General features: G+C 43.3%; 73 protein-coding genes and 6 tRNA genes. 41 read left to right on the top strand and 38 right to left on the bottom strand.

Annotated features, from left to right (window positions below; all coding sequences use genetic code 11):
• A partial coding sequence (locus AC2SLM_RS05605; RefSeq protein WP_486552558.1) for a helix-turn-helix domain-containing protein occupies positions 1–204 on the bottom strand: 204 nt, incomplete at its 3' end.
• Between the two features lie 122 nt (positions 205–326).
• Entirely contained in the window at positions 327–1,343 is a 1,017-nt protein-coding gene (locus AC2SLM_RS05600) for an adenosine kinase (RefSeq protein WP_486552556.1), read from the bottom strand.
• 1,422 nt (positions 1,344–2,765) lie between these two features.
• Between AC2SLM_RS05600 and AC2SLM_RS05595 the strand changes: the two genes are divergently transcribed.
• Both AC2SLM_RS05595 and AC2SLM_RS05590 read left to right on the top strand, forming a co-directional pair.
• Entirely contained in the window at positions 2,766–5,813 is a 3,048-nt protein-coding gene (locus AC2SLM_RS05595; RefSeq protein ID WP_486552554.1) for an insulinase family protein, read from the top strand.
• 143 nt (positions 5,814–5,956) lie between these two features.
• Positions 5,957–6,457 carry a hypothetical protein gene (locus AC2SLM_RS05590; protein ID WP_486552552.1) on the top strand — a complete coding sequence of 167 codons (501 nt, stop codon included), beginning with the start codon at positions 5,957–5,959 and terminating at the stop codon, positions 6,455–6,457.
• A gap of 67 nt (positions 6,458–6,524) precedes the next feature.
• Here AC2SLM_RS05590 and AC2SLM_RS05585 read toward each other — a convergent pair whose 3' ends face one another.
• From AC2SLM_RS05585 to AC2SLM_RS05575, 3 genes are all read right to left on the bottom strand, one after another.
• A complete protein-coding gene (locus AC2SLM_RS05585) occupies positions 6,525–7,889 on the bottom strand; it encodes a WS/DGAT/MGAT family O-acyltransferase (RefSeq protein ID WP_486552550.1) in 1,365 nt (454 codons plus the stop codon).
• 129 nt (positions 7,890–8,018) lie between these two features.
• Positions 8,019–9,404, bottom strand: a complete 1,386-nt coding sequence (locus AC2SLM_RS05580; protein WP_486552548.1) for a WS/DGAT/MGAT family O-acyltransferase — start codon at positions 9,402–9,404, stop codon at positions 8,019–8,021.
• Positions 9,405–9,777: 373 nt separating this feature from the next.
• Complete coding sequence (locus AC2SLM_RS05575; RefSeq protein WP_486552546.1) at positions 9,778–10,629, bottom strand: thiazole synthase; 852 nt, start codon at positions 10,627–10,629, stop codon at positions 9,778–9,780.
• Between the two features lie 447 nt (positions 10,630–11,076).
• On the opposite strand from AC2SLM_RS05575, the gene AC2SLM_RS05570 reads away from it, so the two are divergent.
• From AC2SLM_RS05570 to AC2SLM_RS05555, 4 genes are all read left to right on the top strand, one after another.
• A complete protein-coding gene (locus AC2SLM_RS05570) occupies positions 11,077–12,450 on the top strand; it encodes an SPOR and LysM peptidoglycan-binding domain-containing protein (RefSeq protein WP_486543657.1) in 1,374 nt (457 codons plus the stop codon).
• Between the two features lie 179 nt (positions 12,451–12,629).
• Positions 12,630–13,157, top strand: coding sequence for a DUF2726 domain-containing protein (locus tag AC2SLM_RS05565; protein WP_486552567.1), 528 nt, complete (start codon positions 12,630–12,632; stop codon positions 13,155–13,157).
• A gap of 411 nt (positions 13,158–13,568) precedes the next feature.
• The gene (locus AC2SLM_RS05560; RefSeq protein ID WP_486552544.1) at positions 13,569–15,662 is read left to right on the top strand and encodes a catalase; all 2,094 of its coding nucleotides are present in this window, start codon (positions 13,569–13,571) and stop codon (positions 15,660–15,662) included.
• 248 nt (positions 15,663–15,910) lie between these two features.
• On the top strand, positions 15,911–16,693 hold the full coding sequence (locus AC2SLM_RS05555; RefSeq protein ID WP_486552542.1) for an MBL fold metallo-hydrolase: 783 nt from the start codon (positions 15,911–15,913) through the stop codon (positions 16,691–16,693).
• Positions 16,694–16,833: 140 nt separating this feature from the next.
• Here AC2SLM_RS05555 and AC2SLM_RS05550 read toward each other — a convergent pair.
• The 7 genes from AC2SLM_RS05550 to leuS form a co-directional block, all read right to left on the bottom strand.
• Positions 16,834–16,909: transfer RNA gene (locus AC2SLM_RS05550), tRNA-Lys, on the bottom strand.
• 234 nt (positions 16,910–17,143) lie between these two features.
• Positions 17,144–17,219: transfer RNA gene (locus AC2SLM_RS05545), tRNA-Lys, on the bottom strand.
• A 216-nt stretch (positions 17,220–17,435) separates the two neighbouring features.
• Positions 17,436–19,412, bottom strand: coding sequence for a MacB family efflux pump subunit (locus AC2SLM_RS05540; protein ID WP_486552565.1), 1,977 nt, complete (start codon positions 19,410–19,412; stop codon positions 17,436–17,438).
• Between the two features lie 184 nt (positions 19,413–19,596).
• Positions 19,597–21,015 carry a permuted SH3 domain-containing protein gene (locus tag AC2SLM_RS05535; RefSeq protein ID WP_486552540.1) on the bottom strand — a complete coding sequence of 473 codons (1,419 nt, stop codon included), beginning with the start codon at positions 21,013–21,015 and terminating at the stop codon, positions 19,597–19,599.
• Positions 21,016–21,422: 407 nt separating this feature from the next.
• Complete coding sequence (locus tag AC2SLM_RS05530; RefSeq protein WP_486543653.1) at positions 21,423–22,520, bottom strand: DNA polymerase III subunit delta; 1,098 nt, start codon at positions 22,518–22,520, stop codon at positions 21,423–21,425.
• 3 nt (positions 22,521–22,523) lie between these two features.
• Entirely contained in the window at positions 22,524–23,204 is a 681-nt protein-coding gene (locus tag AC2SLM_RS05525) for an LPS-assembly lipoprotein LptE (RefSeq protein WP_486552538.1), read from the bottom strand.
• Positions 23,205–23,207: 3 nt separating this feature from the next.
• Positions 23,208–25,865 (bottom strand): leucine--tRNA ligase, encoded by a 2,658-nt coding sequence (gene leuS, locus AC2SLM_RS05520; protein WP_486552537.1) that lies wholly within the window; start codon positions 25,863–25,865, stop codon positions 23,208–23,210.
• A gap of 278 nt (positions 25,866–26,143) precedes the next feature.
• Between leuS and AC2SLM_RS05515 the strand changes: the two genes are divergently transcribed.
• Positions 26,144–26,503 (top strand): ArsC family reductase, encoded by a 360-nt coding sequence (locus AC2SLM_RS05515; protein WP_486552535.1) that lies wholly within the window; start codon positions 26,144–26,146, stop codon positions 26,501–26,503.
• A 157-nt stretch (positions 26,504–26,660) separates the two neighbouring features.
• On the opposite strand, the gene argB is transcribed toward AC2SLM_RS05515, so the two are convergent.
• From argB to AC2SLM_RS05485, 6 genes are all read right to left on the bottom strand, one after another.
• Positions 26,661–27,572: an acetylglutamate kinase gene (argB, locus tag AC2SLM_RS05510; RefSeq protein ID WP_486543647.1), complete on the bottom strand. Its 912-nt coding sequence runs from the start codon at positions 27,570–27,572 to the stop codon at positions 26,661–26,663.
• Positions 27,573–27,627: 55 nt separating this feature from the next.
• Positions 27,628–29,316 carry a phosphomannomutase/phosphoglucomutase gene (locus AC2SLM_RS05505; RefSeq protein WP_486552534.1) on the bottom strand — a complete coding sequence of 563 codons (1,689 nt, stop codon included), beginning with the start codon at positions 29,314–29,316 and terminating at the stop codon, positions 27,628–27,630.
• A 270-nt stretch (positions 29,317–29,586) separates the two neighbouring features.
• Positions 29,587–30,051, bottom strand: coding sequence for a dUTP diphosphatase (dut, locus tag AC2SLM_RS05500; RefSeq protein WP_486552532.1), 465 nt, complete (start codon positions 30,049–30,051; stop codon positions 29,587–29,589).
• Positions 30,052–30,091: 40 nt separating this feature from the next.
• Entirely contained in the window at positions 30,092–31,483 is a 1,392-nt protein-coding gene (gene mgtE, locus AC2SLM_RS05495; protein WP_486552531.1) for a magnesium transporter, read from the bottom strand.
• 159 nt (positions 31,484–31,642) lie between these two features.
• Entirely contained in the window at positions 31,643–32,047 is a 405-nt protein-coding gene (locus tag AC2SLM_RS05490) for a WG repeat-containing protein (RefSeq protein WP_486552563.1), read from the bottom strand.
• 260 nt (positions 32,048–32,307) lie between these two features.
• On the bottom strand, positions 32,308–34,341 hold the full coding sequence (locus tag AC2SLM_RS05485; protein WP_486552530.1) for a UvrD-helicase domain-containing protein: 2,034 nt from the start codon (positions 34,339–34,341) through the stop codon (positions 32,308–32,310).
• Positions 34,342–34,699: 358 nt separating this feature from the next.
• Here AC2SLM_RS05485 and AC2SLM_RS05480 point away from each other — a divergent pair, with 358 nt between their 5' ends.
• Positions 34,700–35,326, top strand: coding sequence for an OmpW/AlkL family protein (locus AC2SLM_RS05480; RefSeq protein WP_486552529.1), 627 nt, complete (start codon positions 34,700–34,702; stop codon positions 35,324–35,326).
• A 109-nt stretch (positions 35,327–35,435) separates the two neighbouring features.
• Here AC2SLM_RS05480 and hemB read toward each other — a convergent pair whose 3' ends face one another.
• A complete protein-coding gene (gene hemB / locus AC2SLM_RS05475) occupies positions 35,436–36,446 on the bottom strand; it encodes a porphobilinogen synthase (RefSeq protein ID WP_486552528.1) in 1,011 nt (336 codons plus the stop codon).
• A 252-nt stretch (positions 36,447–36,698) separates the two neighbouring features.
• Between hemB and AC2SLM_RS05470 the strand changes: the two genes are divergently transcribed.
• Positions 36,699–37,931 (top strand): LD-carboxypeptidase, encoded by a 1,233-nt coding sequence (locus AC2SLM_RS05470; protein ID WP_486552527.1) that lies wholly within the window; start codon positions 36,699–36,701, stop codon positions 37,929–37,931.
• A gap of 22 nt (positions 37,932–37,953) precedes the next feature.
• Entirely contained in the window at positions 37,954–39,210 is a 1,257-nt protein-coding gene (locus AC2SLM_RS05465) for a YeeE/YedE family protein (protein ID WP_486552525.1), read from the top strand.
• A gap of 553 nt (positions 39,211–39,763) precedes the next feature.
• Here AC2SLM_RS05465 and AC2SLM_RS05460 read toward each other — a convergent pair.
• The 4 genes from AC2SLM_RS05460 to AC2SLM_RS05445 form a co-directional block, all read right to left on the bottom strand.
• Positions 39,764–39,850 (bottom strand) — tRNA-Leu (locus AC2SLM_RS05460).
• A gap of 118 nt (positions 39,851–39,968) precedes the next feature.
• A tRNA-Cys gene (locus AC2SLM_RS05455) sits at positions 39,969–40,042 on the bottom strand.
• A 189-nt stretch (positions 40,043–40,231) separates the two neighbouring features.
• The gene (locus tag AC2SLM_RS05450) at positions 40,232–40,366 is read right to left on the bottom strand and encodes a putative transporter small subunit (RefSeq protein ID WP_486552524.1); all 135 of its coding nucleotides are present in this window, start codon (positions 40,364–40,366) and stop codon (positions 40,232–40,234) included.
• Between the two features lie 83 nt (positions 40,367–40,449).
• Positions 40,450–42,090 carry a sodium:solute symporter family protein gene (locus tag AC2SLM_RS05445; protein ID WP_486542960.1) on the bottom strand — a complete coding sequence of 547 codons (1,641 nt, stop codon included), beginning with the start codon at positions 42,088–42,090 and terminating at the stop codon, positions 40,450–40,452.
• 1,096 nt (positions 42,091–43,186) lie between these two features.
• Here AC2SLM_RS05445 and folD point away from each other — a divergent pair.
• Positions 43,187–44,050, top strand: coding sequence for a bifunctional methylenetetrahydrofolate dehydrogenase/methenyltetrahydrofolate cyclohydrolase FolD (gene folD / locus AC2SLM_RS05440; RefSeq protein WP_486542829.1), 864 nt, complete (start codon positions 43,187–43,189; stop codon positions 44,048–44,050).
• 220 nt (positions 44,051–44,270) lie between these two features.
• A complete protein-coding gene (locus AC2SLM_RS05435; protein ID WP_486542831.1) occupies positions 44,271–44,744 on the top strand; it encodes a phosphate-starvation-inducible protein PsiE in 474 nt (157 codons plus the stop codon).
• A gap of 75 nt (positions 44,745–44,819) precedes the next feature.
• Here the strand turns inward: AC2SLM_RS05435 and corA are convergent, their stop codons facing one another.
• Positions 44,820–45,878 (bottom strand): magnesium/cobalt transporter CorA, encoded by a 1,059-nt coding sequence (gene corA, locus AC2SLM_RS05430; RefSeq protein ID WP_486542962.1) that lies wholly within the window; start codon positions 45,876–45,878, stop codon positions 44,820–44,822.
• Positions 45,879–46,091: 213 nt separating this feature from the next.
• On the bottom strand, positions 46,092–46,478 hold the full coding sequence (locus tag AC2SLM_RS05425; protein ID WP_486552522.1) for a DUF2237 family protein: 387 nt from the start codon (positions 46,476–46,478) through the stop codon (positions 46,092–46,094).
• Between the two features lie 413 nt (positions 46,479–46,891).
• On the opposite strand from AC2SLM_RS05425, the gene AC2SLM_RS05420 reads away from it, so the two are divergent.
• The 6 genes from AC2SLM_RS05420 to AC2SLM_RS05395 all read left to right on the top strand — a co-directional run bounded on the left by AC2SLM_RS05420 (position 46,892) and on the right by AC2SLM_RS05395 (position 52,482).
• Positions 46,892–48,235 (top strand): ATP phosphoribosyltransferase regulatory subunit, encoded by a 1,344-nt coding sequence (locus AC2SLM_RS05420; RefSeq protein ID WP_486542835.1) that lies wholly within the window; start codon positions 46,892–46,894, stop codon positions 48,233–48,235.
• A gap of 90 nt (positions 48,236–48,325) precedes the next feature.
• Positions 48,326–49,615 carry an adenylosuccinate synthase gene (locus tag AC2SLM_RS05415; RefSeq protein ID WP_486542837.1) on the top strand — a complete coding sequence of 430 codons (1,290 nt, stop codon included), beginning with the start codon at positions 48,326–48,328 and terminating at the stop codon, positions 49,613–49,615.
• A gap of 225 nt (positions 49,616–49,840) precedes the next feature.
• On the top strand, positions 49,841–50,254 hold the full coding sequence (locus tag AC2SLM_RS05410; protein WP_486552520.1) for a lysozyme inhibitor LprI family protein: 414 nt from the start codon (positions 49,841–49,843) through the stop codon (positions 50,252–50,254).
• A gap of 181 nt (positions 50,255–50,435) precedes the next feature.
• Entirely contained in the window at positions 50,436–50,888 is a 453-nt protein-coding gene (locus AC2SLM_RS05405) for a MaoC family dehydratase (protein WP_486552519.1), read from the top strand.
• 2 nt (positions 50,889–50,890) lie between these two features.
• Positions 50,891–51,958, top strand: coding sequence for a ribonuclease Z (locus AC2SLM_RS05400; protein WP_486552517.1), 1,068 nt, complete (start codon positions 50,891–50,893; stop codon positions 51,956–51,958).
• 8 nt (positions 51,959–51,966) lie between these two features.
• The gene (locus AC2SLM_RS05395) at positions 51,967–52,482 is read left to right on the top strand and encodes a GNAT family N-acetyltransferase (protein ID WP_486552515.1); all 516 of its coding nucleotides are present in this window, start codon (positions 51,967–51,969) and stop codon (positions 52,480–52,482) included.
• Between the two features lie 12 nt (positions 52,483–52,494).
• On the opposite strand, the gene AC2SLM_RS05390 is transcribed toward AC2SLM_RS05395, so the two are convergent.
• Positions 52,495–53,382, bottom strand: coding sequence for an ATP-binding protein (locus tag AC2SLM_RS05390; protein ID WP_486552513.1), 888 nt, complete (start codon positions 53,380–53,382; stop codon positions 52,495–52,497).
• Positions 53,383–53,534: 152 nt separating this feature from the next.
• Between AC2SLM_RS05390 and AC2SLM_RS05385 the strand changes: the two genes are divergently transcribed.
• The gene (locus tag AC2SLM_RS05385) at positions 53,535–54,575 is read left to right on the top strand and encodes a protein kinase domain-containing protein (protein WP_486552512.1); all 1,041 of its coding nucleotides are present in this window, start codon (positions 53,535–53,537) and stop codon (positions 54,573–54,575) included.
• Between the two features lie 69 nt (positions 54,576–54,644).
• Positions 54,645–54,839 (top strand): hypothetical protein, encoded by a 195-nt coding sequence (locus AC2SLM_RS05380; RefSeq protein ID WP_486552511.1) that lies wholly within the window; start codon positions 54,645–54,647, stop codon positions 54,837–54,839.
• 132 nt (positions 54,840–54,971) lie between these two features.
• Here AC2SLM_RS05380 and AC2SLM_RS05375 read toward each other — a convergent pair.
• The 4 genes from AC2SLM_RS05375 to AC2SLM_RS05360 form a co-directional block, all read right to left on the bottom strand.
• Positions 54,972–55,056: transfer RNA gene (locus AC2SLM_RS05375), tRNA-Leu, on the bottom strand.
• Between the two features lie 208 nt (positions 55,057–55,264).
• Positions 55,265–55,349 (bottom strand) — tRNA-Leu (locus AC2SLM_RS05370).
• 161 nt (positions 55,350–55,510) lie between these two features.
• Positions 55,511–57,301, bottom strand: coding sequence for a sigma 54-interacting transcriptional regulator (locus AC2SLM_RS05365; RefSeq protein WP_486552509.1), 1,791 nt, complete (start codon positions 57,299–57,301; stop codon positions 55,511–55,513).
• A 55-nt stretch (positions 57,302–57,356) separates the two neighbouring features.
• Positions 57,357–58,583, bottom strand: a complete 1,227-nt coding sequence (locus AC2SLM_RS05360; RefSeq protein WP_486542855.1) for a two-component system sensor histidine kinase NtrB — start codon at positions 58,581–58,583, stop codon at positions 57,357–57,359.
• 549 nt (positions 58,584–59,132) lie between these two features.
• Between AC2SLM_RS05360 and rimO the strand changes: the two genes are divergently transcribed.
• The 13 genes from rimO (at position 59,133) to AC2SLM_RS05295 (ending at position 74,683) form a co-directional block, all read left to right on the top strand.
• Positions 59,133–60,713, top strand: coding sequence for a 30S ribosomal protein S12 methylthiotransferase RimO (rimO, locus tag AC2SLM_RS05355; RefSeq protein ID WP_486552508.1), 1,581 nt, complete (start codon positions 59,133–59,135; stop codon positions 60,711–60,713).
• 316 nt (positions 60,714–61,029) lie between these two features.
• A complete protein-coding gene (gene pyrH, locus AC2SLM_RS05350) occupies positions 61,030–61,755 on the top strand; it encodes a UMP kinase (protein ID WP_486542860.1) in 726 nt (241 codons plus the stop codon).
• A 77-nt stretch (positions 61,756–61,832) separates the two neighbouring features.
• The gene (gene frr, locus AC2SLM_RS05345) at positions 61,833–62,387 is read left to right on the top strand and encodes a ribosome recycling factor (RefSeq protein WP_486542863.1); all 555 of its coding nucleotides are present in this window, start codon (positions 61,833–61,835) and stop codon (positions 62,385–62,387) included.
• A gap of 219 nt (positions 62,388–62,606) precedes the next feature.
• Complete coding sequence (gene uppS, locus AC2SLM_RS05340; RefSeq protein WP_486552507.1) at positions 62,607–63,386, top strand: polyprenyl diphosphate synthase; 780 nt, start codon at positions 62,607–62,609, stop codon at positions 63,384–63,386.
• Positions 63,387–63,567: 181 nt separating this feature from the next.
• Positions 63,568–64,377, top strand: a complete 810-nt coding sequence (locus AC2SLM_RS05335) for a phosphatidate cytidylyltransferase (RefSeq protein ID WP_486552506.1) — start codon at positions 63,568–63,570, stop codon at positions 64,375–64,377.
• A 236-nt stretch (positions 64,378–64,613) separates the two neighbouring features.
• Positions 64,614–65,819 carry a 1-deoxy-D-xylulose-5-phosphate reductoisomerase gene (gene ispC, locus AC2SLM_RS05330; RefSeq protein ID WP_486552504.1) on the top strand — a complete coding sequence of 402 codons (1,206 nt, stop codon included), beginning with the start codon at positions 64,614–64,616 and terminating at the stop codon, positions 65,817–65,819.
• Positions 65,819–67,216, top strand: a complete 1,398-nt coding sequence (gene rseP / locus AC2SLM_RS05325) for an RIP metalloprotease RseP (protein WP_486552561.1) — start codon at positions 65,819–65,821, stop codon at positions 67,214–67,216. The genes ispC and rseP overlap by 1 nt, the downstream gene beginning before the upstream one ends.
• Before the next feature lie 168 nt (positions 67,217–67,384).
• Positions 67,385–69,874 carry an outer membrane protein assembly factor BamA gene (bamA, locus tag AC2SLM_RS05320; RefSeq protein ID WP_486542872.1) on the top strand — a complete coding sequence of 830 codons (2,490 nt, stop codon included), beginning with the start codon at positions 67,385–67,387 and terminating at the stop codon, positions 69,872–69,874.
• Between the two features lie 138 nt (positions 69,875–70,012).
• Positions 70,013–71,068 carry a UDP-3-O-(3-hydroxymyristoyl)glucosamine N-acyltransferase gene (gene lpxD / locus AC2SLM_RS05315; RefSeq protein ID WP_486552503.1) on the top strand — a complete coding sequence of 352 codons (1,056 nt, stop codon included), beginning with the start codon at positions 70,013–70,015 and terminating at the stop codon, positions 71,066–71,068.
• A 140-nt stretch (positions 71,069–71,208) separates the two neighbouring features.
• Positions 71,209–71,706: a 3-hydroxyacyl-ACP dehydratase FabZ gene (gene fabZ, locus AC2SLM_RS05310; RefSeq protein WP_486552559.1), complete on the top strand. Its 498-nt coding sequence runs from the start codon at positions 71,209–71,211 to the stop codon at positions 71,704–71,706.
• Between the two features lie 96 nt (positions 71,707–71,802).
• Positions 71,803–72,582 carry an acyl-ACP--UDP-N-acetylglucosamine O-acyltransferase gene (lpxA, locus tag AC2SLM_RS05305; protein ID WP_486542878.1) on the top strand — a complete coding sequence of 260 codons (780 nt, stop codon included), beginning with the start codon at positions 71,803–71,805 and terminating at the stop codon, positions 72,580–72,582.
• Positions 72,583–73,037: 455 nt separating this feature from the next.
• Positions 73,038–74,534: a sodium-dependent transporter gene (locus AC2SLM_RS05300; RefSeq protein ID WP_486542880.1), complete on the top strand. Its 1,497-nt coding sequence runs from the start codon at positions 73,038–73,040 to the stop codon at positions 74,532–74,534.
• A complete protein-coding gene (locus AC2SLM_RS05295) occupies positions 74,531–74,683 on the top strand; it encodes a methionine/alanine import family NSS transporter small subunit (RefSeq protein ID WP_486552501.1) in 153 nt (50 codons plus the stop codon). Before AC2SLM_RS05300 ends, AC2SLM_RS05295 begins: the two co-directional genes overlap by 4 nt.
• Positions 74,684–74,945: 262 nt before the next feature.
• Here the strand turns inward: AC2SLM_RS05295 and asd are convergent, their stop codons facing one another.
• A complete protein-coding gene (gene asd, locus AC2SLM_RS05290) occupies positions 74,946–76,088 on the bottom strand; it encodes an aspartate-semialdehyde dehydrogenase (RefSeq protein ID WP_486552499.1) in 1,143 nt (380 codons plus the stop codon).
• A gap of 537 nt (positions 76,089–76,625) precedes the next feature.
• Here asd and AC2SLM_RS05285 point away from each other — a divergent pair.
• Complete coding sequence (locus AC2SLM_RS05285) at positions 76,626–77,771, top strand: endonuclease/exonuclease/phosphatase family protein (RefSeq protein ID WP_486552497.1); 1,146 nt, start codon at positions 76,626–76,628, stop codon at positions 77,769–77,771.
• Between the two features lie 473 nt (positions 77,772–78,244).
• Here AC2SLM_RS05285 and AC2SLM_RS05280 read toward each other — a convergent pair whose 3' ends face one another.
• From AC2SLM_RS05280 to rodA, 4 genes are all read right to left on the bottom strand, one after another.
• Positions 78,245–79,426 carry a glycosyltransferase family 4 protein gene (locus AC2SLM_RS05280; RefSeq protein WP_486552495.1) on the bottom strand — a complete coding sequence of 394 codons (1,182 nt, stop codon included), beginning with the start codon at positions 79,424–79,426 and terminating at the stop codon, positions 78,245–78,247.
• A 563-nt stretch (positions 79,427–79,989) separates the two neighbouring features.
• Positions 79,990–80,844 (bottom strand): TIGR03915 family putative DNA repair protein, encoded by an 855-nt coding sequence (locus AC2SLM_RS05275; RefSeq protein ID WP_486552494.1) that lies wholly within the window; start codon positions 80,842–80,844, stop codon positions 79,990–79,992.
• 68 nt (positions 80,845–80,912) lie between these two features.
• Positions 80,913–82,181: a putative DNA modification/repair radical SAM protein gene (locus AC2SLM_RS05270; RefSeq protein ID WP_486552492.1), complete on the bottom strand. Its 1,269-nt coding sequence runs from the start codon at positions 82,179–82,181 to the stop codon at positions 80,913–80,915.
• Between the two features lie 200 nt (positions 82,182–82,381).
• On the bottom strand, positions 82,382–83,524 hold the full coding sequence (gene rodA, locus AC2SLM_RS05265; RefSeq protein ID WP_486552491.1) for a rod shape-determining protein RodA: 1,143 nt from the start codon (positions 83,522–83,524) through the stop codon (positions 82,382–82,384).
• A 437-nt stretch (positions 83,525–83,961) separates the two neighbouring features.
• Between rodA and AC2SLM_RS05260 the strand changes: the two genes are divergently transcribed.
• Together AC2SLM_RS05260 and AC2SLM_RS05255 are read left to right on the top strand one after the other, a co-directional pair.
• Complete coding sequence (locus AC2SLM_RS05260) at positions 83,962–84,801, top strand: D-Ala-D-Ala carboxypeptidase family metallohydrolase (RefSeq protein ID WP_486552489.1); 840 nt, start codon at positions 83,962–83,964, stop codon at positions 84,799–84,801.
• A 244-nt stretch (positions 84,802–85,045) separates the two neighbouring features.
• A complete protein-coding gene (locus AC2SLM_RS05255) occupies positions 85,046–85,645 on the top strand; it encodes a hypothetical protein (protein ID WP_486552487.1) in 600 nt (199 codons plus the stop codon).
• A gap of 107 nt (positions 85,646–85,752) precedes the next feature.
• Here AC2SLM_RS05255 and AC2SLM_RS05250 read toward each other — a convergent pair whose 3' ends face one another.
• The 3 genes from AC2SLM_RS05250 to AC2SLM_RS05240 form a co-directional block, all read right to left on the bottom strand.
• Entirely contained in the window at positions 85,753–87,258 is a 1,506-nt protein-coding gene (locus tag AC2SLM_RS05250) for a M16 family metallopeptidase (RefSeq protein WP_486552486.1), read from the bottom strand.
• Positions 87,259–87,331: 73 nt separating this feature from the next.
• Entirely contained in the window at positions 87,332–88,873 is a 1,542-nt protein-coding gene (locus AC2SLM_RS05245; RefSeq protein ID WP_486552484.1) for a M16 family metallopeptidase, read from the bottom strand.
• 192 nt (positions 88,874–89,065) lie between these two features.
• Positions 89,066–89,533, bottom strand: a complete 468-nt coding sequence (locus AC2SLM_RS05240) for a hypothetical protein (RefSeq protein WP_486552482.1) — start codon at positions 89,531–89,533, stop codon at positions 89,066–89,068.
• A 562-nt stretch (positions 89,534–90,095) separates the two neighbouring features.
• Between AC2SLM_RS05240 and mnmG the strand changes: the two genes are divergently transcribed.
• The 5 genes from mnmG to AC2SLM_RS05215 form a co-directional block, all read left to right on the top strand.
• A complete protein-coding gene (mnmG, locus tag AC2SLM_RS05235) occupies positions 90,096–91,991 on the top strand; it encodes a tRNA uridine-5-carboxymethylaminomethyl(34) synthesis enzyme MnmG (RefSeq protein ID WP_486552481.1) in 1,896 nt (631 codons plus the stop codon).
• A 170-nt stretch (positions 91,992–92,161) separates the two neighbouring features.
• Positions 92,162–92,371: a ChaB family protein gene (locus tag AC2SLM_RS05230; RefSeq protein ID WP_486542909.1), complete on the top strand. Its 210-nt coding sequence runs from the start codon at positions 92,162–92,164 to the stop codon at positions 92,369–92,371.
• A 14-nt stretch (positions 92,372–92,385) separates the two neighbouring features.
• A complete protein-coding gene (locus tag AC2SLM_RS05225) occupies positions 92,386–93,453 on the top strand; it encodes an AEC family transporter (protein WP_486552479.1) in 1,068 nt (355 codons plus the stop codon).
• Positions 93,454–93,540: 87 nt separating this feature from the next.
• A complete protein-coding gene (locus AC2SLM_RS05220; RefSeq protein WP_486542913.1) occupies positions 93,541–93,888 on the top strand; it encodes a hypothetical protein in 348 nt (115 codons plus the stop codon).
• A gap of 365 nt (positions 93,889–94,253) precedes the next feature.
• On the top strand, positions 94,254–94,530 hold a 277-nt coding region (locus AC2SLM_RS05215; protein ID WP_486552477.1), incomplete at its 3' end, for a helix-turn-helix domain-containing protein.

Below are 94,530 nucleotides of genomic sequence, written 5' to 3'. Positions count from 1 at the left end.
GCTCTTTGGCGGTGTATTCCAGTCTAATGTACCATGTTTCCTAAGCCAAGTTAGGACGGTACTACGTCCTTGTATGCCATAGTGCTTTTGGGCTTGTTTGTAGGTCATGTCGCCTTTTTCTACTTGCCCTACCACAGCTAATTTAAAGCCGAGTGTGTAATCTTTCTGTGTTCGTTTAATCCTTGATCTTTCTGCTTTGTCCATTTATAAGCTTCCTTTTCGTAAACTTATTTTAGGACGGGACAGTCAGCAAAGAGAAGCCCATACTAATTAGCATGGGCTTTTTAATGTAAAAAACATTATAGCGAAAAAAGTGTTAGAGGCTATTAGCTTTCTAATACTTGATTGGCAATCTCTTGATACGCATCAACTGGCAAACGAGGACCAAATTGCTGAACAACGCGGCTAGCAACGTGGCTGGCAAGCACACCGCATTGCTCTAATGGCAAGCCTTTTGATAACGCATATAAGAATGTACCAGAATAGTTATCGCCGGCACCATTAGTATCAACTACCTTATCAACACTTGGTGTGCCAACTGTGGTAATGGCTAATCTGCCATCTTCAGCGCGCTCACAAATAACCGTGTCTTGTGGACCATTGGTCACCACCGCAAGCTCACAATATTTGGTTAATGCTTTGGCCGCATCAGTAATTGTGCTTTCACCCGTGAATAATTGCGCTTCTTCTACGTTGCAGAAAATAGTCGCTACGCCATCACCTAATATCTCAAGTAATCCCTCTTTGGCAAAGTTAACCACGGCAGGATCGGCAAAGCTTACTACGATTTTTGTATCGTTTTCTGCTGCTTGCTGACGTAGAGCAGTCACAGCAGACAGTAGCTTCTCTGACATCGCCAGATAACCTTCAACATACAGCCAGTTGCTTTGGCTTAATGATTCAAAATCAACGTTGGCATCATTAATTTCACTAGATACGCCCAAGTAAGTCTGCATAGTGCGCTCACCGTCTGGGGTGATAACCACGACGCAAGTGCCAGTGACACCGTGATCAGCAACCGAGATATCTGAGGTAGCCACACCGGCTTTTTTTAAATCATTTAAATAGAATTGACCGGCCTCATCATTACCCACACGGCAACAATGGAACGACTTACCGCCTAAGCAAGTAAAGGCAAATAGGGCATTGGCTGCAGAGCCGCCGCCTGAGCGTTTAGAAGGGCTAATTTTCTGTGATTTAAAGGTATTTAATAACTCAGTTTGTTCCTCTAGGCTGGCTAAATTCATGCTGCCTTTGGTCAAACCGGTCTTGCTAAGCTGCTCTTCATTTAATAAATATTCGTGGTCGACTAGCGCATTGCCTAAGGCCATCACATCGTACATATTGTATCCATTTGATTGAAGAAAGTAGGGGGGTGAGTGACTTATGGTTTCCTCATTATCGTTAATGATTTTTTAATAATAATGGGCCATAAATTTGGTGGTGATATGATACTGGAAATAGACTAACTTTTGGGGATTTTAGCGATTAGAATTTTAGAGGTTAATCCGTTAGATAGACATAAAATTACTTTAAAACGCAACCCCTGTTTGCTCTGCTGTGGAACATATGAGCGTTAAACTTAACCTTTGATAAAAACGATAAAAAAGTTAAATGGATAAATGTTGGCTTATAAGTTATTGATTTTATTTAAATTATTAATTGTACAAAAAACAAGCAATTTAAGGAAAAGCCTTATCTACAGTAAGCTATTTGATGTCAAGCTTGCGGTTATCCACAGACTTATCCACAGATAGTGGGGGTAACTGTTAAAATGCTTTATTTGTAAGGGTTTGCGTGTCATAAAATAGACACAACAAAATGTTAGGCCATAATAAAAGCTTGGCGGCATCAATACAGTGACTGATTGGTTTACATTATGTTTCACAAAAAAGGCAGATTAGCTTAGGGCGTGTGGAACATTCGCAAATTAGCACTGCTGATAGCTAAAATTGTTTCAGACTAGGCGTAAACCGTAGTTAATGTCTAGACCTTGACTAGTTTTGCAACAACGTCTGGGGCGATTTTAGCATCAGCCTCACTCGAGCACATCTCTCGCCTTGCGAACGGGCAAAGCAGTGCTTTGCTTAATCCGTTCTCAGGGGCGGGACTCTTTTTTGCCAATATATTGCGAAATTGTCTAACTTAGAATGACTAAGCGTCAAAAATTTCACTGCATATTGACTAAAAAATAGTCGCCGCCAGTGCCATGGTCGAATGTTCCACACGCCCTAATAAAATAGAGGCTTTATCGATAATAATGAACGCTGTCAGTCAGATTAAAAATGTGTTTTAGGATAAAAAAGTTTAAAAGTCGCTCTTTAAAGAAGATACCTTTAAAAAATAATCGGTGGCTCCATTAAGTAACCTATAGATAACCTAGATATCCGCTTTATATAGCCTTTATAGGCTAAATGAGTTATTCTAAGCGGTTCGCATTTTGATAGGGTCGGCCTAAATGGGCCGGTGTCTATTTATGATGCACGGTTATCGATAACCCACTGAATGTTATGGGTAACCCTCTTCGCAAGCCAGCCTAAAGCCACGCTATACCATCCGCGAAATTTAAGCGTCAGTGAACTGTCTGTTTAAATCAGTCGTGTTAATGATAGTAGGACGATTCACCATAGCGATAATGGTGACAATACAAAAGTCAGATACAAACAGCGTCATGACACAGACATAATTACCAATATACAAACAGCTATCGATAATAAGACCTTAGGTCTTTTAACACTCATATATCAAATAAAAAGAGTCAATTTATGCAAAAAGAAAATGCTTCTACCTTTACACCCAATCTCACCTTACATCCAAGCTTTGAGCTGATTGAACATCGCAAGATTGAGGCGTTGTCTTTGGATGTGCTAATTTCTAAACATAAGCAAACCGGCGCTATGCATTATCATTTGGCGCACCCAAGTGATGAAAATGCCTTTTTGGTTGGCTTTAGAACACAGCCAATGGATTCAAAAGGTGAGGCACATATTTTAGAGCATACTGCGCTATGTGGCTCGGCCAAATATCCAGTGCGTGACCCGTTTTTTTCGATGATCAAACGCTCTTTAAACACCTTTATGAATGCGATGACTGCGGCAGATTGGACCGCTTATCCGTTCGCTACTCAAAATGAGAACGACTACTTTAATCTATTGTCAATCTATTTGGACGCCTCGTTTTTCCCTAATTTGCATCCGCTTGATTTTGCTCAAGAAGGCATTCGCATCGAGCTTGATGAGAACGACAAGCCGCAGTTTAAAGGTATCGTGTTTAACGAGATGAAAGGTGCGATGAGTGGCGAGATTGATCAGCTATATCATACGGTTGCGCATAACTTATTCCCGACCACGACCTATCATTATAACTCTGGCGGTGATCCTGCTGATATTCCGGACTTAACCCATGCAGAATTGGTTGAGTTCCATAAGAGCCATTATCACCCATCAAACAGTGTGATTATGAGCTTCGGTAATATTCCAGTTAGTGACACCCAAAGCAAAATCCATGACGACGCATTGACTCAGTTTGAAATGGGCAAAAAGCATGAATCGCGTGCAGAGCAGCGTTTAACGGCGCCGATTCAAGTGACCGATACCTATACCATTGATGAGATTGATAAAGCACAAACCCATCATGTGATGGCATGGTTATTGCCTGCGATTACCAATCCAAAACAACGTTTGGCGCTGCGTTTGTTAGAGGGTGTGTTAATTGAGCATGCCGGCTCACCACTACGTTCCTATCTAGATAGCCATCCGTTAGCGACCGGTCCGAGCCCGTTATTAGGTCTCGATGACAGTCACTATGAGATGGTATTTTATACCGGCGTTCGTGGTTCAGAAGAAGAGCATGCGGATGCTATCGAAGCCGGTATTCTAGAACTACTTGAAGAGGTAGCCAATAGCGAGATTGATCCAGAAGCCATTGAGACTATCTTGCATCAAATCGAGATTGATCAGCGTCATATTGGCGGTGACAGTATCCCTTATGGTCTAAATCTTATGCTAGAGGGCTTTAGCACCGCCATTCATGATGGCAATCCGATTGATGTGTGGGAGGTGGATGAACATCTACAGTGGCTGCGTGAACAAGTTAAAGACCCAAGTTGGTTGCCCGGTTTATTAAAGCAGCATCTGCTTGATAATCCGCATCGTGTGCGTGTGACTTTGATTCCTGATGATACTAAGTCGGCCAAGCTTGCAGCAGCGGAGCAGGTTCGTCTTGATACCATTGAGTCAAACTTAACCGAAGACGATAAGAGCATATTAAAGCAGCAAGCACTCGATTTGGCCGCCCGTCAAGCTGCACCAGATGATTTAAGTTTACTGCCTAAGGTCGGTCTTGAGGACGTACCTGAATCGCTCAGCTTTATTCATGGCAAAGAGGTAGATATTACTCTTGCCGGTCAAAGCAGCACCTTGCATCAATATGAAGCGGGCACAAACGGTCTGTATTATTATCAGCTAATTATGCCGTTAGCCGGACAAGATGACATTATCAATCATCCGCTGTTGCCGTTATACCTAGGTTTGTTATCAGAGCTTGGTACTGATACCTATTCGGCACGTGAGTTTCAGGCAGTGCAAGCTGCCCATTCTTCAGGTGTAACAGCCCGTGTGAGTCAGCGTACCAGCACTTATGATGCCGATACCTTGACCAGCTATTTTGTGGTGGCAACCCGTGCGCTAAACCGTAAGCCAGAAGCCATCAATCTGGTGAAGCAAGTCTTAGAGCACAGCGTCTTTACTGAGCATGACCGCATTAAAGAGCTGTTGCAGCAAAAACGTTCTGGTTGGCAGTCTCGTCTGGCCAGTGCAGGGCATGCCTATGCAATGCAAACAGCAAGCCGCGGTATGAGTCGTCAAGCTGAGCTTGAGTATGTTCGCAGCGGTCTGCCTGCACTAAATGCTTTAAAGACTTTCTTAGATAATGCTGCAGAAGACAGCAGCAAGTGGGATGAATTGGCTACCGCATTGATGGTTCTGCATAAGCGCTTGGTCAGTCTACCAAAAGAGGCATTATTGGTGTGTGAACCAGAGCAAACTGAACACTTTAAAGCTTTGATTGAGCAAAGCTGGCAGGACTCGCTGTATACTGGTAAGGTGGCGCAAGATAAGCAGGCGCTAATGGCTAGCATTCCAGAAGAATATAGCTCTCTTCAGTTAACACTTACATCGCCAAGCAACAAAGCAGTGGATAGCGATAAGTTGATTCAAGTAATAGACCGTCAAGCTGAAGATCTGGCATGGTTAGTGGCGACTAATGTGTATCACAATGCCGCTGTATTCCCTGCGGTTACGGCAGATCATCCAGACTGCGCCCCACTGATGGTATTGGCTCCATACTTACGTAATGGCTATTTACATAGCGCCATTCGTGAGCGTGGCGGTGCTTATGGTGGCGGCGCAGGCTATGATGCCAATGCGTGTGCGTTTAAATTCTTCAGCTACCGCGATCCGCACTGTGCAGAAACCTTTGATCATTTTGCCAAAAGCGTTGACTGGTTATTAAATGAAGCGCAGCAGCCTGAGCAGCTAGAAGAAGCCATTTTAGGTATCGTCTCAAGCATGGACAAACCTGGCTCACCTGCGGGCGAAGCGGTGAAATCTTGCTTTGCAGATCTGCATTTGCGCGGTGAGGCATGGCAGCAAAAAATGCGCGGTAATATTCTAGCAGTAACGCTAGAAGACTTACACCGTGTGGCAGCAACTTACCTTAAAGACAAGCCATGTACCAAAGCGGTATTAGCGCCTTATGATAAAGAAGAGACAGTTAAGTCGCTTGGCTTTAAGGCTGAAAAAGTCTCTAGTTAAATCAGTTAATGTGATGATACAAAAAAGAGGTGAGTTTTTTGACTCACCTCTTTTTAGTTAGCGTAATGATTTAGTTAGCGCAATAAACAGCAATTTATGTTTAGATAGTTTGGTGCTGACACCGTAATGACATGAGAAAACAAATGAAGACGCTAGAAGAGAACTTATTAAGTACCCCCGAACAAAACCAGCCTGATCCCACCCGTTTAAAAATGACAGCGCATACCAAAAGCTTTCGCTACTTACTGCGCTATGCCATCCCTTTTACCCTAGCATATGTGTTTCTACCAGCGCTGCTAGAGCAAATACATTTCCCGTTTGGTGGTCTGCTGCTGTCAGCATTTGTGATAATTTTCTTAAATATCGCAATGATTGTCATCTTTAAAAGGTTAGAGCATCGCCGACTAGAGCAAATGGAATGTAGTCGACTGGGCATGTTGGTTGCGACGTTTACCTTTATCGTGACATCGCTACTCATGATTTTCTCAATCGATAATATATCCAACGGAGAAGTCACGTTACAGACGCTTATGGACAATGGTATGTTACCCATCTTGATTATTAGCGGTGCGATTGGTTTTGTGATTAATTATGCTGTGGTCTATTACGGTATGTGGTGGATGCAAAAGATGTTTAAGTCATAAATCACAACTGCTACCGTGCATTAAGCGATAAAGTAGCAGTTGTGATTAACATAGTAGAGTCTATGACTTATGATTGACACAGCTGCTCATATTCAATTAATGCCTCCTCAATGAGTGATGGCAGTTTATCGATATTTGGTAGATGTTTAGTACAAGCGACAATACCAAAGTCCATATGATCTAAATAACTCACCAGAGTAATATTAAGCGCTTGTCCATCAAAGATAATCGAAGCCGGATACAAAGAGCTGAGCTTAGCACCATTCCAATATAAAGTCTGCTTAGGACCGGGAACATTAGAGAGAAGTAGGTTAAAGGCCTGCTTTTTAGGATAGGCATTGGTCAATAAGTTCACGCCCTCCCAAGCATAAGCTACCGCACTATAGTTAATTACTTCTACCTGATTCATACGCCCAAATCGTGCTTTATTCTTAGTCATACTCTCATGAATAATTTGTAGCCGCTCAATTGGGTCAGTAACGTGAGTCGCCAGATTACACAGCACCAGTGAGGCCTGATTGCCGGTGGCGCTGTTATCGGTGCGCAATGAGATAGGCACAAAGCCGATTAATGGCTCAATAGGCAATTGATATAAAGACAGTAAATATCGACGCAGCGCTGTTGCACAAACAACAAGAACCACGTCATTGCTACTAACATTCAGATGCTTAGCAATTTGATTGAAGCGGCTACGTTGATACGACTGTGTCATTAGTTGCCGCTGCTGTGAGATACGCTGATTTAATATAGAGCGCGGTGCTTGTGTGCTTTTTACATGAGTGACGGTATTGCGTAGCGAAAAGCTGTCTTTAAGCTCTGAGAACACAGTGCCGATAGAGCTGGCTTGTTCTTTAGCGATAGTGATAGGAGAGCGTTTTTTAGGAATCACGGTTTGTAAGTGGTCCTGATTGCGTCTTAATAGTGCCCACAGTGGCAGCTGCATCACTTCTGTTGGCGACGTTGATAGTGATCGTTCTACCAAACGCATAGCAGCTACCCCATCAACTAAGGCATGATGGATTTTAAAGTACAAAGCAAAGCGAGCAGGCCCATTGGCAGAGGCAGGCGGCACCCCTTCTATGATATGACATTCCCATAAAGGGCGTGATTTATCGAGGGCTGTGGCATGTACTTTAGAGACATAGCTTAAGACATCATCGCCGGCATCAGAGGTACCTAATACGACATGATGCAGATGCTGATAGACATCGAAGGTATCAACCGTTTTCCACAGCGTATGATTGTGTAGCACCTGATTAAAAGGCGAGGTGGGCTTGACCTGACTGGTCTGCATTTGCTGTACTAAATTGGCAACAAAATTTGGGGATGCCTCTTCTGGCAACTCAAACAAAAACAGCCCACCAACGTGCATGGGCTGTTTTTGTTTTTCGAGTAGCATTAGAAGCTGCTCGACTAAAGTTAATAAACGCATATTTTTCCTCACGGCTTGTTCCTTAATGACACAAGCTAAATGCGGACTATTGTGAGTCTATTCTCATCAGCTGACAAGAGGCGTTATGTTAACTGGCGCTATACTTTATCAAAATAATTTACCTAAGCATTATTCACGAATACCCAGTTCACGCTCGGTACAGATTGTCTCAAGCTTTGATAATTCAGACTCTAGTAACTTCAGTATGTTTTGAATCTTTGGCAGCGTTTTACTACAGGCCACAATACCAAACTCAATGCAGTCCAGATAACTGGCTAGCGTGATATTCAATGCCTGACCGTTAAACAAAATGGACGCAGGATACAACGCTTTTAGCTTCGCGCCATTCCAGTAAAGTGGTTTTTGTGAGCCTGGAACGTTAGAGATGATTAAGTTAAACGCCTGCTTTTTAGGAAAAGCACTGGTTAAAACGTTGGCAAATTCCCAACTATAGGCCACTAGGCTATAATTAATAACCTCAGCTTGACTCATACGCCCAAAACGCTGCTTGCCATTATTCATACTCAAATGAATCAGGTTCAAACGCTTTAGAGGGTTGTCAATATGTGTGCCTAAATTACACAGGATAAAGGCAAACTGATTGCCCGCTGCTGTTTTATCCTTACGCATAGAATATGGAACCCACGCAATAAGCGGCTCTTTAGGCAGTTTATCTATCAACAATAGATATTCACGCAATGAGCCTGAGCAGATTGCCAATACCACATCATTGATGCTGACATTTAAGTGATTGGCTATCCGTTTAAAGCGCTCAATATCAAATGATTCAGCAACAAAGCGGCGTGAGCTTGAAATGCGCTGATTAAGGATGCTGTGCGGCGCTTGCGTGGTTTTGACGAAGTGCGAGTCTTTGCCTTGTCCTAAGGTGCGTATCAACTCCGTTACTACTGGTTTGGCGGTTTGCACCTGTTCACTGATGATATGACGCATGGCACGCTCTTTGGGGATAATAGTCTCAATCTGATGACGATGACGCATCATCATTGCCCATAGCGGTAATGATAAGTTCTCGTTAGGCGATTGTGATAGACTCTTTTGCACCAAACGCATGGCGGCAATACCATCGACCAAAGAGTGATGGATTTTAAAATACAAACCGAAGCGCTTAGGTCGACCCGGAGACTCAGGCTCAATGCCTTCAATAATATGGCATTCCCACAATGGGCGGGCTCTATCTAAAAGGCGTCCATGCTCTTTAGATATATAAGACAATAGCTCGCGTACACGTGCAGGCTTCGGTAGGGCCACATGATGAAGATGGTGCTCAACCTCAAACTCTTCATCCTCCTTCCAATAGCTCAGATTATACAGCACTTGGTTAAAAGGAAAGGTTGGCGATACCTTAGAGCTTTGCATTTGTTGTACCAGTGATTGTACAAAGTCTTCGCTCGCATCTTCAGGCAACTCAAATAAAAACAAGCCGCCAACGTGCATGGGCTGTTTTCTTTTCTCTAGTAATAAGAAAAGTAAATCGACTATGGATAGTAGACGCATGGCATTCCCTTGCTAGTCAGTAAAAATAAATTAAAGTCATCATTAACAAAAAGTGAGAGGAGTGTCATAAAGATACATTGTCAAATATACAAGTTTTATACTGCAAATAGCGGATTTTAGCGATAAAAATCGTTATATGTGACATTTATTACTAATAATGCCTATATTTTATATAAAAATCGTGGGTAGGTTTCTTTTAAATAAAGCAAATAGGCGCGGCTTTTATCCAAAAACTGCGACCTATTTTACTCATCTAATCGGGGTTCATTTGATTAAAGGCAATAAAATTATCTAGTAGGTTTGCAAAACGTGATACCTGATTTCCAGTCTCGCACGTTCTGCAAATCGTATCTGCTAGCTGATTCATAATAAGCTACTGAAAAAAGTAACCGGTCTGCGGTGAGCTGGGTACTGCCATTTTACGCATCGGCATTCTGCCGGCAAGATAAGAGGCACGACCTGCCCAAATTGCATATTTCATTGCATGAGCCATCATAACAGGGTTTTGTGCATGAGCAATAGCAGAGTTCATTAATACGCCATCACAGCCAAGCTCCATAGCAATTGATGCATCAGATGCTGCACCAACACCAGCGTCTACCAAGACAGGTACGTTTTGGCCACGTGCATTTTCAACAATTAAGCTTAAAGTATGACGGTTTAATAAGCCCAAGCCCGAGCCGATTAAGCTGCCAAGTGGCATAATAGCAACACAGCCCATACTAGCGAGCTCTTTTGCGATAATCGGATCATCTGAGGTATACACCATGACCTCAAAACCATCGTCAATCAAAGTGCGAGCAGCAATAAGAGTGTCAGTCACATTTGGATAAAGGGTGTCTTGGTCGCCAAGCACTTCTAATTTAACTAAGTTATGGCCGTCTAGCAATTCACGTGCCAATTGGCAGGTGCGGATGGCTGTGTCGGCGTCAAAACAGCCTGCTGTATTTGGTAAAATGGTATATTTTTCAGGAGAGATAACATCTAATAGATTAGGCTCATTTTTATTTTGCCCAATATTGGTACGGCGTATCGCAACAGTGACGATTTCTGCACCAGATGCGGCAATGGCTTCACCGGTTTCGGCTAAGTCTTTATATTTACCTGTCCCAACTAGCAGGCGAGAGGAGAAGGTGCGACTGCCGATTTTAAAAAGGTCATTTTGTAGTGGTAGAGGGGCTGTTTCAGCGTTGGAATCTTGTTCGGCACCAGTAAGCGGGTTCATAGCTATTACCTTGTTTGTGATGAATATTGTCTACAATGAAGTGTAATATAACCAAATACTTAAATAGATTATCGCTATAGCTCCCATTGTTCAATAGGCAAGACGAATATAGCTCAATATAAACCTAAGCGGCTTTATAATGGTTTTAGAATTAATAAAAAATTGCCAGTCTTAAGCATGTGATAAGTACGGATTCAACCTCTATCGCTTTTATCGCTTTGGGCTTATTGTAAATGTACTTAATAGGATAGTAGAGCAGCTGAACAGCGACAAGATGCACAGGGTAGCAGACATAAGCCGGTGAATCCTTTATAATCTTTTAGATATATTTTTATTTGCTTTTCTTTAAATGAAGCGGCTATCTAGATAAACAAAGCCGATAGCTGTGTATTTTAATCAGAACATTTTGCACGTTTGCAACATCACGTTATAACAAAGGGTATGTATATGGATTCGTCACGACAATTATTATTGGGAACCGGCGTATTTCTAGGGGGCGGCATGCTACTTTTTGCCATGGTCAAACAGATGGACACGCCTCCTGAGAGTGCAGCAGATAATGCACCAAAAGTCACTGAGGTCGCTGCTGCCGACGACAACTCAAAACCGCTCACCGCAGACCTAGCAACCGAAGAGAGAATTCTAGAGCAAAAGCGTCTAGCACGTGAGAAAAAAGCGGCTGAGTTAGACAGACGCGCGCGCGAGTTTTTGACAGAGCAAGAAAAAGCGGAAATCTTGGCGATGCAAAAAGCGCGCGAAGAGAATCAGCAATATCGCAGCAATGCCGCTGAGCCGATTGTAGATGAGGCACCCGAAGAGGTAAAGAGGCAACAGGTTCCGATCACTAAGCCTGTAGTGATGGCTAGGCAAGTAGAGCATGAACCTGCGACTAACCAAGCTCAACAGGCCAACGCGCAAACCACTCAAGCGGCACAAACGCAGACTGCTACCGCAAAGCCAGATGCGACTAAAGTTGAGACAGCAGCGGCGAAGCCTGAGCCTAAACCAGAGCCTAAGGCAAAAGCACCAAGCAGAACCCAATCTTATACCGTTCAGCGCGGTGACGGTTTGATTAAACTGTCGCGTCGTTATAATATGCCAGTTGAAGCCATCTCGCAGGCCAATAAATTATCAACGGATTCTGTGCTAAGAGCTGGTCAAGAGATTACGATTCCCTCTGCCAGTCAAGTGGATCGTCTGGTAAAAGAATACAATGCTAGTAATCACAGTCAAAGCAAGCCACAACAAGTCGCAGCTAAGCCGGACACAAAAAGCAGCGAAACCAAATCTAATCCGGCACCAACCAATAGCGCACCACCTCGCCAGTTAGACTACAAAGTACAACGCGGTGATGGTTTGATTAAATTAGCACGTCAATATAACGTACCGGTTGAAGCGCTAGCCGAAGCAAACAATATGAGCACCGGTTCTTCATTACGTGTGGGTCAGGCGCTAACAATTCCATCACGTAAGCAAGTGCAGCGCTTACAGCGTGAAGCCGAGCAGCGCAAAGCTGCCGCCGCTAAGAAACAAGAAGCGCAAAAACGCCTAGCAGAAGCGCGCCGTGAAGCAGCCAGAGGTGAGGCCAAAGGTACCTTTGGTGTCCAAGTCGCTTTAGCCGACAATCAGCAAAAAGCAGACGAAATCGTTAAGCAAATGAAAGCTGCTGGTTATTCAGCCAGTACCAGTAAGACCAGCCGCGGTGTACGTGTGATTGTTGGGCCAGAAAAAGGCAAAGAGGCCGCACTGGCGCTTAAAGATAAGATTAACGCCGACTCCCGTACAGATGTGAATAATGCTTGGGTACTTTATTGGCGTTAACAGTAATAAAGTGCAGTCATCTATCAAATAGATGATTGGCTATGGAAATTAGGATACACACTAACACGACATCAAATGTCGTGTTTTTTTATGCAGTTATGGTGATGGTGTCATAAAACTGCCATAATAATGCTTTTAATTTCAATGAGTTATAAAGGTGGTATACGTTAGTGGATTTTATGATGTTTGGTGTGATGATGCTGGTGGCGCTCATTGTGATTTTTAGTCTCATAGGGCAGCGCCGGCATGAACAAAAGCAAGAAAAGGTAAAGCCAGTACGTGGTGATGATTTGCCTATTTGGCCGTTCCAGCCTATGCCAATTATGACAGACAGTGAGGTGTTGTTTTTTGAAAAGCTACAGCAGGCGGTGCCTGAGTACTTTATCTTTAGTCAAGTTCAGCTCTCACGAATTATTGAGACCAGTGAGGATGCCGGTGACGATAAGCACTTTTGGTTTAATCGTATTTGCCGACAAAGCATCGACTATGTGCTTGTTGATAGAGATGCACAGACCACGCTACTGGCGATTGAGTTAGATGATTGGACGCATGAAAGCACCTCAAGAGTCAAAGCGGATGAGAAAAAAGACAAAGCCCTAGCCAGTGCCGGAATTCCTATCATTAGATTTCATGCTGAGCGTATGCCAAGTGTGGACATTTTGCGTCATGATATTGAGGCGGTATTAAAAAAATATCCACCACATTAATAGGTGATGATCAATGAATATAAGGACTGATTGAGAGAATCGAGTGGAGATTATCAGCAAGAATAATAGCTTAAAAAATATACTGTTAACGCGAAGTATAAATAGTTAACTAAACATACACAGCCATCTGCTTTAATTTGTTTACTATAAAGAGACACCTAGTAATTAACTAAAAACGGGTGTATAGCCAGATAGTTACGTGCCGGAGTCTTCTTTATTGGCAGCTCTAATAAGTTGAATAAATACTGCGCCTTAGTATGATAGAAGGTAGGTATTACATTTGGCTAGATGGCTACTACTTTTAGAAGGGGGCTTTTATTAACCTATTGAAGCGACCGCTCATAGTAGTGATTTTTAAAAGCGTCATACAATAATTAAGATAATAAATACTCAATTAGCAAGGATATGATAATGAAAGACAATATTGATCATAATGACCCAGCCAAAGACATGAATCCGAGTGTAGGTAATGGCGGAGAGCCACAGTATCAGGCAGACGGTGATGTGCCTAACTTAACCACTCAGCAAGGTGTTGTGATTTCAGACAACCAAAATTCGCTAAAAGCGGGTCCTCGTGGTCCTTCTTTGTTAGAAGATTTTGTATTACGTGAAAAAATTACCCATTTCGACCACGAACGTATCCCTGAGCGTATTGTTCACGCCCGTGGTTCTGGTGCACATGGTTATTTTGAATTAACTGAATCATTAGAAGAATATACTACTGCCAAAATCTTAACCGAGACTGGCAAACAAACACCGTTATTCACTCGCTTCTCAACTGTAGCCGGTAACAAAGGCTCAAAAGATACACCACGCGATGTGCGCGGCTTTGCCGTTAAAATCTATACCTCTGAGGGTAACTGGGATATCGTCGGTAATAACATGCCTATCTTCTTTATCCAAGATGCCATGAAGTTTCCAGATTTGATTCATGCGGTAAAACCTGAGCCAGATCGCGGCTTCCCGCAAGCAGCCTCTGCTCATGATACTTTCTGGGATTTTGTATCACTAACACCAGAAACTATGCACAATCTAATTTGGTTAATGAGTGACCGTGCGATTCCACGTAGCTTACGTATGATGGAAGGCTTTGGTATTCATACTTATCGTCTATTAAATAAAGAAGGTAAGAGTACTTTTGTTCGTTTCCATTGGAAGCCAAAATTAGGCGTTCAAGGTCTAACTTGGGATGAAGCGGTTAAAATCTCTGGCGCTGATCCTGATTATAATCGCCGTGATCTGTATGAGGCGATTCAAGCAGGCGACTTCCCGGAGTGGGAGTTCGGTGTTCAGTTATTTACTGAGGAAGAAGCTGAAAAATTCCCGTTTGACCATTTGGATGCCACTAAACTGATTCCAGAAGAAATGGTACCGGTCAAAATCATCGGTAAGATGGTATTAAATCGCTATCCAGATAACTTCTTTGCTGAAACCGAGCAGGTAGCATTCTGCCCATCGCATCTGCCACCAGGTATTGACTTTAGTAATGACCCATTATTACAAGGTCGTTTGTTTAGTTACCTAGATACTCAGTTATCACGTCTAGGTTCGCCAAACTTTGCACAGATTCCAATTAACGCACCAAAATGCCCATTTGCGCATAACCAGCAAGATGGTCATATGCAGATGCAAGTACCAAAAGGTCGTACCTTGTATGAGCCACAAAGCCTAGAGTCAGGTAAGCCTCGTGCAAACGCTAAAGTAGGCTTTAAGTCTTATGATGAGCAGCTAGATGATGGTGTTAAAGGTCGTATCCGTTCTGAAAGCTTTGCTGATCATTACAGCCAGCCACGTATGTTCTTCCGCAGTCAAACGCCTGTAGAGCAAAATCATATTGTTGATGCTTATATCTTTGAGTTAAGCAAAGTCGATACGGCACACGTACGTACACGTATGTTAGGTCATTTATTAAACATTGATGAAGATTTGGCTAATCGTGTAGCAAATGGCCTAGGTATGGAATTACCAGAAGCACCTAAGCCACAAGCACCTATCATCGATATGGATAAGTCACCTGCGGTACAAACCATTGGTCTGACGCCAAAATCGCTTAAAGGTCGTCAAGTGGGTATCTTGGTCGGTGCCGGCTCTAAGCGTGAAGCAATTGAGAAATTTGAGAATGCTGCTAAAGCGGCAGGCGCAAGTGTTAAGATTGTTGCACCAACCAAAGAAGTTGTTCTTGATGACGGAGCTCGTATTCAGGCTGACGAGCGCGTTCAGGGCGGCCCATCTGTTATATTTGATGCAGTGGTTAGTATCATTATGCCAGACGTTGCTAAAGAGCTTGCTAAGCAAGGCCCAGCGCTTGATTGGTTCACTGATGCTTATAATCATTGCAAAGCGATTGCTTATTGCCCAGCAACTGAAGAGCATATCTTAAGCAAACTGCCAATTGAAAAGGATGTGTTTGTTACACCACTTGATGATGTCGACGGTTTTATTGAAAATGCCAAGACCCGTCTGTGGGAGCGTGAGCCTAAAGTTAGCGACCGTAATATAGCTTAATCACCTTGTGAAATATTACCTTTATTGAAGGCTGCTTATTTAGCTTCAATATTCGCAAGAGGTCAAAAATAAGCAGTATAAAAATCAGTCATGCTAAGCATGGCTGATTTTTTATGCCTTAAATACTATTATGAGGGGAAGAATAATTTTAATCATCATAAGAGTATATAGGGAGTCATTATGACAAGAGCGCCATAACGTGGTATAAATAGCATCTTTCACACCGTCAATAGAGATAAGGGAGTTATATGAGCTTAATCGAGATAGTCGGCATACAAGGCTATATTCAGACCACTTATTTAGCGGTATATCCTGACAAGTTGTTATTGCTAGATGCAGGCTGTCACAGTGATGTCGATAAGATACTGTCTTATATTACTGATACGCTGAATCGTCCTATCAGTCAGCTTAAAACGGTGATGGTCACTCATATGCATCCAGATCATGCAGGCGGGGCAGTACTATTGAAGCAAAGAACAGGCTGTCAGATAGCCACTGCGGCAGCTTATAAACCTTGGTACGCAGGTGTGAGGGGTAAAATAAGCCATCTCAATGATTTGGCATTAACGTACTATGTGGCAAACAGACAAGGCAAATCGATAACCAATCTTTGGTACAACCCGATATTAAAGCCAGACATCGAGGTGCGAGAAGGCGATAGCATACCAGGATTTGATGATTGGATAATTGTGGAGACGCCAGGCCATACAGATTGCGATTTATCATTTTGGCACAAGCCGACTGAGCAGGTTTATATTGCGGATCTATTTTTAAAGATTAAGACCAAGTTTGTCTCGCCGTATTTGGTGAGTCTACCTTGCGTGTACCGTGATTCGGTTGAAAAGATAAGAGCGCTTAAGCCAAAGACCGTCTTATTGGCACACGGCGGCCGAGCTCATATTGAAGATGAAGACTTTGATAAGATTATAAAGCAGGCACCCGAGCAGCCGCGTGAGATGACTTTGGCGCAAAGCTTAACTATCAAACTGCCACAATTGAAGTTTGCACGTAAGCGGGTCGATACGCCTTGAAGGTCATGCATGAATAGAATAGGGTAGTTTAAATAACTGCCTAAAATTTGGGCTTAGCTGAAGACGATAGAATATCTAGTCATAAAAAAAGACAAAGAAAAACCCCGATTGAGCGATGCTTAATCGGGGTTTTAAGTATTTGGTGGGCCGACCGCGACTCGAACGCGGGACCAATTGATTAAAAGTCAACTGCTCTACCAACTGAGCTATCGGCCCTAAAGAGTGAGTCACTCTAAAGGTGAAGCTTTTTAATATAAATAAAAAGAAAGCTTCTATCTGCTTAAAGGTTTGATATGTACCCCTTAACAGAGTGGCATATTATACGTATCAAAAATGAGATTGCAAGACTTTAAGTAAAATAATTTAAAGTTTTTTGATTGCTGTCATGTTGATAGGAATACTCTAATAAAAATCCCGATTAGCTTACGCTTAATCGGGATTTTAGATATTTGGTGGGCCGACCGCGACTCGAACGCGGGACCAATTGATTAAAAGTCAACTGCTCTACCAACTGAGCTATCGGCCCTGAAGAGTAGTGTTACTTACTCTTGAGGTTACGATAAAGGGTTGCTGTATCCCCTTAACGTGAGAGCACATTATACGCTTCAAAAATGAGATTGCAACCCTAAATATTATTTTTTTTGAACTTTTTTATATTCAGATCAATTCAACATTATTAGCGCTCTTTTTTATTGCCATATTATCTTCTTTATTCAATGGATTCATCGGTGTTTGGCCAATATTAATCTCTAGATAATGCATCTACAGGGTTAAGTCTGGCCGCATTACGTGCTGGCAAAAATCCGAATATCACCCCAATTAGAGTCGAGCAAATAAAAGCAGCAGCGATAGACGTTGGCGAGTAGATAACGCTAAAGCTGTCTGAACCAATTGCGTTGATGGCTTCACCGATACCAAAGGCAAGCAATAAACCGAGTCCGCCGCCGAGCACACAGACTAAAATCGCCTCGATTAAAAACTGCTGCATAATATCGCTTTGACGCGCGCCAACGGCCATACGTACCCCAATCTCGTTAGTACGCTCGGTTACAGAAACTAGCATAATATTCATTACCCCAATACCGCCAACGATTAGCGAGATAATCGCAATAGAGGAGATTAGTAGAGTCATGGTCGTGGTAGTAGATTCAATGGTTTGACGAATCGAGTCGGAATTACGGGTTCTAAAATCGTCGGTGCCATGACGGCTGGTCATCAGATCAGTAATGGCAGATTCTGCGGCGCTGGTCGAGATAGAGGGATCGATTAATGTCACAAAGCGTTCAATATTATTGGTACCAGATACACGTGACATCATGGTGGTATAAGGCATGAAGATCGTCGGAGTATCGCTTGATTGACCAAAGCCTGAATCACTAGGCCCAAGGATACCAATAACTCGGCCTGGAACATTGCCAATAAGCATCACTTCACCAATCGGATTGTCTACATCAGCAAAGAAGGTAGATTTGGCATTGTCGTCAATAATCACATCTTGCATACGGCGACTGATACTTTGTTCATCAAAGCCTTGTCCCATGGCCAAAGTCTCACCGGTTACCTCAAGATAATCTTTGCCAACACCGCTAATACTGGCCGATTCTTGAATGTTTCGATAGCGCACGCTCGCTGAGGTATCAAGCTGCGGGCTGACACTGACTACATAAGGCTGATTGGCAACGGCCTGAGCATCATCTGGGGTTAAGTTGTCATCGTTGTAGCGACGTCTAGGATCACCCCATGGATAGCCATCGATTACGGTGATGGTGTTAGTACCAAGCGAGCTAATATTAGACAAGATTTGCTGCTGCGACCCTTGCCCAAGACCCACGACTGAGACCACAGACGCAATACCAATAATAATACCGAGCATGGTCAATAGCGTACGCAGCTTATGAGCGCGCATTGCCAGTACGGACATTCTAAAAGCTTCTGATAGGCGGTCTAAAAATGAGCTAAGACGTCCTTTTTGCTTCCGCTGCAAGGCATCAGAGGGCGAGTCGCTATTATTGGGTTGATTATCCTCATCACTATCTCGCACAAAGCCATCATTATGATAATCGGCGATAATCCGGCCGTCTTTAATCTCAATAACGCGCTCGGCTTGCTCGGCGATAGAGGCATCGTGAGTGACCATGATGACCGTGTGACCGGCTTTATTTAAATCCTTTAGAATCTGTAAAACATCTGCACCTGACTTACTGTCTAACGCCCCTGTTGGTTCATCGGCCAAGATAACATCGCCACCGTTCATCAATGCACGCGCCACAGAAACACGCTGCTGCTGACCGCCAGAGAGTTGTCCGGGGCGGTTATCCAGCTTATCACCCAGTCCCAAGTCGGTTAGTAGCTGCTCTGCACGCTCATTACGTGCAGTATTATCCATACCGGCATAAACTGCAGGCACCGCAACGTTATCACGGGCGCTAATATCACCCAATAAGTGATAACGCTGGAAAATAAAGCCAAAATGCTCACGGCGCAGTTGTGCCAATTCATCGGCTTCTAATTGTTTGACAGATTTACCATAAATTAGATACTCACCGCTATTGGCTTTGTCTAAGCAGCCCAAAATATTCATCAAGGTCGATTTACCAGAACCGGATTGACCGATAATGGCTACCATTTCGCCTTGATAAATATTTAAATCAATACCATGCAGCACTCGAATGGTCTGCTCACCAGCAGCAAACTCACGCACAATATTGCTCAGCTGCATGATAGTGGGCGCCTGTGTGCCACCCTCAGCTGCTTGATTAAATGGAGACGCTTGCGATTTAGTCATAGCGATGTCTTAAGGTTAGATGTTTTTTATTCAGATACTTTATATTCAGATATCATGCAATATCTAGTGAGCTATGCTCAGCTAATAGCGCTGAGATAACCCGATATAATTATGGTCATTACAGTCTCATAGATCCACCTGATGGCCCGCCTTTTCCGCCGCCTTGATTTTCACCAATAATCACTTGTTCGCCGGCTTGTAGACCGCTTAGAATTTGCGCATTCACTCGGTTATCAATACCCACTTTAACGGGTCTATTCTCAACGCTACCATCCTCTTTAAGCACACGCACGTAATAGGTATTAGAGTCGCTGGCATTAGAAGGTGAATTATTAGTAGCCGGTCTATCGTCATTATTCGTAGAACGGGCAGGGGGTGCCTCGTTATTAGCGGTAGTTGCAGTATTGTTAGGCGGAGGTGTGCCTTTTTTGACAGCTGCTGAAGGTATAATTAGCGTATCTTTTGCCTGATCAACAACGATATAAACTTGTGCAGTCATATCAATACGAAAACGGCGTTCTGGGTTCGGCACTTCGATATAGCCCACATAATAAATTGCAGAATCGGTCGAACTGGTGTCGCTGATTTGTTCTGGTGCCGGTTCAATCGCGGTCAATACCGCGTCGTATTTTTTGTCAGGATTACCAATAGTATTAAAGTAAACCGGAAGACCGGCTTGAACGTTGATTACGTCCGCCTCTGATATTTGCGCATTGATACGCACGGTGGACAAGTCGGCTAAGGTCACAATGGTGGGAGCAGACTGATTGGCGTTAACCGTTGTGCCTTGCTCGGTAACCACAGCGACTACAGTACCATCCATAGGTGCACGAATAGTGGTGTAGCCTAAGTCAGTGCTGGCTGTATCGACGTTGGTCTGCGCCATTTGCAAATCGGCTTCACTTCGAGCGATGTCTGAGCGGGCTGTGACTAAAGCTGCCTGCGCAGTTTTAATTGCTGCTTTTGCGTTATCAACACTGGCTTTTGCAGTATCGACATTGGTTTTAGCAACCTCAACCTCTTGCTCGCTAATGGCGTTAATATCTAATAATGGGCGTAGCCGTGCATAATCTGACTGAGCTTGTTTTAAATCTGCTTCGCGACTGGCCAAATCTGCTTTGGCACTTTCAAGACTTGCTTGACGACTTAAATATTCAGCCTTAGCGCTTTCTAAACCGGCTCGGCTCTGTTCAAGAACCGCTTGCTGATTAGAGAGGTTATTCTTCTGGGTAATCTGGTCAATCTGAGCAATTAAATCGCCTTGTTTGACCTCGTCGCCAACATCCACATACAGGCGAGTCACTTCACCCGATACCTGCGCACCAACATCAACAGTATTCAGCGCTTTGACCTTACCTGATGCCATTACATTATCTTCAATATCACCCTTTTCAACAGCGGTAGTGATATAACCGGGGTCTTCTTCTTGGGGCTTAAATTTGTTATAAGCCAGTATGCCAAGAGCGATGACAACCAGAGCGATAAGCGACCATTTGACAACGGATTTGCGCATTTTCTTATTAGCAAAAAGTTCCATAGCATAACCCAGAAGCGTATTTCAAATAGTTTAATGATACCTAGGATGGGCTGTAAATAACATGGTAGTTAGTTTAAGAAAGGTTACGACTGCATAAACGTCTCTGAATAATAGATAAATTATTATTCAGACATATATTTTCTAATACAAGGAGGAAATGACTTAAAATCAGAGCTAAAAATAGGATGGAGATAAGAACCTGTATTCACAAGCTATAATTGGCTCTTTTTGCCTAAAACAAGCCACTACTTTGTTAAAATTCGGCTCGAATAGAATGACTATTTAACCCAATTTTGCCTCGTATTGTCTCATTTTATTCTAAAAACAACGTAACTGTAGCTTATGAATACAGGTTCTAACAAAATGTTGTTGGTTAATATAAGGTTAAAGACTATATTTAGTGAATTTTAATTAAATAGCTGAATACCTGTCACTCGTAGAGCGGCTTGCAAAATAAGTTCCCATGCCGGCTGACGCAATACGCCTTTGACCGATTTATCGCACTGGTACAAGATATCTGGCCAATCGGCAATGCTTTGCTGATTTTGACGGCGACAGGCTGCTTGATACAAAGACTGCTTACTACTCCATATACCTAAGCTTTGTGGATCTTGTCCGCCCATAAGCTGCATAATCAGACGCATCTCTTTGCTAATTGACCATAGTACCAATGGAGTTGGTTCCTCAGTAAATTTAAGCTGCTCTATAATCTTGACCACTTGCGGCGCGTTGCCGGCGAGCATGGCATCAGATAAATCAAACACGCTATATTGAGCATCACTAACCAGCGCATTTTGTAGGGCATCCACATCTATGGTGACAAGTTGCGGAGTAGAAGCTTGACGAGGCGTAGTATTAGAAACAGGGGAGGTGGCATCAGGATGAGAGATTAATGCATCAATTTCAGGCGCAAATAAGTAAGACAAGCGCCATAAGGCTTGATAGGCACTTAACAGATGGTGTTCAGTTTGCACCATCAAAAACTGCCAAGCTTCTGGAACCAAATCAAGTCCAAAGCGCTGTGCCTGAATAGAGAGCAATTGCTGACGCTGATTTTCATTATATAAGTTGCAGTCAATTACCTGACCCATTTTTGCAAAAGGGGTAAACCATTTGCTGCTTTGAGCACGCTTATCGACTTTGCCGGTCAGCCACAGTACACAGTTTTGATTGGTGCCAGCATTGGCCTCAATTGCAAACGCTTCAAGCTCTGCTTGCACCAATTTATCCGGTTTGTGATTGCCAGTGACAATAACTGCGGTGGCATCATCAAATAAAGACAAGCTGTTTAATTCGCCTAGCACCTCTTGCCATGTCTTGACTGAGACAAGCTCGACACGTTGTATGGCGAGGTTTTGTGCACGCCAAGTGACGCGCATGGCATCAATGAGCCATTGATGCAATAACGGCTCATCGCCATGTGCCAGCCACAATCCAGATAATACATTTTGTGCAGATTGGGCTGAGCTTAGCTTGGGATAGACATTTAAAAAGGTGTCTTGCATGGGCTAATTAGCATCGTCTGTTGAATCAGAGGCATCGGCAGCTTTTTCAGGCACCAAAGTTACCGGACCATCGACATCAGCGTTGGGTGATACGCGAGGTAGACTGAGTGCCACGTATTGATCAGTAATACGCTGTGATAGGCTCTCATAGAGCCAGTCGCGGATTTGCTCACCTTGTTTGTCCTCAATACTCACAGAGGCCTCATCAAATTGATAACTGCGCTCTACCTGAATATTATTTTTAACAAGCATGGGTTTGCCAGTTCTACCGGCTGCATTATCCAGTGTATCAAAGGTAACGTCAGCGGAGAGCACTAAACGGACTTCAGTTAGTACCCCGACCAGCTCATAACGTCTAAACTTGATATTTTCGACTTTAATTAATCCAGTATAAAGCTGCTCACTGGTATTAATCTGACGACCAATATCATCAACCACTCGGATGCCAACAGAATTAAGCTTTTGCTTAAGTGGCAGTCGTAAGCGGTAGCTGGTAGTGTCTTCATCAATGCTCAGGATGGTGCTGCCTACCGCATAGGTCATCGGTGTCTCATAACCGCGCAAATGAAAACCGCAGCTGCTCAATAGCAGGGGTGACAACACGGCCATACCTGCTAATAGCATAGTCGCTAGACGTTTACGCTTCGGCTGATAAACAGCCGATTTCGTCACCATAATAGTCATTATTTAGCCCACCACGACAATATTGATAAGTTTATTTGGGACCACGATCTCTTTTTTAATCTCGCCAGTTAAGTGCTTAGCCACACTTTCGATTTCTTTTGCTTGCGCTTTCAGCGTTTCGGCATCGCTGTCTGGTGCAACTTCCATCTTACCGCGCACCTTACCATTAACCTGAACCACCATTGTAATGGTGTCTTGAACCAAAGCAGACTCATCGACACTTGGGTACGCAAGCGTTAAGGTGTCAATACCCATTTGCTCAAGCAGATGCTCTGAGATATGCGGTGCATAAACAGAAAGCATGGTCAATAACGCAGTCAATGCTTCATGCTGTACTGCAATCGTTTGCTCATTAATCTGCTTGTTTTTCGATAAGAAAGCGCCCAATTCATTGGCCAATTCCATCAAGCTTGACACTGGTGTGTTTAGTGACAAACGATCACCTAGGTCATTGTCAATTTTGGCGATGACCTCATGCGTTTTACGGCGCAGGCTCTTAGCATCGCTGTCTAACTGACTGCTATCCATGTCAGCTATTGCCGGTAGAGTATCATGGGTCAGACCATTCGACTCTAATGCTTGCAAATGATCTTGCGCGGCACGCCATACTTTCTTCAAGAAGTTATAAGGGCCTTTAAGTGAGTCATCTGACCACTCTAAGGTTTGATCCGCAGGCGCAGCAAATAGAGTGTATAAACGAACAGTATCTGCACCATATTCATCAATAGTGGTTTGGGGGTCAACGCCGTTATTTTTTGACTTCGACATTTTCTCAATCTTACCAATGGTTACTGGCTTACCATCTGCTTTTAAGAGGGCATTGATAGGCTGACCACGGTCGTCATAGTTGATATCAACGTCATCAGCGAAGTAGTAGGTTTTACCACCATCTTCGTTATCACGATATAAGGTACCGGCGAGTACCATACCTTGAGTTAATAAGTTTTTGAATGGCTCATCACCTGATACCAAGCCTTCATCACGCATCAATTTGTGATAGAAACGGGCATAAAGTAGATGCATTACCGCGTGTTCAACACCGCCTACATACTGATCAACCGGCAGCCACGTATCGGCAGCAGATTTATCCACCATTTGAGTGTCATCATTTGGGCTAGCAAAACGCGCATAGTACCAGCTTGATTCCATAAAGGTATCAAAGGTATCGGTTTCACGCTCTGCTGCGCTGCCACATTTTGGACAAGTGGTGTTCACAAATTCAGGAATATTTTTAAGCGGATTACCACGGCCATCTGGAACCACGTCCGTCGGCAAAATAATCGGTAAATCAGACTCTTCTACTGGAACATTACCGCAATATTCACAGTTAATCATTGGAATTGGACAGCCCCAATAACGCTGACGAGATACGCCCCAATCACGCAGACGATACTGAATCTTACGGCTGGCAAGGTTTTGTGGCTCAAGTTTGGCAAGCATGGCCTCAAACGAGCCATCAAAATCAAGACCGTCAAATTCGCCTGAATTTACCAGTGTGCCACGCTCAGTGTAAGCACCTTCGTGATCCTCTAGTGTTTCGATAACGGTTTTGATAGGTAGGTTGTATTTAGTCGCAAATTCATAATCGCGATCATCATGCGCAGGAACTGCCATCACCGCACCAGAGCCGTAGCTCATTAGCACGTAGTTGGCAACCCATACCGGCACTTCTTCTCCCGTTAATGGGTGAGTGACAGTCAGACCCGTATCCATACCGATTTTTTCAGCTTTAGCAAGATCCGCTTCTGCCACAGAGCCTTGCTTACACAGCTCGCAGAATTCAGCGATTTTAGGGTCTTGTTCAGCAGCTAATTTAGCTAAACGGTGTTCAGCGGCCACAGCAACATACGTTACACCCATTAAGGTATCAGGGCGAGTGGTGAATACGTCTAGCGTGCTAATGTCATCGCTGTTTTTGTATGGGAAATGCACTTCCATACCTTGACTACGGCCAATCCAGTTGCGCTGCATAGTAAGCACATCGCTTGGCCATTGACCTTCAAGCTTGTCCAAATCATCAAGAAGCTCATCGGCATAATCGGTAATCTTGAAGTAATACATTGGGATGTCGCGCTTTTCAACTGGAGCGCCACTACGCCAGCCTTTACCATCAATCACCTGCTCATTAGCCAGTACCGTGTTATCAACTGGGTCCCAGTTCACTGCGGCAAGCTTTTTGTAAACCAAGCCTTTCTTGTATAACTGTAAAAAGAACCACTGCTCCCAGCGATAATACTCTGGCGTACAAGTGGCAAATTCACGTGACCAGTCTATCGATAAGCCCAGTGTTTTTAACTGAGCGCGCATGTTATCGATATTTGAAAAGGTCCATTTGGCAGGCGCGACTTGATTGGCAATCGCTGCGTTCTCTGCAGGCATACCGAATGCATCCCAGCCCATTGGCTGTAGCACTTCATCACCTTTTAGACGGTAATAACGGCTGAGCACGTCAGAGATGGTGTAGTTGCGCACGTGACCCATATGCAGCTTGCCGCTTGGGTAGGGGAACATAGACAGCATATAGCGGGTGTTTGCATCTTTACTGATGTCATTGCTTACCTCAAAGCGCTTATCAGCGGCCCATTTGGCTTGCTGTTCGGCTTCAATCTGCTGAGGATGGTAATGATTAGGATTGGTTTGTTCAGTTGCTGTAGTGCTCATAATAGGCTCTAAGTTGGATGTTTTTATTAGGGTTTTTATAAAAAAAGGACAATAATCATGAGAAAAATTAGATACGATAGAATAGCGCAAATTGAGCAAAATTGCGATGGTCAGCGCTAACTTTAGCGTTTTATTGGCATCAAGCAATCAAGTGATTAAACTTGACTCTGTTTTCGTTTATATCGACCATAGAGAGTTTGAAATTCGCTAAATAGAACCAATGACACTCTATTGAATAAAGTAATATAAGAGAATGATCACTACAAGAGGAGTATGCAATGAGCGTAACTATTTATGGCATCAAAGCCTGTAGCACTATGAAAAAGGCGTTTAATAAACTTGATGATTTAGGGGTCGACTACGAGTTCCATGATTACAAGAAACAAGGTATCGATAAAGCCACAGTACAGCGTTGGGTAGATGAGCTGGGTATTGATAAAGTGCTCAACAAACGGGGTACAACATGGCGTAAGCTAACCGATGAGCAAAAAGCCGCTGCTGATGAAAGTGTCGATAGTGCCATTGATTTATTGGTTGAACATACCAGTATGATTAAACGTCCGATTGTTGAGGCGGCTAAAGATGGTGTCTTGTTATGCGGATTTGATGAAGCAGCATTTGATGAGGTGTTTAAGTAGCGATTGTTTGATGTTAGTGGACTCAAACTGCGGCCTACGTTCAAATTGACCATAAAAAAGACGCTTATTTGAGCGTCTTTTTTATGGTCAATGGATTAGGACACGCCCTAGATAAGTTGCTATCTTAATCAGTACTCTTGAGCAATATAAAATACGATTAGCTTAACGCTGCTTCTAAATCACGGCTAATTAAGGTACCGACACCTTCATTGGTAAAGATTTCAAGTAAAGTAGCATTAGGCACACGGCCATCAACGATAACCGCGCTTTTTACACCGCTACGTACTGCATCTAGAGCACATTGAATCTTAGGAATCATACCACCTGAGATAGTACCGTCAGCGATTAAATTGTCGACCTTTTTAGGGGTCAGTCCTGTGACCACCTGACCACTCTTATCGAGCACACCTTTGATATTAGTCAATAGCATCAGCTTCTCGGCTTGCAAGAATTCAGCGACTTTACCGGCGACTAAATCAGCATTGATATTATAGCTATTGCCTTCTTTATCGACACCGATAGGCGCGATAACAGGGATAAAGTTCGAAGCGATTAGCATCATAATCACATCTTTATTAACGCTGACCACTTCACCCACAAAGCCTAAATCGATTTCACTAATGACGCCATCGCTGTCTGTTTTGCTCATTAACAGCTTTTTGGCACGGATTAAGTTGGCGTCTTTACCGGTTAAGCCAATAGCGCGCCCGCCGTGTTTGTTTATTAGACTTACAATCGATTTGTTAACACTACCACCCAATACCATTTCAACCACATCCATGGTCGCTTTATCAGTCACACGCATACCATCGATACGATTAGATTGTCGTCCTAATTCTTTGAGTAGGTTGTCCACTTGCGGGCCACCACCATGCACCACAACCGGATGCAAGCCAACCGTTTTTAAAAGCACAATGTCACGTGCAAAAGAGCTCTCTAACATAGGGTCAGTCATGGCATTGCCGCCATATTTAACCACGATAATTTTGTCTTCATAGCGCTGAATATAAGGTAGAGCAGTGGTTAATACTTCAGCAGTGGTTTGGGCTTCGGCAAGATTTAGGGACATAGTCGGCTCGTCTTTGTTATAAGTAAAATAGTACCAGATTCAACATTAGGTAAGGTTAAGGGTGCTGCGCTTGAACGCTAATATTGGCCACTTGATTTGCCAAATCATTATTAATAAATCGGCAAAGTTTGACAAAGTATCTTTGTACGCCTTTAAGATCAGATAAGGAGTCGCCAACAAAGCGTACCGTTAAGCTGTTACTGGTATTCGATGGTCTTATTATTCCAAAACCATGGGCAAAATCCAAGCGCAGACCATCGATACAGGTAAGACGCGTGTCATTTGGCAGTTCAGTGCGATTGCTTTGCAAAATAGAGCACAGTTTGCGTAGTTTATTTAAAATAGGGCGCTCATTAGGATCCTTATTATTATCAAACGCCGTCAGCGGTAAGTAGACATCGGGCGTGCTGACCATCTTCGGTAAACTGTTAATAATCTGCACCAGATTGGATTCTTTCTCTAAATATTGTTGATACTGTAGCCAATTAATCAAACGCAGCGCTGCATACATGGCATCGTCGTGTAATAAGAAATAACCGTCATTGAATAAAAAGTGCCCCGATAATTCACCGGCAAACAACGTTGTGTTTTGCGGTTTATCACGATTGGCTTGTAGCGTACGGCGCAAAATGCTGCTACCCGTTTTGCTCATTTGCGGCTGTGCGCCCATCTCCGATATCAGTCTTGGCAAATGGTGGGTACATTTTACATCAAAGATAACTGTTAGATTTTCATTCGAGTCGTTATTACCATCGGTTTGAGATGACTGAGATGATACAGAGCGGTAGTCCTCAATACAGACGCGCGCCAACAAATAGAGCAGATGATCGGGTGCAAGTGAATTGCCCTGATTATCAATCACCATAAGCCGGTCGCCATCGCCATCAAATGCAAGGCCGATATCAGCATTGTATTTGATGACTGCTGCACTAAGTTCGGTTAAACGGCCAGCTTCCATAGGGTCCGGATTGCCTTTGGGGAAATTACCATCGGGGGCTTTATTAAGCACAATCACATCAGAGAGTAGCGAGGTATGTTGTACAAACAGAGTCTGAGCGTATAAACCGGTTGCTCCGTTTAAGCAATCAATCACGATTTTTAATGGTTTGACTGTATTAGAGTCTGAGGTTACACCCCTTTCAATATTGGTATCAATAGCATTAGCCAAAAGGGCGGGCAAGTTTTGATATTGACGCAATCTGCCTAAGGCATCAAAGGCACTACTGCTATAAGCGCGTTTGATATGTTGATATGGCAGAACCTGTTGCGGTGCTTCTTTAATTCCTGACTGGTCAGGGGTTAATGAGTTATCTGGGTTTAGTGAGTGATACGTTTCTAACTTTTCATAGACAGCTAAAATATCCTCGCTGCTCGGAGACTCTCCAGAGATAAGCCATTTAATACCGCAGATGTAGCTCTCAGAATGACTGGCAGTGGCAATCACGCCATGCCCTTGGTATTGATTAGCCCAATACGCCATAATGGGTGTGGTCACTAACCCCAACCAAATGACCTCAATACCGCGCTGACGGCAGCAAAGGGCGAGCTGCTCAGCGATGGCTTCGCTGTGATGACGCATGTCATAGCCGATGACAACGGTGTTAGCCGCGACTGCATCAACTAAATTTTGGGCAAAGGTATGGCTTAATGCATCAATGAAATCGGACGTGAATAATTGACTGTCACCACGGATATCATACGCTTTAAATAAGAAACGCTGCTTTGCAAAGGGGTGAGTGGGCACGTTAAAGCTCCAACAATAAATCTAATAAAACTACACAGGATATTTAAACATGGATGCTTAAGATGTGCATAGCACTGTATACCATTATCTGTTTTTATAGCAAATATAATAATGCTACCTCGATAATATTAAAAGAGACAGCGCTTAAATAATGGTCATCGTACCAGCTGATTCCTTTACTGAAATAGGGTGCTCACATGAATCGATGATATGTATAATAATATTGATCAATAGATGTTCGCTCAGCTTAATATCTACATCAACTAATAGTTAATGACGCCCCGAATGACCAAAACCGCCCGCACCACGTGCGCTTTGCTCATCAAACTCGGTGACAATCTCAAACTCAGGACGCACCACCGGCACCACCATATATTGCGCCATACGTTCCGCTGGATTTAGCACAAAGTCGCTGTCGCTACGGTTCCAGACACTCACCATCAGCTCGCCTTGATAGTCGGCATCAATCAGACCAACCAAGTTGCCTAGCACGATTCCATGCTTATGGCCCAAGCCTGAGCGGGGTAGGATGATACCGGCATAGTTCGGATCAGCGATATAAATGGCCAAGCCAGTGCCAATTAGCTGAGTTTCACCGGCTTTAATCGTGACCGGCTCATCAATGCACGCTCGCAAATCAATACCGGCTGAGCCGTCAGTGGCACGAGTCGGTAGTGGAAAGTTTGGGTCGTTACCAATTTTTGGGTTTAATATTTTTACTTGTACAGAATTCATGACTATCCTTTGGTTTTATAATATAAGTGTAGAGGCTAGATTATAAGATAAGCAAACTTGCTAGGCCTAAGAATGACATAAAGCCGACAATATCAGTCACTGTGGTCAATATCACTGAGGCCGATAGGGCAGGGTCTATATCCATACGCTTTAACATTAATGGAATACTAATACCGGCCACATTGGCAGCGGTCATATTAATAGCAATCGCAAGACCAATAACTAGGCTAATCATCGGCGTGTGAAACCAGAACTGAGCAATAACAGCCATGATAATCGCCCAGATGATGCCATTTAATGCACCGACCCAAAGCTCTTTGTTCAATAGCCAGATTCGGTTAGAACCACCAATTTGACCCATCGCTAAACCGCGGATTACTACGGTCAAAGTCTGGCTCCCAGCGATACCGCCCATACTGGCAACCACTGGCATCAGTACTGCCAACGCTACCACATGCGCCAATACTTCTTCAAACTGACCAATTACCGAAGCGGCGAGTAGGGCTGTTAATAAGTTAATACCGAGCCACACGCTACGGCTTTTGGCACTACGTAAGATGGGCGCGAACAGTTCTTCTTCATCACTCACACCAGCTAAGTGCTTCATAGTGCTGTCGACGTCATCTTGGATAATTTCCATAATATCTTCAGCGTTGAGCTGACCGACAAGCTCTCCGAAGCTATTGACGACAGGGGCGTAACGGATATCTGATGAGCGAAATACCGCAGCAGCATCTTGAATATCCATCCGATCATTAATGGTCACAGCGGGGTCAATCCACTGCTCAACCAAGGAGTGCTGTGGATATTTAATCAAGTCCACCAAGCTTAACAGACCTAACAGCTGATGACTGCTGTCGACCACAATTAGCTCTTGGGACTGGTCATCAAGCAGATCTTCGTCTTGACGCAGCCAGTTTTGAACTTGTTCTAGGGTAATATTGCCTTGAATCTGAATGGTGTCGGGGTCCATATAGTCACCGACCTCATACTCTTCATAGGTATTTAGCTGACTGACCTGTAGTCGAATGTCATCATCAAGATTCGACATCACCTCAGAGCGCACCTTGTCATCGACGGTGTCTAGAATCTCAGCAATGTCTTGCGCATCCAAGTCCTCTGCAAGGGTTTCAATCTCGCCGGCTTGCATATTTTCCATCAATGACGGACGGATATCATCCTCAACCTCGGCCAGTACTTCCCCTTTAATCTCTATCGGGACTTGTTGCCAAATCAGCTTACGGTCATCGCTTGGGAAAGATTCTAGTAGGTTAGCAATCTCATATTCAGACTGCTCCTCCAAAAAATCAGCCATAAGCGTCAAGTCATTATCAGAGACCAAGGTCTGCAAATAAATCAGCTTATCTTCGGCGCGGTCGTAACCTTCAGGGGGAATATCTTGCTTGGATGTGTGCTCAGTATTACTCGACATACGCGCCCCTAATTGAATTGATTGTGGTGGTAGATTGGATGATTAATAGTAGAAACAAAAATGACAGGAGTGACTCCTGCCATTTTGGGGTTATTTTACAATATTAAGCGGCAATGCGTTAAGTTTTATTGGCTATCAACAGCGAGTATTAATAAATTTTTAAACCCAGTAATGAGTGGATTGAACACGAGCCAGATTGCCGTCAGAAAAGGCATTAGCGTAATCGAATTTGAAAGGGATGACGACCTCGTTTTTGCGATTTATAAAGCCAAACTTACCCTGCTTTTTAACAGGAGCGAGTCCCTGTGAGAACGCATAGCCATTTTCATATTCAAGGGGTATGACAGTTTCGTCAAACTTAAAAGCAATAACCGCATTGCCATGCTTATCAATATATCCATATTGATTATTAACCGAAACCGCAGCTAATCCTTTAGAGAATGGGGCAGCATCCTCATAGTTAAAGTCAATAATGATGTCATAATGTTGATTAACATAACCATATTTGCCATTTCTAGACGCTAACCATAGTTTGTTTTGTGATTGACACCCATATACGAAAATAGTGTTAGCCTTATCGTAGAAATCACGGACTGCTTAAGAGTTGTGCATCATTAAAGGGTCTTAAAAAGTATGAAAACTATAAGAATTAACAAAAAAGATGAATTAGCCACAGCGCAAGCGACGAGTCTTAGCTAAATAGTCGCATGCGAAGACGGAGCATTCTCCACAGGCGTGGGCAAGCAAGATAATTAGATAAAGCAAGCGAAGTTGGCTCTCAATTATCCTTATAATCTTGTCATTGACTCCCGCATTGAGTATGGCTATTTCTTCTTAAGCAGCGCTTTGATGTTGGCCATATATTCATTGGCCACCACCTGAGGATCACGCTCTGCTTTTTTCTTTTTGGCATTGGCTGGCCAATCTAAATGCTCTTCTGGCAACTCTTCTAAAAAGCGGCTTTGAGTCGTGGTGCGCATCTGACCACCACCGCGGCGCTGAGCAGCTAAGGTTAAGATAAGCTCGCGGCGGGCACGAGTAATACCCACGTACATCAGACGCCGCTCTTCTTCAATGGTCTCGCCAATAATGGAGTTACGGTGAGGTAGCAATTCTTCTTCAAGGCCCATGATATATACGAAGTCAAACTCTAGACCTTTGGCCGCGTGCAAGGTCATCAGATTCACCTTATTGGTGTTCTCTTCTTCTTGCTGCTGCTCGAGCATATCAAGCAGTACCAGCTTGCGAATCACCGCATCAATGGTCTTGTCATCGTCGTCTTCGGCACGGTTAATCAAGGCTTGAATACTGGTGTACAGCACTTCGATGTTATCCAAGCGTCCCTTTTCTTGTTGCGGCGTCTTGGAATCACTACGCACAAAGTCGATATAGCCGGTCTCGTCAATCATCTGGCGCACCAGTGGTACAGGGTCTGGATGCTGATCAAGCTCACGCGTATAATGCTCGATAAAGTCACCGAACTCTTTTAAGGTGCTATACGCTTTGCGAGGTAGCACGTGACCCAAGCCGCCATGAGTACAGGCTGCCAGTAGTGAAATACTGTGCTCTTGTGAGAATAAGCCAAGCTTCTCTAAAGTCGCTGGACCCAAACCCCGTTTTGGCGTATTCACAATACGTAAGAAAGCGCTGTCATCCTCTGGGTTCAAGATAAGACGCAGGTAGGCCATGACGTCTTTAATTTCACTACGCGAGAAGAATGATTGACCGCCAGATAACTTATAAGGCACTTGTAGTTGACGCAACTGTGCCTCTAGCATACGCGCTTGGAAGTTACTGCGATATAGCACCGCATACTGTTCCCACTCATTACCAAAGCGCAGTTTATGGGTGACAATCTCTTTGGCAACGCGTTCGGCTTCATCGTCATCGTTACGGCAGTTGATAATGCGGATTTTCTCACCTTGCCCCTTTTCTGACCACAGTGCTTTGTCAAATAAATGCTCATTATTCATAATAACCGTGTTTGCGGCATTTAGAATACGGTTGGTAGAGCGATAATTTTGCTCAAGCTTAATTATTTTAAGCTTAGGGAAATCTTCTTTTAATAGCGCCATGTTTTCAGGACGCGCGCCACGCCACGCATAAATTGATTGGTCATCATCACCGACGACAGTGAATTTGCCCATCGGACCGACAATCAATTTAATCAGCTCATACTGGGCGGTATTGGTATCTTGATATTCATCCACCAATAAGTAGCGAATACGATTTTGCCATTTATCACGCAGCTGTGCATTTTCACGCAATATTTTCGCTGGCAACACAATCAAGTCATCAAAGTCAACCGCATTATAAGCGCGCAAATTACGCTCATATAACGCATAAAGCGTGGCAAAAATCATATCTTCTGGGTCGTCAAGTGTCTCCATCGCCTTTTCAGGCTCAATCAGATCGTTTTTCCAATCAGAGATAAACTTAATGGCTTTGCCTACAAGCTCACGACTCTCAGCACCCGACAAGTTGTCACGCATCATAAGCTCCATCAATAGACGCTTGCTGTCATCGGCATCCATGATAGAGAAATTACCCTTTAAAGGCGTGTGCAATAGCTCATAACGCAAAAACTGCAAACCAAATTGGTGGAAGGTAGATACAGTCAATCCGCGCGTCTTCTCTTTTGGCATTAAAGTAGTAACACGCGCCTTCATTTCACGCGCTGCCTTATTAGTAAAGGTCACAGCAGTGATACGCTCAGCAGGAATATTACACTGCTCAATAAGATAGGCGATTTTACGGGTAATTACTGAGGTTTTACCTGAGCCTGCACCCGCTAGAACGAGGAGGGGGCCTGATACATAGGTCATGGCCTCTTGTTGTTTGGGATTTAGCTTGCTCATGGTACACCTTTTGTATTTATATCGAGGTTATGCAGATTTCGCGATCGGGAGGGGTTATTATAGGGTGTAAAGATGAAATCACAACTGATTTAGCACAATGAAAAAATCAGCATTCAAAGGGTCAAAAAATTCACTCTACAAGGGAATCAGACCCTTTTACGATACGATTAACAAAAACGACTACCTAGTTTCCAATTTATTGTAAAAAAACCTTACAAGGGATAAGGTTATTTAATATAATACCCCTAGAGCAGTTAGAAAGTAGAAAGAAACTAACTGTTTGTAGTTAATCTATAAGCGTGATTTTAATCGAAACCTTTATTGCGCTTTTACTATTTTAAATTAAGTTGAGGATACTATGATTAAACGTCAAGCATTGTTTGTAGCTGCTCTAACTGCGGGTTTAAGCATAACTGCTATGGCAGAAACTGCAGGTACTTGGACATTAGGTGCCGGTGCCGCATACGTAGATCCAAAAAGCAACAACGGTAGTCTGGCAGGCGGCGCATTTGATGTCGATGTAGACTCTGATGTTCGTCCAACAATTACTGCTGAATATTTTCCAATGGATAATTTCGGTATTGAGTTGTTAGCGGCCATCCCATTCCATCATGACATCGACTTAAAAGATGCCAATGGTAATGTTATCAAAGCTAAAACACAGCATTTACCACCAACTTTATCATTACAGTATCACTTTGATAACATCCATCAGAATGTAAAACCATTTATCGGCGTGGGTGCAAATTACACTGCTTTCTTTGAAGAGAAAATCTACAATGGTGGCAGTGACTTAGATATTGATGATAGCTGGGGCGTTGCTGGTCACGTTGGCGTTGACTTCAAAATGAACCCAACTGAAGCGATCCGTATTGATGCACGTTACATCGATCTTGAGCCAGACGTAGAATTAGATGGTCAAGATATCGGTAAAGTAGAAATCAATCCATGGGTATATGGTATCTCTTACATAAAACGTTTCTAATCTAGGCTAATCATTGGCTGTTAGTAAATAGACAATTAGACGTTAATAAAAAACCCCGTAAATTTACGGGGTTTTTTATGTTTGATATCAGCTGTTTAATATCAGCGAATTACTTCATCGCGTTTAACTGCTTAGCCGCTTCTAACGCAAAGTAAGTCAAGATGCCATCAGCGCCGGCACGTCTAAAGCCAATCAGCGACTCCAAAATAACCGCCTCAGTTAACCAGCCGTTTTGAATAGCCGCCATATGCATTGCATATTCACCAGATACTTGATAAGCAAAGGTTGGTACACCAAAGGTATCTTTGACTTCACGGATTAGGTCAAGATAAGGCTGACCTGGCTTAATCATCACCATATCTGCGCCTTCATTGATATCCATTGCCACTTCGTGTAGCGCTTCTGCACGGTTACCAAAGTCCATCTGATATTGCTTTTTGTGGCCGCCTTTTAAATTGCCAGCGCTACCGACTGCGTCACGAAAAGGACCGTAATAAGCAGACGCATATTTTGCAGAGTAGGCCATGATACTGGTGTTCACAAAGCCTTCTGCTTCAAAAGCTTCACGAATGGCTAAGATACGGCCATCCATCATGTCACTTGGTGAGATAATATCTGCACCAGCGTGCGCGTGAGCCAAGGCTTGTTCGACCAATACATCAACGGTTTCGTCATTGATCACATAACCGGTCTCATCAAGCAGACCGTCTTGACCGTGTGAGGTGTAAGGATCAAGCGCCACGTCGGTCATAACCACCATCTCAGGCACTTCTTTTTTTAATGCGCGCACTGCTCGGCAGGTAAGTCCGTCTGGATCGTAAGCAGCCCTACCATCTTCGGTTTTTAAGCTTGCATCAATCACAGGGAAGATGTCTACTGTGGTCACGCCTTCAGCCAATAGCTCTTTTGCGTATTCTATCAATAAATCAATGGATAAGCGTTCAACGCCTGGCATACTGGCAACGGCTTCACGCTGATTTTCACCCTCTAATACAAAAACTGGGGCGATAAAATGCTTGGGCAGTAATTCAACCTCACGAATCATGGCGCGAACGTTGTCGTTTAGCCGTAAGCGGCGTAAGCGTGTGTGAGGGAAGGTACGATTAAATGTATAACTCATAATAAATCCTAATAAATACAACAAATAAACGCATCAAGATGCCGCTTTAACAGACCATCTAGCGTTAAAGGAAATTTGGATTGTGATATAACAATGTTTGCTGCTTTTATAGCAGATTATTCATGCCACACTGGCATTTTTTGCTTTGGTTATTATAACGCAGTCGACAGTAGGTTTTGGGTTTGAGAAATGATACAAGTTATAACGAAGGCGTTATAATGGGCCGCTAAAGACGCTGCTAAAGAGGTAACCATGCGTGACAATCCCTATTTAATACAAACCAATGATAATAAGAATCCAATGAAATCAATGTTAGAGGGCAAGTCAATGAGAAGTAAGTCAATGAGTCGTAGACGGTTTTTGACATTGACCGCGCTTGGTTTGGGCAGTGCCAGTTTGGCGCATGGCTCTAATACAGCCTTGTCAACAGTCCATCCTTCAGCTTCTAATACGGCGGTAGATGTGACTCGTTATGTTGATGATAATCATACTGATATAAAAAACACCTTCGCAAATTGCGCGGTACCAAGTATTCCGACACGTATATTTTCTAGCTCCAATACGGGCGTCGATGAAGCACGCAATGTGTTGGGATTAAAAAGGCTGACTTGTGCAGGATTTGATATTCAAAACCCAAAAGTCACAAGACGTCAATATTTACGTTTCGGCGGTACTGATCAGCAGCGTATCAGCGATTTACAAAATATTGCTACTGGGGCGATAGAGGCGCCAAAGCTGTTACTTGCGGTACGAGGTGGTTATGGCGCTATTCGGCTGCTTGAGCATATAGATTGGCAAAACCTTGGCCGAGTAATGAAAGATAAAGGCACGATATTGGCCGGCTTTAGTGATATTACTGCGGTGCAATGTGCGCTATTAGCCCAAGGTGGCATGAGTAGTTTGGCAGCGCCGATGCTCTATAGTGAATTTGGTAAAACGCAGCCGGACAAAATCAGTGCGCAAGGCTTTGTTGAGGCAGTTAGCAATCCCAATCTGCTTATACAGTTGCCGCAGCAACGTAATTCTGCTCAAGTCAAGCAAATAACCGGTATCTTATGGGGCGGAAATCTAAGTGTGGTCGCAGCGCTGGCTGGCAGTTCTTATATGCCCAAGCCAGAAGGTGGTATTGTGTTCTTAGAAGATGTGGGCGAGCAGCCGTATCAAGTGGAGCGTATGCTTTATAGCTTATATCTTGCCGGCGCGTTCAAAAACCAGCAAGCCATTGTACTCGGCGCCTTTAGTAGGACAGGCGAGGACAGCTATGATGCCCGATATAATATGAATGAAGTCATCGAGCAGTTGCAGCGACTGACCGGATTACCTGTCTATCTGGGTCTACCGTTCGGGCATATCAGCGCTAAACAAAGCTTTCCCCTTGGGGCGCAGTGTCAATTAATACCAAATAATCAGGGCATTGCCCTTGAATTTAGTGGTTATCCTACCATTGATAGACATTTAATCCATCCTGACGCCCTGTGGTCATAGGGCTTGTAAAAAGGACAGTTTCATGGCGATTACAAGAGTTCAGCCGGTCAATGATGCGCATGGTCCAGAGGTTGTAGATGACCTGACTTTGAATCCACCGCAGAAAGGCTTAATCGGTGGCGCCAGCCTTGTTGGGCTTGCGCTATTGGTATATTTACTGGTCACTCAGCCTATTGCTCAGTCTATATTATTGGTGATTGGCTTACTGTTTGGCTATACCTTGTTTCATGCACGTTTTGGGTTTACCTCAGCGTTTAGACGCTTTGCGTCTGTGGGTAATGGTCAAGCGCTGCGCTCACACATGCTGATGTTGGCAGTTGCGGTGACTTTATTTGCGCCTATTTTGGCGTATGGTATTAGCTTCTTTGGAGGGCCGGTTGCAGGTTACGTCTCACCAGTGGGTGTCAGCTTACTGGTTGGCTCATTTATGTTTGGTATCGGTATGCAGTTGGGTGGTGGCTGTGCGTCAGGCACTCTTTATGCTGTCGGCGGCGGCCGATCAGTGATGTTTATCACTCTGCTGTTTTTTATTATTGGTGCAACGATTGGTGCCTATCATCTGCCATTTTGGACAGAAGAAATGCCCTCACTGGGCGCGTACTCACTTGCTACCTCGACAGGACTTGGCTATGGCGGTGCTTGGGCGGTGTCATTGGTTTTATTTGGCCTTATTACTTGGATAAGCTGGGTGGTCGAGAAGAGAAAGAATGCCCCTAAAATGGCGCCTCTACCTACCGAGAGAGGCTGGAAAAGAATTTTCCGCGGTTCATGGCCAATATTTGCCGCTGCCATTGTGTTAGCGGTATTAAATGCTTTAACCTTAATGACCCGTGGTCAGCCTTGGGGTATCACCTCAGCATTTGCGCTTTGGGGCTCTAAAATAGCCAGCGGATTGAGTGTCGATGTGGCAAGTTGGGGATATTGGCAGGGCAATAATGCAGCGGCTCTGCAAGCGTCTATTTTTGCAGATTCAACCACTGTATTAAATTTAGGTATTATTCTAGGTGCCTTTATTGCTTCAGCAGCTGGTGGCTTATTTAAATTTACCAAAATCACTCCAGGTAACTTTGCAGCCTCTGTGATTGGCGGTTTATTAATGGGCTATGGCGCGCGCTTGGCGTTTGGTTGTAATATTGGCGCATATTTTGGCGGTATTGCCTCCTTTAGTTTGCATGGGTATATTTGGGGCGTGTTAGCACTGGCAGGTACTTTCTTAGCATTGTACTTACGTCCGATGTTTGGACTATCAGTGCCCAAACCGACAGATACGTTCTGCTAATATAGTCAGTCAATTATTAACGTATTGCGATAAAAAAGAGCTGAAATATCAGCTCTTTTTTATCGCAATTGTTTTAGGGCGTGTCCTCAATTGTTTTAGGGCGTGTCCTCAATTGTTTTAGGGCGTGTCCTCAATTGTTTTAGGGCGTGTCCTCATTTTTGAAAATGATGATAAAAATAAGATAAATCGCAGTCAGACAGGGAAAATAATGCCGTAAATATCGAGATATTTACCTATTACGTAGCGTTACACTTGGTGTGTTAATCTAAGATATTCGCCCTAGGTATACGGATTTGATGCCAGGAGACAACATTAATGAATATTGCTACATTAATAGAAAACAATGGGGAGTATTATCTAATAAAGCAATATCCCAATAGATATTTTGTCGTTGAAATTATTGGCGATGATTTTGATCCCGAAGTTACTTTTTACGAGATTTCATAAAGTAAGTAATAACAAGAAGTGGTCAAAGTGTAGGAGCAAATAAAAATCCACAAAAACAAAAAAGGCTTCCAATTGCTTGGAAGCCTTTTTTGTTATAACTTAAATATGGTACCCGGAGCCGGACTTGAACCGGCACGATCTTGCGATCGAGGGATTTTAAATCCCTTGTGTCTACCAATTTCACCACCCGGGCAAAACTTTTTATACTTGAGCTCTTGGTAGTGAACTCTGTAAGTGCGCGTATATTATCATAAAATCAATATTCGTCAACACTTTTTTCTTCAACTTAATTAAAAGTTTTAGATCAAATTTGGAGGCTGAGGTCGGAATCGAACCGGCGTCCACGGATTTGCAATCCGCTGCATAACCACTCTGCCACCCAGCCATTTGAGGTGAACTATAATATCAAATAAAAATTAAAATACAAGAACTATCTACATAAATTTTAAAATAATTCTACTGTGGCGAGTTTATTATACAAACAACCGACCCAATACGCTTGTCTTGCGGATTAGGTCGGCTAAATATCGCTAAACCACAAAAATTGGCGATATTTTGATAGAGTTAAAGCCCGTTATACGATATTACGATCTTCATCTTTGGCTTTTTTGATATCACGGTAAGTAGCAGTACAAATCACCACCAGCACAGCCAAGGTGATGGCCGGCCAAATGAGAATATAGAGACCATAAGCAAAGGTACTCATCATCATCTCTCCTTAGTTATTAAGTTATTAAGTTATTAAGTTATTAAGTTATTAAGTTAATAGGCTTTAGTACATTTAATAAAGCGTTACGAGTTGGCTTTTGGTGCAGGTGTCTTGTCATAATCACCGACACGCTGCTTGATTAAGTCAAAATCAAAACGCTCATTGTTTAATAAGCTTAGTGCGATACATACGATGGTGCTCACGCCATAAGCCGTTAATGAGGCAGTTAGCACCATATACTGGCGTAAGAAGCCTAGCGCGAAGAACAGCATCAAGGCTAGAGTAATTGCGGCGGCAATCATGCCTAAGGTGCGACCTAAGAAGCCAAATACCATTAACCCAATAACCACAGCTGCGCCAACACTGGCAAAAACTTCAAACATCAGCGCAACACCACCCTCGATAGGCAGTAGCTCGAAACGCGCGATACAGAAGAAGATAAGCGCAACGATAACCGCAGCGGTAAACGCAAGGTTAGTAACTCTATCCCAAAATACGCTGGAGATAACAGGAAATACCACCGCGCCCCATAACGCACCGACAAACACCAGCATAACTAAAATATCGAGCTTTAAGCTGGCAAAGATTAGACCGGCTGCCGTAGCGATAATCATAGTAGCACGGCCCACAATCATCATTTTCTTGGGATCGGCTTTGCCTTTTGCGATGTTTTTAGCATACACATCCGCCATCATAATAGTCGATAAGGCAGATAAATCTGAGTCAGCGGTCGATGACAATGAACCAATAACTAGAATAAAGAACAGCGCAATAAAGACAGGGTGTAGGTAAGTACTCACCATTTGCGGGATAAGATTATTCATATCACCATTTAATGGCTCAATACCCACCGTTAATGCCATTAGACCAATCATACCCAGGCCGATAACAATACCGGCATAGCCGACCGTTGCCGTCACAAATGTCGATTTAATCTTGGTTTTATCAATAGCAAACAGACGCTGAGTAATAGTCTGGTTACCAATAGCATAAGCCAGTACCGCCACAAAATAAGGCGCACCTTGTTGGAAGAAGGCTTCAGAGGAGAAGAAATCCTGCTGCTGCGCGGTCAAGTTTGGTAAGCCATCAACCATGGCTTGAGGGCCGCCCATGGCAAATAAAACGGCAGGAATAATTACCACACCGATTGCCATTAACGCCACTAATTGAGCAAAGTCGGTAAATACCGAAGCTCTAAAGCCTGAGCTCAAGGTGTAGCTTAAAACACCTAGACCGGCAATCATCACGCCCGTTTGGAAAGATAACGGTGATAACACAGAAACTAGGGCACCGGCGGCAGTGAAGTTGACCATCAAGCTAATTAAACTACCCATTAAGTTGGAGACTGCTAAGATTAATTGGCTTGATGATCCATGACGCGCTTTGATGAGCTCACCTAAAGTGTGGCCGTTTGGGGCCAGTTGGCGAAAGCGCATACCAAAGGGATAGATGAATAAAATCATCAATGCACCCCAGAAACCATAATGAATCGGTCCTGAAAGGCCATATTTATAGCCAGAGGTTGCCGCTGCATAGAATGAGGCCGCCCAAATCCAGGTCGCCGTCATACTCGCTGCACCCATACCAAAGCCAACACCGTGACCTGCCACCATAAATCCGGTAGTGCTTTCCTTATCTTTTTTGATTAATAAGGAGAGCAGGTAGGTACCTCCATAAAAAGCCGCCATCATCAAAATGATGGTCCAGACTGAAAATTGAAACAATTCTTGAGCTTGCAAACGATTCTCCTTAAATATATTAGGGAAAAAAGGATGACAATAGTCCTATTCACATATAATCATGTGCACCATCCTCAATATTGAAATGTTATTTATATAGTGTATTCAGTGACCTAAATGAAGTGAGTCAAATGCGATAACTCAAACCACAGACGGCAGGCATGACAAAACCATACCGAAAAGTATTGGCATCAGACCTACCAAAGCTGTATGAACACGTTATGTCGTATCTTAAATGGCTGGCATATACCAACGCAGTAATATTTTACTTCCGCACCCGACGCTATTAGCCTGAAAGTACGCTTACAAACAAGCCAAACAACAAATGCGACAAAAAGATAAAGATATAAACGCTTGGATATGAATAATGCGAGGCGCGCAACAAGACCTAGTGAAAGAGACTATCAAAGACAAACATCGTGCGGCTTGTCGTTAAGCGGCCAAACGCAAGGCGTTTATATATTGTGATAACGCAGCGGTCTCTTGCTTATTAGCATTGAGTTATTTTCGGTCTGCTCTCAATGAAAAGAGGGCTGCGCGTGAGTGTTAGAGCGAATACTAAGGCGGTAATGCAGCCTTTATGGCTCTAACCTTTACTACATATTGTTCAAAAAATATACAGTAACAGTTGTGCAACATAGGTTAACGGAATATCCGCTTAATTTCAAATTTTTCTAAAAAACAGGTGATAAACAGAGCAGTAAAGATGAATCAAATGTGGCAGAAAATCTATGGAGGTGAGTCAAAATAATAAGAAAAATACGTAATCCAACAAAAGTGGGTCGGATTATTCGTGCCTCATGGGGTACAATATTGCCCATAAAGTGGGGCGCATGATACCTCTTTTATGATAACGAGTTTTTTCATTACTATTTTTAAGAATCTGTATTCATAAGCTACAGTTATGGTATTTTTAGAATAAAATGAGACAATACGAGGCAAAATTGGGTTGAATAGTCATTCTATTCGAGCCGAATTTTAACAAAGTAGTGGCTTGTTTTAGGCAAAAAGAGCCAATTATAGCTTGTGAATACAGGTTCTAAGTAATATCTCTTCAAATTTTGACATGATGGAGCCAGAAATGACTGATGCTACTGCCACACGCCTTGATGGTAAAGCACTTGCTAAAGAAATTGAGAAAGACTTAAGTCAGCGCGTTGCAAGGCTGGTTGAGAAGACAGGTCGTACGCCTATCTTAGCAACTATCTTGGTCGGTGATGATCCGGCTTCTGCTACCTATGTGCGCATGAAGGGCAATGCATGTAAGCGTGTGGGTATGGAATCGATCAAAGTTGAAATGCCTGCTAGTACTACTACAGAGGAGCTACTGGCTAAGATTGATGAGCTGAATAATAATCCTGACGTGCACGGTATTTTATTGCAGCATCCCGTTCCTGAACAGATTGATGAGCGTGCCTGCTTTGATGCTATTGATTTAAATAAAGACGTAGACGGTGTGACCTCATTGGGCTTTGGCCGCATGAGTATGGGCGAGCCTGCGTACGGTTCATGCACCCCACAAGGTATTATGTATTTGCTTGATCATTATGGTATCGAATTTGCAGGAAAGAATGCAGTTGTGGTTGGTCGCAGTGCTATCTTAGGTAAACCAATGGCGCAAATGCTATTAAATGCCAACTGCACCGTAACTATTTGCCATTCACGCACTCAAAATCTAGCCGAGCATGTGGGCCGAGCGGATATTATTGTGGGTGCTGTGGGCGTACCTGAGCTGATCAAAAAAAATTGGATTAAGCAGGGCGCTATCGTGGTAGATGCTGGCTTCCATCCGACAGACAATGGCGGTGTGGGCGATATTGAGCTGACTGGTATTGAGTCTATCGCCTCAGCATACACCCCAGTACCGGGCGGCGTGGGCCCAATGACCATCAATACCTTAATTCGTCAAACGGTAGAAGCAGCTGAAAAAGCAGCAAACGTATAATCGTCAGTTGAGCGGGCAGGAGCGAGTGATGAGTTCACGCCGTCTACTTGCTAAAAACATTAGGTTAATGGCTCGTTAATATACAGTTTAGTTAACGAATAATCTGTTTTGGATGGCAAGGAGAGGCTCACATTGAGCCTCTTTTGCGTTTTAGAAAGTCAAGAAGTCAGTTGGCGTTGCTTCTTTATAGAGCAAACCATTATTAAAGGAGTACCAAGGAATGAGGCAAAAAAGTGAATGGGAAAATAAGATACAGCAATTTGGCGTAATACTGGTAGATATCAGTCATTATATTGCCCTATTAGTGATTGGTTTTGTGGTGATATGGGCAGCAGGCAGTGAGTTTGTCGGGATTATCCAAAGTGGCAAAGCGGCACTTAAAGATATCTTGATGCTGTTTATTTATCTCGAATTATTGGCGATGATTGGTATTTACTTTAAAACGCATCGTTTGCCGGTACAGTTTTTGATTTATATTGCCATTACCGCATTATCGCGCCATTTAGTCGTCGATGTACAAGCCGTCTCAGATACCTTCCATCTCTGGCTGCTTCTTACTATTACCGTGTCTATATTTATCCTAAGTATTGCAGTGTTCTTATTAACTTGGACTGCCAATCAATATGGACGTCCCGAAGACAATATCTATGAAAAGACACCGTCAAAACACACGCCGCCCAAACTCAAAGAGTAATGAGCGTTAAGAGACTAAGGGTATAGTCTTAAATTAGTCTGGTGTTTAAAAAAAGGCTGAGCTTTCCGGTTAATTCTAGAGCCAGCCTGACTTTTTGAATTGATAATATAGAATCACACAGGTTGTGAAGATAAATACCAAGACCACGAAGTAGGCGTATTCATAATGCAGCTCTGGCATAAAATCAAAGTTCATGCCATAAATACCGGCCACTGCGGTTGGTACTGCCAAAATACCTGCCCAAGCAGCAAGCTTTCGAACCACCTCGTTCTGTCCCATATTGACCATGGCCATATACGTATCCATGGCAACACTCAGCATCTCATTAAGACCGTTTACGGCATCAATAGCGCGTAATAGATGGTCGTTTACGTCCCTAAAATAGGGCTTAGCCGCACTTGGGAAGGAGGCGACCAACTCATTTTTCTTATGATTAATAAAAAAGTTGCAGATGTCCTGCACAGGTAACATGACCGCGCGCATATGTACCAGTTGCGACTTTAAGGTGTACAGGCTTTTAAGGGTGTCTTTGCTAAATTTATAAGAGAAGATATTGCGCTCTTGCTCACGTAGATACTCCTCCAAGCTATAGGTAATCGGCAAGTAGCTATCGACCACATAATCTAAGATGGCATGCAGCACAAAAATAGGGCCCATGCGCATTTTTTGCGGACGTCTGTGGCAATACGCCCGTACCGGTGCATAAGAGCGAGAGGCGCCAGTACGAATGGTAATAATGTAATTGCTACCCATAAACATCGAGGTAGTACCATAATGAATATGATTGTTGGCTAGATAGGCCGTTCGAACCACAACGAAAATAGAATCAGTGCCATAATTCTCAATCTTTGCACGCTGATTTTCATTAAACGCATCTTCTAATGCCAGTTCGTGAATATCAAAGGCGTGTTGTACCGTTTTAATGGTTTCAATACTTGGGTCATATAAGCCGAGCCAAATAAAATTACCTTTATTATTCAGTGTTCGGCTCACATCTTCGAGCTCAATCTTTTCAACAAATTCGCCAGATTTACGTGAATAAACGCAGCAGTTTACCACCTCATTCACACCAGAGCGCTCAAAGTCCTCGACACGTTCGGCATCCGGATCGTAGACCGGCATGGTAGGCGACATAAATAACAGTGGATTGTCACTATCATTGAACCTAGCCGCAGAATTGGATAACGCTAAATTGGGCGGCGATAAGTTGGAGCTGGCACTGGCACTATCCACGCTATACGTCTGCTTAGAGTTAGGCGTATTATTAGAAGAATGAGGGGGATTATAGTCGGTCGCTTCTGGCTTTAATTCTGACATTCTTAACTCTCAAGTAGACGTTTTAAGATGTTATAGGGCATATTGTTTTAGGGTATCAATATCGACCAGCTCAAGTAGGCTTTCATGACAGGCTTCAAGTTTAATCTGCGGCGCCATATCGTGATCTAACGCATCTAACCAGCGCAGGGCACAGATACACCAATAATCACCAGGTTTCAGCCCTTTAAAACCATATTCAGGCATCGGGGTAATTAAATCATTGCCAGTTTTGGCTGAAAAATTTAAGAACTCACTCGTCATTTTGGCACAAACGGTATGCTGACCGATATCTTGCGGGCCAGTATGACAAAAGCCGTTGCGGTAATAGCCAGTAATCGGGTCAAAACAGCAGCTTGAAAGAGCAGTACCCAATACATTTCTTTGGTTTAATTTAGGATCAGGATGATGTGATGACATAAACAGTTTTCTCAGTATAAAAATAAGTACTCATCAGGCACAAACGCCCGAAATACAAATAGGTAGATACAAGGATTGTAACATTTACCCTGGTTCGGTATGCTCTATTTATTGTTATCAAATTTTAGATTAGTGGCGTGTTTCTCTAGTCGAACGCGGTCAGCTATGCTAGACTTAAACAGAACAATCAATAGACTTGTTTGAATCTAAGCCCAGTCTTTAGCGTGGTACCCTTTTATAAAAGTGTCTGTATCACAGCTTGTTGTGTCAAATTCGCAGCATTAAAGGGTTATTATGAACCGATACTGGTTTAGAATAAACAAGCGTCTCATTCACAACAATACGTTATATTGTCGATTTATCGATTACTACTACACTTTAACTAACGATTTGGTCAAGGCGTGTCTGCTTACATGAAGATAACCGCCCCCAAACAAGGATTACTTGTGTCTGACAGTTCTATTTCCTCCGATAACGCTCCAGAACAGTACGCCCCAAAACAGCCTGCTGATAAACGATCGCATGCGACTGATATCGATAACATCTGGCTATTACCAGACGGTGTCAGCGACTTATTATCTGATGAAGCTCAAAAACAAGAGTGGCTGCGCTACAAACTCACTAGATTATTGGTTAGCCGAGGCTATGAGCTTATCTGCCCGCCGATGATTGAGTTCACAGAATCACTGCTTGGTAATGCCTCCGAAGACCTAAAACGTCAAACCTTTAAGATTATCGACCAATTATCAGGTCGCTTAATGGGTGTGCGTGCCGATATCACGCCGCAGATTTTACGCATTGATGCCCATTTAAATAAGATGGGCAAGGCCGATGAAATTGCCCGTTATTGTTACGCCGGTCACGTGATTCGCACCTTGCCAGATGGTCTATTTGGCTCACGTACACCGCTACAACTGGGTGCAGAAATCTTCGGTAGTGACAGTTTAGATGCTGATTTAGAGCTGATTGATGTGCTGTACTGCCTGATTGATAATCTAAACCTAAGACAGCACCTACACATTGATATTGGTCATGTGGCTATCTTTGCGCGTCTAAAAGAGTTGGCTGGCTTGTCTGATAATGATGCAGCGGTACTGATTAATTTATATGCCAACAAAGCATTGCCTGAGCTAAAAGAAGTGTGTGGCGATTTGCCAATGGGTAATGATTTTTATCAGTTGGCAGTGCACGGTCATGACATGAGTGCGCTGAAGGCAGCGCTGTCTGATACTGCGACCAATGATGCCGCTATTATCGATGCGGTAAAAGATGTGCAGGTTATGGTTGCTCACATTGAGAATACCTATCAGGGTAATGTCAGTGTTGATATTACTGAGCTTGGCTACCATTATCACACCGGTATTGTATTTAATGCCTATTTTGAAAATGAATCACAAGCGGTAGTGCGTGGTGGTCGTTTTAATGGTGAAAGCTTTAATTCTGCCAGTCATGCGCCAGCGACTATTGCCGAGGAACTGCCATCACGCAGTGCGACCGGCTTTAGTCTAGAAGTGACACGTTTGCAGCGTTATATCAGTTTGAATAAGACCAAGCTGGTATTGGTACGCTTTGCTGATATGCAAGGGGTGCGCGTAGATAACAATGCCAAGTTAACCAAAGATTTAGAAAACAAGATTGCTGAATTACGTGATTTAGGTCACCGAGTGGTTCGTCCATTAAGTGACAAAGATGCACCGCAAAATGTGACCCATCAGTTAATGCTAAATGATGGCGAGTGGGTTTTAAAAGCAGTTTAAGCCGTTATTTAATACATAGCGCCTAAGTGACTGCGCCGAAATGACGCAGATTATTTTTTATAGTTCAATACGAGTGGGTAAGGATTTATTATGGGTAAGAATGTCGTAGTACTTGGTAGCCAATGGGGCGACGAAGGTAAAGGCAAAATTGTTGATTTGCTAACCGAACGTGCTTCAGCCGTGGCTCGTTTCCAAGGCGGTCACAATGCAGGCCATACTTTGGTTGTTGATGGTAAAAAAACAGTATTGCATTTGATTCCATCCGGTATTCTACGTAATGACGTGACATGCTTTATCGGTAATGGCGTGGTGTTATCACCAGAAGCGCTGCTTATCGAAATGAAAGAGCTTGAGGACAATAACGTACCTGTACGTGAGCGTCTAAAAATCTCTCCAAACTGTCCGTTAATCATGCCATATCACATTGCGCTTGACCAAGCTCGTGAAGCCAAACGTGGTTCTGGCAAAATCGGCACGACAGGTCGTGGTATTGGTCCTGCTTATGAAGACAAAGTTGCGCGCCGTGCTATTAAGCTTGCTGACTTATTCCGCCCAGATTTAGAAGAAAAACTACGCAACTTAATTGATTATCATAACTTTCAGTTAACGCATTACTATAAAGTTGACGCTATCGATTATGATACGACTTTTGCGTTATGCCAAGAGTGGTGTGATGAGCTAAAAGACTTGGTTTGCGATGTCACAGAAGAGCTAAATCAGTTACGTCTTCAAGGCAAAAACTTAATGTTTGAAGGTGCGCAAGGTACATTACTTGACATCGACCATGGTACTTATCCGTTCGTTACCAGCTCAAGCGTAACCGCAGGCGGCGTATCAACCGGTACAGGTATTGGCCCATTATACTTAGACTATGTTTTAGGTATCACCAAAGCGTACACCACTCGTGTGGGCAGTGGTCCTTTCCCAACTGAATTATTTGATGACGTTGGCGCACATTTAGCCAAAGTGGGTCATGAATTTGGTGCAACCACTGGACGTGCACGTCGCTGTGGTTGGTTTGATGCCGAAGCACTTCGCCGTGCGGTCGTATTAAACTCACTATCAGGTATCTGCTTGACCAAGCTTGACGTTCTAGATGGCCTAGATGAGATTCGTATTGGCGTCGGCTATGATATCCCTGAGACTGAGTTTGCCGCAGCGCACGACGGCGAGTTTTATGAAACGGTAACGCCTATTTATGAGACTCTACCAGGCTGGAAAGGCTCAACGGTTGGTATCACCAACTATGACGACTTACCAGAAGAAGCCAAAGCGTATATCAAGCGTATTGAGCAATTAATTGATTGCCCAGTAGACATCATCTCAACCGGTCCTGACCGTGATGAGACCATCGTATTACGTGACCCATACGACGCTTAATGGGTAGTTAGTTTTACTGGCTGACTTAATCTAAAGCTGGTTAAAGCCCTCCATTATATATTTGATGGAGGGTTTTTTTGCGCTTTAATTTATGAGGTGAGTAAAAAGACAGTCGTGAAGTTTTTATTCATATTCACTTAAAGTTCACTGTTTAAATTCAAAATACACCTGTATACTTTAAGGGTCTCACTTTCTTTATTATTCACTTACTTTAAAGGTGTCTTTATGTCCGTTATCACTCTAAAAAGATTATCAGTTAGCACTGCTTTTGCCGTATTATCCTCATTTGGCTTGCTGCTATCGACCACAGCCTCTGCTCAAAACTGTGACAATACACGTAATGATTTTGATAGTCTGTACTGCTTATCAAAGGTGTATCAAGAAGCAGATAAAGATTTAAATACCAGCTACAGTAAATTGGTCAAACAGCTTAATAGCAATCAAAAAGCCATCTTAAAGCGTGGTCAATTGGCTTGGATGCGTGATAGAAACGATAGATGTAGTGAGTACTCAGGTGGAAGCTTCTTGGTAGATATGCGCTGTGCTACCGATACGACCACGAGCAGGGTGAATTTTCTTAATGAGCGTCTCAGAGAGTGCCGCGCAGGCAGCTGTCGCACTAGTCGACTGGGTGATTAAGTAGCGCCTCTCGCTTGTTGGTAGTAAGATAAAAGACAATGTTTTGTCCGCTTATGCATCAATTTTATGATTCGCTTTGTGATGCACTTAGCGATTTTTGGTTTGTTGATAAAATAGCTAAGGCTATCAGGCGACTATAGTTAGGCTGTCATTATTGAAGTGATAGCCAGAGAGGTAGGGGATGCAATCGGTTTATTTTGAAGACTTAAAGGTTGGTGATAAGTGGCACAGCCGTGAATACATGCTAAGTGTTAAAGATATTAAAACCTATGCGCAGCAATATGATCCGCAGCCATTTCATTTAGATGAGGCAGCGGCCGAGCATACTTTCTTTGAAGGATTGGCGGCCAGTGGTTGGCATACAGCGAGTGTTACCATGCGTCTAATGGTTGAGAGCATTCCTATTGCATCGGGCCTAATTGGGGCAGGGGGCGAGATTAGTTGGCCAAGACCAACACGTCCAGGCGACAGTTTGCATATAGAGGCTGAAGTGGTTGAGCTTAAGCCGTCACGTTCAAAGCCGGACCGCGGTATGGTAGTGGTACAAATCAATACGCTTAATCAGAACGGTGATTGTGCTCAGCGTTTTAAGTGTACCATGGTGGCGTTTCGTCGACCTAGCGACAGCGTATAAAGATGCTACAGTTAACCTTTTTGGGTACCTCAGCAGGGGTGCCCACCAAACATCGGAATGTCACTGCATTGGCAGTGGAGTGTATCAATCCATTCGCCTCCAAAAGCAGTCAACAAAGCAAGTCTAAGCGCCCGTGGGTACTCATAGATTGCGGTGAGGCAACGCAGCATCAATTATTACAAACTAAGCTGAGCGGTCAGCAATTGGTTACGATTTGTATTACTCATGTGCATGGTGATCACTGCTATGGCTTGCCAGGGTTGCTAGCCAGTATGGCTATGTCAGGGCGTCAGCAGCCGCTGAAGATTATTGCACCGGCTGCTATAAAGCGGTTTATGGAAGTCGTGCAGCTAACCACAGAGCTGTATCTGCCATTTGAGGTTGAGTATATTGCGGTTGAGACGCTTGTAGATACTGAGCAAAGTGAAAATGAAACGGTGACTTTAGCCTTATCGCAAACACATCAACTAAAGATAGAGGTTCATCCATTATCACATCGCGTGGCATCTTATGCTTATAGTCTAAGCCAAACGGTGGAGACCATGCAGCTTGATAAATCCAAATTACAAGCGGCAGGTATTGAGCCAAGTCCCATTTGGGGGAAGCTGCAGACAGGCGAGGATGTTACGTTAGATAATGGCGAGCAGATAAAGTCGATTGATTTTACCAAGCGTATTCAGCGGCAACTAAAAATAGTCATCGCAGGTGATAATGATACGCCTGAGCTTCTGCATAAGGCGGTAGAGGAGGCAAGCGTGCTTATCCATGAAGCCACTTATACCCAGTCGATATTGGATAAGATTCAATCTAGAGCAGAGGCTTTTGACCCGATGCACACGACTGCACAGCGCATTGCGACATTTGCTCAATCAGCTAAGCTAAAGCACTTAATATTGACTCATTTTAGTGCCCGTTATCAGCCTTTTGATGACCCAGACAGCAAGGTGGCGAATATGGCCGATATTCGCCAGGAGGTTGAACGGTTTTATCAAGGTCAGTTTTGGCTGGCATGTGACTTTGCCCAGTTTGAGGTGACCATGGACGGTGTTAAACTTATTGAGAAGGATTGAGTCCAAAAATGAGCTTGATTATTCGCAATACATCCCCTGCAGATATTCCTAAACTAATAGACATCTTTGAGCAATCGATTTTGGCGATTGACGACTCGATATATTCTAAGGCGCAAAAAAGAGCATGGATGACAGTAGAAACAGGACTGGCTGCACCCGAGAACTTTTGGAGGAATCGTTTTGCACGCACTCAGCCTTCAATCGCTGAGAGTGAGGCAGGTGAGATAGTTGGGTTTATTGAATATTTACTTTATAAAAATCAGTGGGGTGAAAATGATCCCCAGTGTGCCTATATTGATGGGCTGTTTGTACACCCAAATTATCAGCGTCGCGGCGTGGCCCAAGCGTTATATGATAAGACAGTCTTTAATCCCTATGGTATGAGCATCAATACTGTCTGGGTACATGCCTCAAAACTTGCTTATCCTTTCTTTTTAAAACAAGGGTTTGAAGGTGTCGAGCAGCAACAGGTTAAGCGCCATAATGTGACGTTACCGCGCTACTTGATGCGTAAACCTATCTAGTTGAGTGGCGGTTTAATTGTCCTGACTCAACAACTGCTGACCCACCCAGTGTCTTGCAAACTGGTATGCCACTCGGCCTGAACGCCCACCACGGCCAGACGCCCATTGTAGTGCTTGCGCGCGTATCTCATCATCCCACTCAATACCTTCGGCCTGTAAATAATGGGCGACAATATTAAGATAGGTCTCTTGGTTCATCGGATAAAATGACAGCCATAGCCCAAAACGATCCGATAAGGATACTGTTTCATCAATAGTCTCATAAGGATTAACCTCATCGGTTTGGCCATCATAGATATTGACATTATCTTTCATTAATTGCGGTAATAGGTGGCGGCGGTTACTGGTGGCATAGACCAATAGCTTGTCCTGCTCAGAGTCGAGTGCGCCATCGAGGACACTCTTTAAGGTACGGTAATTTTCATCTTGCCCGTTAAATGCTAAATCATCGCAATAGACAATATAGCGACAACCAGAATCTTGCGGCAGCTTATTAATAGCTTGGCGGATTTTATCGAGAATTTGCAAGTCATCACGGGCAACCTCAATCATACGTAGCCCATCTTCTTTAAACTCGTTCAATAATGCGCGAATCAGAGAGGATTTACCGGCGCCGCGTGTGCCCGTCATTAACACATGGTTAGCAGGATAACCGGCTAAAAACTGGCGTGTATTTTGAGCGATCTTCGCTTTTTGAGTATCGATACCAATTAGGTCATCCAGACTCAGCGCAGAATTTACTTCAATAGGCTCAAGGGAGCCAGTCGCGCCGCCTACCCAGCGGTAAGCCAACTGGTTCGGGTCAATAGCTATCGCTGACGTGGTATGTTGTTTTAAATACTCAGCCAGTAAAGTGGCCAGTGTGTCATCAAGGCTTAAGGTCGTGTTCGATTTTGACATAGCGACTCGATTCTTTGTATTGGGTTAAGATAAAAAGGTTGGCAGATTTGCCATCGTTGAATAAATAATACGGTTAAAATAGCGGTCAGTAAAGCCATACGTCTCGATATCTATCGTATTCTCGCAGTCTCGCTCTATTAAAAAGGTCCGTTATGCCAGCATTTTCACCTTATCATACCTCTTTGCTTAAAGCAGTTAATCAATACTTAGATGCTCAAGGCTATCGACTGATGTATCAGCATCGACTAAGCAAACAGGCATTTATGGGTAGTGAGCTGTATCAAGGGTTGACTCAGGTAGATAGAATTGGGAAGACATGGATGATTAAATGGCAACTACAGGATTTGGATGATAATCAATTAGAGACTCAAACTCGGAGCCTGCCTATATCACCACTGGCTATTGAGAGGCAACATTTGCAGCAAATAACTGCGGCTTGTGATACAAATTCTGTTAAGCAGTCTAATCACTTGTGTTGTGTACCTTGCATCAAACCAATTGCTACAATACAGTTGATAGTAGAGGGTAGAAAATGGCAGTTAACTGGATTTAGCATGCCTTACTTTAAGCAAGGCAGTGTCAAAGAGTATCTCAAAAGATATCCATTATCTGATGAACAAAAATTACAACTGATACATAAGCTAGCGCAAAGTGTGTCTGATTTGCATACACTCGGCTGGATTCATGGTGACATTAAGTCCAGTAATTTTTTGATAGCAGAATCTGAAGCAGAACTGATAGAGAAGACAGAAAAACAGCCTAAGCAGAATAAAGAGGATGGATTTAATGGTCTAACGGTAGTTATCACAGATTTAGCATATGCTGTACCAATAGATCAGCGGCTTGATGATTCGAATAGTCGTCACCCCAGAGGAACCGCTGCTTATTTGGCTCCAGAGTGTTGGCAAGGTCATTCTATCTCTGTGCAAAGCGATATTTATGCCTTTGGTATTATGATGTATGAGATATTGGTGGGTGATAGGCCGTTCCAAATGAATAAAGATAGGCATAGCTACTCGCTCTCAACAGATTGGGCAGTGATGCATTGTCAGGCAGAGGTACCCTTACTATCCAAACAATGGTCATATCTACAGACCGTTATTGATACCTTGTTGGCTAAGCGACTAGAAAACCGGTTTAAAAGTATGGACTCAGTAATCGAAGCCTTAGTCGCGCCGCAACATCAGGTATAATTCGACCGCTTATTTAGCTATTTATTCACAACTTAATATTTATTACTCAAAATAAAAAAGGCGATAACTATGTTTCTAGTAATTCAGAATGACACCATAAATCTAAAAGATATCAGTAGAATCTCGCGAAAAGGCAGTGTGATTACGGTTTATTTTATGAGCGGTAATGAGCCGGCCACTTATAATTACGATAATGACAGTGATGCCACTGAGGTTGAATTTAAGGTATTTAAAAACTTAGAAGAGAAAGGATTAGTAGTGTAAGCCAACTAAAGAGATAGTGTTTAAGCATCAACTATTCACTAGTTCATCTCATAACTATTAGACAATAAAAAACCCGCTAAAAGCGGGTTTTTTATTTAAATATTTGGTCTAAGAACAACTAACCGGATAAAATGGTGGGGCTGGAGAGACTCGAACTCTCACACCTCTCGGCGCCAGAACCTAAATCTGGTGCGTCTACCAATTCCGCCACAGCCCCATCTTAAACATTCCGCATCTGATAGATGCTTACTGGGTTAGTGCTTCTCAGTGGTTGTGTATTATATAGATTTAAAATCTGTTGGCAAGTCTTTTTTCTATGATTAATCACATTGATGATAATCAAGAAATTTCAGCCAATAAAAAACCCGCTAAAAAGCGGGTTTTTTATTTAGATATTTGGTCTAAGAACAACTAACCGGATAAAATGGTGGGGCTGGAGAGACTCGAACTCTCACACCTCTCGGCGCCAGAACCTAAATCTGGTGCGTCTACCAATTCCGCCACAGCCCCATTTTAAACATTCCGCATCTGATAGATGCTTACTGGGTTAGTGCTTCTCAGTGGGTGACTATTATATAGAATAAAATAAGCTTGGCAAGCATTTTTTCTAATTTTTTGAAAAACTTTACTCAATAGGGCTGATGCCCCCCCTTGTTTGTTGTCTTCAATGTCTAACTGTCTTCGATGCCAAGCAATTTTATCTTACGGGTTAACGTATTACGCCCCCAACCTAATAGGTCAGCAGCTTCTCCTTTACGGCCTCGGCTATGCTCTAACGCCACGCTGATTAATACTTTTTCAAATTCTGGAGTAGCCAATTGTAGTATTTCTGAGTGACCGGCATTTAACGACTGATCTGCCCATGCTTTTAACTGCTGTTGCCAACTGCTACTGGTTTGGGGTGCATTAGTTGGAGCAGGCGTTGATGGAAACGGTGCTGAGTACTCTCTTTGACCGGTTTCTATAGATGGCGTACTCGGTAAAGACGTATTAAACGGTTGCGGCTGAAGAGCATTATCTGCTGACAATCCAGTCGATGCATTAGAAGGTGTTGTTTGAGAGTAGGGCGTACTATCAGTATGAACGACTTGATTCTCAGGTGAAGGCGCGACAGACTCTGCATGCACATGTCTTGCAGCAAACTCTGTCAAATCAGGCGGTAAATCCTCAACCGTTAATACTTCACCGGTTGCCATCACGGTAATCCAGCGGCACGCGTTTTCAAGCTGGCGAACATTACCAGGCCAGTCAAAGCTTTGCATGATATACAGTGCTTCTGGCGACAACTGCTTACGTTCAGTATTCATCTCAGTTGCGGCTCGGCCCATAAAGAAATCTACCAGTTCTGGGATATCATCGGGACGGGCGCGCAGTGGCGGTAGTGGTAAGCGAATCACATTTAAACGGTAGAATAAATCTTCGCGGAATCTACCCTCTTTTACCAATTGCTCTAAATTTTGATGGGTCGCGGCAATGATACGCACATCGACTTTAATAGGCTTTTGACCACCCACTCGGAAAAACTCTCCGTTCGCCAGTACTCTTAGTAAACGAGTTTGGATACTAAACGGCATATCACCGATTTCATCTAAAAATAACGTACCACCGTTGGCCTGCTCAAACCGTCCTTGACGCTGAGTGGTGGCACCGGTGAAGGCTCCTTTTTCGTGACCGAACAATTCAGACTCAATCAGCTCGTGAGGAATGGCGGCCATATTAAGTGCAATAAAAGGCTTTTTATTACGTGGCGAGTTTTGATGCAGCGCGCTAGCCACAAGCTCTTTGCCAGTCCCTGATTCTCCAGTAATCAATACCGTAATTGGAGAGGAGGCCAAACGTCCAATCGCGCGAAATACAGTTTGCATTACAGGGGATTGACCGATAATAGGGCTTTTCTCATCCGCACTTTTGTCAGCAACTTTGGCAGGACTGGGCTTAGACTGTACAGGTTTTTTATCAGACTCAGACTTGGCGATTGAGGCCGTCGTAGACTCAGTTGCTGTATCAGCAGGCGCTATAGCAGCAGGTGCTTCACTCGGCTCAGGCGTAATAACCGTAGCATCAGGGTTTGATTGAATCGCTTTTTTAACCACAGAAACAGCATGATCTAAGTCAAAAGGCTTCGGCAAGTATTCAAATGCACCAGTATCATAACTGTCTACGGCTGATTTTAAATCAGAGTGGGCGGTCATGATAATAACCGGCAAATCAGGGAAGTTTCGGTGCATCCACTCGCTAAATGATAGTCCATCCATCATGGGCATACGAATATCGGTTAAGATAACATCGGGCAGTGTACTGCGAGCCTCGTGACCATGTAGCACATCATTAAGTCGTGCCCAAGCGCCTTTGGCATTACTAAACGATTGTAGCTCAAGACCTGCATCAATAAAGGTATCTTCTAATATCAGTCTTAGGGCAGGATCATCATCGATTAACCATAATGCATGTTTTGTTGTCATTGTCTCAAATCCCTGTTTGGTGTTCTTATCAGTCTTAAAATGGGTGTCGTATTGTTTAGCTTGGCGTGTTTGGGTTGTTTGTCGGCGCTAACGGCAAGAAGATATCAAACTGAGTCATACCTGGGTGTGAGGCTACTTCAATAGCACCTTCGTGCCGATGCACAATCTCTTGCACTAAAGCCAGTCCAAGGCCCGTGCCACTGGCTCTGCCGGTAACAAGCGGGAAGAAGATTCGGCCAATAAAATCAGGCGCAATCCCCGCACCATTATCTTGGATGCTAACTTTAATCACTTGGCGATGGTAAGTGGTGCCAATGGTATATTGATACTCAATACGGGTAATCATTTTTAATATCGGTTGATATTCTGCATCGAGTTGGGTCATGTCTTGCTCTAGCATGGCTTCACAAGCGTTGTTGACCAGATTTAAAAACACTTGAATCAACTGATTTTTATCGGCAATCAGTTCAGGCAGTGATAAATCATAATCACGATGGATATGAACGGTTGGGTACTGGGTCTGGGTTAATAACAACACATGCTCTAAAGGCTCATGAATGTTAAGCGGTTGCAAGTCCGGCGGCTGATTAGAGCCAAGCAATTGCTCAATTAAATGAGTCAGACGGTCAGTTTCGATAATAACGATATTGGCATAGGCTGCAAGCTTTCTGGCATCAACGAGTACCGTCGCATTTTCAGGCTCATCATTCGGGTCATCGTCTAGGTTTTGATGCAAACGAGTCTGCTTGATTAATAGCTGCGCGGCACCGCGAATACCGGCTAAAGGGTTTTTCACCTCATGCGCCACAGAGCGCAGCATCTCACGCGAGACATCATGCTGCTCTTGTAAGCGGTGCTCTTTATCTATTCGGTTTTGACGATCGCCTGGCCATATCTCGATTAAAAAGAAAGACTGACCTTCTTGCTCAACTGGCGTCACGCTATAGTGAGCATAAATCGGCTGAGCCACGCCTTTGACGTAACGGCTGTATTTAATAAAGGGCTGCTGATAATCTTTGGCGTTATTAAACTGTACCTTAAGCTCTGATTGGCTTTCCTCTACAGATTCATGCGACTCCCCATAAGAGGCATCATTAACGGCCGTATTTACCGCACATGGGCTTAACACTTCTAAGACATTTAGTCCAACTAGCCGTGTCTTACTGACCGAAAATAGCTGCTCTGTTTGCAGGTTCACCCACTGAATGACCAAATCGGCATTGACCCAAATAACACTGGTATAAAGATTTTGGAGGAGGGGAAGGGCTTGAGTCGGTTGCATAAACGGTCTTTTCGATAGGTAAATTAGGACAATAAAAGAGGACTACTGAGCGTTAACGGGTTTCAATGAGCAGGTGTAATAGCTGCTAAAAGGGTGTTGATTTTGCACAGGTTCAGTCATTAATAAGGTTAAAATAAGGTTAATCATCATGTCATAGTAATAAAGGTGCAAAATCAGTACCAATATAATGAAGCAATGACTATTGAGCTATCAAGGCTTATTTAGAAGAGAGTTTATTAAAAAAACACATAAATAGTGCATTTTATGATTGATGATTTATTATAGTGCATTGTCGATGCAAATTAGCGCATTATTTGGGTTGATTCGTGACTAAGGTGGCTGTTTGTCTACATTCAGATATCCAATACGGTGCATCTGGATGAGAAGACCGGTCATGAAAAAGATATGAATATGGCTTTCGTGCTAGTATAGAGGGGTAAAAATTCGTACAATGCCCACAACGTTTTAGTGAGTGTGCGCAGCAGCAAGTTAACGATGCTGATTTCCAAGCCCACTCTATTTCAATCCACTATTTAAAAGTATGTGTCTATGCCAAGCCAAAAACCTGCGGATTCAGTGTCTATCTATACGCCAGGTGCAGCCACTCAGCCAGCATCTAATTCCTCTAGCAGCATCCAACAGCAACAGCCGTCAGCAACCTCTGACCAAGCTGCCTATCACCATAAAGCCAATCACAATCAAAATCGCAGTGTAGAACAAAGTGGTGAGCACACCAATCAGCAATCCTCTTATGTTAATGGTTTAGCACCAAAAATTGGGTTTGTCTCATTAGGTTGCCCTAAAGCCTTGGTAGACAGTGAGCGTATCATTACCGAGCTGACCAAAGACGGCTACCGCGTTGCCTCAGATTACAACGGCGCTGATTTGGTCGTGGTCAATACTTGCGGCTTTATTGAGTCTGCGGTACAAGAGTCACTTGACGCCATTGGCGAGGCCATTAATCAAAATGGTAAAGTGATTGTCACCGGCTGTTTGGGTAAAGAGGCCGACAAGATTCGTGACATGCATCCAGCTGTACTCGCAGTAACTGGCGCACATGCTTATGATGAAGTGGTGACAGCGGTCTCAAAACATGCACCGATGCCGCAAGCCATAAAAGATCAAAAAGCATACGACCCAAAAATTGATTTAATTGACAGTGCTGGCGTGAAGTTAACGCCAGGTCATTATGCGTACCTCAAGATATCAGAAGGCTGTAACCACCGCTGTACCTTCTGTATTATCCCAAGCTTGCGTGGTGATCTGGTCTCAAGACCGATTGACAGTGTTATGAGCGAAGCAATGGCATTAAAGAAAGCCGGCGTTAAAGAAATCTTAGTTATCTCGCAAGATACTTCAGCTTACGGGCTTGACCTAAAATATAAAACCGTATTTTGGGAGGGTATGCCGCTTAAATCGAAGTTTTTTGATTTGTGTCAAGCGCTTGCCAAGGTCGGTATTTGGGTGCGTCTACATTATGTGTATCCGTATCCGCACGTCGATAAAGTGGTTGAGCTTATGGCAAAACCAAGTGACAAAGGCGGCTTGCTACCTTACTTAGATATCCCATTACAGCATGCCAGTCCAAGCATCTTAAAAGCGATGAAACGCCCTGCGCACAGTGAAAATACACTGGCTCGTATTCAAAAGTGGCGTGAAATCAATCCAGATATCGTGATTCGCTCTACTTTTGTGGTTGGCTTCCCAGGTGAGACCGAAGAAGATTTTGAGTATCTACTAGACTGGTTAAAACAGGCAAAATTAGACCGTGTTGGCTGCTTTACCTACTCTGAGATTGAAGGCGCTGTTGCTAACGACTTGCCAAATCATGTGCCAGAAGAGGTTAAACAACAACGCTATGAGCGCTTTATGGCAGTTCAGCAGCAAATATCTGAGCAAAAGCTGCAAGAAAAAGTTGGCAAAACTATGACCGTATTGGTCGATGAAATTGATGTCGAGGACTATATTGCAATTTGCCGCAGTTATGCCGATGCGCCTGAAATCGATGGTCACGTTTATGTTGACGATATTCTACAAAATGGCAAACTGGCAGTTAAAGTCGGTGATATGTTGACAGTAACCATTGATGAAGTCAGTGAGTACGATTTATTTGCCTCTTATAAAGGTTAATACACTTACGCTTTAAATAATGCGCTAACGTATGCACTAAATAGGACGGTTGATATTGGTGCATACTGTGGCCGTGCTTAAATATAAAATTAGCGCTATAAGCAGATGCCGTTTTTTGGTAAACTTTACTCCATTTAGCATGCGTTTTGGTTATGGTTATTGGACCCTTATTATTTTAACCATAACCGCCTTTTTAATAGAGTGTCTACCATAATGGATAAGTTGTCGGTTATGGCAAGGTGGCGAAAATAACGCTCTATTCATGATATGTCCTAATGATTCTAAACTTAATGAATGTTAATAAATAAGGTGTCTTATGTCTGATAAAAACCCCCAGTACTCACGTATTTTACTTAAGCTATCAGGCGAAGCCTTGGCAGGTGGTAAAGGCATGGGTATCGATACATCGGTACTTGATCAAATGAGCTTATCTATTGCTCACTTATGTGGTCTTGGTGTGCAAGTCGGTATCGTGGTTGGCGGTGGTAATTTATATCGCGGCAGCCAATTACAAAAAGAGGGCTTAGTTGGCCGTGTTACTGGTGACCAAATGGGCATGCTGGCAACAGTTATGAACGGTCTGGCTATGCGTGATGCTCTAGAGCGTCGTAACATTAATACCCGTCTTATGTCTGCACTACCTATCGGTGAAGTCACTGAAAGCTATAGCAGCCGTAACGCTATTCGTTATTTAAAAAATAGCGATGTGTGTATCTTTGTTGCGGGCACTGGTAATCCGTTCTTTACTACAGACACCGCAGCATGCTTACGCGGTATTGAAATCGAAGCAGGCGTTATCCTAAAAGCCACAAAAGTTGATGGCGTGTATGACAAAGACCCAAGCTTGCATGACGATGCCAAAAAATACGATTCATTAACCTTTGACGAGGTATTAGAGCAAAAGCTTGGCGTGATGGATTTGACAGCGATTGCCTTATGCCGTGAACACAATGTGCCGCTACAAGTCTTCGATATGAATAAGCCGAATGCATTATTAAATGTTGTGATGGGCGAGAATGAAGGCACGCGTGTTTTTCACTAATTGAGAGACTTCGCTGATTTGTTATTTATTCATGTATCAATAGTTTTAATTTACTTTGAATATTGAAAGGAAACGTTATGATTAACGATATCAAAAAAGACGGTGAAAGCCGCATGCAAAAAACCATTGAAGCGCTAGAAAATGCGTTCAGTAAAGTTCGCACAGGCCGTGCACATCCAGGCATGCTATCGAGCGTTATGGTCAATTATTACGGTGCAGATACCCCGCTTAACCAAGTAGCGAGTGTAAACGTTGAAGACTCACGCACTTTGTTGGTTCAGCCATTTGAGCGTTCTATGGTTCAAGCGGTAGATAAAGCGATTCGTGAAGCGGATTTGGGCTTAAACCCAATGACAGCTGACGTTATTCGTGTACCTATGCCGGCATTAACCGAAGAGACACGCCGTGATATGCAAAAGCTTGCTCGTGCAGAAGCTGAGAACAGCCGTGTGTCTATCCGTAATGTGCGCCGTGATATGATGAGCGATATCAAAGACTTAGCCAAAGAAAAAGAAATCAGTGAAGATGAAGAGCGTCGCGCCAGTGACGACATTCAAAAGCTTACTGATAAATACATCGGTGTGATCGATAGTAAGCTTGATGCCAAAGAAAATGAGTTAATGGAAGTTTAATTTTCGTATTTACCCTCAGGTCAAGACTTAGCAGCTTTGAATGAACTGAAGCTGCTATTGACCTAGATGGGTTTGGGATTAAATGGTGTCGGCAAGTTAAACACCATTTAGCCTCTCTCTATCTTAAGATGGTAATGGTAAATAAAGCATCATCATAACCTGTGTGCTTATTTAACCATTATCATCTGCCATTTACTGAATATATAGATAAAGAAATTTATGACTGAGCCACACAATAGCACCAGCGCCCACGCAACTGACTCCCTTCCTATTCCTGCCGTTTTGCCAAAGCATATCGCCATTATTATGGATGGCAACAATCGTTATGCCAAAGCACGCGGTATGGCTAAAGGCCAAGGGCATGTGGCCGGTAAAGAGTCGCTAGACCCGCTTGTTGAATATTGTGTTAGAGTAGGTATTGAAGTATTGACGGTGTTTGCCTTCTCAAGTGAGAACTGGCAGCGTCCTGCCAATGAAGTGGCGTTATTGATGCGTCTGCTAGCAATGACCATTGATGAGCAGCTGCCACGTATGAAGAAGTACAACATACGTCTGCGATTTATCGGTGATAGAAGTCAGGTGAGCGAAGAGCTACAAGCCTTGATGGCGGATGCAGAGCAGCAAACAGCTGAGTATGATGCCATGACACTGGTTATTGCCATTAGTTATGGTGGTCAGTGGGATATTGCCAATGCAGCAAGAACGCTAGCGCGTCAGGTTGAGAAGGGCGAAATCAGTGCAGAAGAGGTGACGGTTAATAGCCTAAATAACAACGTACAGTTAGCCGATGTACCTGATGTGGATATGCTGATTCGTACCGGCGGCGAGTTTAGAATATCGAACTTCTTGCTGTGGCAGTCCGCTTATGCTGAGCTGTTCTTTACCCCGACTCTATGGCCAGATTTTTCGCCTAAAGAGTTAAACGATATGCTGATTGAGTTTTCTCGCCGTCAGCGTCGTTTTGGTAAGACCAGCGAACAAATAGAATCTGGTCAATAACTCAAAATAGCATTAGATTAAGGGTATGACTCAAACAGTAATATCGTCAATGTACAGTTATTCAATATTTAACCAAACAATTAGTTAGATTGATAATAAAGACAATGACGTCCCTTGTAAGATGGTATTTATAAATAGACGTCAAATCACTTAATAGAACATTAGATAAGGGCTCATCAGTATGTGGACACGCATCAAAACGGCTATAATTTTGGTTATTATTGTCGGCGCCGCAATGTTTGCCAGCAAAAGTCCTTATCTGTTTATTTTGTTATTAGCGCTTGGGGTAGGCCTTGCTGCCCATGAGTGGACAAAACTGATGCCTAAGTGGCGTGCGCCCGTACTTTATGTGTTGTTGGTTTTGGCTGTGACTCTGTGTAGTTTATGGTTCCCAGTAACTTGGCCAGTATGGTGGTGTGCGTCAATTTTTATTTGGTCACTGGCACTCACTTGGATAACTAAATTTCCTGTTTCAACAGACTGGTATGGCAAACGATTGTCTATTATGGGCTTTGCTATTTTGACCGGTGCCATTACGGCTATGTTCTATCTATGGCAGCAGTCGCCTTGGTGGCTGATGTATGTGTTCATATTAGTCTGGTGTGCAGACAGTGGCGCATATTTTGTGGGCCGTAAACTGGGCAAGCGTAAGATGTCACCGAATGTCTCGCCTAATAAGAGTATGGAAGGCTTGGCAGGTGGATTGGTAACTGGTCTAGTCGTGGTTATAGGCATTAGCTTATTTAAACTAAACCTAAATGGCAGATTATTGGTTGTTTTTGTGGGTCTATCACTGCTTACCATTTTGGCCTCGGTATTAGGCGATCTATTTGAGTCGATGCTTAAGCGACGCACCGGTGTCAAAGACTCAGGGACCATCTTGCCAGGCCATGGCGGTGTATTGGATCGAATTGATTCATTATTAGCGGCGACGCCCATTTTTGCACTGGGCTTTTGGCTATTACAGCAGATGGGTTATTTTGTTAAATAACAAGGCTCAAAAAATCTATTTAAGCTATTAAGTGAAAACAAAGTTCGTTAAACTCATTGCAACTATAAACTACTGCCAAAAGGCAGGGTATTATTAACGATATTTTTGTTTAACTCATGTTGATTTATTTTAAAGCTAAGCTTAGTCTTTAAACCTGTGTGATGTTAGCTGAGCACTTATCAAAAGAGCAGTCAGTTAGCAGTATGAACTTAATTAACTGTATTAAAAGGTACATTATGACCCAGCGCATTGCCGTATTAGGGGCAACCGGATCCATTGGTGACAGTACACTGTCCATTCTTGCTGCTCACTCTGAACAGTACGAGATATATGCGCTGTCTGGTCATAGCCGCTTAGATAAATTATTTGAGCTATGTCAACAATTCTCACCAAGTCGAGTCTGTGTACCAGAAGACAAAGTAGATGAGTTTGCTCAGCGCTTGCAGGCGGCCAATCTTAACTGTGATGTGGTTGGCGGTCAGTCAGGTCTTAATGATATCACCACAGACAGACTAGTTGATACGGTTGTAGCGGCTATTGTCGGCGCTGCAGGTCTGGCCTCTACCTTAGCAGCCGCGCAAGGCGGTAAGCGTATTTTGCTGGCTAATAAAGAAGCGCTCGTTATGGCCGGTAGCCTGATGATGCAGGCGGTGCGTGATAGCGGAGCGACACTATTACCGCTAGATTCTGAACATAATGCTATTTTCCAATGTCTGCCGGCCAACGTGCAACAAGACAATACCGCCATTCACGAGCCGCATCACGGTGTCACCAAACTTTGGCTAACCGCCTCTGGTGGCCCTTTCTTAAATAAATCCCTCGAGCAGATGCAAGCGGCGACAGTTAGTGAGGCGGTTAAGCATCCAAATTGGTCAATGGGTCAAAAGATATCCGTTGATTCAGCGACCATGATGAACAAAGGACTTGAGCTGATTGAGGCATGTCATTTGTTTGATCTACCTGAATCGGATATTAATGTGGTAATTCATCCACAAAGTATCATTCACTCTTTGGTTGAGTACAGTGATGGCAGCTTTTTAGCGCAAATGGGTAGTCCAGATATGCGTACCCCGATTGCGCATGCGCTCGCTTTTCCTAACCGAATTGTTGCTGGTGTAAAATCATTAGACTTATATGAGCTATCAGCTTTAGAGTTTATTAAGCCTGATTTAGAAAAGTTTGCTTGCTTGAAATTAGCAAGGGAGGCCATGCAGTCCGGTCAATCAGCGACTATTATCCTGAATGCTGCCAATGAGATTGCGGTAGATGCGTTTATAAAACAGCAAGTTTCATTAACGGACATTGCCTTGATTAATGCGCGGGTATTAGACAAGATGCTATCGCAAACCAATAACCACATTACAGGGCTAGATGATATTTTGAGCATTGATAAACTGGCACGATCGCAGGCACAAAAAGAGGTTGCTGCATGTCTGGATTAATGACGTTTATGCTGTTTGCTTTAGCATTTATTGCCGTATTAGGCCCTCTGGTCGCATTGCATGAGTGGGGGCATTATATTGTCGCACGCTTATGTGGTGTTAAAGTATTAACGTATTCGATTGGCTTTGGGCCCAAGCTTGCCAGTTGGACCAGTAAAAAGACGGGCATTGATTATCGTATTTCGGCATTGCCTTTAGGCGGTTATGTGAAAATGCTTGATGAGCGTGAAGGCGAAGTAGCGGTGAGCGAAAAGCACCTTGCCTTTAACAATCAGCATCCGCTCAAAAAAATAGCGATTGTGGCTGCTGGCCCATTAATGAACTTTATTATCGCCATTACCTTATTCTGGGTACTATTTTTGGTACCTAATGAGCAGCTTAATACGCGTATTGGCTCAGTGTTGCCAGATACACCTGCAGCAATGGCTGAAGTACCCACGGGTGATAAAATCGTTGCCGTTGATGGTCATGAGGTGCAAACGTGGGAAGAGGTTAACTATCGATTGGCCGATCGTATGGGTGAGACCGGCAGTATTGGCCTGACTTTAGCGCAAATGAATGAGCAGGCGCAGTCGGCAGATAATGTTAATCTGACTCTAAATGATGTCAGCATTCCTATTAAAGACTTTATGCAAGGCGAGCAGTCTGGTCAAGACACGCTGAGCAGTCTTGGGGTGATGCCATGGCAGCCGCACTTTGAGCCTGTGATTGGACAATTGGTACCCGAGGGTGCTGCTATCCGTCAAGGCATGAAAGTTGGTGATAAGATAGTCAGCATTAATGGCGAGCCGATTGACGACTGGATTGCTGCTACCCGTATTATCCGAGATAACCCAGAAACCTTACTTGATTTCACGGTATTACGTGAAGGCAAAGAAGTGGCATTAAAAATTATGCCACAAGGCAAAAAGGGCAATGCCGGTCAAGAGTATGGTCAAATCGGGGCCGGTATCAGTCCTGTGGACATTGTAGTACCAGATGACTACAAAACAATGGTATCCTACGACCCTATCAGTGCGGTTGGCAAAGCCTTCTCTAAGACCGGTCAGCTTGCGAGTATGACCTTAAGCTCTATGGGTAAGATGATTACTGGTAAAGTCGGTCTTGATAACTTATCCGGCCCGATTACCATTGCTGTTGTGAGCAAACAAAGCTTTGAAGTCAGCTGGGAGCAAGTGCTTGGAACGGCTGCTTTAATTAGCCTAAGCCTTGCTGTACTGAACTTACTGCCGATTCCTGTTTTGGATGGTGGCCATTTATTATATTATTTGATAGAACTTATTCGCGGTAAACCTGTCTCCGAAAAAATGCAGATAGTAGGCTTTAATCTGGGCTTTTTATTCTTAATTGGCTTTATGATATTAGCGATTACCAATGACTTTAGCCGCTACTTTTAATGGAATATACTAGAATTTATTTATGTTATCGCCTTAAATAGTTTGTTATATTTATGGCTTAAATAAGAATTCTAGCGTCTCAAAATATATTTCATTGACCGGTAGTGGTTAATTAAATTATAAAACGACCTTACCTTTAGCAAGTTTTTCGAACTACGGACTGTATGTATGCAAACGTCTTTATTTAAAATGGCTCAACTAGTGGCCACCCCTGTACTAGCAGCAGTTATGGCTGTATCCGCAAATGCTGCTGACACGGTAGTGACAGATATCGAGTTTGTTGGCCTTCAACGTTTGACCCCAGAGAGCCTTTATCCTTTGATTCCCACCAGTACCGGTGAGGTAATGACAGATGCAGATTTGGCTCAGAGTATTGAAGCGCTCTATGCGACCGGTGATTTTGCTAATATTCAAGCCAAGGTAGACGGCGGCCGCGTGACTTATTATGTGGTTGAGCGTCCTATTGTCGCCGAAGTCAATTTTGAGGGTAATAAGCTTATCCCTGATGAGGGTCTAAAAGAGGGTCTAAAATATGCGGGCGTCTCTGTTGGTGATGTATTAAAGCAATCAACCGTACAAAACGTGGCCAATGAGCTGCAACAACAATATATCGGTCAAGGTTATTACAACAGTGATATCGAAGTTGACCAAGAACTGCTTGATGGCAACCGTGTTAAATTAACGGTTCGTTTTATCGAAGGTAAAGCGGCAAAAGTTGTCGATATCAATATCATCGGTAACAACTACTTTAGCGATGAAGATATTAAAGATGTGTTTGCGGTGAAAGAAGCCTCTTGGAAACGTCTATTATCTAAGTCAGACCGTTATGCCAAAGAGAAGTTAGCTGCTAGCTTAGAAAACTTAAAAGCGATGTATCAAAACGAAGGTTTTGTTAACTTTAATGTTGATAATGCGATTTTAAATATCAATGATGAAAAAGATAAAGTATTCATTGAAGTGAGCATTACCGAGGGCGAGCAATATAAATTTGGTCGTACCAGCTTCTTAGGTAGGCCAACTTACGATGCGACTGAACTTGCCCAAGAAGTGAAATTCACTGAAGGTGAACAATACTCTCAAGCCAAACTTGAAGCGACGACTTCGGCGCTGCAGAATCATTATGGTGATGACGGCTATTATTTTGCGCAAGTACGCCCTGTACCGCGTATTAATGAAGAAACCAAAACGGTTGATATTGATTACTTTATCGATCCAGCACGCCCTGTGTATGTTCGCCGCATTAACTTTAGTGGTAATATCAAAACCGAAGATGAAGTGTTACGTCGTGAGATGCGTCAGTTAGAGGGTGCACTTGCCTCTAGCGACAAGATTCAAAGCTCACGTGTGCGTTTGATGCGCACCGGTTTCTTCAAAACGGTTAACGTTGATGTGAAGCCTGTGCCAAATACACCAGACCAAGTGGATATTAACTTTACGGTAGAAGAGCAGCCTTCAGGTAGCTCAACGATTGCTGCCGGTTACTCGCAGAGTGGTGGTGTGACCTTCCAGTTAGACTTTAGTCAGCGTAACTTTTTGGGTACCGGTAACCGTATCAACGCCGCTTTATCTCGCTCTGAAACGCGCGACTCTTATAGCTTAGGTTTCACTGACCCATATTTCACAGAAAATGGCGTCTCACAAGGGGTAAGCGCCTATTATAGAAAAACGAAGCTTGACGGAAGAAACGTTAGTAACTATGTTACTGACTCTTATGGTGCCACCTTAAACTACAGCTATCCTATTGATGAAACCAAGCGCATTAGTGCAGGTTTTAATTATGATAATACTGAAATTAATGGTGGTCGTTTTATGGGTGTCTCAAACGTTGAGGACCTATTAAAAGACGGTGGTAAGATGACAGCTTATGCCACGCCTATCCTTGATAAGGATGGCAATGAGATCGGTATTGATAAGCTGGGTAGTGCTAAGTTTAAAAATGACTATGATACTTACAACCTACTATTAGGTTGGGATTATAGTACCCTTGATCGCCCTGTGTTTCCAACCAAAGGTATGAGCCATACCGTCAATGCGACTTTAGGCTTTGGTGATCAAGAATTCCAGAAGATTGTGTATAAAGGTAATATTTACTATCCACTGGCCAAAGACTTTGTTGCCCGCGGTTATGCAAGACTAGGATATGGTAATGACTTGCCTTTCTACGAAAATTTCTATGCTGGTGGTTATGGTTCGGTCCGTGGTTATGAGTCCTCAAGTTTAGGTCCACGTTCAACTGTATTTAACTATGCTGCAAATGGTAGTACTCTATATAGTGCGGATGAATTCTATGAAGAGGTTGGTGGTAATGCGCTAGCGACTTTCGGTGCTGAGCTGATTTTGCCAATGCCATTTAAAGGCGACTGGGCAGACCAGGTACGTCCGGTTATCTTCGCAGAAGGTGGTCAGGTATTTGATACTGAAGACTTACACAAAGATGATTTCCGCTTTAACAGTGACTACGCTGAATACAATCAATATTTAGAAGAAAATGTGAAGCTATTAACCAAAAAAGATAATGACCTACGTTACAGTGTGGGTGCTGGTGTGACTTGGTATACGCCAATCGGTCCAATCTCTCTAAGTTATGCTAAGCCAATTAACGATAAAGACGGCGATAAAACCGAAGAGGTACAATTCCAGATTGGTAGTACATTCTAAGCAGCTTTATCACTGCCAAATAGCATCATAATTGTATAAATGGTAAGCCTCGACAGTCCTTATTGTAAGCAATAAGGACTGTCATCGTGTCTTGTCTATCCATAACTTATATCTAACCTGAAGGATACGTATTCAAAGATGACTATATCTACCGTGCATATCAGCCTACCCGAAATCATAGACGCCATTGCCGCTCATCAGCCTATTCTTAATCAGGAAGAGTTGGCCTCGCAGCAGAAGACAATCACTGGCATTGGCAGCCTAGATAAAGCCACGACCGATCAGTTAAGCTTTCTCTCAAGTAAAGCCTATGCAGAAGTATTACCGACCACCAAAGCTGGTATCGTTTTGGTAGCCTCTGACCATGCCGAGCAGGTACCGAGTGGCAGTATTGCGATTGTTGTGGCGTCTCCGTATTTGGCCTATGCCGCAGTCACTCACTTATTTGAACCTATTATTAATCCAGCCTCTGCTTGCAACGGTGCTTTCATCCATCCTACCGCTCAAATTGCAGAAACAGCGGTACTGGGGGAGAATGTACAAGTAGGACCGTTTTGTGTGGTTGGTGAGCATACCCATATTGGTGCAGGCAGTAAGCTTGAGTCGCATGTGCATATTGGCGATAACGTTACTATCGGTACCAACTGTTTGATTTATCCACACGTTTATATTGCTTACCATTGTCAGATTGGCAATGAGGTGCGCCTGCATGCCGGTGCTAGCATTGGCGCTGAAGGCTTTGGCTTTGCACCCAAAAAAGATACCGCCACAGACGGTTGGCTACGTATTGTGCAGCTTGGCCGTGTGATTATCGGTAATGGTGTGCGTGTGGGTAGTCAGACTTGTATCGATCGTGGTGCGGTTGAAGACACGATTATTGGTGATAACGTGATTATAGATAACTTAGTGCAAGTCGGGCATAACACCCGATTAGGTGCAGGCTCTGCCTTAGCCGGTAATGCCGGCCTTGCCGGTAGCTCTATTATTGGTAAACGCTGTATGATTGGAGGTGGTGCTGGTGTGGCCGGTCATTTAGAGGTTACCGATGACGTGGTACTCACCGGTATGACCATGGCAACGAAGACAATCGATACTCCTGGCGTTTACTCCTCTGGAATAGGGGCGATGCCTGCGATGGAGTGGCGCCGTGCTTTGGTGCAATTAAGACAGCTGGGTAAAAAAGAAGACGATTAACCTTACTCTATTATAGACATCTATAAATCGTCTACGATAACACTTTAATATAATGCTGATTGACTCTGCTATGAGGAACTTTCATGACACTTACTGCTGATACGACCGTCACGCCAGAAAAACAAAGTGGCTTTTGGCAAATGAACTCAGAAGATGTGTCTTCATTGGCAGAAAGTGGGGTAACGCTTCCTATGGGCTTTGAGCAGCTAAAGCAGTATTTGCCGCATCGATATCCCTTCATGTTAGTAGATAGAGTCACTGAGTGTTGCCCAAATTCCTGGATTATGGGCTACAAAAACGTTTCGATTAATGAGCTGTTTTTTCAAGGTCATTTCCCAGAAAATCCAATTATGCCAGGTGTATTAATTGTGGAGGCCTTAGCGCAAATATCTGGCGTATTGGCATTTATCACCGAAGGCGTGACTGTAAAAGACGGTTATATGTTTTTATTTGCTGGCGTTGATAAAGTACGTTTTAAAGCGCCAGTTATGCCAGGCGATCAGTTGATATTAAAATCGAAGATAGTGACTCAAAAACGTCATATTTATAAATTTGATTGTCAGGCATATGTGGGCGATAAGCTTGCAACATCAGCACAACTGATGATTGTGCGCCAAGATTGGCCATTGACTTGCTAGGTTTCTAATCGCTTATCAATAGCAAGTCTGATTTCGATTCGTTTATTATCTTTTCTAACAATATGACCTAACTTTACCAGACCAAAGGTTGCTTTAATGACACAGATCCACCCTACCGCCATTATTTCAGGTACAGCAGAGATTCACGAGACAGCAGTGATTGGACCATACTGCATTGTGGGCGATAGAGTGACTATTGGTGAGGGCACTAAGCTGTTACGTCATGTAGTTGTCACCAAAAATACGCGTATTGGTAAAAATAACGAAATTTACCAATTCGCTAGTATTGGTGAGGATTGCCAAGATTTAAAATATAACGGTGAAGAGACGTGGCTTGAGATTGGTGATAACAACTCTATTCGTGAAGCTTGTAGCTTTCATAGAGGTACTATTCAAGACAATGGTATTACCAAAATTGGCAGTAATAACCTATTTATGGTCAATACCCACATTGCCCACGATTGTGTAGTCGGTGATGGCAATATTCTAGCGAATAACGTCGGCGTGGCCGGTCATGTACATATCGGCAACGGTGTTATCATTGGCGGTCAATCTGGCGTGCATCAATTTTGCCATATTGACGACTATAGCTTGATTGGCGGCGGCAGTGTCATTCTAAAAGATGTGGCTGCACTCACCTTAGTGGCTGGTAATCCAGCAAGCGCGCATGGGCTAAATATAGAAGGAATGCGCCGTAAGCAGTGGTCGAAAGAAACCATCAATACACTACGCGATGCGTATAAGCTTATCTTTAAGTCAGGCAAAACCACTGTCGAGGTGATTGAGCGATTAAAGTCAGATTTTTTACCACAAGAGCCCAAAATACAACTGCTCATAGACTCTTTAGAGAATAGCAAACGTGGTATCATCCGATAAAATAAAATAAGCACCTATAAAAAGACCATAACCAATAGTTATGGTCTTTTTAATTTTGTGTTGCTTGACATTTAAATGAAGATGAAACAGACTTGCTTTGTAATTGGATGTAAAAGTATATTACCGCAGCATCGCTTTAGTTAACATAAGTAGTCGTTTAAATAAGCTCAACTGAGAAGTAGCGGTAATAAAAAAGTATTTCATATTAAAAACTTACACCCAGGTTTCTTTCAACGCCTTAGAGATAAAAATGATGAGATATGGTGAGAACGGGGAGTTAGTTATATCTCAGCATTTATTTTAAATACTTAAATAACAGGTCGCGACAAGACGATTTTAATTTTTTGCGATTAATTTTAAGCATTTAATATCTAAAATTTTGAATTATTTTCTACCTTGCTTGGCATGTTAAATCATTATTAATATGCAGGCTATTGATGTATAAGGAGTCTGATGTGTCGACACAATCAGAAAAAAGGGAAAATTGGTCCAGTCGTTCTGGATTCATTCTAGCGGCAGTTGGTTCTGCTGTTGGTCTAGGTAATATTTGGCGCTTTCCCTATGTCGCTTATGAAAACGGGGGCGGAGCTTTCTTAATTCCGTATCTAATCGCATTATTAACGGCAGGTTTACCATTATTATATCTAGACTACGTGATAGGCCAAAGATATAAAGGTGCACCGCCAACAGCTTATAAGCGCTTAGTAAAATCAGCTGAGCCTATTGGTTGGTGGCAGGTACTGGTCGCTTCTGTTATTGCTATTTATTATGCCAGTGTCTTAACGTGGGCTGGCAACTTTATGCTGTTCTCATTTGGGCAGCAGTGGGGCGATAACCCAGAAGATTTCTTCTTTAATACCTATCTGCAAAACGCAGACGGAGTGTTATTTGAAATTGTACCGCATCTATTCATCGGACTGGTTATTGTGTGGGCAATTGCGTTAATCATTCTATATGGCGGTGTTAAAAAAGGTCTTGAGCTTGCTAACAAGATTTTTATTCCGCTATTGATGATTATGTTTATTTTGCTGGTTATTCAAGCAACTCGTCTACCAGGTGCTGTTGATGGTTTAAACGCTTTCTTTACGCCAAGCTGGGAGGCGATGAAGAGTCCAAAAGTATGGCTAGCTGCGTATGGACACATCTTCTTCTCGTTATCGATTGGTTTCGGTATCATGGTGACTTTTGCGTCTTATCTTAAGCGCAATGCAAACCTAACCGGCTCAGGTTTGGTGGTTGGTCTAGCCAACTCATCATTTGAGTTACTTGCTGGTATTGGTATCTTCGCTGCACTGGGTTATATGGCTCAAGCAACTGGCGTGCCAATCTCTGAAGTTGTTGGTGGTGGTATTGGTCTTGCCTTTATTGCGTTTCCTAAGCTTATCTCAACCTTGGGCAGCAAAGGTGACATCGTTGGTTTCTTATTCTTTGGTTCGCTAGTATTTGCCGGTATCAGCTCAATGGTGAGTATTCTTGAGGTGCCTATTGCGGCATTCAAAGATAAGTTTGGCTGGTCACGCAAAAAGTCAGTTACCATTGTTGGCGGCGTGAGTGCGGTGATATCCATTATCTTATTCTCATCAAAAAGTGCGATTACCTTCGTTGATATTATCGATAACTTTGCAAACAATATCGGTATTGTCATTGGTGCTATCTTATCCATTATCTGGATAACTTGGTTCAACCGCCGCTTAATCCCGCAGTTGACCAGACACATTAATGATATCTCAAGCTTAAAAGTAGGCAAGCTTTGGGTATTTATGCTGTCAATCATCACGCCTTTATCTTTAATCAGTGCGTTAGTGATGACCTTGAAATCGTTATTAACAGAAGGCTACGGTGATTATTCTGTGATGACTCAAATCATCTATGGTTGGGGCGTAGTAGCTATCTTTGTTATTGGTGCATTACTGCTTACCTTTATCAAGAGTAAAAAAGGAGTGTCTCGATGAATACATCCGCGATAGCATTAATGATTTTTGCGATAGCGTCTATATGGGGTGGCTTAATCTTTGCCATTATCCATCTGATTAGAAATCCTGACGTGCCTATGGAACAAGTGTCTGAAGAATTTGTACCAGATGACAAACCAATGCATTAGACTAGGCAAATAGGATGAAGCGTTATTTATAATGAGTGATAAAACTTAATGCTCGTTGTGAATAATATAGTCAGCGAACTACTAAACAATTACAGTGTTAACCTCGCTAAGTCTACATTTGTAGTACTTACGCTTGGTTGCCTTGTAACCCTTGTAGACTTATTTGATTATAGAAGTCCTAACTAAAATGATGTAAATAAAAAGAGCCCAACTAATCAGTTGGGCTCTTTTTGTACGTTAAGGTTAATTCAGTTAGATTAACTTATTGACCTTCACGAATGATGTTTAACATACGGCGTAATGGTTCTGCAGCACCCCACAGTAGTTGGTCACCCACGGTAAAGGCTGCAAGATACTCAGGACCCATATTAAGCTTACGTAGACGGCCTAGAGCTACGGTTAACGTGCCCGTTACTGCAACAGGAGTCAGACGCTTCATGGTCTCTTCTTTGTCGTCTTCAATAAAGTCTAACCACTGATTGCCGCTGTTTTTTAGTGCGTCTTCAATCTCATCTAGCGGAATGTCTTTTTTAAGTTTAATAGTTAAGCCTTGAGCATGACAGCGCATTGAGCCAACACGTACACACAGACCATCAATAGGAATAGTATTATCGCCTTGATTGCCTAAAATCTTGTTGGTTTCAACGCCGCCTTTCCACTCTTCACGAGACTGATGGTTTTCAAGCTGGCTGTCAATATAAGGAATCAAGCTACCAGCAAGGGGTACACCAAAGTGTTCGGTAGGGAAATCACTGCTGCGCTGGGTTTCAGCGATTTTTTTATCGATGGCTAAGATCGCACTGGCAGGATCAGCAAGTTCATCAGCGACGACATCATGCAGCATACCCATACCGTTGATAAGCTCACGCATATTATTAGCGCCTGAACCACTGGCCGCTTGATAAGTCATGGCAGATACCCAATCTACCCAGCCACGGTTAAACAGCTCACCAATCGCCATAAGCATTAGCGAGACGGTACAGTTACCACCGATAAAGTCTTTGGTGCCGTTTGATAACGCACTGTCAATCACTGAGCGGTTTACAGGGTCTAGCACAATCACGCTGTCATCTTTCATACGTAGGCTACTTGCTGCATCTACCCAGTAGCCAGTCCAGCCTGAGTCACGTAATGGGCCATGTACCTTATCGGTATAGCTGCCGCCTTGGCAGGTAATAATCACGTCACAAGCGCTTAACGCCTCAATATCATGAGCATCTTTTAAGGTTGCATTGGCGTCTGTCTTTTGCATACCTTCATAAGTAGGCGCATCGCCACCTGCGTTACTGGTCGAGAAGAAGATAGGTTCAATACCGGCAAAATCATTTTCTTCTACCATACGCTGCATTAGCACAGATCCAACCATGCCGCGCCATCCAACAAGACCTACTGTCAATTGACTCATGAAATTACCCCTTTGAATTAACTAATATTATTTGATTTAACGCGATGACGAACCAACTAAGTGCTATTCATTATCCTACCTAGTTGTCTGTGTTATGGTCAACTATCTATAGCCATTACTGCTTTTGAGAAGCAATGCGTGGTACCACATACGATATAAGTCGCCTATCATGACTGACTTTAAATACACTGTCAGCGATAAGGATCTACTATAAAGTACGCAGTCAGTGCTAAACCTAGCACTATGACAAGCTATAAATAATGGGTGCGCAACCGGTTACATTGCCTTGATATGAACAAAAATGCAAGAGATGTTGTATGACTTCTGCGATTTTTTATCATCAATTATCAAACAAAAGGCATTTTGATTTGCTAAAGTAGGCTGAATCCTTTATTTTTAGCACGGCTTATTGTTCAGATTCTATTGTGAAGCGATTAGCAATTGTCTTGAGTATCATTAAGTGTCACTATCTATTCATTCAACGGCCTATCAGTCTACTGGCTGTCTTTTTACCTATCCAATAAGTTGGTTTTAACTATGCTCGACATTCTATTTTTAGTTTCTCAAGTGCTAGCAGGTATTGTAGTTTTTGTGAGCGTCTGGGGGTTATTGCCTTTGGATAATTGGTGGGTGCGTGTGGTTGATTTCCCGCGTATTCAGATTCTATTTTTAGGTCTGGTCGGGTTAATTGGTATGTTGCTTATGCCGCATTGGTCTGCGCTAGATGGGGTGCTCGTGGCTGCTTTATTGATGGCTATCGCATTTCAATTACGCATGGTGCTGCCGTATACACGACTATGGAAGCAGGAAGTTCGATCAGCGATACCGATGGCAAATCCAGTGCAAATTAAGCTGATGGTGTCTAACGTATTAACGCCCAACGACAATACGCAAGCATTGGTGAAGCTGGTACAACAAAAGCAGCCGGATATCTTGATTACCCTAGAGTCTGATCAGAAGTGGGAGAATGCATTAAGTGTCGTAGAGCCAGATTATCCGTATACTGTAAAAGTACCTTTGGATAATCTATATGGTATGCATTTATATTCTAAGCTTGAGCTGATTGACCCTCAAGTAAAGTATCTGTTGATTGATGATATTCCCTCGATTCATACGCAGCTGCGTCTGCCAAATGGTAAGGTATTTTGGCTATATTGTTTACATCCCATGCCGCCAAGTCCAACTGAGGCGGACAAATCGACCACCCGTGATGCAGAGCTGCTTATGGTGGGACGTCATATCAAAGAGCACAATCAAAATGCGATTTTGGCAGGTGATTTAAATGATGTAGCATGGTCAAAGACCACACGTATGTTCCAGCGTATCTCTGAGTTACTTGACCCGCGTATTGGCCGCTTTTTTATTAACACCTTTCATGTCGATTATCCGTTCTTACGTTGGGCACTGGATCATATTTTCCACAGTGCCTGCTTTACGTTAGTAGATATTGAACGTTTGCCATCTATAGGCTCAGACCACTTCCCAGTGATGACCACGCTGCAATACGAGCCTTGTGCTACAGAAGAGCAGCATGACAATGCACCAGAGGCGTCAGAGCAAGACAAGCAAGATATTGAGGATAAAATACAAGAGGGTAAGGTAGAAGGCGAGATTATGTCAGAGAAGCGTAGAAAAGAGGCCGATAATGCGTCTACCATCGACGATACAGTTGCGCCAGTATAGCAATAACAGTATTAGCCGATGCTAGTTAGTGGTATGCGAAATAATCTGCTTAGATTTATGCCATATGAGACTAAGCATGGCGGCTATAAAAGCGGACAGCCGTGTAAGCAAATGCTTACACCAATTTGGGCTTTTAGCTGCTAGGCAGGTTACCCGTTTAAGCATACAATGGGCACATCAACACAAGGAGAGCATGGATAGCAGTGTTGAGTTAGCAAGCGTAAATAAGTAGATTAGGATAATCTACAATTATCTTTTGACCACTCTATTGCCCTGTAGAGTATAAAGAGAGTTATTTACGCAAGTTAAGGCTTAGGATGAGCCTAATAAGGAAATAATAACTACAACAAAAAGTCGCGCCCCGAACCCAAGTCTCTGCCCTAGACTTGGGTTTTTTCTATGTCTGCGATTTGTATGACGTATCAAACTGAGGTCACAATAAGTTGAAAGACGATTGAGGAGAATTAGGTCGCCTAGCTTTTGGCGCTATTATTTTGTTGATAGGCGGTTTCGAGTGCCATTTCAATCTCGATACGCTCTGATTCGTATAAGGTGCTGTACACCTCTAACGTCTCATCAATGGTTTGCTGAATGGTGAATTTATCCGTGATATTCGGGCGCATGGCATTTTCTAACTGACCGCGAATCACCTTGCATAGTGCATAGGCGTTATACTCTTTAACTAGGCCTTGTGGATACAGGGGTTTTAATATTTCACTAAAAGCCGCCTTATCCCAGCCAACCACAGGCGTGCCTAAGTGAATGGCCTGTAGTACATTAATACCGATAGATTCAGGCTGATCAGCAAGGGCCAGAACCAAGTTAGTTGCCGCAAGCCACTCTCGCATATCGTTGCGCTTAGAGCCAATAAAAGTAAATCTCTCTGACAAATCAAGCGCATTAATACGCTGCAAAAACTCTTCATGAATCACGTCTTGGCGTGAGTCTTCATCCATAACAATCACGTGCAAACTTGGGAACTCTTCACACAGGTTACCCAAAATATCAATTAACCATTCTTGACCATACTGTTGACCAATGACTGTCGGAAATAACAGCCACTTTTTATGCTCAAGCTCTGGATATTCTGCAAATGTACGTCTAAGCCAGTATACAGACGGGTTATGGCGATAAGGGAAGGTGCGGGTATCGACGCCGCGATAAATACGAGTGATGGCAGTCGGCGGTGATTTAAGATCTTTAACACTTTTTAGCAGATAGTCAGTAACACTGTCAGAGACCGTAATCAACCGATCGACGTTAAGCAAAGCACGCGAGTAAAAATTTATTGGATAAAAGCCGTACATGGTGGCAACCAGTTTCGGCTTATTCTTAATCTTTACACCGCGTAGCGCCCAATGCAGAATCCATGCAGGCGTGCGCGAGTGAATATGGATAATATCGGGCTCATGCTGCTCAATCAGTCGGCGCAGCGGTAGGATTTGACGAATGGATAACCAAGACTTCTTTTCAATCACCAACTGATGGTAAATATTGCCATCACGCTCCAAGCGCTTGACCAGCTCATTGTCTTTATCAGCAGCTGAGATAATAATAGAAGTATGACCGCGCTTGACCAGCGCCCGCCCAAGATGGAAGATACCACGCTCGGATTCATCGTGCTTTAGGGAGGAGAGCAGGCGCATGACTTTCATAATGGCAATCAGACTTTTAAGTAAGAAGGATAAATAAAGGCGTCAGCTGACGGTTAATAGTAGCTCGCAATAAAGTCATACATTGTCAGTTAAATAAGCTAAAAAAACAAGCAAGCCCATCAATCAAATACGCATAATAACACGTTCTAAACTGGCGCTGATAGCGATAGCAAAGAGACATCAGTAATGATAGAGGTTATTATTGAGATTTTAGACGATTAATAGGGCGTGTGGAACATTCGACCATGGCACTGGCGGCGACTATTTTTTAGTCAATATGCAGTGAAATTTTTGACGCTTAGTCATTCTAAGTTAGACAATTTCGCAATATATTGGCAAAAAAGAGTCCCGCCCCTGAGAACGGGCAAAGCACTGCTTTGCCCGTTCTCAAGGCGAGAGCTGTGCTCGAGTGAGGCTGATGCTAAAATCGCCCCAGACGTTATTGCAAACCTAGTCAAGGTCTAGACATTAACTACGATTCACGCCTAGTCTGAAACAATTTTAGCTATCAGCAGTGCTAATTTGCGAATGTTCCACACGCCCTAATAAAGATTAATGAAGAATTAGCGGGTCTGAGTCACATGCTCGGCATTGGGTAAGATTTGTTTTTCGCTTAAGTATTTCCAGTAGCGCTGTGGTAGATACTGCTTATGCAGACGCGGATTTTTACGCTCTTTGATATTCACATTGACAAAATAACCTTGCCAGAACTTTTGATAGCGCTGCTCATTTTCACTATGCACACTGGCAGGATTACGAATCACCTGCTCATCGACATCCACGATGGTTTGCAACGGTGCAGGCTTCTTACCTGAGGCAAGGGATTTGTCATAAAAAATACCATAGCCACGGCGAATATCGTAAATCGCCCAATGTTGATCTTGATAACGATGACGAAAATGGGGCCCGATAAGCGGTAGCACATTAAAATCAGGCTCGACACGCGCAAAATACACATCCTCTTTGGTATGCTCAAAACGCACAAAAGCTTCCATTCGGTGCTTTTCACGACCGACAGATTTGACGGTTTGCGCAAGCTCTAATACATCTAGATTACCTAAATCTTGTAGAACTTGACGGTGCGGATAATCAAGCGCGTATTTGACCACGCGAAATAACGTATTTGAAACACTCTCTTTTTCGGATAAAAAACCCCATAAAATCTGGCGTATGCCAGAACCACCGAATAAGTCATTGAGCTTTTTGAGCACCCGCTGAGATTTGTGCTCATCAACAGGTACATAGCGGGCGGTATCAATAAGCGAGGGGGTATAGTGATGGCTATCAATAAGATTTAGATACGGCTGTTTATGCAGTTTATGCTCATAGACATAAAACACCGCACTGAGCCAATCCTCAAAACTCGGCTCATGCACCACGATAGTAGGCAGACTATGCCCAATTTCAGTTTGGCTCATAATTGAGACCAACTATATTGAGAGTGTTTAGAAAAATGGACGTACTGAGTAATGTGCATACCAAGCTCCTAAAATAACGCCAATTGACCACTGCGTTGGTCTTTGAATTTGGTTTGGGTCTGACCCAAAACAAATTGACGAAAGTTATCTCGGGTTAGGTGAGACAAATGCTCATTTTTACCAGTGGTGGCAATAAAAAACTTAGCTCGATTGACCGCAGCACCCATCTTCTTTAGATGCTCTAGGGTAATCTGGTTAAACTTACGTGCCTTAATAATCTTTTTGGCTGTCTTTACGCCAATACCTGGAATACGCACGATAGACTCATAAGGCGCGTGCTGAATATTGACCGGAAAATGCTCACGATGACGAATGGCCCAAGCCAATTTCGGGTCGCACTCTAAGTCTAAGAACGGCTGATCCGGCTCCACGATTTCATGAGCCGCAAAGCCATAAAAGCGCATTAACCAATCGGCCTGATACAGGCGGTTTTCGCGCACCATAGGTACCGGCGTACCAATCGCAGGCAGACGACTATCAGATAACATCGGCACATAGCCGGAGTAATAGACCCGCTTTAAGTTATATTTTTGATAAAAGTGGCTCGATAATTGAATCACCTGTAAATCGGTCTCGTTACTGGCGCCAACAATCATCTGACTGGTTTGGCCAGCAGGTGCAAACTTAGGCGCAGATTTATGTTTTTTACGGCTCTCTTTGATGGTGATAATCTCTTCTTTGACCGTCTGCATTGGCGCTTGTAGCTGTGCGTGGTCTTTTTCAGGGGCTAATAAAGCCAAGCCTGATTTGGTCGGGATTTCGATATTGGCACTAAGGCGATCGGCATACAGCCCCGCTTGATATAGCAGCTCTTTACTAGCTCCCGGAATGGTTTTTAGATGGATATAACCATTAAAGCGTTCACGTGTGCGCAGCAGCTTAGCCACTTCGACCAGGCGCTCCATAGTATGGTCGCCATCTTTAAAGATACCTGAGCTTAAAAACAGACCTTCGATATAGTTACGGCGATAAAATTGCATGGTTAGCTCGACCACTTCCTCAACAGAGAAAGCAGCACGCGGCGTATCATTGCTGCGTCTGGAAGTGCAATAAGCGCAGTCATAAATACAATGATTGGTTAATAGGATTTTTAATAAGCTGATACAGCGGCCATCTTCTGTATAGCTGTGGCATATACCTGTTTTGGAGGCATCACCGAGCCCCCCGCCTTGGTTTTTACGATTGCTGCCCGATGAAGAACAGGACACATCATATTTGGCCGCGTCAGCTAGAATATTTAATTTACCTTGTAATCGCTCATAGTTTATTGAACTCATACACACCATTTTCCATAAGATTTTAATAACCTATGATAGCAAAATAAGGGTCTACATTGAGGCAAGGTGAGATGATAGACGACAGCCACTGTCGTAAAATTTTAGCTGAATTTTGAACAAAAAAAGAGCGTGTTATTTCAATTAGATTTAAAGAAATAACACGCTCTTTTTGATGATGAGCAATACTATATTTTGGTTAACTATTTTACGTTATGGGTATAAATTGACATCAATAAGCCAAAGCCAGCCATCAAAGTAATCACTGCCGTGCCGCCGTAACTGATAAGCGGAAGAGGGACGCCTACTACAGGCAGAATACCGCCAACCATGCCAATATTAACGAAGACGTAAACAAAGAACGACATGGCAATCGCACCAGCTAATAGTCGGCCAAACGTGTCTTTATGCACGCCGGCGATAAACAATGAGCGCGCCAAGATACAAGCATACAAAAACAGTAAGACACTCACGCCCATTAAGCCAAACTCTTCTGAGAAAGCGGCAATAATAAAGTCAGTATGACCCTCTGGTAGAAAGTGCAGATGTGACTGGGTGCCTTCTAAGTAACCTTTACCGGTTAAGCCGCCTGCGCCAATAGCAGTCTTTGATTGGGTAATGTTCCAGCCAGCGCCAAGAATATCGGCTTCTGGGTTAATTAAAGTCATTACCCGCTGTTTTTGGTAGTCGTGCATAAAGAACTGCCAACCAGCCCACGCTAGGGGGATCATACAGCCAATGGCAGAACCGATGAGCCACCAAGGTAGGCCGGCCAAAAACAGAACGAAGATACCACTGGCAGCTACCAGTAATGAAGTACCCAAGTCAGGCTCTTTAGCGATTAGTAACACTGGCACTATAATCAGTGCCAGTGAGCCTGCGATACTCATTAGGTTAGGGGGTAGTTCACGGCGCGATAAGAACCAAGCCACCATCATCGGGAGCCCCAGCTTCATAAACTCTGAGGGCTGAACACTACCGAACCCTGGGATACGAATCCAGCGCTGCGCCCCCATACGTACTTCACCGATAATCTCAACCAGAACCAGTGCAACCAGTCCGATAATATAAAAGAATGGCGTGAAGCTGCGATAGATATTGGGCGGAATTTGAGCCATACTAATCATAACAACAATGGCGATGGTATAACTGACCATCTGACGCATGACCATAGACACATTTTGCGTCGAGGCACTGTACAAAATAGCCAGACCAATAAAGCAGACCGTTAATAGTAGCAGCATTAACCAAGGGTCAATGTGCAGGTGCTCCCAAATACTGGCGGTGTCATCACGGCCAAAGTGGTGGGTTTGCCGAGAGAATCGATATTGTTGTTGCTTTGACATAGGGCAATGTTTAATGAGTTGGCATAGGAAGGTAAGGGCGGTCGGTGAGCAGCTATATTATCACTGTTGCCCTCGCTATTGTGCATTGTTGTTTGAATCAGCGCGCCCCAGACAGTTAGATAGCAAATTGTCTAAAGTTGCGCAATAGTACCGTAATATGTAAAGCGCTATAGTTTAGCGTGCTACAAGTAAATTTGATAGTATCAGTAACCTGTTTAACTTTATTAATGATTAATGATTAATGAATGTTGAGCGCTCATTACTGACTCAATGAGTCTCAATAGTTATTTTAATGTTATTTTAATGTTTAATGGTACTTAAATCTTTTGCTAACGATAAGCGATGCCACTCAATCATTTCTGATGAATAATCTCAACGATTACCTCGAATAAAAACACTTTATTTTTATAGAAAGTATTATGGAACACTCAAGCCTTATGACATCTCTCAAAAAATTACCTTTATGGCTGATGGCCGCAACTGCTGTGTTAACTACGAGCTGTAGTACTGTGGCTCAAACACCGGCAGCCAATATTGAAGAGCAGCGCCGAATTACAGCGCTAAATAGCAATCAGAATAATAGCGACCGTTTGGGTAATTTGATTCGACAAGCTGATGAGAGCTATCAAACCGATCAGCTTAGTATTGAGCAGCGCACCCGTATTCGTCCTACCAATCAAGCGGGCTCTGGCAATTATAACAACCAAGGGATGATTGTTAACAACTTAGACTTTAATCAATGGCTTAATGTGTCGCCGTTTAGAGCCAATGAAGTCGCACAATATCAGCGTTATTTGGCAGGTTATGTGGGTATGAATGCCATGCCGCCTATGGATCAGCTGCTGACCACAGCACGCAGTTGGGAGCGCTGCGGCTATGAGCCATTTCAGTTACCGCCGCGTGAGCTGTGGTCTAATATGGTTATGACTCTAAAGCTGTATCATGAGCTTAAGTCGCAGAATATCTTACCGCCTACGACTGAAATACGCTCGGTATATCGCTCGCCTGACTTGAATGCTTGTGCTGGTGGGGCACGTACCAGTAAACACATGACCAATGGTGCTATAGACGTTTGGGTGCCTGAATATGATGGTCAGCCATGGTATATCAATCCGATGCAGGATAATCTATGTCGATATTGGGATACCCAGGGCGAGTCGGTTAATTTTGGCCTCGGATTGTATGCGACAGGCTCAATACATATCGATACGCAAGGGTACCGTGTTTGGGGCGCTCAACATTCTGCACAAGGGTCATATTGTCGTTATTTAAAATAAATCAAGATTGGATTTGATTGTTTTTTTTTATTTATGTAAAAATAGGTGTATAATATGTACAGGTCATTCTATATATAAGCGCTCAATCAGTTCTTAATTATTATGACTCAACTTTGTCTATAACAAGCGAGATGTTTGTCATTCTGCTTTAACCTGTATTCACTACTCTTAATAATGCATAGAGAAGGCAGTTTAGAGGTAACATCAGAGAAGTAGGCAGTATTTATAAATTGAGGGATAAGAATTGAAGCTACAGCTACCACCATATTTGACTATTTTAACCATGTTTACGGTGTTTGCCACACCTATTTTTATGACGGCTTGCAAGCCAAGTGAAGGATGGTTTGAGAAACCAAAAGGAGAGTGGCAAGATATTTCTGACAGTGGCTTGCCGAAGTTAACATCAAGACTCCCTCGTCTAGAGCGAGAAGAGCTTAGCGGTGCTGTTCAATCAGTGAGTATTGATAGAAGTGCGGATTTAGCAGCTGAGCGTATGGGAGAGTCGCTAAAGATTAATCAAGCGCGAATTGCTGCAGATTACAATGACAAATGCCCTAAGCTGATTAGCACGTATGTTGACTCTAATATCATTGAGCGTAAGCACGAGGTATTGCAGGGCGACTATTGTGATTATTATGTTTATCCGTCAAAAGGTCAGACCATTCATGTGCAAAGTGAGCCGGACAATATAGAGGCTTATCTAGTGTCTCCGGTGATGCATGACTTTACCAATGGCGGTTACGATGTCAAACAAGCTGATAAGTACGTGATTCGCCTAGATTATAATGGCATCGAATACCAAAATAACCCGATTGATTATGATGTGACCGTCACTATCGAGTAACCGAATAATAAAACCTAAAAGGCAGCGCTTAATTAAGCGCTGCCTTTTTTTGTGTTAATTCATCCTATCTTCTATGCGTCAATGAGATCAGATAGGATGAATATAAGCTATTTGAGCTTTTGTAATTCTGATGATTTATCAATTTTAGGTTGCCCAACCGTCACGATTAAGAACTTATCTGGCGTAATCGTTTCTTTTAGAGTGTCGTTGACTTCCCCTAATCGCGTATTCTCAACCCGTTTAATATAATCGGTCACGTAACTGTCTGGCAGGTTGTTGAAGTTTAACAGCCCAAGCATACCGTTAATGCCGGCGTTACTGGCAAAGCCCATAGGGTAGCCGTTAATCAAGTTCTCTTTGGTCAGTTCAAACTCCTCAGAGGTAACACCGTTATCCAAAGTATCGTTAACGGTATCTAGCGTGGCCTTAATGGCATCATCGGCGATTTCATTACGGCTAGAGAATTTAATGGCATAAGGCCCATTAACCTGCATCGCTGTCATGCCGCCATAAATACCATAGGTATAGCCAAGCTCTTTACGCACTTTACCCGTCAAACGAGAATTAAAGCCGCTACCTGCAAGTACCTCATTACCAATACTAAAAGCGGTCTTACGCTGTAAGTCTTTTTCATCAGTTTTAATGCGGTAGCCTAATTGTCCGATAATGACAGACGTTTGATCGCTGTCATAATCAACATGTACCCATTTGCTCTTCTCAAGCGGCTTGGGCGTCGGCAGTTGGGGCGCAGGCTGACCTTTTGGTAAGTCTTTAGTTAACGCGTTGGCCACTTGTTTGGCTTCTGCCAAAGTCAAATCACCGGTTAGGCTTAACGTTGCATTATTAGCCACAAAGTAGGTATCATGAAACTTTTGTAAATCAGCTTTGGTGAGAGTAGGTACTGATTCTACGGTGCCATAAGAGGAATGGGCGTACGGATGATTGCCATATAACGCTTCACTAAAATTATTGCTGGCAATATAAGAAGGGTTTTGCTGCATTTGTCTTAGACCCAACACTTGCTGTGCTTTACTACGCTCTAGTACTTGCGCGTCAAATCGTGGTTGATTGAGCATACTACTCATCAATTCAATCGCAGGATTCAAGTGCTCCTCATCTGATAAGCTGCGTAGATTAACCACAAACTGATCTTTATAAGCGGCGCTCGATAATTGAATACCTAGCTGTTCTGACGCTTCGGCAAATTCAGTTTCGTCCAGCTTATTTGTGCCTTTGGTCAGTAAATTTGCGACCATGCTGGCAAGACCATAGCCGCCTTGACGAATGCTCTCATCACGAGCACTACCCGCGTTAAAGCGCAAATCCACATCAACAATGGGCAGCTGCTCAGTCTGTACAAAAATCACAGGCACGCCATTATTGGTCGTGAAATGCTGAAACTCAGGAATATTCATGGTCAGCTTTTCATTGTTCTTTAAGCTGCTTAGATTGTCTATGGCTTTAATCGGTTGAGTAATATCAACATCGGCATTGCCATGCTCGCCTTCTGGGATACCAGGCGTGGCAGCTTGAGCCGTCATATAGCTTACGCTTAGCGCTACCGAGAGTAAGGTTAATTTAGAGAAATGAATCAAAGTATGGGGCATTTTCATAAGGTCGTCCGTCAATTATCTTTATAAGCAGTGATATAGGTATTCATTTTTAATCATAACAGTCTATCAGTAGCTACTCGACTTTTGCTTTATCAGAACCACTGTCATTTGGCTCGACATACATTACGGTCAGATTGTCTTTAACAAAGTATTTTTTGGCCGCTGCATGAATGTCTTCATTTGTCACTTTGGCAAGCTCATCAGATAAGGTGGTGATTAAGCGATCATCTAAGCCGCGCGCCTGCATGCTGCCTATCATATAGGCTTGACCGGACATGCTGTCTTGAGAGAAGACGAAACCTTGTACTACGTTATTGCGGGCACGTTCAAGTTCACTGTCGCTGATGGTCTGGGTTTTTAGTTTATCAACTTCTGCTAAGATAGCCTTTTGTGCTTGCTCAAGACTGACACCTTCACGAGGGGTCGCTTGGATTAAGAATAAGCTGTCACCGCGCTCGTATAAATCGTAATGCGAGGCAACGGAGGCAACCACACCTTGCTCTCGTACTAGGTTTTTCTCAAAGCGAGCTGCATAGCCGCCATCCAATAAGAACTGTAGCATTAGTAATTCGTAAACTTCTTTTTCTGGTACATCGGACACCATGGCACTCGGTAACGTCGGCACGTTAAACGCCATCATTAGAGTAGGGACGTTGACGGTCTCTTTAATCGACTGCTGCTGATAACCACGCCAGCCACGCTGCTGTACAGAAGGGCGCTCAGGAATTTGCTTGGCAGGATGTACGCCAAAGTATTGTTTTACTTTAGCCAACGTTGCTTCAGGCTCAACATCACCAACGATAACGAGGGTCGCATTATTAGGCGCGTACCAAGTTTTATACCACTTCTCTAAGTCTTCAATCTCAGTATTGGCAATCTCGTCCATCGGGCCAATGATCGACTCGCCTTTGGGGCTATCTGGCAGGGCCAAGACACGGAACTTCTCGAACGCTCGCGCCATTGGGTTGTCATCAGTACGTTGACGGCGCTCTTCCATGACTACGTTTCGCTCTTGCGTGAATTCTTGTACAAACTCATCGCTATCAAAGCGCAGGTTGGTCATTCTATCGGCTTCAAGCTCTAGTGCTAATTCAAGGCGATTAACCGGAAACATCTCATAGTAGCCAGTGTAGTCATAACTGGTGAACGCATTATGGTCACCGCCGAACTTGGCAATCAATCTATCAAAATCACTGCCAGAGACCTTCTTTGTTCCCTTAAACATCATGTGCTCAAGCAAGTGAGAGATGCCGCCTTTATCCTCAGGCTCATCGGTTGAACCCACCCCATACCAAATCTGAGTCATCGCAACCGGTGCTCTATGATCTTCTTTGATAATCACTTTCAACCCATTATCGAGCACATATTCATGGCGACTTTCATCTTTAGCAAACTGACTACTGTGGGTGGATTTACCTTGCATTTGACTGGTTTGGTTTGTTTTCGATGTGTCAGTCGGTAAGCTACTACAGGCTGCAAGCCCTGTGCTAACCAAGGTTGCCAATAACAGTTTCTTAAAATACTGGGCTGCTTTGGTGTTGTTAAGGTGAATATTTTGAGACTGAGAGGATAACTGAATAGATGATGCTAAATAAAATGATTGTTTAAGTCGCATGCTGGCCTCAATGTAAGGTAGATGAATAGGTGGAAAAGTAAGAGGGTTTATATAATACATGAATATTGCGTAATGACTATTAGCCGCAGTCTAAATCTTTGTTACAGATAGATTGCTAGGCCAATAAAAAACCAATAACCGGCGAGCCAGTTATTGGTCAGATAATCAGTGCTACAAATCAATGCTTGGGTATTACCAGTTTAGAGCACCGTAAGCTTTGATTTCAGATTGTAGATAATCAGCAGCAACATCATTGAGTAATTCACATTCTGTCTCATCTTCAATAGAGCCTGATGCAGGTAAATAATCTGCGTAATAAACTTGTCCATCTTTTTCGACAGCACCCAAGCGCCAACCGTATTCTGCCCCAGAGTCAGTAAAGTAAACCGCGCGGTACTCATTATTTTCACCCACATAAATAAAGTCGCTAGGTTTAGTGTATTTGACTCTGATACCCTCTTTTTCTATCCATTCCTCTAATGATTTATGACCGGTAGGTTGTTCGTCTTCATCGACGATAAAGACACTGAAACTTGGCTTAAGACTCTTAGTGACATAACAGGCAGAGCCTTGAGGAAATACCGAGTTGATTAATTTAAAGTCCTCTAAAGGTGTCTCGTAGCCCTTTGAGTTGCCAATACTAAACCCACTGATATCCACCTTAGCTCCTTCACAAATGAGATCATATAGGTAAGTTAACAATAAAATAAAACTTGCGTAACCTAAGTAATAGAGTAGCGCAGCCCCTTTAACTATTCAATAGAAAAATAAAGGTCTTTGAAGCAAATCTAATGCAATTAGTGTGCATCCATTTAGTCAAAAGTGAAGAGAATATAGGTAATGAAAGATATCAGCGTGATTTAGATAAATGTGCGAGCTAAGCAAGCGTATTTTTATTAATAACTGTCTCTATTCTTGGTATAATAGAGGGTTGCTTAACCATAACCGCTTTATTTATTGCGCTCATGCTTAAAAGGGCTTGATGGTTTGCTAACTGAGATACGCAGGGTTTAAATTAATGGCCGGCGTCCTCATAAACAGCAGCAACACGAGCGGTTAACAAAGACTAGAAGCAATAGATCGTTTAATAAATGGTTTTGCCAAACAGATGCGATAAGCGTTACATTACTGATATTTCTAAATTTATATTTGATTAAACAAGCATACTTTGAATAAATGCGATGGATTTTCTATCCGTTATTTGAGTATCCAAGGGGCAACTATGCAATATCCAAAGTCTTATGATGTCGTAGTAATTGGCGGCGGCCATGCGGGTACAGAGGCGGCATTAGCTGCTGCGCGCATGGGCGCTCAGACCTTATTGCTGACCCATAATATTGAGACACTGGGGCAAATGAGCTGTAACCCTGCTATCGGTGGTATCGGTAAGTCGCATCTGGTACGTGAGATTGATGCGCTTGGCGGTGCAATGGCGCTGGCAACGGACAAAGCCGGTATCCAGTTCCGTGTTCTAAATAGTCGTAAAGGTGCGGCGGTGCGGGCGACACGTGCGCAAGCCGACCGTATTTTGTATAAAGCAGCCATACGCCATACGCTAGAGAATCAGCCCAATCTTGACTTGTTCCAACAAGGTGCGGATGATATTTTGGTTGAAAACGGCAAAGCCTGTGCGGTGGTAACCGCTACCGGCATCGTCTTTAGAACCAAGACCGTGGTATTGACCTCAGGTACTTTCTTGGGCGGCGTAATTCATATCGGTTTGGATAACTCAAAAGGTGGGCGTGCAGGTGATCCGCCATCGATAAAATTGGCAGAGCGCTTACGTGAATTAAAGCTGCCTGTGGGCCGTCTAAAAACAGGAACGCCGGCACGTATTGATGCCAAAAGCGTTGATTTTAGTGTGATGAAAACACAGCCAGGCGATACGCCATTGCCGGTTATGAGCTTTATGGGTGATGTGAGCATGCATCCTGAGCAGGTGAACTGTTATATCACACACACTAATGCCAAAACGCACGACATTATTCGTAAGCATTTGGACCGATCGCCGCTATTCTCAGGCACTATCGAGGGTGTGGGGCCACGCTATTGTCCGTCGATTGAAGACAAAATCCATCGTTTTGCAGACAAAGACAGTCATCAGATTTTTGTTGAGCCAGAAGGCTTGACTACGCACGAGCTTTATCCAAATGGTATCTCAACCAGTTTGCCATTTGATGTGCAAGTTGAGTTTATTCGTACCATGGTGGGTTTCGAGAATGCGCATATTACCCGTCCAGGCTATGCGATTGAGTACGATTATTTTAATCCGCAAAACCTAAAGCCGACGCTTGAAACCAAATCAATTGATAGCTTGTACTTCGCCGGTCAAATTAACGGTACGACCGGTTATGAAGAAGCAGGTGTGCAGGGTTTGCTAGCTGGTATAAATGCGGCATTATCAACTCAAGATAATCCAGTCATGGACAGCTGGACACCGCGCCGTGACCAAGCTTATTTGGGCGTATTGGTGGATGATTTAATTACTCATGGCACAAAAGAGCCGTATCGTATGTTCACGAGCCGTGCAGAATATAGACTGCTACTACGTGAAGATAATGCCGATCAGCGTTTGACAGAAATTGGCCGTAAATTGGGCTTAGTAGATGACACTCGTTGGGATGCGTTCCAGAAAAAAATGGAGTCGATTGAAACCGAGTCTGCGCGTCTAAAAGATATGTGGGCCACGCCAAACAATGAGCTTGGTAAGAAATTTACTGAGCGAACAGGTGAGGTTCTATCAAAAGAGGCCACCGCTTACGACTTATTAAAGCGTCCAAAAGTTGGCTTTGATGATATCGCTGCGGTAACCGGTGCGGATGTGGCTAAGGATGTGGGTGAGCAAATCGAAATCTCAGTTAAATACGCTGGATACATTGATCGTCAGCAAGAAGACATCGATCAGATGAAGCGTTTAGAGAATACAGAATTACCGACTGATTTTGATTACAGTGCCGTCTCTGGTCTCTCTAATGAGATTGTTCAAAAGCTACAAGAGATTCGCCCTGCAACGCTTGCACAGGCTAGCCGTGTTAGCGGCGTAACGCCTGCGGCTATTCAATTACTGGGTATGACTTTGAAAAAACAGCGCAAAGCGATGGCTGCAATTACCTCTTAGCTGGTTGAATATATTTGTTGACTGGGCTAACTTGATGACTGAGCTTATTAGTTGACTGGGCTTAAGCTTTTAGTTTCTGACGCAGCTCGCTATTTTGTATCATTTGATGCTTTCATAACTCATAATGCGCTGTTCCCATAACTAGCTGCTACCATTAAAAGGAGTCAAAAATGCCATATGATAAGCTTTCAGATCTGCCAGATCAGGTCAAGGACAACTTACCTAAGCATGGGCAAGAGATATTCCTTGCCGCTTTTAATAGTGCCTCTGAGCAATATGATGACGAGTCACGTTGGTTTGCAACCGCTTGGGCTGCTGTTGAAAATGTCTATGAGAAGAATGACAAGGGTGACTGGGTAAAAAAACAAGACCATAAATAGATAGTGAGCGATGTATGATTGACGCTATTGTCTTTGCCTTAAATATTGTATTGCCTAACCTGTTTTTAATGGGATTGGGCTTTTTAATGCAAAGACACGGTCATATTAGTAGAACCTTCGTCGACGAAGCTTCTAAATTGGTTTTTAATTATGCACTACCTTGCCTCCTTTTCTTTAGCGTGACACAAAGTCATGTTGACTTTATGCAGCAAATAAATCTGATTGTTGCAGGGTTGGTAGCGACCTTGTTGTTATTCTTTGGTGCAGAATGGTATGCCAAACAGTTCATCGAGAGAGCCGAAGACAAGGGTGTCTTCGTACAAGGTGTCTTTCGTAGTAACATGGGTATCATAGGACTCGCAACAGTTGCCAATGCCTATGGTTCTCAAGGGGTGAGCGTGGGTGCGGTATATATGGGAATATTGACCCTCGTATTTAATATACTAGCGGTTATTACCCTCAGCCGAACGGCAGTTGAGAATACAACCGCTATGCAGTCTAGTGAGTCTGACAATACTAATCGCACGGTTAATGTTAATTCTGCACATAGCAATAGCAACAGAGCCCGTCAATTTGTGACCTCAGTACGTTCTTCACGCTGGATATTATTGGTGCAGAAGATGCTCACCAACCCATTGATCATCGCTTTAGTCGTGGCATTTAGTTATAAGGCACTGGCATCAACCTTCTCATTTTTGGGTCTACCCAATGTCATCACTCAAACGGGTGAATTTTTATCTGCACTGGCATTACCTTTGGCCCTTATTTGTGCTGGGGCGACACTTGATGTGCGCTCTATGCTAAACCTCTCAGGCTTATCTATGCAAGCCAGTATAGGCCGTATCGTTATTGCGCCACTCTTGGCTGTCGGAGTGGGGCTAGGTTTTGGTCTGACAGGCGTACACATGGGGGTGTTGTTTTTAATGGTGGCTTCTCCAGCGGCAGCAGCAAGCTATGTAATGGCAAAGGCCATGGGCGGTAACGAGGTGTTGGCGGCTAATATTTTAGCCTTTACCACGGTGGTATCTTTATTCGGGATGGCGACAGGTGCGGCTATTTTACGCGGTATAGGATGGATGTAGTATTGCCAGAGACCGGTTAGAGTGTTACAGTTTCTACTTTAGTCCTATGTTCTATTATCAAATCCCGTATACAGCGAAATTTAAATTATGATCAAAAAATACAGCACTCAGGCGTGTTTAGCGAGTATCTCTTTAATACTAACGCTAAGTGCATATGCGGTGCCCACCAGCGAAGTTATCTTCGAGAAAGGCAGTGAATGTGGTCATTATAAGGGCGACTTAACTACGGGAAGAGAATTTATCGTAGAAATGAAAGCCAATCAGGCATTAATCGTAAAGACCGACGGACATGTGCAAACCGTCAGCGATAATAAGGGCAATGCGCTTGATGACAAAGGCGGCGCTCATTACCGTTATGAGAGTAAAAACCAAGGCACGCACCGTCTTAAAATGGTCGGCCGTGCAGACAGTGAAGCAGATTTTTGTATCTCGTAATCGCAAGTAATAACTCAGCAATTGGCAATTGTTAGCGGGTTAACCAAGTAGTCTATTAATTTAGATGCTTTGTTTCACTATTTGTTTACAATAGTTTGATAAAAAATACTCCTTATCTAAAAGTGAGGGCTGCACTATGATGTCGAAATGGATTATCAAAGCAGGTATAGCGACTTTGGCATTTTCCTAGTCTCTAACCTCTCAAGCTATGCCAACCACGTAAGTTACCTTAGCTCAGTCGAATTTTGTGTTTATTAGATCTTGTTAGCTTCCTATCTATAATAAAAAAGCCGATATTTTAAATATCGGCTTTTTTGTTTTTAATGTCCCGTCCTAAAATAAGTTTACGAAAAGGAAGCTTATAAATGGACAAAGCAGAAAGATCAAGGATTAAACGAACACAGAAAGATTACACACTCGGCTTTAAATTAGCTGTGGTAGGGCAAGTAGAAAAAGGCGACATGACCTACAAACAAGCCCAAAAGCACTATGGCATACAAGGACGTAGTACCGTCCTAACTTGGCTTAGGAAACATGGTACATTAGACTGGAATACACCGCCAAAGAGCCTAAGAATGCCACACAAAGAAACCCCAGCCCAAATCATAAAAAGACTTGAGCGACAACTGGCTGATGAAAAAA

The sequence above is a fragment of the Psychrobacter sp. CX16 genome (assembly GCF_057396245.1).
Note: the sequence above shows the minus strand (reverse complement) of the source record. Positions and strands in the feature narration are given on the sequence as shown.

Excerpts from the sequence above, each read along its gene's own strand:
- AC2SLM_RS05415 (WP_486542837.1), top strand. The coding sequence starts at position 48,326 with ATGGGTAAGAATGTCGTAGTACTTGGTAGCCAATGGGGCGACGAAGGT.
- ispC (WP_486552504.1), top strand. The coding sequence starts at position 64,614 with ATGACCCAGCGCATTGCCGTATTAGGGGCAACCGGATCCATTGGTGAC.
- folD (WP_486542829.1), top strand. The coding sequence starts at position 43,187 with ATGACTGATGCTACTGCCACACGCCTTGATGGTAAAGCACTTGCTAAA.
- frr (WP_486542863.1), top strand. The coding sequence starts at position 61,833 with ATGATTAACGATATCAAAAAAGACGGTGAAAGCCGCATGCAAAAAACC.
- rimO (WP_486552508.1), top strand. The coding sequence starts at position 59,133 with ATGCCAAGCCAAAAACCTGCGGATTCAGTGTCTATCTATACGCCAGGT.
- AC2SLM_RS05515 (WP_486552535.1), top strand. The coding sequence starts at position 26,144 with ATGAGCGTAACTATTTATGGCATCAAAGCCTGTAGCACTATGAAAAAG.
- AC2SLM_RS05280 (WP_486552495.1), bottom strand. The coding sequence starts at position 79,426 with ATGAAAGTCATGCGCCTGCTCTCCTCCCTAAAGCACGATGAATCCGAG.
- AC2SLM_RS05230 (WP_486542909.1), top strand. The coding sequence starts at position 92,162 with ATGCCATATGATAAGCTTTCAGATCTGCCAGATCAGGTCAAGGACAAC.
- AC2SLM_RS05390 (WP_486552513.1), bottom strand. The coding sequence starts at position 53,382 with ATGTCAAAATCGAACACGACCTTAAGCCTTGATGACACACTGGCCACT.
- AC2SLM_RS05535 (WP_486552540.1), bottom strand. The coding sequence starts at position 21,015 with ATGGAACTTTTTGCTAATAAGAAAATGCGCAAATCCGTTGTCAAATGG.
- AC2SLM_RS05365 (WP_486552509.1), bottom strand. The coding sequence starts at position 57,301 with ATGACAACAAAACATGCATTATGGTTAATCGATGATGATCCTGCCCTA.
- AC2SLM_RS05530 (WP_486543653.1), bottom strand. The coding sequence starts at position 22,520 with ATGCAAGACACCTTTTTAAATGTCTATCCCAAGCTAAGCTCAGCCCAA.
- AC2SLM_RS05225 (WP_486552479.1), top strand. The coding sequence starts at position 92,386 with ATGATTGACGCTATTGTCTTTGCCTTAAATATTGTATTGCCTAACCTG.
- AC2SLM_RS05560 (WP_486552544.1), top strand. The coding sequence starts at position 13,569 with ATGAAAGACAATATTGATCATAATGACCCAGCCAAAGACATGAATCCG.
- AC2SLM_RS05555 (WP_486552542.1), top strand. The coding sequence starts at position 15,911 with ATGAGCTTAATCGAGATAGTCGGCATACAAGGCTATATTCAGACCACT.
- AC2SLM_RS05595 (WP_486552554.1), top strand. The coding sequence starts at position 2,766 with ATGCAAAAAGAAAATGCTTCTACCTTTACACCCAATCTCACCTTACAT.
- AC2SLM_RS05590 (WP_486552552.1), top strand. The coding sequence starts at position 5,957 with ATGAAGACGCTAGAAGAGAACTTATTAAGTACCCCCGAACAAAACCAG.
- uppS (WP_486552507.1), top strand. The coding sequence starts at position 62,607 with ATGACTGAGCCACACAATAGCACCAGCGCCCACGCAACTGACTCCCTT.
- AC2SLM_RS05465 (WP_486552525.1), top strand. The coding sequence starts at position 37,954 with ATGGCGATTACAAGAGTTCAGCCGGTCAATGATGCGCATGGTCCAGAG.
- lpxA (WP_486542878.1), top strand. The coding sequence starts at position 71,803 with ATGACACAGATCCACCCTACCGCCATTATTTCAGGTACAGCAGAGATT.
- AC2SLM_RS05480 (WP_486552529.1), top strand. The coding sequence starts at position 34,700 with ATGATTAAACGTCAAGCATTGTTTGTAGCTGCTCTAACTGCGGGTTTA.
- AC2SLM_RS05270 (WP_486552492.1), bottom strand. The coding sequence starts at position 82,181 with ATGAGTTCAATAAACTATGAGCGATTACAAGGTAAATTAAATATTCTA.
- AC2SLM_RS05585 (WP_486552550.1), bottom strand. The coding sequence starts at position 7,889 with ATGCGTTTATTAACTTTAGTCGAGCAGCTTCTAATGCTACTCGAAAAA.
- AC2SLM_RS05405 (WP_486552519.1), top strand. The coding sequence starts at position 50,436 with ATGCAATCGGTTTATTTTGAAGACTTAAAGGTTGGTGATAAGTGGCAC.
- AC2SLM_RS05600 (WP_486552556.1), bottom strand. The coding sequence starts at position 1,343 with ATGTACGATGTGATGGCCTTAGGCAATGCGCTAGTCGACCACGAATAT.
- AC2SLM_RS05385 (WP_486552512.1), top strand. The coding sequence starts at position 53,535 with ATGCCAGCATTTTCACCTTATCATACCTCTTTGCTTAAAGCAGTTAAT.
- rseP (WP_486552561.1), top strand. The coding sequence starts at position 65,819 with ATGACGTTTATGCTGTTTGCTTTAGCATTTATTGCCGTATTAGGCCCT.
- AC2SLM_RS05470 (WP_486552527.1), top strand. The coding sequence starts at position 36,699 with ATGCGTGACAATCCCTATTTAATACAAACCAATGATAATAAGAATCCA.
- AC2SLM_RS05250 (WP_486552486.1), bottom strand. The coding sequence starts at position 87,258 with ATGAAAATGCCCCATACTTTGATTCATTTCTCTAAATTAACCTTACTC.
- bamA (WP_486542872.1), top strand. The coding sequence starts at position 67,385 with ATGCAAACGTCTTTATTTAAAATGGCTCAACTAGTGGCCACCCCTGTA.
- rodA (WP_486552491.1), bottom strand. The coding sequence starts at position 83,524 with ATGTCAAAGCAACAACAATATCGATTCTCTCGGCAAACCCACCACTTT.
- AC2SLM_RS05410 (WP_486552520.1), top strand. The coding sequence starts at position 49,841 with ATGTCCGTTATCACTCTAAAAAGATTATCAGTTAGCACTGCTTTTGCC.
- AC2SLM_RS05275 (WP_486552494.1), bottom strand. The coding sequence starts at position 80,844 with ATGAGCCAAACTGAAATTGGGCATAGTCTGCCTACTATCGTGGTGCAT.
- AC2SLM_RS05420 (WP_486542835.1), top strand. The coding sequence starts at position 46,892 with ATGAAGATAACCGCCCCCAAACAAGGATTACTTGTGTCTGACAGTTCT.
- mgtE (WP_486552531.1), bottom strand. The coding sequence starts at position 31,483 with ATGTCGAGTAATACTGAGCACACATCCAAGCAAGATATTCCCCCTGAA.
- AC2SLM_RS05570 (WP_486543657.1), top strand. The coding sequence starts at position 11,077 with ATGGATTCGTCACGACAATTATTATTGGGAACCGGCGTATTTCTAGGG.
- AC2SLM_RS05285 (WP_486552497.1), top strand. The coding sequence starts at position 76,626 with ATGCTCGACATTCTATTTTTAGTTTCTCAAGTGCTAGCAGGTATTGTA.
- dut (WP_486552532.1), bottom strand. The coding sequence starts at position 30,051 with ATGAATTCTGTACAAGTAAAAATATTAAACCCAAAAATTGGTAACGAC.
- argB (WP_486543647.1), bottom strand. The coding sequence starts at position 27,572 with ATGTCCCTAAATCTTGCCGAAGCCCAAACCACTGCTGAAGTATTAACC.
- corA (WP_486542962.1), bottom strand. The coding sequence starts at position 45,878 with ATGTCGCCTACCATGCCGGTCTACGATCCGGATGCCGAACGTGTCGAG.
- AC2SLM_RS05485 (WP_486552530.1), bottom strand. The coding sequence starts at position 34,341 with ATGAGCAAGCTAAATCCCAAACAACAAGAGGCCATGACCTATGTATCA.
- mnmG (WP_486552481.1), top strand. The coding sequence starts at position 90,096 with ATGCAATATCCAAAGTCTTATGATGTCGTAGTAATTGGCGGCGGCCAT.
- AC2SLM_RS05360 (WP_486542855.1), bottom strand. The coding sequence starts at position 58,583 with ATGCAACCGACTCAAGCCCTTCCCCTCCTCCAAAATCTTTATACCAGT.
- leuS (WP_486552537.1), bottom strand. The coding sequence starts at position 25,865 with ATGAGCACTACAGCAACTGAACAAACCAATCCTAATCATTACCATCCT.
- AC2SLM_RS05525 (WP_486552538.1), bottom strand. The coding sequence starts at position 23,204 with ATGACTATTATGGTGACGAAATCGGCTGTTTATCAGCCGAAGCGTAAA.
- AC2SLM_RS05450 (WP_486552524.1), bottom strand. The coding sequence starts at position 40,366 with ATGATGAGTACCTTTGCTTATGGTCTCTATATTCTCATTTGGCCGGCC.
- hemB (WP_486552528.1), bottom strand. The coding sequence starts at position 36,446 with ATGAGTTATACATTTAATCGTACCTTCCCTCACACACGCTTACGCCGC.
- AC2SLM_RS05540 (WP_486552565.1), bottom strand. The coding sequence starts at position 19,412 with ATGCAGCTGAGCAATATTGTGCGTGAGTTTGCTGCTGGTGAGCAGACC.
- AC2SLM_RS05220 (WP_486542913.1), top strand. The coding sequence starts at position 93,541 with ATGATCAAAAAATACAGCACTCAGGCGTGTTTAGCGAGTATCTCTTTA.
- AC2SLM_RS05260 (WP_486552489.1), top strand. The coding sequence starts at position 83,962 with ATGACATCTCTCAAAAAATTACCTTTATGGCTGATGGCCGCAACTGCT.
- lpxD (WP_486552503.1), top strand. The coding sequence starts at position 70,013 with ATGACTATATCTACCGTGCATATCAGCCTACCCGAAATCATAGACGCC.
- AC2SLM_RS05335 (WP_486552506.1), top strand. The coding sequence starts at position 63,568 with ATGTGGACACGCATCAAAACGGCTATAATTTTGGTTATTATTGTCGGC.
- AC2SLM_RS05575 (WP_486552546.1), bottom strand. The coding sequence starts at position 10,629 with ATGAACCCGCTTACTGGTGCCGAACAAGATTCCAACGCTGAAACAGCC.
- AC2SLM_RS05400 (WP_486552517.1), top strand. The coding sequence starts at position 50,891 with ATGCTACAGTTAACCTTTTTGGGTACCTCAGCAGGGGTGCCCACCAAA.
- AC2SLM_RS05435 (WP_486542831.1), top strand. The coding sequence starts at position 44,271 with ATGAGGCAAAAAAGTGAATGGGAAAATAAGATACAGCAATTTGGCGTA.
- fabZ (WP_486552559.1), top strand. The coding sequence starts at position 71,209 with ATGAACTCAGAAGATGTGTCTTCATTGGCAGAAAGTGGGGTAACGCTT.
- AC2SLM_RS05245 (WP_486552484.1), bottom strand. The coding sequence starts at position 88,873 with ATGCGACTTAAACAATCATTTTATTTAGCATCATCTATTCAGTTATCC.
- AC2SLM_RS05425 (WP_486552522.1), bottom strand. The coding sequence starts at position 46,478 with ATGTCATCACATCATCCTGATCCTAAATTAAACCAAAGAAATGTATTG.
- asd (WP_486552499.1), bottom strand. The coding sequence starts at position 76,088 with ATGAGTCAATTGACAGTAGGTCTTGTTGGATGGCGCGGCATGGTTGGA.
- AC2SLM_RS05395 (WP_486552515.1), top strand. The coding sequence starts at position 51,967 with ATGAGCTTGATTATTCGCAATACATCCCCTGCAGATATTCCTAAACTA.
- AC2SLM_RS05380 (WP_486552511.1), top strand. The coding sequence starts at position 54,645 with ATGTTTCTAGTAATTCAGAATGACACCATAAATCTAAAAGATATCAGT.
- pyrH (WP_486542860.1), top strand. The coding sequence starts at position 61,030 with ATGTCTGATAAAAACCCCCAGTACTCACGTATTTTACTTAAGCTATCA.
- AC2SLM_RS05580 (WP_486552548.1), bottom strand. The coding sequence starts at position 9,404 with ATGCGTCTACTATCCATAGTCGATTTACTTTTCTTATTACTAGAGAAA.
- AC2SLM_RS05565 (WP_486552567.1), top strand. The coding sequence starts at position 12,630 with ATGATGTTTGGTGTGATGATGCTGGTGGCGCTCATTGTGATTTTTAGT.
- AC2SLM_RS05295 (WP_486552501.1), top strand. The coding sequence starts at position 74,531 with ATGAATACATCCGCGATAGCATTAATGATTTTTGCGATAGCGTCTATA.